Origin of the sequence: Streptomyces anulatus, from assembly GCF_014650675.1 — a bacterium.
GTDB classification, from domain to species: Bacteria; Actinomycetota; Actinomycetes; order Streptomycetales; family Streptomycetaceae; genus Streptomyces; species Streptomyces anulatus.
Genome location: NZ_BMVK01000009.1, coordinates 1 through 115,343, shown reverse-complemented (window position 1 = coordinate 115,343; position 115,343 = coordinate 1). Strand labels below are relative to the sequence as shown.

The following is a 115,343-nucleotide window of genomic DNA, read 5'->3' as shown; positions in this document are numbered from 1 at the left end:
CGCGTCGCCCGCCAACCTGGTGGCGACCGCGCTGTTCGGCGACGGAGCGGCCGCCGTGGTCGCCCTCGGCGGCCGCCGGGCCGTCTCCGGGCCCGAGATCGTGGCCACCCGCAGCCGGATGTACCCGGACACCGAGCACGTCATGGGCTGGGACATCGGCAGCACCGGCTTCACCGTGGTCCTCGACCCGGCGGTACCCGACGTCGTCCGCCGCTATCTCGCGGACGACGTACGGGAGTTCCTCGACGAACACGGCCTCAAGCCGAAGGACGTCGCCCACTGGGTGTGCCACCCGGGCGGCCCCAAGGTGCTGGAGACCGTCACCGAGGTCCTCGACCTGCCCGACGGCGCGCTCGACGTCACCTGGCGCTCGCTGGCCGACGTCGGCAACCTGTCCTCGTCCTCGGTCCTCCACGTCCTGCGGGACACCATCGAACAGCGCCGCCCCGAGCCGGGAACCCCCGGACTGCTGCTGGCCATGGGCCCGGGATTCTGCTGCGAACTGGTGCTGCTGCGCTGGTAGGAAGGAGAGCCCCCATGACCTCGACCTGGTACACCCTCCTGGTGCTGGCCGTCGCGGCCGAGCGCCTCGCCGAACTCGTCGTGGCCCGCCGCAACACCCGCTGGAGCCTCGCCCGGGGCGGCGTCGAATCGGGCCGAGGGCACTATCCGGCGATGGTCGCGCTGCACACCGCACTCCTGCTCGGCTGCCTGGCGGAGGTCCGGTTCGCCGAACGCCCCTTCCCGGCCGGACCCGGCTGGGCGCTGGCCGCCGTCGTCGTGGCCGCGCAGGTGCTGCGCTGGTGGTGCATCCGCACCCTCGGCCCCCGCTGGAACACCCGGGTCATCGTGGTCCCCGGCCTGCCCCGGGTCACCGGCGGCCCCTACCGGTGGCTGAGCCACCCCAACTACGTCGCCGTCGCCGCCGAAGGCCTCGCGCTGCCCCTGGCCCACGGGGCCTGGGTGACCGCCCTCGTGTTCACCGCCCTCAACGCCGCCCTCATGGCCGTGCGGATCCGGTGCGAGGACGGGGCGCTCGCCCGCCTCCCGGCCGTGGACGCGCGCACATGATCGACGTCCTGGTCGCGGGCGGCGGACCGGCCGGACTGGCCGCCGCGATCCGGGCCGCGTCGGCGGGCCTGGAGGCGGTGGTGGTCGAGCCGCGCACCACCCCCGTCGACAAGGCGTGCGGCGAGGGCATCATGCCCGGCGGCGTCGCGGCCCTGCGCGACCTCGGCGTACGGGTGAGCGGCCACGAACTGCGCGGCATCCGCTACACCGACGGCCGGCGCAGCGCGGAGGCGGCCTTCCGGGGCGGCCCCGGCGCGGGCGTCCGCCGCACCGAACTCCACGCCGCCCTGCACGAGCGGGCCGCCTCCCTGGGCGTACGCGTCGTCGCCGCGAAGGCGGGGGAGATCCGGCAGGACGCGGACACCGTCACCGCCGCCGGACTCACCGCGCGCTGGCTCATCGCCGCCGACGGGCTCCACTCGCCGCTGCGCCGTGCCCTGGGCCTCGACCGGCCCGTCACCGGGCCCGGGCGCTACGGTCTGCGCCGCCACTACCCGCTCGCCCCGTGGACCGACCACGTCGAGGTGCACTGGTCCCGGCACGGCGAGGCGTACGTGACCCCGGTCGGCGAGCGCCTGGTGGGCGTCGCCGTCCTGAGCCGCGACCGCCGCCCCTACGACCGGCATCTGGCCGCCTTCCCCGCTCTCGCGGCCCGGCTCGCGGACAGCCCCGGGGCCACCCCCGTACGCGGGGCCGGGCCGCTGCGCCAGCGTGCGCGGGGCCTGCGGGCCGGGCGCGTCCTGCTGGTCGGCGACGCCGCGGGCTACGTGGACGCGCTCACCGGGGAGGGGATCGCCCTCGCGGTGGCCACCGCGACGGCCGCGGTCGACTGCCTGACCGCAGGGCGGCCCGAGGACTACCCCCGGCGGTGGGTACGGGTCACGCGACGCTACCGACTGCTCACCGCGGCCCTGCTGGGTGCCGCCGGCCATCCGTCCTCGGGCCGGCTGATCGTCGCCGCGGCCCACCGGGCGCCCGCCCTCTTCCGCACCGCGGTCCACGCCCTCCAGTGAGGCCGCGGCGGCGTGTGCGGCCGTCCGCTCGCTCGAATGGCGAGGCCCCCATTTCGGGCATAACGTCGGTCGGGTGAACGCCCGCGCTCGCGCCGGGCACCGCCCCCGGCACGAGAGACGAACTCCACCATGACGGGCTCCCGCGCGACACCCACGGCCACGGCACACGAGAGGCATGGGAGCGGACTGGCGCTGCTGGTCATCGCCTCGTGCCAGCTGATGGTGGTGCTCGACGTCACCATCGTCAACATCGCCCTCCCGCACATGCAGAAGGACCTGGGGTTCTCCACCGAGAACCTCTCCTGGGTCGTCAACGCCTACACGCTGACGTTCGGCGGTCTGCTGCTGCTCGGCGGACGCCTCGGCGACATCCTCGGCCGCCGCCGGGTCTTCATCTTCGGCGTGCTCCTCTTCGTCTTCGCCTCGCTGCTCGGCGGACTGTCCCAGGAGGGCTGGCAGTTGCTGGCCGCCCGCTCGCTCCAGGGCGTCGGCGGCGCGATCGCCTCGCCCACCGCCCTGTCGCTGATCACCACGACCTTTCGCGAGGGGCCCGAACGCAATCGCGCGTTCGGGGTGTTCGCGGCCGTCTCGGCGGGCGGCAGCGCGATCGGACTGCTGGCCGGCGGAATCCTGGTGGAGTGGCTCGACTGGCGCTGGGTGCTCTTCGTCAACGTCCCCATCGGGCTCATGATCGCCCTCGCGGCTCCGCGCTACATCCCCGAGTCCGAGCGCCGTCCCGGCCACTTCGACGTGGCGGGCGCCCTCACCTCCACCGCCGGCATGGTGTTGCTGGTCTACGGCTTCATCCGCGCCTCCGAAGAGGGCTGGACCGACCCGATCACGCTCGGATCGTTCGCCGCCGCTGTGGTGCTCCTCGGCGTGTTCATCGCCATCGAGAGCCGCTCCAGACAGCCCATCACCCCGCTGGCGCTGTTCCGCGACCGAAACCGGGCCGGCACCTACACGATGATGCTGTGTCTCTCCGCGGCGATCTTCGGGATGTTCTTCTTCCTGACCCTCTTCGTCCAGGACGTCCTCGACTTCAGCCCGTTGCGGGCCGGACTCGCATTCCTGCCGGTGAGCGTCGTGATCGCCATCAGCGCCGGACTGGCCTCGCAGTTGCTTCCGCGCTGGGGACCCAAACCCTTCATGGTGGTCGGTGCGCTCCTGGCCGCTTCCGGGCTCGGCTGGTTGACGCTGACCGACGTCCACAGCTCCTACCTGGGTTCGATCCTCGGCCCGATGCTGGTGTTCGGCTTCGGGATGGGCATGCAGTTCGTGTCGCTGACCCTGATGGCGGTCTCGGGAATCGCCCCGAAGGAGGCAGGCGCCGCCTCCGGCACCCTCAACGCCTCCCAGCAGGTCGGCGGGTCCCTGGGGCTGTCGATCCTCGTCACGACGTTCGGCACGGCCAGCCGGAACGAGGCCACCGACCAGGTGCCGAAGTTCCTCCGGGAGGGCACCCCCGCCCAGCTCCAGGAGTTCCGCAGGACCGGTCAGCTGCCACCGCCCTGGGGCGACGAGGTGCTCACCTCGGGCGTCTCCAGCGCCTTCGTCGTCGCGGCGTGCTTCGCCGTGCTCGCCGCGCTGGTCGCCCTGTTCGTCATCCAGGTGCGGTCCTCCGACCTCGCCCGCCTTCAGGGTGGCGCGACGCCGCTCGCGGCTGAAGCCGGAGAGGACGGGGACGGGGCGACGGTCGGGGCGCGCGAAGCGGACCTGGCCCGGCCCGACCCGGACGTACCACCGCACACCCCGGACGATCCACGGCCGGACCCGGACACCGACCGACCCACGAAAGGGCTGTGACCCATGGACTGGACCCTCGAAGTGATCGTGCTGCCCGTGACCGACATCGACCGGGCCCGGGACTTCTACCGGGACGGACTCGGCTTCCACGTCGACCTCGACGACGAGGTGATGCCGGGCGCCCGCGTCGTCCAGCTGACGCCCCCCGGATCCGGCTGCTCGATCGCCCTCACCGACGGACTGCCCAACCCGACCGGAACCCCGCAGCCGGGCTCGTACCACGGCCTCCAGCTCTGCGTCACCGACATCGACGCCGCGCACGCCGAGCTCGTCCGCCGGGGCGTCGAGGTCTCCGAGCCGCAGCGGTACACCCCCGACGACGGGGCGACCTTCATGTACTTCACCGACCCGGACGGCAACGGCTGGGCCGTGCAGGAGTACCGCCGCCGGAAGACCGAACCCCTGCACAAGGTCCTCGCCGACCTGGCCGCGAGCAACGCGGGGGACACGGTGGGGTGAACCGGATGCGGAGGTGGATCGGGCCGCGCCCGGTCCACCAGAATGCTCCCCGTATCGAGTGCAGAGATCCATCAGCGCAAGGGAGCGGCATCCAATGGGCGCCAACGCAGACATGGTGGCCTTCGTCCGGGCGCGGCTCACCGACGAGGAACACGTCGCACTGGCCGCAGGCGGGGACCGATGGCGGTGCCCGGCCGACGTGCCGGGCGAGGTCCACGACCGCACCGGCGGGGTGGCGTTCACGGTGCGGGGCCGGGGCTTCGACCAGCACATCGCCCTCCAGGACCCCGCGCGGACCCTGGAGCGCATCGAGACGAACCGGGTCATGCTCGGCGAGTACGTCGAGGTCGCCGACCTGGACACCGACCGCCCGGCCGAGGACTTCCGCTCCGGCCGCGCGGTGGGCCTGGGCTTCGCCGTACGGCAACTGGCCGCCGAGTACGCGGGCCACCCCGACTACCAGGCGCGCTGGCTGCCCCGGTTCATCCAGTAGCACCTGGGGCTCCGGGGGCTCCAGGCCTCCCGTCAATCCCGTAAGTGCCCGTGCAACACACCCAGTTGATCGATAGCATCTCCCCATCGGCCTACCCGGGGGAGCTGCGCGCGTGCCCGACGTCTGGGAGAACACCCGATCTCGGTGGGAGAGCGTCCGGCACGCGGTGGACGGCGGCGGCCCGGGAGCCGGGGCCGCCTCGGCCGCACTGCACGGGCGGCTCGGCCTCTCGGTCAACCCCATCGCCGTCACGGGCGAGGCGGGGGCGGGCAAGACCGTCCTGTACGACGCGCTGACGCAGTCGATCCGCACGGGCGACAGCGACAGCTCCCGCAGCCCCGACATCGAGAAGCACGCCACGGTCCTGCGCTCCGGCAACCGCCGCACCCGGGCCGCCGTCACCGTTATTCCGGGGCAGCTGTCCACCCAGCGCGAACGGGCCCTCCAGGACACGATGCGGGGCGACGCCTCACCGCACGGCATCGTCCACGTCGTCTGCTGGGGGCACAACAGGATCTGGCAGCGCGGCTCCCAGCGCGACGTCCACGAGGCGCTCGCCGCCGACGGCGCCGTCGACCAGGAAGCCGTACGGAACTGGCACCTCCGCAAGGAGGCGGCCGACTTCCGTCTCCTGGTCGACGCGATCATCGACGGGCAGCTGGCCAAGCGGCTGCGGTGGCTGATCGTCGCCGTCTCCAAGTGCGATCTGTACTGGGACCGGCTCGACGAGGCGCGCGACCACTACATCCCGGGGCGGGCCCGTCGCGAGTCCCCGTTCGCCGCGCTCATGCGGGACCTGGAGAACGAGACGTCGCTGCGCCTGTCCGTCCTCCCGATGGCGTCCCGGCTCATCCGCCACCAGTACCTTCCCGGGCTGCCCGTGGGGACCTCGCAACTGGACGACGCGCAGATCGGCGCGTTGCGCACACATTTCGGCCAGGAACTCCAGACGTTCATCACGCAGCGGAACGGGGGCTGACATGGCCGCGATCGACGGAGGAGCGGCGTTCCTGCGGACGCTGGCGGCCGCGGAACGGCGGCTGGCCGCCGTCCAGGCCCTGAGCGCGCGGCGGCGACGGGTGCGCCGGCCCCGGATCGCCACGGGCTCCCTCGCGGTGCTGCTCCCGGGGGTCTTGGCCCTCGCCGCAGCCACGGGCGGCGGTCCCGGGGGCGTGCTCGTCGGGGTCGGCCTGGCCGTGGCCGCGCTCTCGCTGGCGGCGTGCGTCGCCCTCCTGCTGAGGATCGAGCGGCCCCTGAACCGCAGGTTCGTGGAGGAGGAACGCGCCATGATCGAAGAGGTGAACCGGATGCGGGAGCTGTTCACCCATGTCGCGGAGCGGGACCGGTGGGAGGAACGGCTGAAAACCTCGGTCCGCGAACGTCTCTCCCGCTTTCCCGTGGAAGGGGGGTCGTTCCGTTGATCCGGCGTCTGACCGTCTTCTTCGGGCTGGTGGCCTTCCCCGCCGCCCTGTTCACTTCGGCCGGATACGTACTGGCCACCCGGAAGCCGGGACCGTACCAACGGGCGTTCGAGGGCCAGTGGGACGCCATCGCGGCCGGTTTCGCCGTCACCGTGTGCGGGGTGCTGGCCGTGGCCTACGGGGTGCGGCTGTGCTTCAGCGTGCTCGGCGGCTTTCAGCCGGACAACGTCCGGCGGGGTGCGCTGGCGCTGCTCGCCGGACTGCTCGTCTGCGGTGTGGGGTTGCTGCTGCTCTGGCGGCTGCTGGCGCCCTGAGGGGACGCCGACGGGCCCTGAACGGACCGTAGTCGGTGTGGTACGGGACGGTGACCACGAAGGTGATCCACAGCAAAATGGCGTTGCTCTCTGGTGAGGAGTGATCCCGCCGTGTAGCGTCGCCGGAAGATGTCGTGGTTCGCAGTACCTGCCCGCGCCTGGCGCGGGCGTTTTGCTGTGCAGTGCCTGAGAACCAGGGCGATCACCTCCGGGTCCGCGCGGTGCGGATCCGTTTACTGCTGAGAGGTACGGGCATGGCCAGCGGAACCGTCAAGTGGTTCAACTCGGAAAAGGGCTTCGGCTTCATCGCGCAGGACGGCGGCGGTCCCGACGTCTTCGCGCACTACTCCAACATCAACTCCTCCGGCTTCCGTGAGCTCCAGGAAGGCCAGGCGGTGACCTTCGACATCACCCAGGGCCAGAAGGGCCCGCAGGCGGAGAACATCACCACCGCCTGATCCGGGTCGGACCGACCCCGGAGCCCCGGAGCGCATCGCGCTCCGGGGCTCCAGGGCGTTCCGGGCGGATTCCTGTCGGGTGGATCTCCGGTTGGGGCGGCGCGTGCGGGGTACGCGGTGGCTCTCGCACCGATCGTTCCGGAACTTCCGGAAGGTCCGGGCGGGAATGGAGGGCGACCCATGCTGAAGGCCATCGCAGATGTACTCCGCGCCATCGGAGGAGCCATCGCCACCGTCGTCACGCTGCCCTTCCGGGCCCTGGCCCGGCTGTTCGGCGGCGCGTCGAGCAGCGCGCGCGGCCACCACTGAACGCAGAGGCCCGTGCCCCGGCCCGGGAAGGGCCGGGGCACGGGCATGCCGTGCGCGGTGAGCCGTCCGGGTTCCCGGGGCGTGGGCCCGGGGCGTGGGCCCTGGGCGCGCCCACCCGGCAGGCTGACCCGCGCCCAGAGGGCGTCCCTAGCCCGTCGACTCGTCCGGGGCCGGGTGCCTGTCGGGGTGCGCGCCCGCGTTGCGTGGCGTGTTCCGGCCGGCGCCGGCCTCGTCCAGCTCGGGTTGGCCGCCCTGGCGGGCCACCCGGTCCGGCACCGGTATGTCGAGAGCGTCCTCGCCCTCCTGCGTCTGCTGGTCCTGCATGTCCGCCGGAACGGGGGGCGGGCTGCCGGAAGCCCCGGTGTAGGCGGTGCCTTCCGGCCTGCGGTCGGTCATGAGAGCTTCCTTCCGTACTGCCCCGGTGCGACCGGGGAGCGAGTGATGCGCCCTGGTGGGTACCCGTTGCCGGGCGAAGCAGTCCCCGGACCGATGAGGGCCGGGACACACCGCCCGGCCCGGGGGACGGCGGGGGAAGGCCCGGGGAGCAGCGGAGAAGATGCGGAGGCCATGCCGCCCGGCCATATTGGAGCTCCGGCCACCGGCCGGGAGCGCGTCGCGCGGCACCGGAGCGGCGGACGCGTCGCCCTGGTGTGTGGCCCGCCCGCGGGCGGGTACGCGGGGCGGTGCCCCCACCCGGGCGCAGGACGACACTCCACGATTCCGGCGGAAGGATGCCCCGCATGCTGATGGCCCACCCCACGGTGCTGCGCAACTTGATCGAGCAGTACGAGGCACTGCGAGTGCTGCACGCGGAGAGCGGCGGCGAGGAGGCCCGGCAGCGCATGGACGACGTGGCCTACACGCTGTGCGTGTCGACCGGCACGGGCGACGTCGACAGCGCTCTGGTCGCCGCCCGCCACCGGCTGCCCGGCGCCCTGCCCGAGGACGACTCCGTCCTCTCCTCCTGACCGCGTCCGGGCAGCCGAAGGAGAGGGCGCCGCCGTGGCCCGCACGGTGAGCGTCACCGTATGAACGACCACGGACGAACGACACCACAGGAACGGAGCAGTCCATGTCCAGCACCGCTCTCGACGACCGCCGGATCCTGGCCATCGTCACCAACTACGGGGTCGAGCAGGACGAACTCGTCGTCCCCGTGAAGCACCTGCGCGGACACGGGGCGCAGGTCAGCGTGGCGGCGGTCTCGGCGGACGGGATCCGCACCCTCGTCGGGGACCGCGATCCCGGCGAGACCGTGCGGCCCGACCTCACGCTCGACGACGTCGACCCCGCCGCGTACGACCTGCTGCTGGTTCCGGGCGGCACGCTGAACGCCGACTCGCTGCGTCTGCAGGACGCCACCACCCGGATCGTCAGCTCGTTCGCCGCTTCCGGCCGGCCGGTGGCCGCCATCTGCCACGGGCCGTGGGCGCTGGTCGAGGGCGGCTACGTCCGGGGCAAGACGCTGACCTCGTACGCGTCGCTGCGGACCGACATCACCAACGCGGGCGGCACCTGGGTCGACAAGCCGGTGGTCCGCGACGACGCCTCCGGCTGGCCGCTGATCACCTCCAGGAACCCCGGCGACCTGGACGACTTCCTCGGCGAGATCGACGCCGTGCTCGACGAGTCCTGAGCCGTCCTCTAGGAACGGCCCCGCTGCCCGGTCAGGGCGGCGACGGCGGCGGACGTGGCCTTCGCGATCAGCGTGTTGTCGTAGTCGGCGTCCGCGTCCCTCCGGTTGGAGAGCACCGCCAGCACCAGCGGCGCCGCGTCGGGCGGCCACACCACGGCGATGTCGTTGCGCGTCCCGTACGTACTGCCCGCCCCGGTCTTGTCGCCGACGGTCCACCCCTTCGGGACCCCCACCCGGATCAGCTCGCCGCCGGTGGTGTTGGCGGTGAGCCACTGCGCGAGCCGGGCCCGCTCGGGCTCGGCGAGGGCGTCGCCCAGGACGAACGCCCGCAGATCCTCGGCCAGTGCCCGGGGGGTGCTGGTGTCGCGCGTGGCGCCGGGAGTCCACTCGTTGAGCTCGGTCTCCCGCCGCTCCATCCGGGTCACGTCGTCCCCCAGCTCCGCGAGCAACGCCTGCAGCTTCCGGGGCCCGCCGACCGCGTCGAACAGCAGATTGCCCGCGGTGTTGTCGCTGAAGCGCACGGCGGCGTCGCACAGATCACCCAGGCTCATTCCGGTGGCCACGTGCTTCTCGGTGACGGGGGAGTGGTCGACCAGATCCTCACGGCGGTACGTCACGACCCGCTCCAGCCCGCCCAGCCCGTATCTGCGCAGCACGGCCCCCGCCGCGAGCGCCTTGAACGTGGAGGCGTAGGCGAACCGTTCCCCGTCACGGTGGGCGACCGTGCGCCCGGTCCCGGTGTCGACGGCGTACACGCCGAGCCGCGCCGCGTACTCCTTCTCCAGCGCCGCGAAGGCGCGCCCGGCATCCGGCGCCGTGGCCGAGGGCGATCCGGACGCCTTCCCGGCGGGCGACGGTGAGGGGGAGTCGGATTCCGTGCCACAGGCCGCGAGCGGCACGGACACGAGGGCGCCGCCCAGCAGGCGGAGCACGGAACGCCGGGCGTGGGGGTTCGGCAGTCGACTCATCCCTTCATGCTAGGGCGCGGGCCGCCCGGAGAGTCAGTCGAGTGTCTGCGTCAGCTCGCTGCGTGTCGACGTGTGGACGACCCGGCCCCGTGCCCCGTTGACCAGGGGGAGGTACGGCGGCACATGGCCGCACTCGACGTCCGCGACGATCGGCACGTTCAGCGGGCCGAGCGCGTCCAGCACGGCCTGGTGCTGGGTGAGCGAGCTCGTGTCCGGGGCCGAAGTCCGGCCGACGAGAACGGCGTTGGCCGTGTCGAAGAAGCCGGCCAGCCGCATCCCGTGCAGATTGCGGCAGATGGTGAGCGCGTCATGGCCGCCTGCCTCCACGTACACGAGGAGGCCCTCCGGGGCGTGGGTCCGGGCGAAGGCGGAGGTGTCGAGGTACGGCGTCCCGGTGAGGTTGCACAGCATCTCGGTGCAGCCGCCGATCAGCCGCCCCTCGACGTCCACGTCGCCGTCGCCGTCCAGCCTCGTCCATCGGCCCGGGGTGTCGAGCGTGAACGTGCGGACCTCGGGATGCTCCGCGTAGTCGTCGTAGCCCGTGGCCCGGTGCCGCTCCGGTGGAAGCTGGGTGAAACGGTGGCCCGGCGGCGCCGTGACGATGTCGAGCCAGGACACCAGCCCCTGCGGCACTCGGTAGGGGGTGTCCATGAGGTTGTTCCCGTGCACGGTCGCCGCACCCGTGAGGAGGGTCAGCGGCGTCATGACGGTCGACATGTCCGAGTAGCCCACCACCCAGGTGGGTTCGGCCGTGCGCAGCCGGTCCCAGTCGAGCAGCGGCAGCAGGTCGATCGCGGTCTCCCCGCCCCACGGCGGTACCACGGCCCCGATGCCGGGGTCCGTCAGCATCGCGGTCAACTCGGCCGCCCGGTCGGCCGCGGGGGCGCTGATGTGCCCGCCGCCGTCCATGCACCGGCCGGTCACGACCTCGTACCCCCGCGCCTCCACATCGCGCACCGCGACCGCGAGCCGCTCGCGCAGCTCCTCGGGGACTCCGCTGGACGGGGAGGTGACGCCGATTCGGTCACCGGGGCTCAGGGGGCGTGGATATCGAACGGACATGCGTCGGATTTTGCCACAGCGCCCGACCGTACGACCGATGCCGTAGCGAACCGGTGTCCGTGAAAGGTTAGGCTGACCTAAGTCAATTCGGTTCTCTCGTCCCGGCGGGCGAGGCGCTCAGGCCGACCACGCGTACGAAGGGGCAGAGTCCATGACGATCCACCGAGCCGTCGTTGCCCGAGTGCAGCCGCTCACCGAGACCATGACCCGCGTCACCCTTCACGGGGAGGGTCTGGCGGGCTTCAGGACCACCGGGGTCGGTGACGAGTACGTACGGATCTTCCTTCCGCACGGCCCGGACCGCACCGAGGTCTCCCTGCCCCGGACGACCGAGCAGGGCGGATGGGAGACCCCCGAGGGGCAGCCCGTCGCGCCGATGCGCACGTACACGATCCGCGCCGTGCGCCCGGAGGCGGGCGAGGTCGACATCGACTTCGTGCTCCACGAGGGCGGCGTGGCGTCCGGCTGGGCCGCCGAGGCGCGGCCCGGGGACGTCGTGGGCGTCAACGACCCCACCGGCCTCTACAGCCCCCCGGCCGACCTCTCCTGGCAGGTGCTGGTCGCCGACCAGACCGGTCTGCCCGCCGCCGCCCGGCTGCTGGAGAACACGCCGGACCACGTCAGGACCCGGGTGGTGCTGGAGGCGCCCGCGCCCTCGGCCGTGCTGCCCCTGCGGGAGCCCTCCGACTCCAAGGTGACCTGGACCTACGGCGGAAACGGCCACGGCCCGAGCCGCCTGGCGGACCTGGTGGCCGCCGCCGTCCCGCCCGGCACGGACCTCGCGGGCGGCTACGTCTGGGTCGCGGGGGAGACCAACGCCCTTCGCTCGGTGCGCCGTTACCTCCGTCGCGACCTCGGGCTCCCGGCGGACCGCTTCAAGGTCGTCGGCTACTGGATACCGAACTCCGACACCTGGACCGAGCGGTACGAGGCGCTGCCCGACTCCGTGCGCTCCGAGCTGGAGGCCCTCTGGGACAACCCGGCCGGCGACTCCGAGGATCTCACCATCCGTTACGAGGCCCGTCTGAGCGACCTCGGGCTCTGATCGGCGTCCCGTGTCCCGGGTCCGGCCGGGGCGGCCGCGTCGCCGCCCCGCCGGACCGGCCTCCTCAGCCGCCGCGATCTTGGGTAAGGTCAGCCTTACTTCGCGGGGGTTCCGTTTCGCTCAAGTCGGTCAACCAGCTGGTGGTGAAGGCCGGTTGGCGGCGTGCTGCGCCACCGCGATGACAGCGGACGCGACGGAAGGCTGCACCATGCGGGTGGATATGCTCGGCTCTCGGATCTGGGGGCCTCACGCGCCGCAGGCGTTACGTGGGCGTCCCCATCGGCCTCTCCGGGCGGGCGGAACGCCGACGTGACCGCCCCGCCCACCGCCCTCGGCCGCCGGGCCGCCGCGCGGAAGCCGCAGCCGGAACCCACCGCCGTCCGGTCCGCCCTGCGCGGCGGTGGACTCCTCGCCCTCGCCGGGCTGCTCCTGCTCCTCGTCGTGCTGAGCACCTGGATCGGCACCAAGGACACCACGCTCGGCCAGGTGTGGACCGCGCTCTGGAACGACGACGGATCCTACGCGACCGACGTGGTCCGCCAACTCCGCCTGCCGCGCACGCTCGTCGGCCTGATGACCGGCGCGGCGCTCGGCGTGGCGGGAGCGGTCATGCAGACCGTGACCCGCAACCCCCTGGCCGACCCCGGTCTCCTCGGCGTCAACGCGGGGGCCTCGGCGGCGGTCGTGTTCGGCATCGGCGTCGTCGGCCTGGCCGGCTTCGGGTCGCTGGTGTGGTTCTCCTTCGCCGGCGCGGCGCTCACCACCGTGATCGTGTACGTGCTCGGCGCCTCCGGAAGAGCCGGGCCCACGCCCGTACGCCTCGCGCTGGCCGGGGCCGCGGTGAGCGCGAGCCTGAGCGGCGTCATCGCCGGGCTCACCGTCTTCGACTCCGCGACCTACGACTACCTGCGGTTCTGGATGGTCGGATCGCTCGCCGGCCGGGAGCCCGAACTCGTCGTGCAGTTGCTGCCGTTCGTGGCCGTAGGTCTGGTGATCGCCCTGCTGCTGGCACGCCCGCTGAACTCCCTGGCCCTCGGCGAGGAGCTGGGCCGCGCGCTCGGGGCCCGTATCGCCCGGACCCGGATCGCCGCGGTGATCGCCGTGACCCTGCTCTGCGGGGCCTCGACGGCCGCCGCTGGGCCGATCGCCTTCGTGGGCCTGGTCGTTCCGCTGGTCGCCCGCTGGCTGACCGGGCCCGACCTGCGCTGGGTGCTGCCGTACTCGATGCTGCTGGCCCCGGTGCTCCTGCTGGTCTCGGACATCATCGGCCGAGTGGCCCTGCCCGGCGACGAGTTGGAGGTCGGCGCCGTCACAGCGGTGATCGGCGCGCCGGTGTTCATCGCGATGGTCTGCCGGCGCAAGGAGGCTTCGCTGTGACGACGACAGAGATCCGTCCGGCCCCGGAGGCGGGCGGCGGCGCGTCGGACGCGGCCCGGCCGGTGCGGTGGTGGTCCGGACGGGTCAGCTTCCGGATGCACCGGCGTACGGCCCTGGTGAGCTGCGGCGCCCTGCTGCTCGCGGCGCTCCTGCTGCTGGTCAGCCTGTGCGTCGGCTCCTACCCGGTGCCGGTGCCCGACGTGGCGCGTGCCCTGTTCTACGGGACGGGCGACCGGCTGGCCGTCCACTTCGTCAACCAGGAGCGCCTGCCCCAGGCCCTGCTGGCGATCCTGGTCGGCGGCGCGCTCGGCATGAGCGGCGCGATCTTCCAGAGCGTGTCGCGCAACGCGCTCGCCAGCCCCGACGTCATCGGTTTCAACAGCGGGGCGGCGACCGGCGCCATCCTGGTCATCGTGACGTTCGGCGGCGCCGCCGCCTCGGTGGCCGCGGGAGCGATCGTCGGCGGACTGGTCACCGCGCTGCTGGTCTCCGTACTGGCGAGCAGGGGAGGGCTGCAGGGCATCCGGCTGGTCCTCATCGGGCTCGGCGTGACCGCGATGCTCGGATCGGTCAACTCCTATCTGCTCACCCGGTCCTCCCTCAACGACGCCCAGAACGCGCACATCTGGCTCGTCGGGACGCTCAACGGACGGGGCTGGAGCTCCGTGCAGATCATGGCCGCCGCCCTGGTGCTCCTCCTGCCGCCGGTGCTGCTGTTCGGCAGACGGCTGCGGATGATGGAGCTCGGCGACGATCTCGCCACCGGCCTCGGTGTCCGGGTGAACCGCTCGCGGATCGCCCTGACGGTGCTCGGGATCGGGCTGTGCGGGGTGGCGGTGGCGAGCGCCGGGCCCATCCCGTTCATCGCGCTGGCCGCCCCGCAGATCGCCGCCATGGTCGGTCGCAGCCCGGGCGTCAGTCTGGTCTCGGCGGGGGCGGTGGGCGCCGGACTGCTCTCGGCCGCACACCTTGCTTCCAGCCAGTTCTTCTCCGCCCTGGTGTGGGTCGACCGGCAGGTCGGATGGGTCCGGGTCGTGGAGGAGTCGCAGCGCAACAACCTGCTGCCGGTGGGCGTCACCACCGCCGTTCTGGGCGGTGCGTACCTGGCCTGGGTGCTGTTCAAGCGGCGCGGCACCGGCACCGCGTGAGGAGGCGTCCCGGGGCGCCGAAGCGTCCTGGGCGCCTATTTCAAGCCATCAAAACCGATGGTGAACCAGTGAGTTGAGGGATTCGGTGAGTCAACCGCGGAATGGATGGGTAGGGTCGCTAGCGATCAAGTAAAGATAGCCTTACCTAAGTAATTGGAGGATGCGGTGACCAATCCGTTCGAGGACGAGGACGGCGCCTACCTGGTGCTCGTCAACGACGAAGGACAGCACTCCTTGTGGCCCGCGTTCGCCGAGGTACCCGCCGGATGGACCGTGGCCCATCCGGAGGACACCCGGCAGGCCTGCCTGGACTACGTCGAGCGGAACTGGACCGATCTGCGGCCGAAGAGCCTGATAGAGAGCATGGCGGCCGATCCCACATGAGAACTCCCCCCAAGCTGTCGGATCTGGTCGCCCGCCGGGGGTTCCTCGTCGGGGCCGGCGTGGCCGGCGCGGGCGTGGCCCTCGGCACCGGACTCGCCCTCCCCGGCGGGTCCGGCCGTGCCGCGGCCGCCACCGCGCCGCCCCGGTCCGCCCTGATGACGGCGGCACTCGGCACCCCGCTGGACGACCTGCCCGACGCCGTCCGCGAGGCCCGGGAGGCCGGGCCCCGGCTCACCGGGGCCGCCGCCGAGCACGCAGCCCGCGCGGCGAAGGCGGCGAGGGCCCTCGTGCCCTTCCTGGACCCGTTGCCCGTTCCCCGGGTGATCCGCGGACGCAAGGGGGAGCTGACCGTCACGATGCGCTCGGCCCGCGTACGCCTCCACCGCAGCCTGCCGTACACCCGGCTGTGGACGTACGAGGGCACGCACGTGGGGCCGACCATCGAGGCGAGGCGCGGCAGCCGGCTCCGTATCGCCTGGGAGAACGACCTCACCGGCGACTACCCGCTGCCGGCCGTCCGGGTTCCGTTCGCCTACGACCCCGAGCTGCCCCTCATGTGGGACCGCCCGGGGCGCGAAGGGGCCGCGGTGCGCGCGGACGTCGCCGCGCTGCCCCCGTGGGCCGTGGTGCACCTGCACGGAGCCGTCACCGGCGGCGGCAACGACGGCTGGGCGGAGAACGCCGTCCTGCCGGGCGCCGCCCAGCTCGCCGAATACCCCAACGAGCAGCCCGCCGCCGGACTCTGGTACCACGACCACGCCATGCACATCACGCACCTCAACGTGATGACCGGCCTCGGCGCGGGCGCCTACCTCATCCGGGACGAGGAGGAGAGGCGGCTGAGACTGCCCGCCGGCGACCGGGAGATCCCTCTCGTCCTCTTCGACCGCAATCTCGACCTCGACGACGACGGGGCGTTCACCGGCGGCCTCCTCTACAAGGGCATCGTCGTCGCCGACGACCCCTATGAACTGGTCCGTCCCTTCACCGGACCGTTCAACCTGGTCAACGGGGTGATCTGGCCGCACCTGGAGGTGGAGGCGGGCTGGTACCGCTTCCGCGCCCTCAACGCCTCCAACAACCGCCCCTACCTCCTGAAGATCCTCGACGAGGAGGGCGGGGAACTCCCCTCCGACGCCTTCCGGCTGATCGGCACGGACAGCGGACTGCTTCCCCGGCCCGACCCGGTCACCGACGGCGTTCCGCTCACCCCCGGTGAACGCGCCGACCTCCTGGTGGACTTCTCCGCCCTGCGCGGCAGACGGCTCCGGCTCGTCAACGCCCTGCCCGAACCGGGAGCCCGCCCCGACCTGATGGAGTTCCGTGTCGCCTCCCGGGCCGGGCACGACACCTTCGTCCCGCCGAAACGCCTCGCGACCTCCTTCACACCGGTCGCCCCCCCGGCCGCCGCCCCCGAACGCCTCGTCATCGTCACCCCCGTCTACCCCAAGGACCCCGAACTCTGGGAGATGGAGGAGACCGGGGCACCCGAGGGCAAGCTCCCCATCGACGGAATCGTCCAGATCCAGGACGAGCACGGCACGGTCCGCACCTTCCGGCGGGTCTCCGCCACCTTCGAGGACCCGGTGCGGTTCACCGTCGCCTCCGGAGCCACCGAACGCTGGAGATTCCTCAGCCTGGAGAAGTCGGCGGGCGCCTACCCGCACCCGATGCACCTCCACACGGTCGCGTTCCAGGGGCTGAGCCGTGAGGTGTACGACGTCAGCTCCTTCACCTTCTTCGAGCTGGCGGGCGGCGGTTACGGAGCCGGCACCACCACCCCGATCCGCTGGCGCGAGAACGCCCCGCTGACCGCCGCCGAGCGGGGCCCCAAGGACGTCATCTCGCTCGCGCCCGCCCAACTCATCACCGTCGGAGCCACGTTCAACGGCCCGCCCGGCCGGTTCATGCACCACTGCCACGTCTACGAGCACGAGGACATGATGATGATGCGCCCCTTCGTCGTGCAGCCGAAAGCCGTCATGGACCTCGCCCCGCACCACGGCCACAGACCGCACGCCTGACCCACGCCCACCCGGGGCCCGCTGAGGGGGCACCGCACCGGGACACCGGCCCGCACCACCGGCCGGCCCCGGTGCGCCCTCACGCCCGAGCCCCGACCCGGACCGGGCCCGAACCCGTACCGACACCCACCGTCACACCGTCGCGCCGACGGTCCCGTCCGCGTGCCCTCCGGCACGCCCTGCCCACGAACCTGTCCACCTCACCGGGAGATCCGGCCGAGGTTTCCTGCCGGGAGAATGCGCATGAGCACCCACCGCGAACGCCTGCCGCTGACCGAGGCCCAGCTCGGTCTCTGGTCCGCGCAGCGAATCGACCCGGCGAACCCCGTGTATCTCACGGCGGAATACGTCGAGTTGACGGGACCGCTGGACGAGCGGGCGTTCACGGCAGCCGTGACCCGGGCCGTCGACGAGGCCGACGGTCTCTCCGTACGCTTCACCGCCGACGGCGACGACGTCCACCAGGAGACCGGCGCGGTCCTTCCCGCGGGCCCCGACGTCCTCGACCTCCGCACCGCCGACGACCCGGGCGCCGCCGCCCTGGCCTGGATGGAGGAAGAACGCTCCGCCCCGGTCGACATCGAGCACGGCGCGCTCTACCGGCACGCCCTGCTGCGCACCGGCGACGAGCAATGGCTCTGGTACCACCGCTGCCACCACATCCTGCTCGACGCCTACGGCTACGCCCGCATCGCCGAACGCGTCGCCGAGCTCTACGGCCACGCGTGCGCGGGCACCGAACCCCCCTCGGCGTCGTTCGGCTCGCTCCGCGACGCGGTCGAGGAGGACCGGCGCTACACCGCATCCGAACAGCACGCCCTCGACGCCCGGTTCTGGCAGGACCTGCTGGCCGACCGACCGCACCCGCCGACCCCGGCCCGCACCGCGCCCACCCGCGTCGCCCCCCGCTTTCTCCGCAGCCGCCTCACCCTCGGCGCCGACGACGCCGAACGGCTCGCCGCCTTCGCGCAGCGGTCCCGCGCCACCTGGCCCGAGGCCGTGACCGCCGCGTGGGCGTTGTACCTGACCCGGCTCACCGGCGCGCCCGAAGCCGTCATCGGTCTCCCCGTCAGCAACCGCACGGGCAGCGTCCTCGCCCGCACCCCCGTCACCGCCGTCAACGTCGTCCCGCTCAGGGTCGCCGTCGACGAACGGGAGCCCGTCGGCGACCTCCTGCGACGTGTCACCGCGACCCTGCGCCGTCAGCGCCGCCACCAGCGCTACCGGGGCGAGCAACTCCGGCGCGACCTCCAGCTGTTCGGGCACGGCCGACGCCTCGTCGGACCCCAGCTGAACATCAAGCCGTTCGCCACGGACCTCACCTTCGGCGACTGCGCGGGCGTGGTGCACTCGCTGGCCGCAGGAGCCGTCGAGGATCTCAACGTCACCGTGAGCGGCCGGGGCGGTCCGGACGGCCTCACCGGCCTCGACCTCGTCCTGGACGGCAGCCCCGAGCTGTACGGACCCGAGGAGCTGGACGCCCACCTCCACCGCTTCGCCACCCTCCTGGACCGGCTCTCCCACGCGGAACCCGCCCTCCCCGGGGCCCGCATCGGTCTCCTGGGCGAGGCCGAACGCCAGCGCGTCCTGGAGGAGTTCAACGTCCCGGCCGACGAGGACGCCGACACCATCCCCGCCCCCGGACTCGCCGAGGGCTTCAGGGCCCAAGCACGTCGCACCCCGCACGCGGTGGCCCTCCGCCGAGGCGACGCCCACCTCACCTACGCGGAGCTGGCGGACCGGGCCGGCCGGCTGGCAGCGGCGCTCCGGGCCCGGGGCGCGGGGCGGGGCAGCCTGATCGCCGTCGCCCTTCCCCGGAGCGAAGCGCTCCTGGTCGCCCTGCTGGCCGTGGCGTCGGCGGGCGCCGCGTACGTACCGCTGGACCCGCGCTACCCGGCCGACCGTCTGCGGCACATGCTGGCGGACAGCCGGCCCCTCCTGCTGGTCACCGACCGGGCCCACCCCTGGGGCGCGGATCTGCCCCGGCTCACCGTCGCCCTGGACGGGACGCTCCCCGCCTCGGACTCGGACGCGGACTTGGACCTGGGCACGGACTTGGGCCTGGGCGCGGACGCGGACCTGGACGTGGGCCTGGGCACGGACACGGACCAGGGCACGGACCTGGATCTGGACGCGGAGGCCGGTGCGGAAGCCGTGACCGGGGCAGCCGACAGCCCGGTCACGGGGGAGAAGGCCCGTCCGGGAGATCCGGCGGGCGGCGACCGGCCCGGCGGCCCAATGGACAGTCACCTGGGCGACCCGGCCTATGTCATCTACACCTCCGGATCCACCGGCAGACCCAAGGGCGTCGTCGTGCCCCGCGCGGCCCTCGCCAACCTCCTGGCCGCCATGGGCCGGCTGCTCGACCTGTCCGGCGAGGACCGTCTGCTCGCGGTCACCACCGTCTCCTTCGACATCGCCGCCCTCGAACTCTTCGTTCCGCTCCTCGGCGGGGCCACCGTGGTGCTCGCGTCCGACGACGATGTACGCGACCCCTTCGCGCTGGCCGCGCTCATCCGGTCGAGCACGCCCACCGTGATGCAGGCGACCCCCTCGCTCTGGCGCGTCCTCGCCGACGCGGCCCCGGACGCCCTGGGCGGCCTGCGCGCGCTCAGCGGGGGAGAGCCGCTGCCCGCCGATCTGGCGGACGTCCTGACCCGGCACGCGAACGGGCTCGTCAACCTCTACGGGCCGACCGAGACCACCATCTGGTCCACCGCGGCCGTTCTCGGCCGGGGCGCCCCGCCGCACGTCGGCCGGCCCGTGCGCCGCACCCGCGCCTACGTCCTGGACCGCACCCTCGCCCCCGCCCCCATCGGGGTGACCGGCGAACTGCACCTCGCGGGGGACGGGGTCGCCGACGGCTACCTCGGCCGTCCCGCACTCACCGCCGAACGCTTCGTCGCCGCCCCCTACGGGGCGCCCGGCGACCGAATGTACCGGACCGGTGACCTGGCCCGGTTCCGCGCCGACGGCACCCTGGAGGTGCTGGGCCGCGCCGACCACCAGGTGAAGATCCGAGGCCACCGCGTGGAGCCCGGCGAGATCGAGGCCGCCCTGCTGGCGCACCCCTCGGTCGCGGAGGCCGCCGTCACCGCCGTTCCCACACCGGGCGGCGACCTGACGCTCGCCGCGTACTGCGTTCTCGTGCCCGCGCAGCGGAAGCCCGGGTCCGAGGCGGCGGGCGGCGACGGCCGCTGGGCCGACCCGCTGCGCCACGCGCTCGCCGACCGGCTCCCCGAGCACCTGGTGCCCGGCCACTTCGTGGCGCTGGACCGGCTGCCGCTGACCCCGAACGGCAAGACCGACCGGGCCGCGCTGCCCGCCGTCGGGCCCGCCGCCGGACCCGAGTCCGGGCGCGCCCCGCGTGCCGGGGCCGAGTCGCTGCTGTGCGACCTGTTCGCCGACGTGCTCGGCCGGAGCGGAGCATCGCCCGACGACGACTTCTTCCTCCTCGGCGGCCACTCGCTGTCCGCCGCCCGACTGGTGACCGCGCTCCGCTCCCGGACCGGGGCCGAACTGCCCGTACGCACCCTGTTCGACCACCCCACCCCGGCCCGGCTGGCCGCCATCCTGGAGAAGGCGGACCGGGCGGGGGACGCCGAGGTCCCCGGCCGGGCGGTCGGCGTGCCGCCGCTCGTCCGGCGGCCCCGGCCCGCGCGACCACCCCTCTCCTTCGGGCAGCGGCGGCTGTGGTTCCTCGCCCGCAGCCAGGGCGAGGACGGCTCGTACAACATTCCCCTCGCGCTCGACATCACGGGCCGGCTCGACCCGGCCGCGCTGCGCCGCGCACTCTCCGACGTCGCCGCCCGCCACGAGATCCTGCGAACCGTGCTGCCCGTCCAGGACGGAGAGGCCTGGCAGCAGGTGCTGGACATCGCGTCGGCGGAACCCGTGTTGAGCGAGATCAGCGTGCGCGCGGCGCAGTTGGCGGAGTGTGTCACGGCGGAGGCCGCCCGGCCGTTCGCCGTCGAGCGTGAAACCCCTTTGCGCGCCGTGCTGTTCACTGCCGAGCCGGATCCTGTCGAGCAGGCCCCGTTCGAGCAAGCGGCTGCCGAACGGGGGGCTCCTGAGACGGAGATCGCCGAGACGGAGATCGCCGAGACGGAGATCGCCGAGACGGGGGCTGTCGAGCCGGAGATCGCCCAGTCGGAGGTCGCCCAGTCGGAGGTCGCCCAGTCGGAGATCGCCGAGCCGGAGACCGGTGCGCCGGTCCGGCAGACCCTGCTGCTCGTCCTGCACCACATCGCCGCCGACGAATGGTCGCTGCCGCCCCTCCTCGACGACCTCGCCGCCGCCTACACCGCCCGCCTCGGCGGGACCGACCCCCATCTGCCGCGCCTGCCCGTGGACCACGTCGACCTCACGCTCTGGCAGCGAGAGGTCGTGGCCGCGCACGGGGACACGGACGCGGAGTACTGGCGCACCCGGTTGAGCGGAGCCCCCGAACAGCTGACCCTGCCCTGGGCCCGGCCCCGGCCCGCCCGGACCGGCGGCCCCGCCCGCATCCACGACTTCGGCATCGACGCCGAACTGCACCAGCGTGTCCGGGCGTTGGCCCGTCGCACCCGCACCACGACCTTCATGGTGCTGCACGCCGCGTTCGCCGCCACCCTCTCCCGGCTCGGCTGCGGCGACGACCTCGTCATCGGCACGCCCGTCGCGGGACGCGACGACGTGGCGCTCCGCGACAGCGTCGGCTTCCTCATCAACACCCTGCCGCTGCGCACCGATCTGGGCGCCGCACCCAGCTTCCTCGACCTGCTGGAGCGGACCAGGGACGCCGACCTCGCCGCCCTCGCCCACCAGCGCCTCCCGCTGGAACGCATCGTGGCCGAGGTCAACCCGCCCCGACTGCCCGGCGTGAGCCCGCTGTTCCAGGTGCTGTTCGCCGTACGGGAGGAGTTTCCCGCCCGGCCCGTACTGCCCGGCCAGACCGGCCGGCCCCGCCTCGTCGCGACCGGGACCGCCAAGTTCGACCTCCAGTGCACCATCAGCGAGGACCCGGCCACCGGGGCGGCCGGGCAGCTCGAATACCGCACCGACCTCTGGGACGCCTCCGCCGCCGACCGCTTCGCCCGGGCGCTGGTGCACCTCCTCGACCAGGTCACCGCCGACCCCGAACGCCCCGTCGTCACCATCGGCACCGCAGCCGCCGAAGCGGTCGCGACGCCGGAGCCGCACCCCGTCCCGGCCACCTCGCTCGCCGAGCTGTGCGCCGCCCAGGCCGCCCGGACCCCCGCCCGTACCGCCCTGGTCAGCGGAGCGGACGAGCTCACCTACGCGGAACTCGACGCACAGGCCGCCCGGCTGGCCCGGCTGCTGGCCGGACGCGGGGCGGGCCCCGGCGTCCTCGTCGGCGTCAGCCTGCCCCGGGGCGCCGACCTCCTCGTCACCCTGCTCGCCGTCGGCCGGACCGGGGCCGCCCACCTCCCCGTCGACCCCGACTTCCCGGCCGAGCGGATCCGGATCCTGCTGGCCGACGCCGCACCGGCGCTGCTGGTCACCGACCGCGCCACCGCCCGCTCCCTCGACGCGGACCCGCGCACCGCGCTCCTCCTGGACGATCCCGCGACGGTGCGCGCGGCCGCCGACGCCGAACCGCTCGCGCCCCGGCCCGCCCACGGCGGGGCACCCGCGTACGTCATCCACACCTCGGGCTCCACCGGCCGCCCCAAGGGCGTGGTCGTCACCCGGGCCGCCGTCGTCAACTTCCTGCTCTGCCTGGCCGACACCCTGCGATTCCACGGTCGCGAACGGCTCCTCGCGGTCACCACCGTCGGCTTCGACATCGCCGTCCTCGAACTGTTCCTGCCGTTGATCACCGGCGGCACCGTGATCCTCGCCGACCGGGAACAGGTCCGCGACCCCGCTCTCCTCGCCGGACTCATCGACACCGCCCGCCCCACCGTCATGCAGGCCACCCCCTCCCTGTGGCGGGCCCTCCTGGACGCCGCGCCCGACGCGGTGCACGGGCTGCTCGCCCTCGCCGGGGGCGAGGCGCTCGCCCCCGACCTCGCCCGGCGGCTCGTCGCCCACGGCGCGGAACTCGTCAATCTGTACGGGCCCACCGAGACCACCATCTGGTCCACCGCCGGCGCCCTCGACGCGACGGACGCCGAGGCCCCGCACATCGGCACACCGCTGTGGAACACCCGCGCCCTGGTCCTCGGCCGGGGTCTGGTCCCGCTGCCCGCCGGAGTGACCGGCGAGCTCTACCTCGCGGGCGACGGCCTGGCCCAGGGCTATCTGGGCCGCCCCGGACAGACCGCGGAACGCTTCACCGCCGACCCCTGCGGCCCGCCCGGCAGCCGCATGTACCGCACCGGCGACCTCGCCAGGCTGCGCGCCGACGGCGTCCTGGAGATCGTCGGCCGCGCCGACCACCAGGTGAAGATCCGCGGCCACCGCATCGAACCCGGAGAGGTGGCCGCCGCACTCCGCGCCCACCCCCGGGTCGAGGACGCGGCCGTCGTCGCCCACCAGGACCCGTCAGGATCCGGTCCCCGCCTGGTGGCCTACCTCACCGGGCTCACCGGTTCCCCCGAGACCCGGACCGCCACCGCCGCCCGGGTCCGCGAGGAACTGCGCGCCGTGCTCCCCGGCCACCTCGTCCCGGACCTCTGCCTGCCGCTCGACGCCCTCCCGCTCACCCCGAACGGCAAGCTCGACCGCGCCGCCCTCCCCGCGCCCCGGCCCGCCGCCGCACCCGCCGGACGCGCCCCGTCCGGACAGCGCGAGGAACTGCTCGCCGCACTCTTCGCCGACCTCCTGGGCCTCGAACAGGTGGGCGCGGAAGCCGACTTCTTCGCCCTGGGCGGCCACTCCCTGCTCGCCGCCCGACTGGCGGGGCGGGCCGCCGACGTCCTCGGCCGCCCGTTCTCCGTCCGCCAGATCTTCGACACCCCGACCGTAGCCGCGCTCGCCGCCCGGCCGGCGACCCCGGACACCGCACTGCCCCCACTCGAACCCGGAAGCCACGAAGGGGCGTCGCCGCTCTCGCCCGCCCAGGCGCGGCTGTGGTTCCTGAGCCGGCTCCAGCCCGGCCCCGCCTACCACCTGCCCTTCGTCCTGACCCTCACCGGCGAGGTCGACCACGACGCCCTGGCCGCCGCGATCGGCGACCTCGCCGAACGGCACGCCGTGCTGCGCACCGTCTTCCCCGAGGCCGACGGGGCGCCGGTCCAGCACATCCTGGACCGGCCCGCAGCGGTGCACTTCAGGTCCGCCCAAGCCCCGGAGGAGACCGAGGAGTTGCTCGGCGTGCTCAGCGTCGAACCCTTCGACCTCGCCGCCGAACCGCCCTTCCGCGCCACCGTCCTGACCGAACCGGACCGGACGACCGTCCTCTTGCTGATCCACCACATCGCGGCCGACGAGTGGTCCGTCGAACCGCTGCTCACCGACCTGTCCGCCGCCTATCGGGCCCGAATCGCCGGAGGGCCCCCGGACCTGCCGCCGCTCGGCGTCGCCTACACGGACTACGCCCACTGGCAGCACACCCTCCTGGACGGCGACCACCTCCGGGGCCAGGCCGACTACTGGCGGCGGACACTGCGCGGCGCACCCGCCGTCCTCGACCTGCCCACCGACCGGCCCCGGCCCGAAACACCCACCGGACACGGCGGATTCATCCCCTTCACCCTCCCCGACGAGGTCGCGTCCGATCTGCGCTCCCTGGCCGCCGGCGCCGGAGTGACCCCGTTCATGGTGACCCAGGCCGCACTGTGCGCCCTGCTCGCCGGACTCGGGGCCGGGGACGACATCCCCCTCGGCGTCCCGACCGCCGGCCGGGGCGAGCGGCGCACGGAGGAGCTGATCGGCTTCTTCGTCAACACGCTCGTCCTGCGCACCGACCTGTCGGGCGACCCGACCTTCCGTGAACTCCTCGGCCGGGTCAGGGCGGTCGACCTCGACGCCTTCGACCACGCCGAACTGCCCTTCGAGCGGGTCGTGGAGGAGCTCAACCCCGAACGCGGGGCGCCCAACCCGCTGTTCCAGGTGATGCTGACGTACCAGAACCGCACCGCGATCCCGTTCACCGCGCCCGGTCTCGACGCCGCGTTCACCCTGCGGGAGACGGACACCGCGAAGTTCGACCTCATCGTCGGCTTCACCGACCACCTCGCCGACGGCTCCATCGACGGGGCGATCAACTACAGCGCCGACCTCTTCGACGCCACCACCGTCCGGGCGCTCGCCGACCGGCTGGTGACCTTCCTGACCCGCGCGGTCGCCCGCCCCGACACCCCCATCGGCTCCATCGGCCTCCTCACCGAGGGGGAGGAGGACACCCTCCTGCGCCACTGGAACCCGACCGGCGACCACCGGGGCACCCCCTCCGTCCTCGACCGGTTCGCCCGCGCCGCCGCCGACCACCCCGACGCCCCGGCCCTCACCGACCGCGACGGCACCCTCACCTACGCCGAACTCGACGCCCGCACCAACGCGTCGGCGCGCCTGCTGATGTCGTACGGGGTCGGCCCCGAGGACCGGGTCGCCCTGCTGCTGCCCCGCTCCACGACGCTCGTCGAAGCGGTCATCGCCGTCGCCAAGACCGGAGCCGCGTACGTCCCCGTCGACCCCGCCCACCCCCAGGACCGCATCGACTGGACCCTCCAGGACGCCGTCCCCGCCCTCGTCCTCACCGACACCGCGACCGTCGGCAGCACCTCCGTCACCTGTACCGCCCCCGTGCTCGTCCTCGACGAGGAGCCACATGCCGGGAGCATGCGGCGGCAGCCGGACGGGCCGGTCACCGACGCCGAACGCACGAGGCCGGCCCGCCAGGACAACGCCGCCTACCTCATCTACACCTCGGGCTCCACCGGCCGCCCCAAGGGCGTCGTCGTCACCGGCCGCAACCTCGCCCGCCTCTTCGACGCCACCGCCGAGGACGCCTTCGGCCCCGACGACGTCTGGACCCTCTTCCACTCCTACGCCTTCGACTTCTCCGTCTGGGAGATGTGGGGAGCCCTGCTGCACGGCGGCCGCCTCGTCGTCGTCCCGGGCGCCGTCACCCGGTCCCCGGACGAGTTCCTGGAGCTGCTGCACCACGAGGGCGTCACCGTCCTCAACCAGACCCCGTCCGCCTGCTACCAGCTCACCGAGGCGCTCACCGCCCCCGGCTCGCCCGGCGTCCCGCCCGCCCTGCGCCTGATCGTCCTCGGCGGCGAGGCACTCGACCCCGCCCGCCTCGCCCCCTGGCTCCGGGACCCCGAAGGGCCCCGGCTGGTCAACATGTACGGGATCACCGAGACCACCGTGCACGTCACCACCCACGACCTCGCCCCCGGGGCGCTCGTCCCGGGCGTGAGCCCCGTCGGCCGGGCCATCGACGACCTGCGGATCCATGTGCTGGACCGGCACCTGCGCCCCGTGCCGCCCGGCGTCACCGGTGAGCTGTACGTCGCCGGGGCAGGGCTCTCCCTGGGCTACCGGGGACGCCACCCGCTGACCGCCGAACGCTTCGTCGCCGACCCGTTCGGCGCGCCCGGCACACGGATGTACCGCAGCGGCGACCTGGGCCGCTGGTCCCGCGAGGGTACGCTCCACTACCTCGGCCGGGCCGACAGCCAGGTCTCGCTGCGCGGGTTCCGCATCGAGACGGCCGAGATCGAGACCGTGCTGTGCGACACGGGCGGAGCACGCTCCGCCGCCGTCCTCCTGCGCGAGGACCTGCCCACCGGACCCGGCCTCGTCGCCTACACGACCGGCGGTATTCCGGCCGACGACCTGCGGGCCGCCTGCGCGGCCCGGCTCCCCGCATACATGGTGCCGACCGCCTTCGTCGGCCTCGACCGGCTGCCGCTGACCGCCAACGGCAAGCTCGACCGGACCGCCCTGCCCCTCCCGGACGCCGATGCCGACGGACCTCGCACCGGCCGCGCTCCCCGTACCGCGCAGGAGCGCCTCGTCGCCCGGCTCTACGGCGAGGTCCTCGGCCGCGCCCCCGTCGCCGTGGACGAGGACTTCTTCGCCCTCGGCGGCCACTCCCTGCTGGTCACCCGCCTCGCCGGACGCGTCCGCGCCGAACTCGGCCTCGACGTCCCCGTCCGGGCCCTCTTCGAAGCCCCCACCGTCGCCGCCCTCGCGGCCCGGCTCACCGGACTCACCCGCACCCCGGACGCCCGCGTCCCCGCCCTCGCGCCGGCCGCCGAACGCCCCGGACCGCTCCCGCTGTCGCCCGCCCAGGCCCGGCTGTGGTTCCTCCACCGCCTCGGCGGATCCGCCGTCACCTACGCCGTACCGCTGCTGCTGCGGCTGCATGGCCCCCTCGACGAGGACGCCCTCGGCCGCGCCCTCGCCGCCCTCACCCGCCGCCACGAGATCCTGCGCACCTGCTACCCCGAGCACGAGGGACGCCCCGTCCAGCAGGTGCTGCCCGAGGCCGCCCCCGTACCCCTGGCGACCGCACTCCTGGACGGCGAGAGCGCCGTGGACGCGGCGCGGCGGCTCGCGGCCGAACCCTGCGACCTGGCCGACCGCCCGCCGCTGCGTGCGCATCTGCTCACCGGGCCCGGCGGCGAGCGGGCCCTGCTGCTCGTGGTGCACCACATCGCCTACGACGAGGCCTCCACCGGGCCCCTCGTACGGGACCTCGCCCAGCTGTACGCCGCCGAACTCGACCCGGACCAAGCGGCGCCCGGGGCCCCCGTACTCCAGTACGCCGACTACACCCTCTGGCACCAGGACGCGACCGCCGCCCGGGAGGACGGGCTGCTGGCCTACTGGCGCACCGCGCTCGCCGGGGCCCCCGAGGAGATCGCCCTGCCCCTGGACCGGCCCCGGCCCGCGGACGTGGACGAGCACGGGGACTCCGTCGAGTTCACCATCCCCGCCGAGGCCCACCGGGCCGCCGTCCGGATCGCCCGCGAGAGCGGCGCCACCCTCTTCATGGTGCTCCAGTCCACCCTCGCCGTCCTGCTCACCGGGCACGGGGCGGGCCACGATCTGCCGATCGGCACCCTGCTCAGCGGCCGGGGCGAACCCGCACTGGAGGAGCTGCCGGGCCTGGTCGCGAACACCGTGGTCCTGCGCACCGACACCTCCGGGAGCCCCACCTTCACCGAACTCCTCTCCCGGGTCCGCGCGGTGGACCTCGACGCCTTCGACCACGGCGACCTGCCCTTCGAACGGCTCGTCGACGCCCTCGCCCCGCAGCGCTCCCTCTCCCGCCACCCCCTCTTCCAGGTCGCCCTGATCCACCAGAACGCCCCGCACCGCACCCACCCCTTCGGACCGGGCACCGCCGAAGTGGAACTCGTCGAGACCCGCGCCGCGAAGTTCGACCTGACCCTCGCCGTCGTCGAGGACCCCGGAACGGACGGGCTGCGCGCCGCCCTCAACTACCGCACGGCCCTCTTCGACCGCCCGACCGTCGAGTCCCTCGCCCACCGGCTGACCACCCTGCTCCACCGGCTCTGCGCCCACCCCGGCCTCCCCGTCGACCAGGTGCCCGTCCTGGACCCGGCGGAGACACAGTGGGTGCTCGCCGCCTCGACCGGCCCCGACACTCCGCTGCCCGGGCGCACCCTCGTCGACCTGGTGCGCGAACAGGCCGCCCGCACCCCGGCCGCCGAGGCCCTGCGCGACGGAGCCCGCAGCTGGAGCTACGGCGAGTTCGACACCGAGGCCGACCGGCTCGCCGGACTCCTCGCCGAACACGACGTCCGACGCGGCGACACCGTGGCCGTCGCCCTGCCACGCTCCGCCGAACTCGTCCTCGCCGTCCACGCCGTCCAGCGCGCCGGAGCCGCCTACCTGCCGCTCGACCCCGCCCAGCCGGCCGCGCGCATCAGCTCCCAACTCGCCGACGGGGAAGCGGTCCTGCTGATCACGGACCCCGCCGCACCCCTGCCCGAGGAAGCCGTCGGCGACCTGCCGGTACTCGACGTCACCGCCGACGAGGTGCCCCGCTTCACCACCGTCCTCGACACGCCCCGCCCCGCCGACCCCGCCTACCTCCTCTTCACCTCCGGCTCCACCGGCCGCCCCAAGGGCGTCTCCGTCCCGCACGGCGCCGTCGCCAACCGGCTCCGCTGGGCCCAGGACGCCTACCGGCTCACCGGGGACGACCGCGTCCTCCTCAAGACCCCGGCGACCTTCGACGTATCCGTCTGGGAACTCTTCTGGCCCCTGCTCGCCGGCGCCACCCTCGTCACAGCGGGACCCGAAGACCACCGCGACCCGGCCGCACTCGCCCGGCTGCTGCGCGAACACCGCATCACCACCGTCCACTTCGTGCCGTCGATGCTCACCGCCTTCACCGGAGTCGCCACCCCCGACGACTGCGCCCCCCTCCGCCGCGTCCTGGCGAGCGGCGAAACCCTCACCCCGGCCGCCGCCGGGGGACTCCTGCGACTCGCCCCGGGCGCCGAGCTGCACAACCTCTACGGGCCGACCGAGGCCGCCGTCGACGTCACCGCCCACCCCGTCACCGCCGCCGACGTCGCCTCGGGGCACATCCCCATCGGCCGCCCGGTGTGGAACACGACCACCCTCGTCCTGGACGCACGGCTGCGCCCGGCCCCGCCCCGCGCGGCGGGCGAGCTGTATCTCGCGGGAGCCCAACTGGCGTACGGCTACCACCGCCGCGCCGCCCTCACCGCGACGCGCTTCGTCGCCGACCCCTACGGCCCACCCGGCAGCCGCCTCTACCGCACCGGCGACCTCGCCCGGCTGCGGGCCGACGGGAGACTGGAGCACCTCGGACGGGTCGACGACCAGATCAAGCTGCGCGGCCGGCGCGTCGAGCCCGGCGAGATCCGGGCCTTGCTCGACGCCCACCCCGAGATCGCCGCCGCCGCGGTGGTGGCCCACGAGGACACCGCCACCGGCGCCACCCACCTGATCGGCTACGTCGTTCCCCGGACGGAAGACGGCTCCGCGCTGCCCGCAGGTCTGGACGAACACCTCGCAGCCCGGCTCCCCGCGCACCTCGTCCCCACCGCCCTGATCCCGCTGCCCGCCCTGCCCGTCATCGCCAACGGCAAGCTCGACCGCGCCGCGCTCCCGGCCCCGCGCCTCACCTCCCCGGAGACCCGGACCGCACCCCGCACGGACGAGGAGCTGCGCCTCGCCGCCCTCTTCGCCGAACTCCTGCGGACCGAGCACATCGGCGTCGACGACAGCTTCTTCGCCCTCGGCGGCGACAGCATCCTGTCCATCCAGCTCGTCGGCGCGGCCCGCAAGGCCGGACTCGTCTTCACCCCCCAGGACGTCTTCCGCCACCGCACGGTCGCCGGCCTCCTCGCCGTCGCCGAACGCGCCACCCCGGCGGCCCCGACCCGTGCCGTGCCCGCCGCACCGGACGACGGGGCCCCCGGCCGGCCCACCCCGCTCCAGGAGGGGCTGCTGTTCCTCTCCCAGTACGACGGCCCGGGGTCCACGGGCGCCGACGGCGACCCGCTCGACGTCTACCACGTACAGGTCGTCATCCGCCTCACCGAAGACCTCGACACCGACCGCCTGCGCACCGCGCTGCGCACAGTGGTCCGCCGCCACGCACCGCTGCGCACCGCGTTCACCGGTGAAGGGAACGGCTGGACGCAGCACGTGCACGCCGACCCGGAACCGGAGTTCGACGAGGTGGACCTGCGCCGCCGCAAGCCCAGGGAACAGGAGCGCCGGGCCGTCCGGCGGGCCGACGACGAACGCCGCCGCCGCTTCGACCTGTCCGCCCCGCCGCTGCTGCGCGCCACGCTCGTCCGCCGCTCGGAAACCTGCGAACTCGTGCTCACCGGTCACCATCTGGTCCTCGACGGCTGGTCGTTGCCCCTCCTCGTCCGCGAACTCCTGCACGCCTACGCGGACCGGGAACTGCCCGCCCCGCCGGACTACCCGCTCCACCGCGCCTGGCTCGACGCCCAGGACCAGCAGGGCGCCGCCGAGGCCTGGCGCGACGCGCTGGACGGCGTCACCGAGCCCACCCGGCTCGTCCCCGACGACCCCGGCGAGCAGGAACTCCCCGACCAGCACACGGTGGTGGTCGACGCCGACCTCACCGCCCGGCTCGCGGCGTTCGCGCGGGAACGGGAACTGACCCTGAGCACCCTCACCCGGACCGCCTGGGGGCTGGTGCTGAGCGCCCACACAGGACGGCGCGACGTCGTCTTCGGCACGGTCGTCTCCGGCCGGCCCGCCGAGGTGCCCGGAGTGACGGACATGATCGGCCTGTTCGTCAACACCGTTCCCGTACGCGTCACGGTGCGCCCCGACGAGTCGCTCGCCGCTCTGGCGGCCCGCGTCCAGGACGAGTCCACCACGCTGCTGCCGCACCACCACCTGGGCCTGGCCGCCATCCAGCGGGCAGCCGGGCACGGCGTCCTCTTCGACACCCTCACCGCCCTGGAGAACTACCCGGCCGACGGCGTCCCCGCGCTCGCCGAGGCCACCGGGCTCGGCCTGGCGGAGATCAGGGGCCGGGACGCCACCCACTACCCGCTGACCTTCGCCGCCGTGCCCGGCGAACGGCTCACCCTGCGCCTCACCTACCGCCCGGCGGCCGTCACCCCGGCGCACGCACGGGAACTCGCCGGACGCGTCGAGCACCTTCTGCGGGTGCTCGTCACCGCCCCGGACACCCGTATCGCCGCCCTGGACGCGCTGACGGACGCCGAACACGCGGCGCTCACCGCCCACCGCGCAGGACCGCCGGCCCCCGCGGCCCGCACCTGGGCCCGGCTCGTCGCCGAACAGCGCGACCGCAGGCCGGACGCCGTGGCCGTGGACGCGCCGGACGGCACCCTGACGTACGCCGAACTGGACCGGCGAGCACGGGAGTCGGCCGGGGAGCTGCGCACCGCGGGCATCCGTCCGGGGCAGCTCGTCGCGGTGATCCTGCCGCGCTCGGTCGACCTGGTCGTCGCCCAGCTCGCCGTCCAGCAGGCGGGCGCCGCCCATCTGCCCATCGACCCGGACTACCCCGAGGACCGCATCGCCGGGATGCTCCAGGACGCCCGCCCGGCGGGGATCCTCACCCACCGGGCGCTCGCCGGCCGCTACCCGGCGGCGCTGCTCACGGACGCGCCGGCACCGCCGGGCCGGCCTGCCGCGCCGCAGCCCGCTGTCACCCCCGACCACCCCGCCTACGTCATCTTCACCTCCGGTTCCACCGGCCGCCCCAAGGGCGTGGTCACCCCGCACCGGGGCCTCGCCGCCCTCGCCACCGCCCAGGCGGAACGGCTGGGCATCGACGACGGCAGCCGGGTCCTCCAGCTCGCCTCGCCGTCGTTCGACGCCTCCGTGATGGAGACGCTGATGGCCCTGGCGACCGGCGCCACCCTCGTCGTCCCGGAACCGGGACCGCTCGCCGGACCGCTGCTCGGCGAGACGATCGCGCGGCGCCGCGTCAGCCACGCCCTGATCCCGCCCACCGCCCTCACCGGACTCGAACCGGACGGGCTCGACTGCCTGCGCACCCTGATCGTCGGCGGCGAGGCGTGCACCGCACCGCTGACCGCCCGCTGGGCCCCCGGCCGCCGCATGGTCAACGCCTACGGGCCCACCGAGGCCACCGCCTGCGTCACCATGAGCGCACCCCTGGACCCCGGCGCGACCCCGCCCATCGGCACCCCGCTGCACGGCGTGCGCGCCCATGTCCTGGACACCCTGCTCCGGCCCGTGCCTCCCGGCGGGACCGGCGAGCTGTACGTGGCGGGACCCGGCGTCGCCCAGGGCTATCTGGGCCGCCCCCGGCTCACCGCCGAACGCTTCACCGCCGAGCCGGGCGGCCCGCGCGGCAGCCGCATGTACCGCACCGGAGACCTGGTGTCCCGGACCCCGGAGGGCTCCCTGCTCTACCACGGGCGCGCCGACGACCAGGTGAAGGTCCGGGGCTTCCGCGTCGAGCCCGGCGAGATCGTCGCCGCCCTCCAGGCCCGCCCGGAGATCCGCGCGGCGGCCGTCGTGCTGCGCCAGGACGACCCGGCGGGACCGCGCCGACTGGTCGCCTACCTGGTCCCGGCGGCGTACCCGGCCGAAGCCGCGGAAACCGACCCGGCCGCGCCGTCCGGCATCCCCGCCGGCCATCGGCCCGAGGCGGAGGAAATCGACACCGCCGCCCTGCGCACCGCCCTCGCCCGCGTCCTGCCCGACCACATGGTGCCCAGTGCCTTCGTGAGCGTTCCCGGGCTTCCGGTCACCGCGAACGGCAAGCTCGACCGCGACGCGCTGCCCGCCCCGGACTTCGGCGCGGCCACCGGCGACACCGCCCCCGAAGGGCCGGCCGAGGAGACGCTGGCCGCGCTCTTCGCCGAGGTGCTCGCCCTGCCGTCGGTGGGTGCGGAGGACAACTTCTTCACCCTCGGCGGCGACAGCATCCTCTCCATGCAGCTGGTGGCCCGTGCCCGCGCCGCCGGTCTCCGTCTCACCCCGCGCGAGGTCTTCGAACAGACCTCCGTCCGGGCCCTCGCCGCGCTGGTCTCCGGCCGGGCGCCGGACCCGGCGGCCGGTCCGCGGGCCCCCGCCCTCCCGGACACCGGACCCTCACCCCTCACGCCCATCATGCGGTGGATCGCCGAACGGCCCGGCCCCACCGGCAGGTTCAGCCAGTCCATGCTGCTGACCCTGCCGCCCGGGATCGCCCCGGCCGCGACGACCGAGGTGCTGGGCGCGGTCCTGCGCCACCACGCCGTCCTGCGCGCCCGCATCGACCTGGACGCCGGGACCTTCGTGATCCCGGAGCCGGACGCCGGCCCCGCCCCGGCACTGGACGAGGGCCCACCCGGTACGGGGACGAGCCCCGAGGCACTGGCCCGCGAGGTCGACGAACTGGCCGCCCGGCTCGACCCCTCCCAGGGGCTGATGGTGCGGGCCCGCAGCTACCCGGGGAACGCAGGGGAGCCCGGCAGGCTGCTCCTCGTCGTCCACCACCTCGCCGTCGACGGCGTCTCCTGGCGTATCCTGCTCGACGACCTCGCCCAGGCCTGGAACGACGTCTCCCGGGGGCGCGCCCCGCATCTGCCGCCCGCGACCACCTCGTTCCGGAGCTGGGCCCACGCGCTCGGCCGGCAGGCATCCGCGCGCACCGCCGAACTGCCGCTCTGGGAAGGGATACTGGCCGCCCCCGACCGGCTGCCCGCGCCCGCCCCCGACCGGCTGCCCGCACCGGCGTCCGGCCCTGCCGGGCCGCTCGCCCTGGGCACGGTCGCCGACGCCCGCCACCTGGTCCGGACCCTCGACGGCGCACACACCCGCACCCTGCTCACCGGGGCCGCCGAACGCCACGGAGCCCGCGTCCAGGACCTCATGCTCACCGCGCTCGCCCGCGCCGTACGCGAGTGGAGCGGGCGCGACGGGGTGGACTTCGCCGCCCATGTCGAGGGCCACGGCCGGGAACAGCAGATCGAGGACGGCGCCGACCTCTCCCGTACCGTCGGCTGGTTCACCAGCCTCTACCCCGTACGCCTGACCGCGACGGCCACCGAGCGGCCCGGCGACACCCTCGCCCGGATCCGCGACCACCTGGCACGCCTTCCCGACAGCGGCATCGGCTACGGACTGCTGCGGTACGCGGCGCAGCCCCCGGCGGGCTCTCCACGGGGGCAGGCGGACGACCCCGGCGCACCCCTGGTCGCGTTCAACTACCTGGGACGGTTCGGCACGGCACCGGCGGGCGGGGGAGCGGCCTGGACCCCGGCGCCCGGGGCCGGCGTGCTCGGGGGCGCGATCGACGACGCGCTGACCATGGCGCACGCGGTCGAGATCAACGCCCTCACCCGGGACACCCCCGAGGGCCCCCTGCTGGACACCCGGCTCACCTGGTCCCCGGCGGCCCTCGACGAACGGGCGGCACACGACCTCGCCGACTGCTGGCAGCGCGCCCTGACCGACCTCGCCGCGGACGCCCCACCACCCCCCGGTCCGGAGCCCACGGCCGGGCCCGCCGACCGGCCCACCGACAGGCCCGCCCACGGCCTGTCCCCGCTCAGCCCCGAACAGACAGCCATGCTCGAAGCACGATGGAGGAACCGGTGAGTGCGGACCACGGACTGGAAGACATCCTTCCCCTGGCACCCCTTCAGGAAGGCCTGCTCTTCCACGCGGACCTCTCCGACACCGGAGGAGCCCCCGGCGCGACCCACGGACTCGACGTCTACACCATGCGCCTGGTCTTCCGCCTCGACGGGGACCTCGACACCACCGCCCTGCGCCGCGCGACGGACACCGTGCTGGACCGCCACCCCCATCTGCGGGCGGCGTTCCTCCAGGAAGGTCTCGACCGGCCCGTCCAGGCGATCCCCCGCGCGGCCGAGGTGCCCTGGCGGGAGATCGACCTGCGGGGCGCCGCCCCCGACCGGCAGCGGGCCGAGGAGCAGCGGATCCTGGACGAGGAGCGCGGACACCGATTCGACCTGACCCGGCCCCCGCTGCTCCGGCTCACCCTGCTGCGCCACGGCGACCAGGACCACACCCTGATCCTGACGGCCCATCACATCCTGCTGGACGGCTGGTCGGTACCGCTGCTCGGCAAGGAACTGTTCACCGCCTACGCCCAGCACACCAAGGCCCCCGCCGCCCCCGCCCTGCCCGCTGTCCGCCCCTACCGGGACTTCCTGGCCTGGCTGGCCGCCCAGGACCGGCCCGCCGCGACGAGCGCCTGGCGCGAGGCGCTCGCCCCGCTGACCGCGCCCACCCTCCTCGCACCGGCCGCCGCCGGCGCGGTCGTGCCCGAGCCCCCCGTCCAGCTCGACCTGCGGCTCTCCGCCCCGACCGGCGCGGCGCTCGGGGCGTTCGCGGCTGCCCGGCGACTGACCACGGCGACTGTCCACCAGGCGGCCTGGGGGATCGCCCTGGCCCGGCTGACCGGCCGCGCGGACGTGGCGTTCGGCACCACCGTCTCCGGCCGCCCCGCCGACCTCGACGGCGCCGATTCCATGATCGGCCTGTTCATCAACACCCTCCCGGTCGTCGTGCACGCACCCCCGCGCGCGCCGCTCGCCGACATCGCCACCACTCTCCAGGCCGGCCGCACGAAGCTCCTCGGCCACGAACACCTCGGACTTCCCGACCTCCAGCAACTCGCGGGAATCGGCGAGCTGTTCGACACCCTGCTGGTGGTGGAGAACTTCGGCGTCGACGCCCGGGGGCTCGCCGACGCCCAGGCGGCGGGCGGACTCACCGTGCGGTCCGTGCGCGGCGAGGACGCCACGCACTACCCCGTCACCGTCGTCGTCCACCCGGGCCCCGAGACCCGGATCGCCCTGCGCTACCGGCCCGACCTCCTCACCGCCGACCGCGCCCGGGCCCTCGGCGCCGCCTACGTCCGGGTCCTGGAGACCCTGGCCACCGCGCCCACCGCCCCGGCGGGGACGGTGGAACTCCTCACGGCGCAGGACCGCCGCCGCGTCCTCGACGACGGAGAGGCCCTCGCCCCCGGGGCCGAGGAGCCGACCGGGTCCATCCCCGGCCGGTTCGCGCGGGCCGTCGCCCTGGACCCCGACGCGACAGCCGTGACCGACGGCGACCGCGCGCTGAGCTACCGGGAACTCGACGCCCTCTCCGACCGGATGGCCCACCTGCTGAGCGCACACGGCGCGGGCCCCGGCACGTTCGTGGCCCTCTCGCTCGAACCGTCCGCCGAACAGATCGGCGCGATCCTCGGCGTCCTCAAGACCGGCGCGGCCTACCTGCCGCTGCCCGCCGACGCCCCCGCGGACCGCATCCGCCACCAACTAGCCTCCGCACGACCGGTGACCGGACTCACCGCCACTCCGCGGCAGCGGGACGGCCTGCCCGCCACCGACGGAGCCGCCGACCGCCCCGGCGCGGGATGGCTGACCCTCGACGACCTCCCGGCGGCGGCCCCGGGCGACACCCCGTACACCGCCCCCGCCGTCCCCCCGCACTCCGCCGCCTACGTCATCCACACCTCCGGCTCCACCGGACGCCCCAAGGGCGTGGTCGTCGAACACCACAATGTGCTGCGGCTGTTGGACACGACCGACGACGACTTCGGGTTCGGCCCGGACGACGTGTGGACGCTCTTCCACAGTTACGCCTTCGACTTCTCCGTCTGGGAGGTCTTCGGGGCCCTGCTGCACGGCGGACGCCTCGTCGTCGTGGACCATGCCACGACCCGCGCGCCCGAGGAGTTCGCCGCCCTCCTGCGCCGCGAACACGTCACCGTGCTCAACCAGACCCCGTCCGCCTTCCACCAGCTCGCCGACGTCCTGCTCGGAGCCTCCGAGGAGATCGAACCCGCCCTGCGCACCGTGGTCTTCGGAGGTGAGGCGCTCGACCCCGGACGGCTCACCGGCTGGTTCGAGCGGTACGGCGACGACGGCCCCGAGCTCGTCAACATGTACGGCATCACCGAGACCACCGTGCACGTCACCCACCGGACGCTGGAGGCAGGCGAGACGCTCGCGGCCAACGCCCCCACCAGCCCCGTCGGGCGACCGCTCGACGACCTAGCCGTCCGGCTCCTCGACTCCGCCCTGCACCCCGTCGCCCCCGGGGCCACCGGCGAGCTGTACATCGCCGGACCCGGCCTGGCCCGGGGCTACCTGGGCCGGCACGGACTCACCGCCACCCGCTTCGTCGCCGACCCGTACGGAACGCCCGGCGCCCGCATGTACCGCACCGGGGACCTCGCCCGCTGGACGGCGGACGGCGAACTCGACTACCTCGGGCGCGCCGACGAACAGGTGCAGATCCGGGGCTTCCGCGTCGAACCCGGCGAGGCGCGCGCCGCACTCGCCGCACTCGACGGGGTCGCCGACGCCGTCGTCCTCGCCCGCCCCGCCCCCGGCGGCGGCACCCGGCTCCTCGCCTACGCCACCCCCGCCGCCGGCCCGCTCGCCCCGGACCGGCTCCGCGAGGCCCTGCGCGAACGACTGCCCGACTACCTCGTCCCGGCCGCCGTCATCCCCGTCGACCACTGGCCGCTGACCGTCAACGGCAAGCTCGACCGCGACGCCCTGCCCGAACCCGAGGCCGCCGCCACCCCCGGCGGGCGCGCCCCGGCGACCCCGCAGGAAGAGATCGTCGCCCACCTCTTCGCGGAGATCCTGGAACGCGAACAGGTCGGAGCCGACGACGACTTCTTCGCCCTCGGCGGCCACTCCCTCCTCGCGACCCGCCTCGCCTCCCGGATCCGGGCGGCCCTCGACGTGTCCCTGTCGGTACGCGACGTCTTCGAGGCCGCGACCGTCGCCGCCCTCGCCCGCCGCGTCCAGCACGCCGGACGGGCCCCCGAACCGCTGCGGCCCCGGCCCCGCCCCGCCGACCTGCCGCTCTCCCCGGCGCAGCGCCGGCTGTGGTTCCTCCAGCAGCTCCACGGCATCGGGGCCGACTACAACATCCCCTTCGCCGCCCGGCTGACCGGACCCCTCGACGTCCCCGCCCTGCGCGCCGCCGTCACCGACGTGATGATCCGTCACGAGGCGCTGCGCACCGTCTTCCCGGCCACGGACGGCCGGCCGCGCCAGCACATCGTCGAGGCGTCCGACCTCCCTCCGCGGCTCACGGTGACCGACGCCACCGGCGCCGAGGGGGAACTCCAGCGGTACATCGAGGAAACGGCCGCCGCACCCTTCGACGTCGAGCGGGACGTGCCGCTGCGCGCGGGCCTGCTGCGGCTCGCCCCCGACCAGCACGTCATCGTGCTCGTCGTCCACCATATCGCCGCCGACCAGTGGTCCGCGCGCCCGCTCCTCACCGACCTCGCCACCGCCTATGCCGCCCGCACCGGGGGCGACGCCCCCGCGTGGCCGCCGCTGCCCGTCCAGTACGCCGACTTCACCCTGTGGCAGCGCGAAACACTCGGCTGGGACGACGACGCGCCCGACGCGGACGGTGTCGCCGGCGCCCAACTCGACCACTGGCGGGCCGCTCTGCGCGACCTGCCCGCCGAACTGCCGCTGCCCACCGACCGGCCGCGTCCGCCGGTCCCCAGCCATCGCGGCGGCTTCGTCCGGTTCACCGTGCCGCCCGGGACGCACACCGCGATGCGCACGCTCGCCCGGACCGAGTCCACCTCGCTGTTCATGGTCGCCCACGCGGCGCTCGCCGCCCTGCTCGCCCGCACCGGGGCGGGCCGGGACATCGTCATCGGCACGCCCGTCGCCGGACGCCACGACACCGCGCTGGACGACCTCGTCGGGTTCTTCGTCAACAACCTCGTCCTGCGCACCGACCTGTCCGGCGACCCGTCCTTCCGCGACCTCCTGCACCGGGTCCGGGAGACCGACCTCGCCGCGTACGCCCACGCCGACGTCCCGTTCGAGCACCTCGTCGACGCGCTCGCCCCGCACCGCTCCCTGGCCCGACACCCGCTCTTCCAGGTGATGCTGGCGTACGAGAACCGGCAGGCGGGCGAGATCGGGCTCCCCGGGCTCACCACCACGACCGTCCCGGCGTACGGCCGCTCCGCCAAGTTCGACCTGACCTTCACCCTCGCCGAACGCGACGGGGCCGACGGCATCGAAGGCGTCCTGGAGTACGCAGAGGACCTCTTCGAACCCGTCGGCGCACAGGCGCTCGCCGACCGCCTGGTCCGCCTCCTGACCGAGGCCGTCACCGCCCCCGCGACACCGCTGCACCGGCTGGAGATCCTCGGCCCCGCCGAACGTACCGCGCTCCTCGGCCGCCCCGAGGACGTCGGCGTCCCGCACGGCGACGCCTCCACCACCCTGCCCGGACTCTTCGCCGCCGTCGCCGCCGCACACCCCGACGCCCCCGCCCTCGCCGGACCGGACCTGGCCACCGGCGAGCGCACCGAACTGGACTACCGGGGGCTCGACGCCGCCGCGAACGCCCTGGCCCACGCCCTCGTCCAACACGGCGTACGGCCGCAGGACCGGGTCGCGGTCATGCTGCCCCGCACCGTCGAGGCCGTCGTCGCCCTGCTCGCCGTCGCGAAGACCGGAGCCGTCTACCTCCCCGTCGACGCGGACTACCCGGCGGAGCGGATCGCGCACATGCTCACCGACGCGGCCCCCACCCTCGTCCTCACCGCCCCGGGAACACCCGCGTCCGACGGCGCACCCCGGCTGGAGATCGACGGCGCCCCGCCGACCGGGACCGCCGACGACCCGGGCCTCTGGCGCACCCAACGGCCCGACACGGCCGCGTACATCATCTACACCTCCGGGTCCACCGGCCGGCCCAAGGGCGTGGCCGTCACCCACACCGGGCTGCCCGCCCTGGCCCGCACCCTCGCCGACGCCTTCGACGCCGGGCCGGGCGACCGTGTCCTCCAGTTCGCCTCGCTGAGCTTCGACACGTCGGTCTGGGAGATTGTCATGGCGCTGTTCTCCGGCGCCGCCCTGGAGATCGTGCCCGCCGACCGGCGGCTGGGCGAACCGCTCGCGGACTTCCTCGCCGAGCACCGCGTCACCCACCTCACCGTCCCGCCCGCCGTCCTCGCCGCTCTCCCCGCCGACGCCGTCGCCCCCGGCACCACGCTCATCGTCGCCGGGGAGGCCTGCACCCCCGCCCTCGTCCGCGCCTGGGCCGGACGCACCCGCATGTTCAACTCCTACGGCCCCACCGAGACCACCGTCGACGCCACGCTCTGGCGGTGCGACCCCGACCGCCTGCGCGCCGACGACAACAGCCCGGTCCCGGTCGGCACCGCCGTCGCCGGGACCGCCGCCCTCGTCCTGGACGCGGCGCTGCGACCGGTACCGCCCGGCACCCCCGGCGAGCTGTACGTCGCCGGATCCGGGCTCGCCCGCGGCTACCTGGGCCGCCCCGGCCTCACCGCGACCCGCTTCGTCGCCGCCCCCTACGGCCCGCCCGGCACCCGGATGTACCGCACCGGCGACCTGGCCCGCCGCCGCGCCGACGGAGAGCTGGAGTACCTGGGCCGCGCCGACCACCAGGTGAAACTGCGCGGCTTCCGCATCGAACTGGGCGAGATCGAGTCCGCCCTGACCGCGCTCCCCGGCGTACGCCAGGCCGCCGCCGTGCTGCGCGAGGACCGGCCCGGCAACAGGCTGCTCGCCGGCTACGCCGTCGCCCGGCCGGGGGCCGACCTCGACCCCGACCGGCTGCGCACGGCGCTCGCCCGCACCCTGCCCGACTACGCCGTCCCGGCGACCCTGACCGTACTGCCGGCCCTGCCGCTCGGCCCCACCGGCAAGGTGGACCGCGCGGCGCTGCCCGCCCCGGTCACCACCACCGACGACGACGCCCCGCTGACCGGCGCCGCCGCCACCCTGGCGGACCTGTTCGCCGACATCCTGCGCCTGGACACGCCGCCCGGCGGCGACGACTCCTTCTTCGCGCTCGGCGGCGACAGCATCTCCTCCATCCAACTCGTCAGCCGAGCAAGGACGTCGGGCCTCGCGCTCAGCGCCCGGCAGATCTTCGAGCACCCCACCCCGCGCGCCCTCGCGGACGTGATCGCCCCGCACGCCCCCACAGACGTCCGACCCGCCGACCTCGACCGGAACGCCCCGGCCGCGTTCACCCCGCTCATGCACTGGCTGCGCCGAAGCCCGGAACACTGGGGCGCCTTCCACCAGTCGACGCTGGTCACCGTGGCGTCCACCCTCACCGAGGACCGTCTGCGGACCGCCGTCGGACACCTCCTGGCCACCCACGACCTGTTGCGCGCCCGCGTCACCACCGATCACCCCGACGGCCGCCCCCGGCTCACGCCCTCCGGCACCGCACCCGATCCGGCGACGCTCCTGACCGTCGTCCCGGTCACCGGCGACGACGCCGAGCTGCGCCGGGCCGTCCATGCCCAGTCCCGTGCCCGTGCGGCCGAACTCGACCCGGACCACGGCTCATTGATCCGGGTCGTCTGGTTCCCGCGCGGGCCCGGCCGGGACGGCAGGCTGCTGCTGCTCGTCCACCACCTGGCCATGGACGGAGTGTCCTGGCGGATCCTGCTTCCCGACCTCGCGCACGCCGTCGACACCGATACACCCCCGGCCCGGCCCGACACCTCCTTCGCCCACTGGACGGACGCCCTGTACGGGGACGCCGAGCGCTTCGCCGCCGAGCGGACCCACTGGGACGGCGTCCTGGCGGACCGGCCGGCCCCGCTCGCCCCCCAGGACGCGGCGGCCACCCCGCACACCCCCGGCGAACTCCGCACCGATCTGGCCCCCGGTCTCACCGCGCCCCTGCTCACCGCCACCGCCGCCGCGTTCCACGCGCGCCCCGACGAACTCCTCCTGGCCGCGCTCGTCCACGCGGTCGGCGGCGACTCCCCGGTCCTGGTCGACCTCGAATCCCACGGCCGCCACGAGGAACTCGCACCCGGAGCCGACCTCTCCCGCACCGTCGGCTGGTTCACCACCCAGTACCCCGTCCGGCTGGACCCCGGCACCGGAGGCGTCGGCCAGGACGTCAAGCACGTCCGCGACCGGCTCGCGGCGGTCCCCGGCCGGGGAGCCGGCTACGGGGCGCTCCACCAGCAGGCCCCCAGCGGGGCCCAGATCGCCTTCAACTACCTGGGCCGGTTCACCGCCGACACCCCGGACGGGCACTGGGTTCCCGCCCCCGAATCCGACGCCGTGCACCCGGGACCGCAGCCGGTCCTCCTCGGCGGACACGTCCTGGACCTCAACGCCTCCACCCTGGACGGCCCCGAGGGCCCTGTGCTGACCGTCCGCTGGACGTACGCCGCCGACCTCATCGGCCCCGACCGGATCCGGGCCATCGCCGACCGGTTCACCGCGGCCCTCGCCGAACTCGTCCGCCGCCACGACGAACCCGGCTTCGCGGGACACAGCCCCGGAGACTTCCCGGTGGCGCTCGACCGGCACGAGATCACCGAGCTCGAAACGGCGGTCCCCGCACTCGACGGCGTACTGCCCCTGACACCCCTCCAGCACGGTCTCGCCTACCACGCGCTGACCGAGGAGGCCGGGACCGATACCTACGTCGTCCAGCTGGAGCTGGAGATCACCGGACCGCTCGACCCCGGCCGCCTGCGAGGGGCCGCCCGGACCGTCGTGGACCGGCACGCCAACCTCCGCGCCGGATTCCGCCGCCTCGCCACCGGCCGCCTGGTGCAGTACACGACCGCCGACGCCCCGCCGGAGTGGACCGAGCACGACCTGCGCGCCCGCCCGGACGTATCCGCGACCCCCGCCACCGACGGCCGGGCCCGCCCCGACGTCCTCACCGCCCTGGTCACCGACGACCGCACCCGCCCCTTCGCCCCGGACCGGCCGCCGCTGCTGCGGTTCACCCTCATCCGCACCGCCGACGACCGGTGGCGGCTGCTGTTCACCAGCCACCACCTGCTGCTCGACGGCTGGTCCACGCCGCTCCTGCTCACCGACCTGTTCGACGCCTACGCCGGACGTCCGCCGGTCCGTCGCCGCCCCTTCGCCGACTACGCGCGGTGGCTCGCCGGCCGCGACCGGCCGGCCGCCGAGGCCGCCTGGCGCACCGCCCTGGACGGGATCACCGAACCCACCCTCACCGCCCCCGCCGGCACACCGTCCGCCGCCCTGGTCCCCGAGGAGACCGCGACCGTCCTCGACCCCGCCCTCACGGCCGCGCTCCAGGACCGCGCCCGCACCACGGGCACCACCCTGAACACCGTCGTCCAGACCGGCTGGGGGCTCGTCCTGTCCCGGCTCACCGGACGCGACGACGTGGTCTTCGGCAGCGCGGTGTCCGGCCGCCCCGCCGAACTCGACGGCGTGGAAGGGATGCTGGGGCTCTTCGTCAACACCCTGCCCACCCGGGTGCGGACCGACCCCGCCCGCACGCTGGGCGACGCGGTCGCCGACCTGCACGCGCGCCAGGCCGCCCTCCTCGACCACCAGCACCTCGGGCTCGCCGACATTCAGGGACTCGTCGGCCTGCCCGCGCTGCTCGACACCATGACCGTCTTCGAGAACTACCCCTTCGACGACGACGCGCTCACCGGCAGCGAACGCGCCGCCGGACTCGACGTACGCGGCGTCGGCGGGCGGGACGCCACCCACTACCCGCTGACCCTGGCGATCACCCTCCAGGGCGGCAGGCTGCGGCTCGTCCTCAAGCACCGCCCCGACCTCTACGACATCCCGGCCGCCCGGACGGTCCTCGACCGGCTGACCCGCGCCCTGGACCACCTCGCCCACCGGCCGGACCTCCCCGCCGGGCAGCTGGACCTCGCGCCGGAGACACCGGCCGGCCTCACCGGCCTCCCGGCGGCTCCCGCCGCCCTGGGCCCCGCCGGAACGGTCGCCGCCGTCGCGGCCGAGTGCCCGGACGCCGTCGCCGTACGGCCCCTCGGCGGCGGACAGCCGGTGACCTACGCGGAACTCGTCGCGCGCGCCGCCCGGTTCGCCGAACGGCTGCGTGAGACGGGAGCCGGACCCGAAAGGGTCGTCGCCCTGCTGCTGCCGCGCTCCGTGGACCTGGTCGTCGCCGAACTCGCCGTGGCCTGGGCCGGAGCCGCCTACCTGCCGCTGCACCCCGACTGGCCCGCCGAGCGCGTCCGCACCGTCCTCGACGCGGCCGGTGCGGTCGCCCTGGTCTGCCGGCCCGGCGCCGACACCGTCGCGTACGGACCCGTACCGGTGCTCCATCCGCCCGTGGACCACGCGCCGGCGGGGCGGACCGGCGCACCGCCCGCGCCCGTCGCCCCGCACCGGCTCGCCTACGTGATGTACACCTCCGGCTCCACCGGCGAACCCAAGGGCGTCGCCGTCCCCGAGAGCGCCGTCCTCGCCCTCGCCTCGGACAGCCGGTTCGCCGGCGACGCCCACCGGCGGGTGCTCGTCCACTCCCCGCACTCCTTCGACGCGGCCACCCACGAGGTGTGGGGCACCCTGCTGCGCGGCGGCGAACTGCTCCTCGCCCCCGACACGCCGCTGGACCCGGCCCGCTGGCGCACCCTGCTGACCGGCGAGGAGTCCGGCGGGAGGGCCGGGGCCGGGGGAGCGGACAGCGCCTGGTTCACCGCCGGACTGTTCGCCCTTCTCGCCCAGGACGCCCCCGAGACGTTCACCGCCCTGCGCGAGGTGTGGACCGGCGGCGACGTCGTGGCCCCCGGGGCCGTGGCCGCCGCACACGCCGCCGCACCGGGGCTCCGCGTCGTCAACGGCTACGGCCCCACCGAGACCACCACGTTCGCCACCGCCCACACCCTCGACCCCGGGGCGGCCGACGAAGGACCGCTGCCCATCGGACGGCCGCTCGACGGAATGACCCTCCGCGTACTCGACACCGCCCTGCGCCCGACCCTGCCCGGAGTCCCCGGCGAGCTGTACATCGGCGGAGCCGGGCTCGCCCGCGGCTACCACCGCCGCCCCGCCCGCACCGCGACACGCTTCGTCGCCGATCCCCACGGGCGGCCGGGGGAGCGGCTGTACCGCACCGGCGACCTGGTGCGCGTCCGGCCGGACGGGGCCCTGGACTTCCTCGGCCGCACCGACGACCAGATCAAGCTGCGCGGCCACCGCGTCGAACCCGGGGAGAGCGAGGCGGCCCTCCTCGCCGAGGCGGGCGTCGCCCGCGCCGTCGTCGTCCTGCGCACCGACCTCCCGGGCGGCCCCGCCCTCGTCGGATACGCGGTCCCCGAACCGGACACCGTCCTGGACACCGAGGCACTGCGCGACAGCCTCGCCGCCCGCCTCCCCGACTACCAGGTCCCCGCCCACCTCGTCGCCGTAGAGGCGCTGCCGCTCACCGAGAACGGCAAGACCGACCGTGCCGCCCTGCCCGCCCCCCGCACCGCCGAACCGGCGGGCCCCGGCCGCCTGCCCCCGCACGACCAGCGCACCGAACTGCTCTGCCGGATCTTCGCCGACGCCCTCGGACTGCCCGGCTTCGGCCCGCACGAGGACTTCTTCGAGCGCGGCGGCCACTCGCTGTCCGCGATGAGCCTGGTGGGACGGGCCCGGACGCTCCTGGACGCGGAGCTGTCCGTCGGCGACCTGTTCACCGCGCGGACCCCGGCGGCGACCGCCGCCCTGCTGCGCGGAGCCCGCAGGGCGGCCCGGTCCCCGGAACCGGCCCACCGGCCGCGCCCCGCCGAACCGCCGCTGTCCCCCGCGCAGCAACGCCTCTGGTTCCTCCACCGGCTGGAGGAGGAACCCACCGCCGCGTACAACGTGCCCATCGCGCTCCGCCTCACCGGAACCCTCGACGCACAGGCGCTGGAGCGGGCGCTCGCCGACCTCACCGCCCGCCACGAGGTGCTCCGCACGGTGTTCCCCGAGCGCGAGGGCCGCGCCGTGCAGCGCATCCTCGCCCCGGGCGACGCCCCCGTACCCCTCACCGTCCGGACCACCACGCCGGACGCCCTGGACGCCGCGCTGGCCGAGGCCGCGAGCCCGCCCTTCGCCCTGGAGCGGGAGACGCCGCTGCGCGCCGGCCTGTTCCGGGTGGTCCCCGAGGGCGGCACAGGTCCGCACCACGACGTGCTGCTCCTCGTCCTGCACCACATCGCCGGCGACGAATGGTCCGTGCGCCCGCTGCTCGACGACCTGGCCGCCGCCCTCGCCGCCCGCTCGGACGGCCGGGCCCCCCGGTGGGCGCCGCTGCCCCTCCAGTACGCCGACCACACGCTGCGGCAGCGGGAGCTGCTCGGCGACGAGGCCGACGAGGACAGCGAGATCAGCCGGCAGGTCCGCTACTGGCGGGACCAGCTGGCCGGACTCCCGGCGGAACTTCCCCTCCCCATGGACCGGCCGCGCCGGCCGGACACCGGCCACGACGGAGGCATCGTCGCCTTCGGCCTCTCCGCCGAGGTCACCGCCGGGCTGCGGCGGCTCGCCTCCCGCACCGGCGCGACCCCGTTCATGGTCGCCCACGCGGCGCTCGCCGTCCTGCTCCACCGGATCGGCGGCGCCGACGACATTCCCGTGGGAACACTCGTCGCCGGACGGGACGACGCCGCGGCGCACGACCTCGTCGGCTTCTTCGTCAACACCCTGGTCCTGCGCACCGACGTCGGCGGCGACCCGACCCCGGCCCAGCTCGTGGCCCGCGCCAGGTCGGCCACGCTCGACGCACTCGACCACGCCGACGTCCCCTTCGAACGCCTGGTGGACCTGCTGGACGTCGAACGCTCCCTGGAACGCCACCCGTTGTTCCAGGTGATGCTGAACTACCAGACCCGCACCGCCGAAGGACCGGAACTCGGCGGCCTGGCCAGCGCACCCGTCGCGGTGCACACCCGCACCGCCAAGTTCGACCTCACCGTCACCCTGGTCCAGGAACCGGGAGCCGACGGCGTGTTGAACGGGGGCATCACCTACCGCACCGCGCTCTTCGACGAGGCGACCGTACGCGCGATCGCTGGCCGGTACGCACGCGTGCTGGCCGCCTTCGCGGACCGGCCCGACCGGCCCGTCGGCGGTCTCCGCCTGCTCACCGACGACGAGCACCACCGGCTCCTCACCACCTGGAACACCGCCGAGGAGCCGGTGCGGGCGCTGTCCATCGCCCGGGAGTTCGCCGAGCGGGCCGCCCGCACGCCCGACGCCCCCGCCGTGATCGACGCGGACCGCACCGTCCGGTACGGCGAACTCCTCGGCGACGCCCGGTCGCTCGCCGCACCGCTCCGCGAGCACGGGGTCCGCCATGGCGCACCCGTCGCCGTCCTCCTGCCCCGGTCGGCGGACCTGGTCACCGCCGCACACGCCGTGCTCCAGGCCGGCGGGGCGTATCTGCCCCTGGACCCGGACCACCCGGCGGCCCGGCTGTCCGCCCTGCTCGAAGCGAACCCGCCGACGGTGCTCCTCACCGACCGCGCCCACCGGGGCCTGCTGCCCGACGGGTTCGACCGCCCCGTCCTGCTCCTCGACGACCCGCGCCCGGCGGCCCCCGCCGACTTCGCCCCCGCCGCACCCCACCCCGCCCAGCCCGCGTACATCCTGCACACCTCCGGCTCCACCGGCCGCCCCAAGGCCGTCGTCGTCCCGCACGGGGCGCTCGCCAACCGGCTCGCCTGGACCCAGCGGCGCTTCCCCCTCGGACCGGGGGACCGCATGCTGGCCAAGGCCGCACCCGGCTTCGACGTCTCGGTCTGGGAGCTGACCGGTCCTCTCCTCGCCGGGGCCGCCGTCGTCGTCGCGGGACCCGACGAGCACCGGGACCCCGCCCGCATCGCCCGGCTGATCCGCGAACACGGCGTCCACGCCGTCCACTTCGTGCCCTCGATGCTCGCCCTGTTCGCCGCCGAACCGGACGCGGCGCACTGCACCTCGCTCCGGTGGATCTTCAGCGGCGGCGAAGCCCTCACCGACACGCTCGTGCGGCGCTGCGCCGAGGTGTTCGCCGCCCCCGTCGTCAACCAGTACGGGCCGACCGAGGCGGCCGTCGACGTCACCGCCCGCACCGCCGTGCCCGGTGAAGGGCCCCTCGTCCCGCTCGGCGCTCCGGGAGCCGGCACCCGCGCCTACGTCCTGGACGCGGCCCTGCGGCCCGTGCCGCCCGGGGTGAGCGGCGAACTGTATCTGGGTGGAGCCCAGTTGGCGCTCGGCTACCTGGGCCGGAGCGCGGGGACCGCCGAACGCTTCGTCGCCGATCCGTTCGGCGCACCGGGGGAGCGGCTGTACCGCACCGGCGACCTGGCCCGCTGGAGCCGGCGCGGCGAGCTGGAGTATCTGCGCCGCGCCGACGACCAGGTGAAGCTGCGCGGCGTACGGATCGAACCGGCGGAGGTGCGCACCGCCCTGCTCGGCCACCCGGCCGTCCGGGACGCCCTCGTCCTCGTACGCGACGACCTGCCGGGAGCGGCCCGGCTCGTCGGCTACGTCACCCCCGACGACCCGGCCGCGCCACCGCTCCCCGCCGACCTGCTCGCCCACAGCGCCGGCCTCCTGCCCGGGGCCCTGGTGCCCTCCGACGTCCTCGTCCTGGACCGCTTCCCGCTCACCGTGAGCGGGAAGGTGGACCGCTCGGCACTCCCCGCGCCCGCCGTCGCGGAGCCGACGGCCGGGGAGCGGCCGGGGGACCCGGCCGAGGAGGTCCTCGCCGAACTCATCGCCGATCTCCTGAAGGTGCCCGCCGTCGGACGGCAGAGCAGCTTCTTCGCCCTCGGCGGCGACAGCATCACCTCCATCGTGCTGGTCAGCGCCGCCCGGCGGCGGGGGCTCGTGATCAGCCCCCGTGACGTCTTCGAGCAGCGCACCGTGTCCGCCCTCGCCCGGGTGGCCCGGCGGGAGGAGGCCGCGGCCCTGGTCCACGACCCCGGGGCCGGAGCCGTGCCGCTCACGCCCGTCATGCACGCGCTGCGCCGGCGCGGCGGCGACCACCGCACCTACCACCAGTCCCTCCTGGTGACGACCCCGCCCGGCCTCACCGCCGAGCGGCTGCGCCGGGCGCTCGGGCGTCTCGTCGTCCACCACCCCGTCCTCGCCGCCCGGCTGGACGGCGCGGACGGCGACGCCTGGACGCTCCTCGTCCCCGAGGCCCCGGTCTTCACCGACGACGTGCTGCGGCACCTCCCCGCTCCCGGGGACGGAGGCGCCTCCCTCCCGGACGCCGTCACCGAGGCGTCGCGCACCGCCGTCGGCGAACTCGACCCGCACACCGGCCGGATGCTGCGCGCCGCCCTCCTCGACCCCGGCGACGGGGGACCCGGCCGGCTGCTGCTGGTCGCCCACCACCTGGTGGTCGACGCGGTGTCCTGGCGGATCCTGCTGCCCGACCTCGCCCAGCTGTGCGCCGACCCGGACACGCCGCTGCCCCCGGTCGAGACCTCCTTCCGCACCTGGTCCCGCGCCCTCACCGGCTCCGCCGCCGACCGGCGCGCCGAACTCCCGTACTGGAGCGAGGTGCTGGGCGACACCGGGCCCGCTCCGTACGGCCGGGTACCCGACCCCGCCACGGACACCCCGGACACCGTCCACCGGCTGATCACCACGATCCCCTCCGACCTGGCCGAACCCGCCCTGAACGAGGTGACCACCGCGTTCCACTGCACCGAACAGGACGTCCTGCTCACCGCGTTCGTCCTCGCCCACAGCCGCTGGCGCAGCGAGGAGAGCACCCTCGTCCTGCTCGAAGGGCACGGCCGGGACGCCGCGCTCCCCGAAGTCGCCGCCCCCGCCCGGACGGTGGGCTGGTTCACCAGCCAGTACCCGTTCCGGGGGCGCCTCACGGAAGCCGGACCCGACACCACCATCGCGGACCCGAACGCGGCCGGACGGTTCCTCAAGCAGGTCAAGGAGCACCTGCGCGCCGTCCCCGACCACGGCATCGGCTACGGGCAGTTGCGCCACCTGGACCCCGTGTCCGGGGCCGCGCTCGCCGCCCGCCCGGAACCCCTGACCGGCTTCAACTACCTGGGCCGCTACGACGTCGGCGAGAACGACGCCGCCGCACCCGAACCCTGGACCCCGAGCCCCGAGTCGGCCGCCGTGTGGCGCCCGGCCCCCGCGCTCGGCGTCCACACCGCGGTGGATCTCGACATCACCGCGCTGCGCCGCCCCTCGGGCACCGAGCTCTCGGTCAGCTGGCACCACGCGAGCCGGCTCGTGAGCGGCGAGGAGATCGCGGTCCTGGACCGCTGGTGGCGCACCGCCCTGGAGACCCTGGTGGCGGCCGCCCGCACCCAGGCCGCCGGGCACACCCCGTCCGACCTCGGCCTGCTGTCGCTGAGCCAGGACGAAATCGACGAGTTCGAAGACGAGTGGAGGACCACGTGACCGGCGCACCCCAGGGACTGCAGGACATACTCCCGCTGTCCCCGCTCCAACAGGGGCTCTACTTCCTGTCGTCCTACGACGACAGCGCGCTGGACGTCTACAACGTGCAGCTCGGCCTGGACCTGACGGGACCGCTCGACACGGACCGCCTGCGCCGCGCCGTCGAGGCCCTCCTGACCCGCCACCCCAACCTCAAGGCCGCCTTCCGCACCCGCCGCAACGGCGACCCGGTCACCGTCGTCCCGCACACCGTGGACATCCCCTGGCAGGACGCCGACCTCTCCGGCCTCGACGCGGCCGAGCGCGACCGGCGGGTCGGACGCCTCACCGACGCCGACCGGCACACCCGCTTCGACCTGGCCCGGCCGCCCCTCGTCCGCTTCACCGCGATCCGCCTGGCCCCCGAACGCCACCGGCTCCTGTTCACCCACCACCACCTCCTGCTGGACGGCTGGTCCACCGCCCGCGTCGTCCAGGAGCTCTTCGCCCTGTACGCGGCCGACGGGTCGCCCACCGCCCTGCCCGAGGTCCGCCCGTACCGCGACTACCTGGCCTGGGCCGCCGCCCAGGACACCGGCGCCGACGAGCGCGCCTGGCGCGGGGCGCTGGCCGGTCTCGACGGCCCGACGGTCGTCGCACCCGGTCTCGACGGACAGCCGCAGGCCGTGCCGGCCGCCCGGGACGTGGAACTGTCCCCGGACTCCGCCAGGGCCCTGGTCGCCGCCGCGCGGGCGTTGGACGTCACCGTGCCCGTCGTCGTACAGACCCTGTGGTCCCTGGTCCTGGCCGATATGACCGGACGCCAGGACGTGGTCTCGGGCACCACCGTGTCCGGCAGGCCCGCCGAACTGGCCGGGGCCGCGTCCATGGTCGGGCTGTTCATCAACACCCTTCCGGTACGCGTCCGGATCCGGCACGACGAGACCCTCGCCGAACTGGTCCGGCGCACCGCGGGCGAGCAGGCCGCCCTCCTGGCGCACCACCATGTCGCGCTCGCCCGGATCCAGAAGCTCACCGACAGCGGCGGCCCGCTGTTCGACACGCTGTGCGTGTTCGAGAACTACCTCGTCGACACCGGGCCCGACGACCGGGAGGGCTCGGAGACCAAGGAGTTCGCCGGGCTGCGCGTCGAGGCCGTCACCGGCAGGGACGCCACCCACTACCCGCTCACCCTGGTCGCGGCCCCCGGGCCCGACGGGGGACCGGTCCTGCGGCTGAGCTACCGCACCGACGCCCTGAGCGAGCACGACGCCGTGCGCGTCGCCGCCCGACTGCGGCGCGCCGTCGAGGAGTTCACCGCCGACCCGCACCGTCCGCTGCCCCGCACCGACCTCCTCACCCCCGAGGAGCGCGACCGGGTCCTCACCGCCTTCAACGCCGACACCGTCGACGTCGAACCCGCCACCCTGCCCGTACTCTTCGAGCGGCAGGCCGCCGCTCACCCCGACCGGCCCGCCGTCGACGACGCCGGACGCGTCCTCACGTACACCGAGCTGAACACCCGCGCGAACCTGCTCGCCCACGCCCTCATCGCGGCGGGCACCGGCCCCGAGGACGTCGTCGGCGTCGCCCTGCGCCGGGGAGCCGACGTCTACGTCGCCCAGCTCGCCGTCGGCAAGGCGGGCGGCGTCTTCGCCCCGCTCGACCCGGACCAGCCCGCCGAACGCCTCACCGGCCTGATCACCGGCAGCGGGGCCACCGTCGTCCTCACCCACTCCGGCACCGACCACACGGCCTGGTCCGGCGACGCGACCGTCATCGCGACCGACCGGCTGCCCGAAGGGCTGCCCGACCACAACCCCACCGACGCCGACCGCCGGGCCCCCCTGCGCCTGCACAACGGCGCCTACCTCATCCACACCTCCGGCTCCACGGGCCGCCCCAAGGGCGTCCTCGTCGAACACCGTCCGCTCGTCGACCTCATCGCCTGGGCCCACGCCTGCTTCGCCACCCGGCCCGGCGACCGGGTCACCCAGTTCGCGTCCCCCAGCTTCGACGTCACCTTCGCCGAACTCGCCAACTCCCTTTTCTCCGGCGCCACTCTGGTGATCGTCCCGGAGGAGGAGCGTGCCGGAGCGCCGCTCGCCGACTTCCTGGACCGGGCCGCCATCACCCTGGCCGTGATCCCGCCGACCGTCGTCGCCTCCCTGCCGCTCGACGCGTCCCTCCCCGAGGGCATGACCCTGATCGTCGGCACCGAGGCGCTGCCCCCCGAGGTCGTCCGCGCCTGGGCGGACCGGCACCGCCTGTTCAACGCCTACGGACCCACCGAGGCCGTGGTGAACTCCGCCACCTGGGAGGTTCCGGCCGCGTGGACCGGCGGCCCCGTGCCGATCGGCCCCCCGGACGTCAACAAGCGCGCCTACGTCCTCGACGGCGCCCTGCGCCCGGTCGCCCCCGGCGTCCTGGGCGAGCTGTACATCGGCGGGCCCGGCCTCGCCCGCGGCTACCTCGGACGTCCGCGGATCACCGCCGACCGCTTCGTCGCCGACCCGTTCGGGGAGCCCGGCACCCGCATGTACCGCACCGGTGACCTGGCCCGCTGGAACGAAAGGGGAGAGCTGGAGTACGCGGGCCGCACCGACCACCAGCTGAAGATCCGCGGCTTCCGCGTCGAGCCCGGCGAGGTCGAGGCCCGCCTCACCGCCCACCCCGCCGTCGCTCAGGCCGTCGTCACCGGCCACACCGACCACCGGGGCGTCCGACGGCTCGTCGCCCACGCCGTCCCCGCCCCGGGCGGCGACCCGCGACCGGCGGACATCGTCGCCTGGGCCGCCGAGGGCCTGCCCGACCACATGGTCCCCGCGGCGGTCGTGCTCCTCGACGCGCTGCCGCTCACCGCGGCGAACAAGACCGACCGATCGGCCCTGCCCGCACCCGACTTCACCGCCACCGGCGGCGGCACCGCCCCGCGCACCGACCGGGAGAAGGAACTCGCCGCCCTCTTCGCCGACATCCTCCACCTGCCCGAAGTCGGCGTGGAGGACAGCTTCTTCGCGCTCGGCGGCGACAGCATCTCCGCCATCCAACTCGTCGGGGCCGCCCGCCGCCGGGGCCTCAGGCTCAGCCCCCGCGATGTCTTCGAACGCCGCACCGTCGAGCAACTCGCCGCCCTCGCCCGTACGGTGGACGACACCGCGGCCCCCGTCGAGCGCACCGCGCGCAGCGCCCCGCTCACCCCGGTCCTGCGCCGGCTCGTGGAACGCGGCGGACCCATCGCCGACTACCACCAGTCGGCCGTCCTCCACACCCCGGCCGGGGCGACCGCCGAGCAGCTCACCGCCGGACTGCGCCGCGTCCTCGGCCACCACGACGCCCTGCGGGCCCGGCTCACCGACCGCACCCTGGAGATCCCCGCCCCCGGCGGCGACGCCGGGCCGACGCCGCTGACCCGGGTCGACGCCGTCGAGACGGCCGACGAGGAGCTGCTGCCCACCCTGCGTGCCCGGGCCCGCGAAGCCGCCCGGCTGCTCGACCCGTACACGGGGGCCATGGTCCGCGCCGTCTGGCTGGACGCCGGGCCCGACCGGGGCGGACTGCTCGCCCTGCTGATCCACCACGCGGTCGTCGACGGGGTCTCCTGGCGCATCCTCACCCAGGACCTGGCCGTCTCCCTCGAAGCCGAACGCCACGGCCGCACCGCCGAACTCCCGCCGGTGGAGACCTCCTTCGCCGACTGGGCCGAAGGCCTCGAACAGGCGGCACGCGCCCCCGAACGAGTCGCCGAGGCCGCGCACTGGACCGCCGTCCTCGGTGACGGGGCGGCGGCCGTGCCCGCCCTCGACCCGGCCCTGGACACCCTCGCCACCGTGACCACCGTCCCCGTCGAACTCGCGCCCGAACACACCCTGCCCCTCCTCACCGACCTGCCCGAGCTCTTCCACACGGGCCCCGACACCTTCCTGGTCACCGCCCTCGCCCTGGCTCTCGCGGCCTGGCGCGGCGACACCGAACCGGTCCTCTTCGACATCGAGGGCCACGGACGCGCCGACCACCTGGTGCCGGGCGCCGAACTGTCACGCACCGTCGGCTGGTTCACCGCGGTGCACCCCGTGCGCCTGGACCTCGGCGGGATCGGCTCGCCGAGCGGCGACGGACTGACGGCCGCGCTCAAGCGGGTCAAGGAACAACTGCGGGCCGCACCCGACAGCGGCCTCGGCTTCGGCCTGCTGCGCCATCTCCACCCCGACCTGCGCGACCGCCTCGCCGCCCTGCCCGAGGCGCGCATCGCCTACAACTACCTGGGCCGGTTCGCAGCGTCCGGGGGGACCGAGCAGTCCGGCGCACCCGCCCCCTGGTCCCCGGCCCTGACCGGTTCCCTGGGCGGCGGAGCGGACGACGCGCTGCCCGCGTCGCACACCCTCACCCTCAACGCCTCCGTCGTGGACGGACCGGAGGGGCCCGCCCTCCAGGCCGGCTTCAGCTTCCCCGGGCGGCTGCTGGCGACCGCCGACGTCGAGCGACTCGCCACCCTCTGGACCACCGCCCTGCGGGACCTGGGCCGCCTGCTGCACGACCCGACGGCCGGCGGACACACCCCCGGCGACTTCCCGCTCGTCGAGGTCGACCAGCCGGAGATCGACTCCCTGGAGGCCAGGGAGCCCCTCGCCGACCTGCTGCCGCTCTCCCCGCTCCAGGCCGGTCTGTACTTCCTCACCGGCTTCGGCGCGGAGGGCGACGGACCCGACGTCTACACCACGCAGACCGTCCTCGACATCGAGGGCGACCTCGACGCCGAGCGGCTGCGCCGGGCCGGACGCGCCCTCCTGGACCGCCATCCGAACCTCCGGGCCGGGTTCCTCGCCCGCCGGGGAGCCGACCCGCTCCAGGTCATTCCCGCCGAGGCCGAGATCCCCGTGCACGCCTACGACCTCACGTCCGCCGACCTGTCCGAGGGGCGGCGGCAGGGACGGGCCCAGAACATCCTGGCGGCCGACCGGCGACAGGGCTTCGATCTGACCGCCCCGCCGCTGCTGCGGCTCACGGTCGTCCGGCTCGGGGAACGCCGCCACCTGCTCGCCGTCACCTCCCACCACATCCTCCTCGACGGCTGGTCGGGGCCGCTGCTCGTGCGGGACCTCCTCGCCCTCTACCGGGGCGCACCCGGTCCCGCCCCCCGCCCCTACCGCGACTACCTGCTCTGGCTGAACGGCCGCGACCGCGCCACGACGCAGGACCTCTGGCAGGAGGCGCTCGCCGGGATCGACGGACCCACCCGGCTCGTCCCGGGAGCCGAGGCGATGCCCGCCGGCACGCCCGAACGTGTCGACATCCCGTTGTCCGACGACCTGGTGGTCCGCGTCCACGCCTTCGCCCGCGCCCGCGACGTCACCGTCAGCACCGTGCTCCAGAGCGCCTGGGGCCTGCTGCTGGGCCGGCTCACCGGCCGCACCGACGTGACGTTCGGCGTCACCGTCTCCGGACGCCCCGCCGACCTCGACGGCTCGCACGACATGATCGGCCTGTTCATCAACACCGTGCCCACCCGGGTCACCCCGCGCCCCGGCCAGAGCCTCGCCGCCCTCGTGCAGCAACTCGGCGCACAGCAAGCAATCTTGATGGATCATCAGTACGAGCCGCTGGCCGAGCTCCAGCGCCTCGCCGGGCACCGCGAACTCTTCGACACCCTCGTCCTCTTCGAGAACTTCCCGGTCGACGCCGAGCAGCTGCGCCGCACCGAGGAGGCCGCCGGACTGCTGGTCACCGGAGCCCGCGGGCACGACGCCACCCACTACCCGCTGGTCCTGGTCGCCCTGCCCGGCCGCGACCGCCTCGCGCTCGCCCTCGACCACCGCCCCGAACTGCTCGACCCCGACCGGGTCGCCACCATCGGCGGGCACCTGCTCTCCGTGCTGGAACAGCTCGTCGACCACCCCGACACCACCGCGGGCACCGTCCTGCCCGGCCTCGCGGAGCCGTCCCGACTCGACGGGCCCGCCCACGACATCACCCCGCTCGGCCTCGCCGGACGCTTCCTGCGGCAGGCAGCCGAGACCCCCGACGCGACCGCGCTGATCGCGGGCGACGAGGAGTGGAGCTACGCCGGCCTCGCCGCCCGGGTCACCGCCGTCGCCGGACGGCTGCGCGACCTGGGAGCCCGCCCCGAGCGGCTGATCGCCGTCGCGCTGCCCCGGAGCGCCGACCTGGTCGCCGTCCTGCTCGCGGTCTCCGCCACCGGAGCGGCGTACGTCCCCGTCGACCCGGACTTCCCGGCCGACCGCGTCGCCTACCTGCTGGCGGACTCCGACCCGCTGCTGGTGATCCGCCCCGGCCACCCCGTCCTCGACCCGGGGCCCCACGAAGGACCCCTCACCGAACTGCCCGGCATCACACCCGCCTCCGAGGCGACCGCGTACGTCATCCACACCTCCGGCTCCACCGGGAACCCCAAGGGCGTCGTCGTCACCCACCGGGCCCTGGCTAACCTCCTCGACGCGATCGCGCAGACCCTCGGATCCGGTCCCGGAGACCGGCTCCTGGCCGTCACCACCGTCAGCTTCGACATCGCGGCCCTGGAACTCTTCGTGCCGCTCGTCACCGGGGCCGCCGTCGTCCTCGCCGAGCGGGAGGAGGTCCTCGACCCGCTGCTCCTGTCCGGCCTCGCCGAACGCACCCGAGCCACCCATCTCCAGGCCACCCCGTCCCTGTGGCGCGGCATCATCGACGCCGCACCGGGGCTGCTCGACGGCCTCTGCGTCCTGAGCGGCGGCGAACCGCTCCCCACCGACCTCGCCGACCGGCTCGCCACCGGGGGAGCGCGGCTGCTCAACCTCTACGGGCCGACCGAGACCACCATCTGGTCCACCGTCGCCGACCTCGCCCCCGACGGCGGAACCCCGCACGTCGGACACGCCCTGCGCAACACCACCCTGCGCGTCCTCGACACCTGGCTGCGGCCCGTGCCGCCCGGCGTGCCCGGCGAGCTGTACATCGGCGGCGCGGGTCTCGCCCGCGGCTACCTCGGCCGGGGCGCGCTGACCGCCTCCCGGTTCACCGCCGACCCGTTCGGCGGACCCGGCAGCCGGATGTACCGCACCGGCGACCTGGCCCGCCTTCAGGACGACGGCACCCTGTGCGTCCTCGGCCGTACCGACCACCAGTTGAAGGTGCGCGGCCACCGCGTCGAACCCGGCGAGATCGAGACCGTCCTGCGGAGCCACCCCGACGTCACCGACACCGTCGTCGTCGGCCTGCCCGACACCGGCGGCTCCGTACGCCTGGTCGCCTACGTCACCGGCACCGCCACCGGACTGCGCCCCTACCTCGCGGAACGGCTGCCCGAGCACCTGGTCCCCTCGGTGGTCATGCAGCTCCCCGCCCTGCCCCTCACGCCCAACGGCAAGGTCGACCGGGCAGCCCTGCCCGCACCCCAGGCCTCCGGAGGGGAGCGGGCCCGCGCGCCCAGGGACGCCCGCGAGGCCGTCCTCGGTGAGCTGTTCGCCGATGTCCTCGGCCTCGACCGTGCCGGGCCCGACGACGACTTCTTCCACCTCGGCGGACACTCGCTGCTCGCCATGCAGCTCGCCAACCGGCTCCGCTCCACCCTCGGCGTCGAGGTCGCCCTGCGCGACATCTTCGAGCACCCCACCCCGGCCGCACTCGCCAGGACCGTGCTGCCGCGCCCGGTCGCCCGCACCGCCCCCGCGCGGCGCGAACGACGCCCCGGCGAGCGGATCCCGCTGTCGTTCGCCCAGAGCAGGCTGTGGTTCCTGCACCGCCTGGACGGTCCCAGCGCCACGTACAACCTGTTCATCGTGGTCCGCCTGGGCGGAGAGCCGGACCGGGAGGCGCTGCGGCTGGCCGTCGGCGACGTCGTCACCCGCCACGAGAGCCTGCGCACGGTCTATCCGGACGCCGACGGACTGCCCCACCAGCACATCCTCGACGAGGAGAGCGCCCGCGCCGCCTGCGACCGGACCTTCACCGAGGTGGCCGAGGTCGCCGAGGCCGATCTCGAAGCGGCGCTGCGGGCCCGGGTGACGCAGCCCATCGACATCATCGAGGAGATCCCGCTCAGGGCTCAGCTCCTGCGCACCGGGACCGACCACGTCCTGGCCCTGACCCTGCATCACATCGCCGGTGACGAATGGTCGATGCGCCCCCTCGTCGACGATCTGCGCACCGCCTACACCGCACGGGTGACCGGCGCCGAGCACGACTGGGAGCCGCTCCCGGTCGACTACGCCGACTACGCGCTCTGGCAGCGCGACGTCCTCGGCGAGCTGAGCGACCCCACCAGCCAGGTCGCCCGCCAGGCCGCCTTCTGGGAGCGGACGCTCACCGGATCGCCCGACGAACTGGCCCTGCCCTACGACCGGCCGCGCCCCGCCGAGGAGACCCACGAGGGGGCCACCGTCACCTTCGCCGTCGACCCGGCGGTCCACGCGGACCTGCGGAGCCTCGCCGCCCGCAACGGCACGAGCGTGTTCATGGCGGTCCAGGCGGCCCTGGCCGTGCTCCTCTCCGCGCACGGGGCGGGCACCGACATCCCCCTCGGCACCCCGGTCGCCGGCCGCACCGACGAGAAGTTCGACGACCTCATCGGCTTCTTCGTCAACACCCTGGTCCTGCGCACCGACCTGAGCGGCCGCCCCACGTTCCACGAACTGCTCGCCCGGGTCCGGGACGCCGACCTGGCCGCCTTCGACCACGCCGACCTGCCGTTCGAGCAGCTCGTCGACATCGTCGCCCCCGAGCGGACCCTCGCCCGCAATCCGCTCTTCCAGGTCCTGCTGGTCTTCCAGAACGTCGCCGAGGACACCTTCACCCTGCCGGGCCTCGACGTCACCCCCGTCAGCGCGGACCCCGGAGTCGCCAAGCTGGACCTTCAGTTCACGCTCGCCGAGCGCCCCGACGGGGCCGGGATCAACGGCATGCTGATCTACCAGACCAGCCTCTTCGACCACGCCACCGCGCAGGCCCTGGCCGACCGTTACGTCACCCTCCTCGCCGCCCTGGTCGCGCGCCCCGAACTCCCCGTGCACCGGGCCGCCGTGCTCAGCGCCCCGCAACGGGCCCGGGTGCTCGCGGCGTCCACCGGTGAGGAGCGGCCCCTGCCGGACGCGCCCCTGCCGCGACTCCTCGCCGAGCGGTACGCCGCCGGGGCGTCCGTGCCCGCCCTGATCGACGCCGGGATCAGCCTCTCGTACGAGGAGTTCGACCGGCGCGTGGGGCGGCTCGCCGCACTCCTGCGGGACCGGGGCGTCGGCCCCGAGACACGCGTCGCCGTGGCGCTGCCCCGGGGCGCCGACCTCGTCGTGGCCCTGCACGCCGTCCAGCGCGCGGGCGGAGCCTACGTGCCCGTCGACCCCGAGTACCCGGCCGACCGCGTCGCCCACATGCTCACCGACGCCGGCCTGCGCCTCCTGATCACCCTGACCGCGCTGCGGCAGAAGCTGCCCGTCCCCGACGGCCTCGCCGTGCTGGAGGCGGACGCCCCGGACGTACGGGCCGAACAGGAAGCGGCCGCACCCGTCGGCGCCCACCCCGGGCTGCGCGGCGAGCACGCCGCCTACGTCCTCTACACCTCCGGCTCCACCGGCCGCCCCAAGGCCGTCGTCATCACCCACACCGCCCTCGTCAACCGGCTCCGCTGGATGGCCGGCCACTTCCCGTTCGGGCCCGAGGACCGCGTCCTGCAGAAGACACCGGCCGGATTCGACGTCTCCGTATGGGAGTTCTTCCTGCCGATCCTCACCGGGTCGACCCTCGTGGTCCTGCCCGACGGGCTCCACCGCGACCCCGCCGAGGTCGCCGAGGCGGTCATCCGGCACGGTGTCACCACCGTGCACTTCGTCCCCTCGATGCTGGCCGCGTTCGCCGCCGAGCCCCGCGCCGCCGACTGCACCGGACTGCGCCGGATCGTCGCGAGCGGCGAGGCGCTGTCCGCCTCCCTGGCCCGGACGGTGCGCGACGTCCTGCCCGGCGTGAGCCTGCACAACCTGTACGGGCCCACCGAGGCGGCCATCGACGTCACCGCCTGGGAGGCCACGGGGGAGCGGGGCGGGAGCGTGCCCATCGGGCGCCCCGTCCACAACACCGGCACGTACGTCCTCGACGCCGGACTGCGCCCCGTCCCCGACGGCGTCACGGGAGAGCTGTATCTGAGCGGCCCGCAGCTCGCCCGCGGCTACCTCGGCCGGCCCGCCCTCACCGCGGACCGCTTCGTCGCCCACCCGTTCGGCGGGCCGGGGGAGCGCCTCTACCGCACCGGCGACCTCGTACGGCGGCGGGCGGACGGCGCGCTGCTCTACGTCGGACGGACCGACGGGCAGATCAAGCTGCGCGGTCTGCGCGTGGAACTCGGCGAGATCGAAGCCGTCATCGCCGAAGAACCCCAGGTCGCGGCCTCGGCCGTCGTCCTGCGCGAGGACACCCCGGGGCGGCCCGTGCTCACCGGCTACCTCGTCCCCGCCAACGGTGCGTCGCCCGACACCGGCGAGATCACCGAACGCATCGCCCGACGGCTCCCCGACCACATGGTGCCCACCGCCCTGATCACCCTGGACGCCCTGCCGCTCACCCCCAGCGGCAAGCTCGACCGCACCGCCCTGCCCGCCCCCGACCTCGCCGCCACGGCCACCGCCGTCGCCCCGCGCGGCATCCGGGAAGCGGTGCTCACCGCGCTCTTCGCCGAACTGCTCGGCATTCCGGCCGCCGGGGCCGAGGACAGCTTCTTCGCCCTCGGCGGCGACAGCATCCTCTCCATCCAACTGGTCGCCCGCGCCCGCAGGGCCGGAATGACCCTCACCCCCCGGGACGTCTTCGAACACAAGACCCCCGCCGCGCTCGCCCGCGCCGCCGCGACCGCCGGGACCGCCTCCGTACCCCGGCTGGACCCCGCCGGGCGGGCCCCGCTCACCCCGATCATGCGGTGGGCGCTCCAGCGGGGACCGGTCGACGGGCTCCACCAGTACGCCCACCTCGTCACCCCGCCGGAGGCCACCCACGCCACCCTGACCGCCGCCCTCACCAGGCTGCTGGACCGCCACCCGATGCTGCGGGCGACCCTGGTGGGTGAACCGGGCAACCAGGCGCTGCACATCCCCGGCCCCACCGACCCGCCCGCCGAACCGGTGCTGCTCCCCGTGGACGCCGGAGCTCAGAGCGCGGAGCGGGCGGCGGAGCTGACCGCCGCCCTGGCCGCCGAAGCCGTTGACCAACTGGACCCGGCCGCAGGCGAACTGGTCCGGGCCGTCTGGTGCGACCGGGGCCCCGGCCGCGGCGGACGCCTGATCCTGGTCGTCCACCACCTCGCCGTCGACGGGGTCTCCTGGCGGATCCTCACCGCCGACCTCGCCGCCGCCCACGACGACGTCCTCGCCGGAAACCCGCCCGCCCCGCCCGGCGACTCCACCTCCTTCCGGCAGTGGGCCCTCGGGCTCGCCGACGCCGCGACCACCCCGGCCCGCCGGGCCGAGGCCCCCGCCTGGCGTGCCCGCGCGGAGCGCGACGCCCCCGCCCTCGGGGCCCGCCCCCTCGACCCGGCCCTCGACACCCAGGAGACCGTCGCCCACCTCGAACGCACCCTGGACCCCGACCTCACCCGCGCCCTGATCACCCGCGTCCCCGCCGCCGTCCACGGCTCCGTCCACGACGTCCTCGTGGCCGCCGCCGCCCTCGCGCTGGCCCGCTGGCGCCGGGAACGCGGCCGGCGGGCCGGGCACGACGTGATCGCCGTCGAGGGGCACGGGCGCGAGGAGAGCGTCGTGCCGGGATCCGAACTCTCCACCACCGTCGGGTGGTTCACCAGCTGGTACCCGGTCTCTCCGGACCTCTCCGCAGCGGACTTCTCCCCGTCGGCGGGGACAGCCGGTGACGAGGCCCTCCGCGCCCTGATGGCCGTCAAGGAACACCTGCGGGAGACCCCCGACCGGGGGATCGGCCACGGGCTGCTGCACCACCTGGACGACCCGGCGGGCCCCACCCGCACCCCGGAGATCGTGCTCAACTACCTCGGCCGCTTCCCCGGCCCCGGCCCCACGGCCGACGACGCCGAACCGGCCGCCTGGTCCCCCGCCCCGGAAGCGCTCCCCACCCTGCGCCCGGTCCGCAACACCGTCCCCGTGCTCTTCCCGCTGGAGATCATCTCCTCCACCGTCGACGGCCCGGACGGCCCCAGGCTCGCCACCCGGTGGACGTACGCCACCGGCATCCTCGACGCCCAGGGCGCCGAACGCCTGCTGGACCTGTGGTGCGAGGCGCTGAACACCCTCGCCGACGCACCGGCCGGCCCCGTCCACACCCCGTCCGACTTCCCCCTCGTACGACTGGACCAGGAACAGGTCGACGCGCTCCAGGCGCGGTCGCCCGCGCTCCGGGACGTCTGGCCGCTCACCCCGCTCCAGGAAGGGCTGTACGCCCTCACCCACCTGGCGGGCGACGACATCGACGTCTACACCATGCAGCTCGCCCTGCGCCTCTCCGGCGACCTCGACCCGGCCGCCCTGCGCCGCGCCGGAGCCGCCCTGCTCGACCGCAACCCCGCTCTGCGCACCGCGTTCGTCAGCGCGGGGAGCCGTCCCGTGCAGATCGTGCTCGACGACGTGGCCCCCGACTGGTCCGAGAACGACCTGCGCCCCGAACCCGCCGACACCCGCGAGAAGACGCTGCGGGCCCTCGCCGAGGCCGACCGCACCCGGCCCTTCGACCTCACCGCGCCGCCCCTGCTGCGCCTGCGGCTGGTGCGCACGGGGGAGCGGGAACACACCCTGCTGGTCACCAACCACCACGCGATCCTCGACGGCTGGTCGGTGCCCGTCCTGATCCAGGAACTGCTGTCTCTGTACGCCTCCCTCACCGGCCCCGCCGAACCCCCGGCCAGGCGACGGTCGTTCAGGGACTTCCTGGCCTGGCGCACCGCCCAGGACGAGCGGGCCGCCCAGGACGCCTGGCGGGAGGCACTGGAGGGAATCACGGAGCCGACCCTCATCGCCCCCGCCGACCCCGGCAGGCGCCCCGCTCTCTCCGACCGGATCCCGCGCCGGCTCGACGCGAGGCTGCGCGAAAGCCTCCAGACGCTCGCCAGGAGCGCCGACGTCACCCTCAACACGGTGATCCAGTTCGCTTGGGGCCTGCTGCTCGCCCGCCACACCGGGCGCGAGGACGTCGTCTTCGGAGCCACCGTCTCCGGACGGCCGCCGGAGATCGAGGACGTGGAGAGCATGACGGGCCTCTTCATCAACACCCTGCCCGTCCGCGTCGACCTGCGCGAGGGCGGCACCGTACGCCAGGCACTGGCCCGGCTCCAGGCGGAGCAGGCGAAGCTCACCGCACACCAGCACCTGGGCCTGGCCGACATCCAGCGGAGCGCCGGAGCGGGCGAACTCTTCGACACCCTGCTGGTGTTCGAGAACTACTTCGTCGACGGGGAAGGACTGCGCCGCGCGGAGCGGTCCGGGGAACTCACCGTCACCGGCAGCGAGCACACCGACGCCACCCACTACCCGCTGACCCTCGCCGTCGTCCCCGGCGGTCACCTCACCCTCGAATACCGGCCCGACCTCTTCGGGCCGGAGCAGGCGGCCGCCCTGATGGACCGGCTCACCCATCTGCTCGCCGAGGTCGGCAGCCGCCCCGACAGCCGCGTCCACCGCCTCCAGGCCCTCGCACCGGACGAGCGCCGCCGTGTCCTCGACGACTGGAACCCCGCCCCCCGGCCCCACCCGGAGCAGACCCTGCCCGGCCTCTTCGCCGAGGCGGCCGCGACCGACCCCGGGGCCCCGGCGCTGGTCCACGGCGACACGGTCCTGAGCTTCCACGAGGTCGGCGGGCGCGCCGCCCGTCTCGCCCACGAGCTGATCGCCCGAGGCGTCGGCCCCGAGGATCTCGTGGCGCTGATGCTGCCGCGCACGGAGGAGATGCTCATCGGCATCCTGGCCGTGCACCAGGCAGGAGCCGCCTATCTGCCGCTCGACCCCGACTATCCGGCCGAACGCCTGACGTTCATGCTGGCCGACGCCTCACCCGCCCTCCTGCTCACCACCACCGCGCTCGCCGACCGGACCGGGCACCCGGCCACCGTGCTGCTCGACGCCCCCGGGACGCGGGCGGCGCTCGCCGCCCGGTCCGACCGGCCGCCCACCGACGCCGACCGGTCGCGCCCGCTGCGGCCGGAGAATCCGGCGTACCTCATCTACACCTCCGGTTCCACCGGCGTCCCCAAGGGGGTCGTGATCACCCACCGGGGCGTCGTCAATCTCTTCCACAGCCACCGCCGGGCCCTGTACGAGCCGGTCGTCGAGCGCACAGGACGCTCCCGTCTGCACGTGGGGCACGCCTGGTCGTTCTCCTTCGACGCCTCCTGGCAGCCCCAGCTGTGGATGTTCCACGGCCACTGCGTGCATGTCCTGTCCGAGGACATCCAGCGCGACCCGGACCGGCTGCACCGCTATCTGCGGGACCACGCCATCGACTTCATCGAGGTCGCCCCCACCGTGCTCGCCCAGTTGGAGCAGGCCGGGCTGACCGAGGGCGGGAGCTGCCCGCTGCCGCTGCTCGGCGTCGGCGGCGAGGCCGTCCCCGACAGCCAGTGGGCCCGGCTGCGGGAGCTGCCCGGTACCGACGTGGTCAACCTGTACGGTCCCACCGAAGGCACCGTGGACGCCATGGTCGCCCATGTCCGCGACAGCGAGAGCCAGTTGATCGGACGGCCGGTGGACAACGCCCGGGTCCACCTGCTGGACGCGGGTCTGCGGCCCGTGCCACCGGGGGTGCCGGGGGAGATGTATCTCGCCGGTGCCGGGCTGGCCCGTGGCTACCGGGGCCGGGCCGCGCTCACCTCGGAACGCTTCGTCGCGGACCCGTTCGCCGCCGACGGCAGCCGGCTCTACCGGACGGGGGACCTGGCGCGCTGGACGGTGGACGGGGCGGTGGAGTTCCTCGGCCGGGTCGACGACCAGGTGAAGATCCGGGGCTTCCGGATCGAGCCGGGCGAGATCGAGACGGTCGCCGCCGCCCACCCGGACCTCTCCCGGGTGGTCGTCGTCGCCCGGGAGGACGACGGGGTGCGCCGCCTGGTCGCGTACGGGGCGCCCCGGCCCGGTACCGCCCCCGACCCGGTCGCGCTGCGGGCCTGGCTCGCCGAGCGGCTGCCCGGACACCTCGTCCCGGCGGCGGTCGTGCTGCTGGAGACGCTGCCCGTGACCGCCAACGGCAAGCTGGACCGGGACCGGCTGCCCGCCCCGGACTTCGGCGCCGCGGCCGGCGGGCGGGAGCCGGTGGGGGAGCGGGAGACGGCGGTCTGCGCCGCCATGGCCCGGGTGCTGGCCCTGCCCAGGATCGGCGCCGACGACGACTTCTTCGCCCTGGGCGGCGACAGCATCGTCACGGTGCGGCTGGCCGGGCTCCTGCGGGCCGGGGGCTGGGAGGCCGCTCCCAGGGAGGTCTTCCGGCACCGCACGGCCGCCGGTCTCGCCGCCGGACTGCGGCGGCGGGACGCGAGCGACGGTGGCTGAACGGCCGCACCACGCACGAAGGCCCGTCGGCGGCACACGCCGCCGACGGGCCGGGAGGCCCTGCGGACCGCTACATCTTCTTGAGCATGCCTTCGATCTCGTCGACCGTGGCGATCGCGAAGCTGTAGTTGGCCATCACGAAGTGCCGCGACGGGAACGCCCGCCCGGCCTTGACGGCGGGAACGCCCTTCCACAGTTTGTGGTCCAGCAACTGCTGGGTCGTGGGAGTGGCCTTGCTATCGGCCTGTACCGAGTAGATCAGCGCGTCGCAGTCCTTGAGGACGTCCATCTCCTCGTAGCTCTTCGGCACGAAGCCCGCCTCCTTCTCGGGCAGTCCCGCCCCGATCCGCAGACCGACATCGCGCATCACGGTGACCAGCGGTGTCCCCAGGAAGAACTTGCCGTTGGGGCCGCCGCTGAGCGGGGCCCAGGTGGTCGTCGCGATCTGCTTCCGGTAGGCGGTCCTCACCTCCGTGAGCCGGCGCTCGTACTCCTTCTTCTTCTCGGTCAGTTGGCTCTCGCGGTTGACCGCCTTCGCCAGCTTGGCGATCTGCTCGTTCCAGAACGCCCCGCTGGTGTGCCAGTCGTAGAAGGCCACCGGTGCGATGGTCTTGAGCGGGGCAGACTTCTCCTTGTAGAACTGATCGATGATCAGATCGGGCTTGAGGGCGGCTATGGCCTGGGAGTTGGGCGTTCCCGAGGCGCCGATCGTGTCGACGTCCTTGAGCTGCTCGTACACGTCCTTCGGCAGCAACTGGGGGTTGGCGGCCCCGTCGGGGACGCCGACCGGGACCAGTCCGAGGTCGAGGAGCATCAGGGCGTCGTAGTTCTCCAGAACCACCACCCGCTCGGGCTTCTGCGGGACCTTCACGGTCCCGTTGTCCGTCTCCAGGCTGCGCGTCGCCGCACCGGACGACTCCTCGGAGCCGCTGTTCGAGGCCTTGTCGTCGGACTCGCTCACGCCACAGGCCGTCAGCCCTAACGCCGCCGCGGCACCCGTGAGTCCGCCCAGGACGCGCCTGCGCTCCACCGGGCCGGACAAGATACGTGAACGTGCCATGTTCACTCCTTCGTTCAGAAACAGAGAGATCTTCCGGCCGCATCAGGACGCTGCCAGAAGTAAGGTATGCCTAACCTATCGCTTCCGGGCAGGATTCAGGGAGCCGACCATCCCGAACAGCAACGAGGAGACCGCACGCCATGAGCACGGTCGCGACCGACACCCACCGAAACCGCAGGCCAGGGCGCATTCATGTGACCACCGTGCGCAGAATGCGACGCATCACCCCCCGCATGGTCCGGCTCACGCTGGGAGGTGACGATCTGTCAGAGTTCAGCAGCAATGGGAGCGATCAGCATGTCGCCCTCTACTTCTACGAGCCCGGCGTCGAACTGCCCCGGCCCTTCACCACGGATGCCGCCCGGGCGCTGCTGCCCACCGCCAAACCGCGCCTGCGCCGCTACACCATCCGCGGCCACCGGCCCGAACTCCACGAGGTCGACATGGACTTCGTGCTGCACGGCCCCGATCAGCTCGCCTCCGGGTGGGCCGAGACCGTCCGGCCGGGCGACGAGGTGATCTGGTTCGGCCCGAGCCCCGCCTACCCGGTGGCCCCCGTCACCGACTGGACCCTCCTCCTGGGCGACGAGACGGCCCTGCCCGCGATCGGCGCGATCCTCGAAGAGCTCCCCCCGGGCCACCGCGTCCTGGCCGCCGTCGAGGTCGCGGACCGGGCCGAGCAACAACCCCTCCCCACCCGGGCCGACGCCACCGTCACCTGGCTCCACCGCCACGACCGCGGCCACGGCGAACTCCTCCGCGAACACGCCACCACCCTCCAACTCCCGGACGGGCAGGGGCGTGTGTGGGGCGGCGCGGAGCGCGGCGTCATGCGGGACCTGCGCCACCACTTCGTCCACACCCGCGGCCTCGACCGCGCCGACACCCATCTGACCGCCTACTGGACCCAGGGCGAAACCCAGGACAGCGAGGTCTGACCCCCACCATGCCTTCCGCATACCTCAACGGACTCGACCTCGTCCACGACGACTCGGGCGGCGACGGAGAGCCCGTGGTGCTCGTCAACGGCACCGGCGCCTCCCGCACCGCCTGGCGCGCCCACCAGACCCCCGCCCTGGTCGCCGCGGGCTACCGGGTCATCGCCCCGGACAACCGGGGCATCCCGCCGAACGCCTTACCGCCCGGCGGCGTCACCCTGGAGGCCATGGCCGCGGACCTGGCCGCGCTGATCGAGCACCTCGCCCTCCCGCCCTGCCGCGTCGTCGGCTTCTCCCTCGGCGCGTCGATCGTCGGCGAACTCCTCCTCACCCGGCCCGAACTCGTCAGCCAGGCCGTGATGTTGGCCGGCCGCGCCCGCGTCGACGCCTTCGGCGGCGCCGTCACCCGCGCCGCCGCCGACCTGTACGACAGCGGAGCCGCCGTCCCCGACTCCCACCGGGCCGTCTTCCAGGCCCTGTGCTACCTGTCGCCCCACACCCTGCGCGACCCCGCCGCCGTACGGGACTGGCTCGACGTCTTCACCTACGCCGAGGGAGCGACCGGCCCCGGCGTCCGCGCCCAGCACGAGGCCATGGGCGACGTCGACCGACTGCCCCGGTACGCGACGCTCGACGTACCGCTCCTGTGCGTCGGCTTCGCCGACGACGTCATGATTCCGGCCGCGGCCTCGCGGGAGATCGCCGACGCCGTCCCCGGAGCCCGCTACACCGAGATCGAACGCTGCGGCCACTACGGCCATCTCGAACGCCCCGCGGAGGTCAACGCCGCCATGCTCGACTTCTTCGCCCGCCGCCCCGAGGCCGCGCACCCCGCCGCCCCCGGCCGCGCCGTGCCCGCACCCGCATCCGGACGGGGTGGAGCGTGAACGCCACGGCCGGGCGACAGAGCCCGTACGAGCCCACCGCCCGCGACGGGCTGAGACTCCTCGCGGGCTGCCTCCGGGACCGCCCCGCCCTCGCCGCCCTCGCCGTCCTCGGCGGACTCGTCTACCAACTCGCCCTGATCGCCCTGCCCTGGTTCATCGAACGCGCCGTCGACCAGGGGATCGTCCACGAGGACCGCTCCGCCCTGCTCCGCTGGGCCCTGGTCATCGTGGGCGCCGGCATCCTCGCCGCCCTCGCGGAGATGGTCCTCGGCTGGTACTCCACCCTCCTCGCCACCACCCAGGGCAACCGCCTCTACATCGCCCTGGCGGACCGGGTCTCCCGCCTCGACACCCGGACCCTCGCCCGGTACGGGGAGGGCGACCTCGGCATGCGCGGCACCCGCGACGTGGACCTCGTCCGGAGCTGGCTCTCCGGCGTCGCCTCGTTCCTCACGGGAGTCACCGGCTTCGCCGTCATGATCGTCGCGATCATGCGGCTCGACCCGCTCCTCGCCCTGATCTGCCTCCTGTGCGTGCCGCCCCTGGTGTGGATCAACACCTACTGGTTTCCCAAGCGGTTCGGCGCCGCCAACACCGCACTTTCCGCCGCCCACGGCAGCCGGGCCGACGCCGTCGAGGAACTGCTCTCCGCCAGCGCCGCCGTACGCGGACTCGGCGGCGAACCCGCCCTGGTACGACGCCACCACGAACGCAGCGCCGCGGTCACCGAGCACACCCTGACCACCGGCCGCGTCTCCGCCGGGTGGGCCTCCCTCTCGCCCTTCGTGCCCGCCCTCGCCATCGGCGCCGGCCTCGGCCTCGGCGGCGTCGCCGTACTGCGCGGCACCATGTCCGTCGGCGGCATCGTCGCCTTCACCAGCTGGATGAGCATGCTCGTCCTGTGGGTCGGCGTCATCACCCTGCGGATCAGCCAGCTCAGCCAGGCCACCACCGCGGCCCGCCGCATCCAAGACGTCCTGCTGCCGCACCCCACGGACCGGGCCCCGGGAACGGCGCCGCTGCCCGCGACCGGCGACCTCACCGCCGAGGGCGTCGGCCACAGCGCCGGCGGACACCTGATCCTGGCCCCGGTCGACCTCACCGTGCGCCCCGGCGAACTGGTCGCCGTGACCGGCCCCACCGGCTCCGGCAAGACGACCCTCCTGAGGATCCTCGCCGGACTCCTCCCACCCACCACCGGCACCGTGCGCTTCGGCGGCCGCCCACTGGAGGAGGCGGACACCGCCGAGGTCCACGCGCGGCTCGGCTACGTGCCCCAGCGCCCCGTCACCGTCAGCGGAACCCTCGCCGACAACCTCCGCCTCGGCTCCGCCCACACGGACGACGAACTGCGCCGGGCCTGCCGTACCGCCGCCCTCGACGACTACCTCGACGCCGCCCCCGACGGACTGGACACCCTCGTCGGCGAACGCGGCAGCACCCTCTCCGGCGGTCAGCTCCAACGCCTCGCCCTCGCCCGCGCCGTGCTGCGCAAGCCCCCCGTCCTGCTCCTCGACGACATCACCTCCGCGATCGACACGACCACCGAACACACCCTGCTGGCCCGGCTCCGCGCCTGGTCCGGCGAGACCGCGATCGTCTGCGCCACCCACCGCGGCGGCTTCCTCGACGCGGCCGACCGCACCCTGACCCTCGCCCCGGCCAAGGCGGCCGCCCCCGACGACACGGAAGAGCGGGTGACCACCGGTGGCTGAGCACCAGCGCCTGACCGCGACCCCCGACCAGCGCCGCGTACTGCGCAGGGCCTGGCCCCACATGCGGCCCGAGCGCCGGGGCATCACCCTCGCGCTGCTGGCCGGCGCCGCCGCGACCGCCACCACCGTCGCCGTGCCCGCCGTCATCGGCGCGGGCGTCGACCAGATCCTGGCCCGGGACCGCTCCGGCCTCTTCACCGCCGTCGCCGCCCTGACCGTACTGGCGCTGCTGCGGCTGATCCTGTTCCGCCAGTCGGAACTGCTCCTCATCGCCGTCGGCGAACGCGTCGTCCGCGCCCTGCGCGAACTGGCCGTCACCCGGCTGTCCCGGGCGCCGCTCCGCTTCCTCGAAGCGCAGCCCTCGGGCGACCTGCTCCGACGCACCACCACCGAGATCGCCGACCTCGCCAACTTCGTCCGCGGCCAACTGCCCGACGTCCTCACCGTCGCCGCCTACCTCCTCTTCACGACCGTGCTGCTGCTCACCTACTCGCCGCTGCTCACCCTCGCCCTGGCTCTCGTGTTCGTCCCCGCCATCGTCTGCGTCCTGCGGCTGTTCAAGAAGGCCGCCAACCCGGCCTTCGCCGCCGAGGCCGCCGCCGCCGGCACCGTCGCCACGACCTACCGCGAGCTCGTGCAGTCCCGCGAGATGCTCCAGACCGGCGGCGGCGTCGGCTTCTGGCGCGAGCGCTTCCTCGCCGACAACGAACGGCGCTACCGCGCGGCCCGGCGCAGTCAGCGCAGTCTGTTCCTGATCAGCCTCGCCCGCATCGTCCAGAGCCTCACGACGGCCGTACTCCTCCTGGTCGGCGGCTGGCTCGCCGCCCGGGGCTCCATCAGCGTCGGCACGGTCGTCGTCTTCATCCTCGCCACCCGCCAGCTGTTCGACTCCGCCACCCAGGCGTCCAACCTCGTCGGACAGGTGCAGATCTCCCTCGTCGGCCTCGCCCGACTGCTCGACCTGCTGAGCACCACCGCCCCCCACGCCGGGATCCACGCCCCCCGGCCCGCTGCGGACGACGACGCACAGCGCGGCCCGGCCACCGCCGAACGCGGCGTCCTGGAGATCGAGGACCTCCGCTACTCCTACGTGGCGGGCACCGAGGTCCTCGGCGGGCTCTCCGTACGGGTGGAACCCGGCGAACGGGTCGGGCTCGTCGGCCCCACCGGCTCCGGCAAGACGACCCTCGCCAAACTGATGACCGGCCTCTACGCACCGGACAGCGGCACCGTCCGCTACGACGGCCACGACCTCGCCGCCCTCGCCCCCGCCGAACTGCGCCGCCGGATCGTCCTGATCCCGCAACGCGTCCACATGATCGAGGGAACCCTCCTCGACAACCTCCGGCTGGTGCCCGGCGACCCAGACGAGCGGAGCATCGCCGAGGCCGTCGAACGCCTGGGCATCGCCGACTGGATCCGCTCGCTCGACGAAGGGCTGCACACCGACCTCGGACGCGGCACGGGCCGGCTCTCGGCCGGTGAACTCCAGCTGATCGGGCTGGTCCGCGCGGCCCTCCTGGACCCGGCGGTCCTCGTCCTCGACGAGGCCACCGCCGACATCGACCCCGAGACGGCGCGCACCCTGGAAACCGCGATCGACACCCTGCGGGCGGACCGCACCCTCATCGTCATCGCCCACCGGGAAGCCACCATCAAACGGCTGCCCCGCACCATCCGCCTCGACGAGAACGCGCTGCTCGCCCACAACTGAGTCCCGTCACCGGCGGCCCCGCACACCTGTGTGCGGGGCCGCCGCCGTGCCACAGGACACCCCCTAGGGCCTGTCGTCAAACTGCCGCCTGCCGGGCGGCGTCTGGCACGCACGCTCGCCGCGTTGCCGAAACGCCCTAGTAGCTCCGCTACGAGAGCATTCCAGCGCCTTGCGATCGCACGCACCAGACGCCGCCCGGCCGCCCTTCGGGCGACGACGGCAGTTTGACGACAGGCCCTAGGCTGCGACCCTGCACCGGCACCGACCCGAGGAGCGCACCCGCATGCACGACCCCGTCTCCGAACTCCCCTTCCCCGACGCCCTCCGCCCCGAAGCGTCCCCCGCCCCGCATCCGCTGCTCGCCCCGGTGACCGGGTACATCGGCACCTGGCGGGGCACGGGCCGCGGCGGATATCCGACGCTGGAGACGGACTTCACCTACGCACAGGAGGTCACGTTCAGCCACGACGGGCGGCCCTTCCTCGCGTACGAGGCCCGGGCCTGGCTGATCGACGCGGACGGGCGTCCCCTGCGGCCGTCCGCCCGCGAGACCGGATGGTGGCGTCTGCAGCCGGACGGGCGGGTGGAGGCCCTGATCACCCAGCCCACCGGCATCGCGGAGATCTCGGTCGGCCGGGCCGGCGACGGCACCGTCGACCTCGCCACCGAGCGGGTGTCCCTCGCCCCCACGGCCAAGGAGGTCGACGCCACCCGCCGCCGCTACACCCTGACGGATCCGGACACGCTCGCCTTCGTCCACGATCTCGCCGCCGTCGGTCGGCCGCTGCAGCACCACCTGTCGGCGCGGCTCCACCGAGAAGCCCCTGGCCAGGGCATTTAGTTGCCGGAGTGTGACCATAACGGTGCATGGAGGACGGCCCAGAGGGCAGGTGGACGGGAAGCCAGGAGAACAGGAGCACCTCCCCGATGTCCCTTCCCTCATACCCGGATTCCCCGTACCCGGGGCAGCCCGCCGCCGACCACGACCCCTACGGCGGCCAGGCGCCCGCCCGGACGAACGGCTTCGCGGTCGCCGCACTCGTACTCGGCCTCATCGCCTGCCTGTTCTTCTGGACCGTGGTGGGCGGGCTGCTGCTCGGCCTGCTCGCCGTCGTCTTCGGGATCATCGCCGCGCTCCGCACCCGTCAGGGCCGCGCGCCGCGCCGGGTGATGGCGATAGTCGGCGCGGCGTTCGGGGCGCTCGGGCTCATCGGTTCCGCCGTCGTCCTCGTGGTGGCCGTCTCCGTGTTCGACTCCCAGGAGTTCAGGGACCTCGAGGACTGCATGAACCAGGCCAATGGCACGGCGGCCGAGGACCGGTGCGCGGAGGACTTCATCGACGAGCTGACCAACTGACGGATCCGCACACCTGTCCGTACGCGCCCGGCGGCGCGCCGCCGGTTGCACCCGCACCGGGTGTTTGCCACGGTGTCCATGGGTAGGCGACCCGGTGATCTCCGGGCCTCACCGCCCGGTGGACCGTCCGCAACGGAGTACAGAGCAGAGAGAAGGAGGGTTCGATGTCATCGAAGCGACGTCGTAAGAAGAAGGCCCGCCGCAAGAACGCCGCGAACCACGGCAGGCGCCCGCAGAGCTGAGGCGACGCCGCGGCCCCACCGGGCGGAGGAGCCTGGTGGGGCCGGGCGGTTTCCGTGGGCCGGGGGAGGGCCGTGCGGAACTCGGGTCCTGATGGTGATGCCCGATGTGTGCCGGGTTCACACCCCGACCGGGGCCGTGGGCTCCGTTCCCGCCCTGGCACAGACCGACGCGGCCGTCGCGGCCGCGTACTCCAGCATCGCCCGTGCCTGGTCGGCGGACAGCTCCGGATCCCAGTCGGCCTCCGTCCCCAGCCAGGTCAACATCCCCGCCATGAACGCGTCGCCCGCGCCGATGGTGTTCACCACCCGCACCGGCAGGGCGGGGACCGAGACCGCCGGGGCGTCATGGACGTACGCGGTGGCACCCTCCGCCCCCCGGGTCAGCACCACCAGCCGTCCCTCCCCGGCGAGCGCCCGGCAACTGGCCTCCGGGGCCGCGTCCGGCCACAGGCGCACCAGATCCTCGTCGCTCGCCTTCACGACCCGCGCGAGAGAGCACAGCTCCCGCAGCCGGCCGAGGCTCCGTACGGGATCCAGGGTGCGGTCCTCGCGCACATTGGGGTCCACCGCGAGCAGCCCCGCGCGGGCGGCCGCCCGCGCGGTGGCGGCCACGACGCCGGCCGCCGGCTCCACGACCGCGGCGAGCCCGCCCACGTACACCGCGCCGAAACGCGCCGCCTCCGCCGTCCGGTCGGGCAGCGCGAAGGTCGCCGTGTCACCGAGGTGGAAGCGGTACGTGTTCCCGTGATCGCCCGGATCGGCCACCGCGAGCGCCGTGGGCAGCGAGCACCGGGCAGTCAGCGAGAGATCGACGCCCGCACCCGTCAGCCAAGCCTCGACGCCCGCCGCGAAGGCGTCGTCGCCGAGCCCGCCCACGAAGGACGGCCGCCCGCCGAGGCGGGCCAGGCCCACCGCGACGTTCGCGGGCGCCCCGCCCGGCTGGGCCGCCCGGACCGCTGTGTCACCGTCGGCCGGCACCAGATCCACCAGCGCCTCGCCGAGCACGAGAACGGAGCGGGGGCGGGAGTCGAGGACGGGGCCGGAGCCGGTGCGGGGGACCGGGGCGTCCGTCACGGCTCCACCACGATCTTGCGTCCGATGCCCGCCTGAAAGCGTTCGATCGCCTGCGGGTACTGCTCCAGCGGCAGCCGGTCGCTGATGAACACCGACGCGTCCAGCACGCCGCTCGCGAAGAGCGCCGCGGCCCGTTCGTAACTGTGCAGGACCGCCATCGAACCGGTGATGGTGATCTCCTGGTTGTAGATCCTGTACGGCTCGATCACCGCGGTGGTGGCGTAGTCGGAGACCCCGAACTGGAGGAACGTACCTCCCTTGGCGACCCTCCCCAGACCGTCCTGGATGGCCCCGGCGTTGCCGGTGGCGTCGATGACGACGTCCCAGCCGCCCGGACGGTCCAGCTCCTCGGCACGGGCCGCCGCGCCCGTGCAGCCCAGGGTCGTCGCCGTGGCCAGCCGCTGCGCGTTGACGTCCAGCATGTCCACCGACGCGGCGCCGGTGCGCTTGGCCAGCTCCAGCATCATCAGCCCCATGGTCCCGGAGCCGTAGATCAGCACCTGGGCCCCGAGATTACCGTTGAGGACGTCGTAGCCCCGCACGGCGCAGGACAGCGGCTCGATCAGCGCCGCGTCCCGGACGTCGATGTGTTCCGGCAGGCGTACGCAGTTGGCGGCGGGCGCCACCGCGAACTCGGCCGCGCCCCCGGGCACGGTGACGCCGATCGCCGCCCAGTTGTCGCAGAGGTTGCCCCGGCCCGAACGGCAGTAGCGGCACTCGTGGCAGTGCAGCGAGGGGTCCACGGCCACCCTGTCGCCCACGGACAGCTCGGTGACGTCCGCACCGAGGCCGACGACCTCCCCGGCGAACTCGTGCCCGGGCACGATCGGCAGCGTAGGAGCGAACTCGCCCTGGAGGATGTGGAGATCGGTGCCGCACAGCCCGCACGACGCGACCTTGACGACCACGTCCCGGGGACCGGGCGTGGGGTCCGGCACGGTGGTCACGGAGACCTTGCCCACGGCTTCGACGATGGCTGCCCTCATTTGACTGCTCCCAGCGAGAGGCCCTGGACGAGTTTGTCCTGGGCGGCGTAGCCGGCGACGAGCACCGGCAGGGACACGACCACGGACGCCGCGCACAGCTGGGCGAGGAAGAGGCCCTGGCTGGTGACGAAGGTGGTCAGATGGACAGGTGCGGTCCCGGCGACGACGCCGGTCAGCACCCGTGCGAACAACAGCTCGTTCCAGCTGAAGATGAAGCAGATCAGGGCGGTCGCGGCGATGCCGGGACCGGCGACCGGGGCCACGACACGGCGCAGCACCGTCGGCAGCCGGGCCCCGTCGACCTGCGCCGCCTCGATGATGGAGACGGGGACGTCCGCGAGGAAGGACTGCATCATCCACACCGCGATCGGCAGGTTCATCGAGGTGTAGAGCAGGACCAGCAGCCAGATGTTGTCCAGCAGCCCCGTGTTCTTCGCGAACAGGTACACCGGCAGCAGCCCGGCGACCACCGGCAGCATCTTCGTGGACAGGAAGAAGAACATCACGTCCGTCCACTTGCGGACCCGCCGGATCGACAGCGCGTACGCGGCCGGAAGCGCGAGCAGCAGCACCAGCACGGTCGAGAAGAACGAGGCCGCAAGCGAGTTGACCAGCGGGGGCCACGGCGTCGGACCGCCCCCGCCGCCGAAGAAGGTGCGGTAGCCGTCCAGCGTCAGCGCGGCGGCGATCGACGGCGGGTTGGTCGCCGCGTCGGCCTCCGCGTGGAAGGACGTCAGCACCATCCACAGGGCGGGCAGACAGAAACCGATCCCCACGACCCAGGCGGCCACGCCCAGGGCGGCGGAGCGCCGACGGGCCCTGCGCGTGAGGGCGTTGACGGATGCGGACGGGGACGCGGATGCGGTTGTCGCGGTCGAGGCGCTCATGAGCGGCTCGCCTCCTCACGGAAGAGGGAGGAGACCGTCCGGAGCGCGAAGGTGGCGATGACGATCGTGCCGATCACCACGACCACGCCCGCCGCCGACGCCAGCCCGTACTCATGGGCCCGGTAGAAGGTCTCGTAGACGGTGTACGGGAGGTTGGCGGTGCCGAGACCGCCGGAGGTGATCGTGAACACCGCGTCGAAGTTCTGCACGATGTACACCGACCCGAGCAGGATGCCGAGTTCGAGGTAGCGGCGCAGATGCGGCAGGGTCAGATAGCGGAACATCTGCCAGGGCCCTGCCCCGTCCAGCCGTGCGGCCTCCATGATCTCGGCCGGCCGGCTCTGCAGCCCGGCCAACAGGATCAGCATCATGAACGGCGTCCACTGCCACACGAGCGAGGCCTCGACGGCGATCAGCGGCATCTCCGACGTCCACTCGGGCTGCGCGACGCCCTCGATGCCGAACAGTTCGCCGAACCAGGTGAGCGCCCCGTTGAACAGCCCGTACTCGGGGTTGTAGAGCGCGTGCTTCCACAGCAGCGCGGCGGAGACCGGCACCAGCAGGAACGGGGTGATCAGCAGGGTGCGCACGAACCCCCGGCCGAAGAACGCGCGGTCCAGCAGCAGGGCGAAGACGAGCCCCAGCACCACGCTGACGATCACGACGGACGCGGTGAGGACGACGGTCGTCACGACCGATTCGCGCAACGCCTCGTCGGTGAAGACGGACGCGTAGTTGGAGAGCCCGGTGAAGTGACGCTTCTCCGGCTTGAGGGAGTTCCAGTCGAAGAAGGAGATCACCAGGGTCGCCACGAAGGGCAGTTGGGTGACGGCGATCAGGAAGACGAGTGCGGGCAGCAGGGGGGCGCGGGTCGCCCAGGCGCGCCGTCGGCCGCCGCTGCCCGGCTTTTTCGCCGGGGCGGGCGGGGACGTGGTCTCCCTGGTTGCGGTGACGGTCATCGGTACTCCTCCGCGACCTTCTCGGCCAGCTTCTGGGAGGCGGCGAGTGCGGCGTCCACCGACTGGCGGCCCGCGATGGCGGCGCTGATCTCCTGCGCCACGCGGGTGCCGAGGTCGGTGAACTCCGGTACGCCGACGAACTGGATGCCCGCCGTCGGGCGGGGCTGGGTGCCCGGATTCTTCGGATCGGCCTCGGAGATGGCCCGCTCGGTGACGTCCGCGAACGCGCCCGCCTCCGCCCGGTAGTCGGGGTTGGCGTAGGTGGACGCCCGTTTGCCCGCGGGCACGTTGGACCAGCCGCTGGTGGCGCCGACGAGCTCCTCGTACTCCTTGCCCGACGCCCAGGACACGAACTTCCAGGCGTCGTCCGCCTTCTTGGACGCCTTCTGCAGACCCCAGGCCCAGGTGTAGAGCCAGCCCGAGCTCCTGGTCTGCTCAACCGGGGCGGGGACGTAGCCGATCTTCCCCTTCACCGGGGAGCCCTTCGCCTCCAGGGACCCGGCGCCCGCCGTGGCGTCGTACCACATGGCGGTCTTGCCCTGCGTCATGTTGTTCAGGCACTCGGCGTATCCGGACTGCGGGGCGCCGAGCTCCCCGTGGTTCCGCACGAGATCGACGTAGAACTTCGTCGCCTTCTTGAACTCCGGTGCGGTCAGGCGCGGTTCCCAGTCCTCGGTGAACCAGGTGCCGCCCATCGTGTTGACCACCGTGGTGAGCGGGGCGATGACCTCGCCCCAGCCCGGCAGCCCGCGCAGGCAGATGCCCTTCATCCCGCGCTCCGCCCCGTCCGTCCGCTCGGCGAGCTTCGCCACCTGCTCCCAGGTCGGCTTGTCGGGCATCGTGAGGCCCTGCTCCTCGAAGACGTCCTTGCGGTACATCAGGAAGGACGACTCGCCGTAGAAGGGCTGGGCGTAGAGCTTGCCGTCCTCGGCGGTCAGCGATTCCCGCAGGGGCTGGAGGATGTCCTCCTGGTCGAAGGCGGTGTCGGCCCTCGCGTAGTCGTCGAGGGGGTGCAGCCAGCCGTTCTTCGCGAAGAAGGGCAGCTCGAAGTTGCTGATGGTGGCGACGTCGTACTGACCGGCCTGGTTGGAGAAGTCCTGGCTGATCTTGTCGCGTACGTCGTTCTCGGGCAGCACCGTGAAGTGGACCTTGATGCCGGTCTCCTTCGTGAAGTGCTTCGCCGTGAGCTTCTGCAGTTCGACCATCTGCGGGTTGTTCACCATCAGTACGTTCAGCGCGTCGCCACCGCCGAAGGAGGTCCCGCCCGCTCCGGCGCAGCCGGTGGCGAGCAGGGCCAGTGCGACGGTCACGGCGCAGGCCCGACCATGTGTCCGTGGTCGGCGGCGGCGTCCTGGATGGGGCATGGGGGCTCCTGATCAGTCGTAGCGGCTCGGTGATCGGGTCGTTGCGGGCATGGCGGACCACGCCCCGGCGGTGGGGGTGGAGCGGTGATGCGGGTGCGGGAGCCGTGCGGTCGGCGGTACGGGGCGGGCAGTCCGTTCGGACGGGGTCGGACAGAGGCGGGCCGGCCGGGCGGGGCCGGTCAGACGCGGATGACCTGGGGTCCCAGCAGGGAGTAGCGCTGGGCCTCGGCCGAGGAGAGCCCCGCGTCGGTGACGATCGCTTCGAAGTCGCCGACCCCGGCGAACCGGCAGAAGCTCACGGCCCCGAACTTGCTGTGGATCCCGGCGAAGATCCTGCGCCGGGAACTGCGCAGTGCCTGCGCCTTCACCTCGGCGACGGCGGGGTCCGGGGTGGTGAGGCCGTACTCCCGGGAGATGCCGTTGGCTCCGAGGTACGCGAGGTCGATGACGAAGTCCGCGAGCATCCGGGAGGCCCAGTGGTCGACGGTCGCCATCGTCGAGCCGCGCACCCGGCCGCCCAGCAGCAGCACCGAGGTCTTCTCGGCCCCGGCGAGGGAGGTGGCGACGGCCAGGGATGCGGTGACCACGGTCAGCGGCCGGTCCTGGGGAAGCGCCTCGGCGATGAGCTGCGGGGTGAAGCCCTCGTCGACGAAGACCGTCTCGGCGTCGCCGAGCAGATCGGCGGCGGCGGTCGCTATCCGCGACTTCTGCGGAACGTTGCGGGTGGTGCGGACGGCGAGCGTGGTCTCGAAGCCGGCCGACTCCACCGGGTAGGCGCCGCCGTGGGTCCGACGGACCAGCCCGTGCTCCTCCAGCACATGCAGATCGCGGCGGACGGTCTCCTTGGCCACCTTGAACAGGTCCGCGAGGGCGTTCACACCGACCGCCCCCTCCCGCCGGGCCGTGTCCAGAATTCCCCGACGGCGTTCCTCGGTGTCCACGGCGCACTTCCCTGGTCGCTGCTGGGCCCGTTACGGGCGGAGCCCGCATGTCCGTTCGGGCTCATGTGTCGTTTGTACAAGCAGTCCCGGGGCAACGACCAGCCGCTTCACCAGATCCCCTCAGCCCGAACGTGCCCGTTTCCTGGGTGTAACAGCGCTGGTCACGCTCACTACGGCCGCCGATCCGGTCGACCGGGCCGCCCGCTTTCCCGTGATCGCCGCCCGAATGGCGCCCGAAGTGCGGAGCCCCGGCGTCCGCCGCGCCGGGAAGGGGCACGCGAAGGCCGGGGCAAGGGCTCAGGAAGGGCGGGACGAGGGGCGTGGGCCGGTGCCGGTCGGGGCCGGTCAGGAGAGAACGGCGCTGTCCTCGCCCTCGCTGCGATGGGGGAGGGCCAACGCGCCCCTGCCCGGCGTCTCCGGATAGAACCGCTTGGCCCAGCGCCGGAACGGGCCGATCGGTCCGTCGCCGGATGCCAGCCGGGGCGGCTGCTGATACTGCTTGTGGTGCCAGATCGGGAAATCGGCGGCGGTGAACTCGCAACTGGACCGGAAGACGGGGCGGTCCAGGAGCCGGGCCGCGGTACGGCTGACGATCCGGGCCAGCCCGGGCGGCAGCCGGCCGGGCTCGTCGAAGGCGATGCGGTTCAGCTGCCGGAACTGCATCCGGTTGGGCCCGATGGCCGTCGGCATCACCATCGTGCACATCCGCAGCCCGAAGCGGGGGGTGTGGACGTCGGCGTGCAGGCAGCCGAGTCCATAACCGTCCACCTTCACGTCCACGGTGAAGTCGCCCATGAGCGGCGCCGACTCATGGGCCCGCATGGCGACATGGAACTTCGCGTCGTCGTACGCCACGGGACCGTCGATCTCGGCCTTCGCCCAGCCGTGCAGGGTGGCGAAGTGCCCCAGGTCGACCGAGTTCTCGATGACCTCCTGGACGTTGCCGGCCAGCTCCCAGGCGGCCGTACGCGCGGGCCTGTGGCCGATCTCGTGCCACTGCGGGACGAACCAGTCCGGATCCCGGCCGTCGTGGTGCCGCCAGACGAAGACGCCGCCGTTCACCTCGTGGACGGGCAGCTGCGTCAGCGGGGACCGCGGCGGCGGTGTGCCGTACCCCGTGCGGACGCACGTGCCGTCGGGGCCGAACGAGAAGAAGTGGAAGGGGCACGTGAGATCCTCCCCCTCCACCTTCGCCAGACCGAGGTGGGCCCCCAGGTGGGGGCAGTACGGACGGACGGCGCGGAGCGCTCCCGTGCCCGTGCGGTACAGGACGACGTCGCGCCCCGCCAGCGGCCGGGTGAGCACGGTGCCCGGCCGCAGCTCGTGCGAGAAGGCCAGGGCGGACCAGCCGCTCGGATAGGGCAGGGCGGGCGCTCCCGCCGCATCGGCCGGTGTCGGACCCTCACTGATGGTGCGCCCGTACTCACGTGCCACTCCCACGACTCCCCCTCCACGTTCGGTCGCACGGAGGCTGCCCAGAGCCGCCCCGCGATCCTCCCGACACGCCGCACATCACCCGAACGGGACGATGAGCGCGACGTGTTGACGGAGGGGGTCCGGGTCCGTCAGAGCTCGTCGCCGAACGCCTCGGCCAGCTCGCGCCAGGCGGCACGCGGCAGGCCGGCGCCGCCCTCGTCGGCGGTGAGCACCTGCAACGCGACATGGTCGGCCCCGGCGTCGAGGTACTCCCGGGTCCGACGCCTCACCAGCTCGGCGTCGCCCAGCGCGAAGAGGGCGTCGAGGAGACGGACGCTGCCGCCGCCCTCGAAGTCGCCTTCCGTGAACCCCAGGCGCAGCAGGTTGTCGGTGTAGTTGGGCAACTGCAGATACATCCTCAGCATGGTCCGCGCCGTGGTGCGGGCCCGGTCGAGGTCGGTGTCCAGCACCACGGTCAGCTCCGGGGCGAGCAGCGCGTCGGGGCCGAGCGCCTCGCGGGCCTCCGCGGTGTGCTCGGTGGTGACGAGGTAGGGGTGCGCCCCCAGCGACCGGCCGGCCGCGAGCTTCAGCATCTTCGGACCGAGGGCCGCCAGGACCCGATGGCCGGAGCCCACGGACGGTTCGGCGGCGTCGAGTGCGTCGATGTAGGAGACCATCGCGCTGTACGGCTTCGCGTACTGCGGCACCATCGGTCCGTGACTGACGCCCAGACCGAGGACGAAGCGACGGCGCGCACCCGGATCGATCGCCGAGATCGCGGCCGCCGCCTCCTCGGCCGTGTGGTTCCAGATGCTCAGGATGCCGGTGGCCACCGTGATCGACCGGGTGGCGGCCACGACGGCTGCGGCGTCCTCGGGCGTCGGACTGCCCCCGATCCAGACGGTGCCGTACCCCAGCTCTTCGAGCTCGGCGAGCGCCTCCGCGATCGCCTTCGTGCCCGCGTCGTCCACCCGTGAAGCGTGCAGGGCGCCGCTCCAGATCCCCACACGCCCGAATGCCCTGCCCGTTCCGGAAATCTCAGAAGTCATGGTGTGATCAACCATGGCCCGGCCCAACTATTCCTGACCTGACGGGGATTCACCCGTCCGGACGTTCGGGGGGAGGGGATGAAGGCCCCTACGCACGTCTACACGAGCGTCCTCAGTTCTCCGGAACGTTCTCCGGAAAGTTCTCTGAAACGTCCTCCGGGATGTCCTTCATGAACACGACTCCGTCGATACGGGCCAGGTGCGCCGGGTCGAGCGGGGCGTAGCCGAAGTACGGGGACGTCCGCCGGGCGAAGCCCGTGGCGCCGTGGACGGCGGTCAGCTCGGAGGCGTTCACCAGGCAGGGCTCCTCCGGGAGCGCGTACAGGGTTCCTTCGAGGGTGTCCGGCGGCGGAACGTCGACCCCTCGGTGTCGCATCGTGCCGAAGGCGGTGGCCAGGAAGCCGTACTCCTCGCCCAGGCGGGCGTTGACGACGGCGCCCGCGCTCCACCACTCCAGCCGTCGGCCGCCCATCCGCATCGAGCTCATGTCCCGCTGGAGATGGCTGTTGTGGGCGTGCACCAGAACCGGCGCCCGCTCGGCGAGCGCGAGGAGGTTTCCGGCCATCATCTGATCCCGCAGGCCCGTCAGCCGTGACAGACGGTCCGGTGACGTGTCGGCCATCCAGAAGTGGTACCGCAGCAGCCCCGAGGCGGCCCGTGCGTACAGGAGGGCCCGGTCGAACGCGTCCCGCGAGGTCACCGCGATCAGATGCGGCGTCCACGCGTCGAGCAGAGCCCCCAGATCGTCGGCGAACAGGCGCAGTTGCCCAGCCTCGGCCGACCGGCCGAAGGACGCGGACGGATCCAGCATCGCCGCCGGGTCGGTCCACCGCTCGTCGGCGCCGAGGAGGCGGTCGAGCGTCCCGGCGGTGCAGGGGAGCAGGCCCGTGTCCACGTGGTCGGCGAGAACGCGGTGCAGCGAGGTGAGGGCCTCGCGCGGGCTCTCCGCGTACGCCATCTCCAGCGGGCCGTCGAAGCCGGCGAAGCGGACCTGGTCGGACGCGGGCCGGCCGTCGTTGAACGCGCGCATCCAGCGCACCAGTTCACGATTGGCCGCCGACTTCCCGAGGCCGTGGCCGAACCCCCGGTCCATCGCCTCGTCGAGCGTGCCCGCGCCCGTCGTCACGTAGTCGTCCACCAGCAGTCCCGCCACACAGTCGCTCTCGATGGTGATGGTCCGGTAGCCCTCCCGCTCGACAAGCTGCCGGAAGAGCGCGTTGCGCAGCAGGAGGGGGGCGTCCACCCCGTGGGTGGGCTCGCCCAGGGTCAGCACCCTGGGCGGGGAGGCGAACAGCCTCATGACGGAAGCCGCGTCGACGGCGTGGGCGATGTCCTTGATGTCGTTGGCCATGGCTTCAACCGTATCGTTGAACCCTCGGTGGAAACTTTTGCGCGATACCTTGGGACCCATGAGGCAAAACCCTCAAACAGCAGGTCGACTCCGGCCCATCGATCTGGCCCGTCGGCACGGATTGTCGACGCAGGCCGTCAGGAACTACGAGGCGGCGGGGATCCTCCCGGCCGCCGGGCGCACCGCGCACGGTTACCGCACCTACGCACCGCTGCACGCGCACGCTCTTGCGGCGTTCCTCGCGCTGGTCCCCGGTCATGGGCACGGGACCGCGACATCGATCATGCGGGCGGTGAACCGCGACGATCCGCAGGAGGCGTTCCGCATCATCGACGAGAGCCACGCCCAGCTCCTGGAGGACCGGAGGACGCTGCAAGCAGTCGAGAGGGCCCTCCGCGATCTGGGTCCCGGGGCCGCGCCCGCACCCGACGACGCGTCGAGCCCCGGCGGGATGTTCGTGGGACCGCTGGCGGGAAAGCTGGGGATCAGACCCGCCACACTGCGGAAGTGGGAGCGTGCCGGGCTCGTGGCCCCGGGCCGCGACCCGCGAACCGGCTACCGGGTGTACGCGGACACCGATGTACGGGACGCCGGACTGGCCCACCAGCTCAGGCGGGGCGGCTACCGCCTTGAGCAGATCGCACCGTTGATCGCCCAGGTGCGGGCGGCCGGCGGTCTGGAGCCGCTGGCGGCGGCCCTGCGTGACTGGCACGCCCGGCTGGCCGCCCGGGGGAGGGCGATGCTGGCCGGGGCCGCCGAGCTGGACGCCTACCTCCGGCACGCACACGACGGCCACTGACGGACAACAGCGGGCCGGCGACACGGGTCCACCCCGCGGTGGCGAGGTTTCCGGCCGCCCTCGCCCCGGTCCCCGTCAGGCGGGCAGCCGCCCCAGCAGCGCCGCGAAGTCCGTGCCCGCGGGAAGCGTGCCGAAGGCGAGCCCCTGGTCCCCGGCGAGGCGGGACGCGCAGAACGCGTCGGCCACCGCCGGCGGTGCGTGGCGCACCAGCAGCGAGCCCTGGAGCACGAGAGCGGCTCGTTCGACGACCCGGCGGGCCCGGAGCTGCGCGTCCTCCGTGCGCGCCAGCTCGGCCCGCAGCTCCCGCCACGCCGCGTCGAGGCGCGCGTCCGCCCCCGCCGCCGCCTCGATCTCGGCGTGGAAGGCCTCCAGCGACGCGGGCTCCCGTGTCAACGCCCGGAGCATGTCGAGGGCGTTGACATTGCCGGAGCCCTCCCAGATGCCGTTGAGCGGGGCCTCGCGGTACAGCCGGGGCATCCCGGACGCCTCGTCGTACCCGTTGCCGCCGAGGCACTCCAGCGCCTCGGCCACCGCCACGGGCTGCCGCTTGCACACCCAGTACTTCCCGATGGCCGTGGCCAGGCGGAGGAACGCGCGTTCCCCGTCGTCGCCCCGGTGGGCGCGGTCGGCGGCCCCCGCCAGGCGCAGGGCCAGGGTCGTGGCGGCCTCGGACTCCAGGGACAGGTCCGCCAGGACATTGCGCATCAGGGGCTGGTCGATGAGCCGGGCGCCGAACACCGAGCGGTGGCGCGCGTGGTGGGCCGCCTGCGCGAGCGCGGCACGGATGCCGGCGGCGGAGCCGAGCACGCAGTCGAGCCGGGTCATCGTCACCATGTCGATGATGGTGCGTACGCCCTTGCCCTCGTCGCCGACGAGCCAGGCCACGGTGTCGTCGAACTCGGGCTCGCTGGACGCGTTGGAGCGGTTGCCGAGCTTGTCCTTGAGCCGCTGGATGCGGAAGGTGTTCCGGCTTCCGTCCGACAGCACGCGCGGAACCAGGAAGCACGACAGACCGCCGGGCGACTGGGCGAGCACCAAGAAGAGATCGTTCATCGGCGCGCTGGTGAACCACTTGTGGCCGCGCAGCCGCCAGGTGCCGTCGTTCTGTTCGACGGCGGCCGTGGTGTTGGCGCGCACATCGGTACCGCCCTGCTTCTCCGTCATCCCCATACCGGCGAGCAGGCCGCGCTTGGCTGCGGGGTCGCTGAGCCCGGGCTCGTACACACGGCTGGTCAGCAGTGGTTCGTACGTCTTGGCGAGGTCGGGGGAGCGGCGCAGCGCCGGGACGACGGCGTACGTCATCGAGACCGGGCACAGGTGGCCCTGCTCCAGCATCGTGGCCAGCATGAAGCCGCCCGCGCGGGCGACATGGGCCCCGGGACGCCCGTCGGCCCAGGCGGCGCCCGCCAGCCCCGCACGCACCGAGGCGTCCATCAGGGAGTGGTAGGCGGGATGGAACTCCACCTCGTCGACCCGGTGGCCGAAGCGGTCGTGGGTACGCAGCTCCGGCTCGTGGCGGTTGGCCTGGTCGGCCCAGTGCTGGGCCTCCTCGCTGCCGACATAGCGGCCGAAGCGGTGCAGCTCGTCCAGGTGCCATGCGGCGCCCTCGCGGCGTATCCCTTCGAGCAGCACGGCGTCGTCGGCGGCGTCGTGGCCGGTGAGCGGAGGCGGCTGGTTCGTCACCTCGTGCGTCACGGCGGTCGGGTTGCTGCGCGGTGCGGCGGGCGTGGGCATCGGTTCTCCTCCGGGAGACGGGACGGTGGGACGGAGCGTCGGGACGGACGTCGGGACGGACGTCGGGACGGAGGGGCGGCGGGTGCGGCACACGAGGTGCGGGGCGCGGCAGGCGCGGTCTCGGTCAGGGCGCCGCGCCCGCACAGCGCAGGGCCACCGCGGTGAGGCGGGTGACGAGCCGGTCCGTGTCGTGCGCGGCCGAGGTGCTCAGCGGGTACACGAGGACCTCGCCGACGGCGCCGGTCAGCGCCGCGGCGGTGATCTCCGCGTCCTGGTCCGGCAGCAGGCCTGCGGCGACCCCCTCGTCGATCACCGCGGCGAACAGCGCCCGGTAGCGGCGCCGGAAGGCGAGACGCTCCGCGCCGACCGCCGGTTCGGCGGGCGCCGCGAGCAACGCGTACGCCAGGCCGTGGTTCTCCAGGGCGCGGCGGGCGAACACCTCCACCCCCCGGCGCAAGCGCCCGGCAGGGTCGCCGTCGCCCTCCAGCACCTCGCCCAGCACGTCCACCTCACGCTGTGCGGCGCGGCGGAAGACCTCCACTGCCAGCGCGGACTTGGACGAGAAGTGCTGGTAGACGGAGCCGGCGGCGATCCCGGCCGCGTCGGCGACAGCGGTCACGGACGCCTGCGCCCAGCCGACCTCCGTCACGACCTCGGTGGCGCGGACGACGAGATGCTCCCGGGCGGCTTCGAGCCGACGGACTTCGGCGGGGGTCTTGCGGTAGGCCATAGAAGAAGTGAACCACCATTCAGAGTTTCACGCCACGACCGGTTCCACCGGCCCGGTCCGTCGGCCTCCGGAAGGCGTCCGCCGGTTCGGGGCGATCGGTACCCGGAGGGGGAAGGGGCTCCCTACCGGCCCGCATGCCGCGCAAGGTATCTTGCATCGCATGGAACCAGGCGATGCAGCCAAGCAGGCACGGGCGGCCGCCCAGCTGCGCAAGGGCGTTCTGGAGTACTGCGTGCTCGCCCTGATGCGGGACAGCCCTCGTTACGGCGTGGAACTCCTCCACGCCCTTGAGGAATCCGGCGCCCTGGCCACCAGTCAGGGCACCGTCTACCCGCTGCTCTCCCGGCTCCGCCGCGACGACCTGGTCACCACCACCTGGCGGGAGTCCGACTCCGGGCCACCCCGTCGCTACTACGCGCTCACCGACGGGGGGCGTGCCGCACTCGACGAGTTCACCCGCCTCTGGCCCGGCTTCCGCGATGCCGTCGACGCCTTCCTCACCACCCCCCACACCTCCAACGGAGACCTTGCATGAAGACCTTCGCCGACCCCGTACGCAACTACCTCTCCGCCGTCGAGCGGGAGAGCTCCGCGCTCACCGCCGACCGCCGCCAGGAACTGCTCGCCGACCTCGCCGAGCACATCGAGGTGACGCGTACGGAGCGCCCCGACGCGGCGATCGGCGAGATACTCACGGAGCTGGGGGACCCCCGCACGATCGCGGCGACGGCGCTGGCCGAGGCGGGGAACGGGACGCCCGGCACGCAGGCCGGGGGCGACGCGGACGTACCCGCTCGGCGCGGCAAGGTGCACCCGCTGGTGCCGCTCCTGATGCTGACGCTCTCGCTGCCCTTCACGATGATCTTCTCCATCGGCCCCGACGCGGCGTTCGACCCCGGTGCGGTGTTCGGCTTCCTGTTCCGCGTCACCGGCGCGGTACTTCTCTGCACCTCGGTGCACTGGACCGCCGTCCAGAAGACCACCGGCGTACTGCTCGCCGTCGTCGTGCCGACCACCGTCATCGTCACCTGGAACGTGATCAGCGGCTGGGCGGCGGGCGAAATGCAGGCACTCCTGGGCAACCTGGGAAGCCTCGCCCTGATGGTCGGCACGGCTGTATGGCTCTGGCGAACCCGTCGCGCCTGAGACCGTGCGGTTCCGGGGCCGAGGAGGGCCCGGTCGCCGGCGGCCGGGGCCCCGGCACGGCCGGGTCGGAATCCGTGCAGGTCAGTGCGGGGTGGGCCGGTAGATGAGCTCCTGGGTACGGCCATCGAGCGTCCGGCTCTCGATCAGTTCGAGGTCGAAGTCGGCCGCACCCCGCAGGACCGGTTCCGTACCGGTCCGACCGGTGATGACGGGGAAGAGCGTGACGTGGACGCGGTCGACCAGGCCGGCGGCCAACAGCGCCCGGTTCATCGACAGGCTGCCGTGCGAGCGCAACGGCACCTCGGACTCCTCCTTGAGGCGGGCGACGACGTCGATGGCGTCGCTGTTCGCGACGGTCGCGTCCGGCCAGTCGAGGGGTCCTTCGAGCGTGGACGAGACCACCGTCGCCGGCAGGTTCCTCATCCGCGTGACCCATGCGTCGCCCACGCCGGACTCCTTCGAGCCCGGGCCCAGCAGCCGCACGAATTCCCGATAGGTGTGGGCCCCGAAGACCATTCGCTGATCCTCGCCGTACAGAGAGAGCCGGCGGTCGAGCAGCTCGGGGCCCTGCTTGCCCCAGTAGCCGCCCCAGTCGCCGTCACCGTTGTAGGAGCCGAAACCGTCGAGGCTGGAGAATACGTCGAAGGTGTAGGTGGCGGTCATGATGCTCTCCTGGGCGAATCCGGACGATGGACACAGGTACAGACTGTGTCCGGCCGGAGAACTCATCGGGTGGAGGGTCCACCGCCGGGAAACCGTCGGTCGTCCTGGTCACCCGGAAGGTCCGCCACGACGGTCACGCCGCCCTCCTCGCGGAGCTGTTGAGCAGCACGATGTGAGGACGACGCAGACCGCCGCCCCCTCTTCCCCCTCCCGATGCCAAGGAGTACGTACGTTGTCGTCGCCATCCGGCGTGGTCGCGGGCATGGAACGCCACCAGGTCGCCGTCTATGTGGGCGCGCTCGCCGCCGGAGGCCTGCTGGGCCGGGTCGCACCCGGTGCGGGGCCGGGTCTGGAGCACGCGATCAACCCGGTGCTGGCCGCCCTGTTGTACGTGACGTTCCTCCAGGTGCCCGCGGCCGAGTTGTTCCGTTCGGTGCGGGCGGGCCGCTTCCTGGCCGCGACGCTGGTGGTGAACTTCGTCGTGGTGCCGCTGGTGGTCGCCGCGATGTTCACCTTCCTCCCGGACGACCGGGCGGTCCGTCTCGGCGTGCTGCTGGTCCTCCTGGCCCCGTGCATCGACTACGTGATCGTCTTCAGCGGGCTCGCGGGGGGCAGCAGCGAACGCCTGCTCGCCGCCACCCCGTTGCTGCTCCTCGCCCAGATGGTGCTGCTGCCGGTCTATCTGTTCCTGTTCATGGGACCGGACCTGGCCGACGTGGTGGAGGCCGGACCGTTCGTCGAGGCGTTCGTCGTGCTGATCGTCATCCCGCTCACGCTGGCCTGGCTCACCCAGGCGTGGGCCGCACGCCGCCCGGCCGGACAGAGGGTCGCCGAGGCGATGGGCACGACCATGGTGCCGCTGATGGCCGCCGTCCTGCTGACCGTGGTCGCCTCCCAGGTACCGAAGCTCGGCGACGCGGGCAGCCTGGGGGACGTGGGCCGTGTCGCGCCGTTCTACGTGCTCTTCCTCGTCGTGATGGCGTTCGCCGGGCTCGGCGTGGCCCGCCTGTTCCGCCTGGACGCCCCCGCCGCGCGGGCGATCGTGTTCACGGGCGCGACCCGCAACTCCCTGGTCGTCCTGCCCCTCGCCCTGGCGCTGCCGGACGCGCTGGCCGTCGCCGCCGTCGTCGTGGTCACCCAGACCCTGGTCGAGGTCATCGGCATGGTCGTCTACGTCCGAGCCGTGCCCCGGCTGCTGCCGCTCCGGGACTGACCCGCACCGGCACGCGACGCCCCGGCCCGGACTGCCCCCGGGTCAGCCGCCCGCCACGACCATGGACGGTGACGAAGCGTCGCTCAGGAGGAGGCGCGGCCCGGCGGCCGAGGCGTCGACGGGGACGGTCCAGATGTCCGAGGTGCCCTTCGCCCGGCCCGGAAGGGCGTACGCGAGGGTCGAGTCGTCCAGCCACGCCGCCTGGTCGTCGACGCTGCGGGTCTCGGCGACGGGAGTCTCACGCATCGTCCCCAGGTCCAGTACGTGCAGTCGCCACGGGTTTTTGGCGCCCTCGCGGACCCGCTTCTTGAAGGCGATCCGGGTGCCGTCGGGCGAGAGGGACGGGCATTCGACGTTGCGGCGGAGCGTGCGGGCCTTCCACGTCGTGATGTCGCCCTCGACGAGGTAGGTCTTCCCCTTGGTGGCCACCGTCGCGTAGAAGCGGTTGTCGTCGTCCGCGAAGGTGATGCCCCAGTAGTTCACGTCCGGCGCGTGGTAGCGCCGCCCCTCCAGATAGAGCTGGAGCGTCTCCACGTTCTTGACCAGATAGCCGGTCCGGGTGTCGAGGATGCCGCTCCTCGTCGAGAAGGAGGACGAGGCGTACGAGTCGCCGCTGACGAACAGCGTCCAGGCGACCATCCGGCCCGAGGGGGAGACCCGAGCCCGATTGGGGATGCCGCCGACGACGACGGTCTTACGGGTGTTCAGCTCTCGGTCGAGGACGTTCACCTTCGTCTTCTGCGAGATGCCGGGGTGGCTCGCGATACAGACGGCCGACCGTCCGCTCGCGTAGAAGCGGTCGCACGACAGCCCGGTGTTCCTGCTCCGCGCCCCGTCGGCCGCTCCCGTACCGGAGGAGCTGTACGGCGCCGAGCGCACGTTGCCCTTCCGCGCCGCGTGGTAGAGACCGGGCGCGCTGTCGAGGGTGAGGCCCGGGGCGGCGACGGACTCCGGCGACCTGCCGTCGCCGTCGGCTGCCGCGACCGTGTAGCCGACGGCGACGGTCGCCAGTACGGCGGTGGCCGCCGTGAGCGCGATGATCCGGGCGCGGAGGGAGAGAGGAGGCAGGGTCATGAGGGCTCCGGGGCGGTGACGGGTGCGGGGGCGGCGGGCGTGGGTGCGGCGGGCAGGAGTACGCAGGCGAGGACGAGTACGGCGCCGAGTGCGGCGGCGGCCAGGACGAGGGCGTTGTCCATGCCCCACAGCGTCCAGACGGCCCCGAACCCGACGGACGCGAACAGGCGGCCCAGACTCTGGCCGGTCTGCAGCAGCGCCATCCCGCCCGCGCGCCGGTCCGACGGCACGACCGGACCGCCGAGCGCCATGAGGACCCCGTCGGTCGCCGCGTAGAACGTGCCGTGCAGGACGAGCACCAGAATCGTGAGGGGCCAGCCGGCCACCGGTGAGAACAGCGCGACGTACACCCCGAGCAGGGCGACATGCCCCAGCAGGTACGGGATTCGGCGGCCGATCCGGTCGGCGGCCCGGCCGAGGGGAACGGCGAGCAGGAGGTAGACCGCCGCGCTGCCGAGCGGCAGCAGCGGGAAGTACTCCACGTCGAGGGCGAGCCGCTTCTGCAGGACCAGGTAGAGGAACCCGTCGCCCACGCCGACGAGGCCGAGCGCCGTGGCCGCGAGGAGGATCCGGCGGAAGGCGGGAACACGGAAGAGCCGCAGGGTTTCCCGCAGTGTGGCCGCGGCCCTGCCCGGCGGGCGGGCCGGCCCGGCCTCGCGGCCGGGGACGAACGCGAAGAGGATCAGTACACCCAGCAGGCCGAAGCAGAAGCTGACGACGAAGACCGCGTCGTAGGCGTCGACGGTCGCCCACAGGACGGCGAAGGCGACGAGCGGTCCGAGCATGGCGCCCGTGGTGTCCATGGCCCGGTGCACTCCGAAGGCGCGGCCGAGGTCCCGCTCGTCGCAGCTCAACGAGATCAGGGCGTCGCGCGGCGCTGTCCGTACGCCTTTGCCGACCCGGTCCGCAGCGAGCGCGGCGGAGAGGGCGGGGGTGGAACCGCCCGCGAGGAGCAGACCGAGTTTGCAGACGGCGGACAGCGCGTATCCGCTTCCGGCGACGAGCTTGTGCCGCTGCCAGCGGTCGGCGGCGTGCCCGCCGGCGAGTCTGACGAAGGCGGTGACACCGTTGTAGAGGCCGTCGAGAAAGCCGAACTGGAGTGGGCTGAGTCCCAGGCCCAGGACGAGGTAGAGGGGCAGTACGGCGGTGACCATCTCGGACGAGATGTCGGTGACGAGGCTGACCGTGCCGAGCGCGACGACGGTGCCGGTGAGGCGCCTTCGGCCGCCGGGCCGTACGGCTGAGGGGGTCCGGTCGGGGGCGGTTCCGTCCGATGGACGGGTTCTGCCGACGGCAAGGTACATACAGACGCTCCTGGTACGCGGTGCCCGGAGCTCCGGTCGCACGACCGGTGCTCCGGGCGGGTTCGCCCGGCCGGGCGTGGCCGGCCGCCGGAGCACGGCGGCCGGACCACGACGGACGGTGTGGGGGTCGGTGACAGGCGCGGAGATCAGTGGCAGCTGTACGTCGGGCCGGTGTCCAGGACCGTTCCGTCGGTACCGACGAACTTCGAGGTGAAGGTCGTGTCGGTGAAGTCGAGCTGCATCACGCCGAACTTGTCCCAGATGCGCTTCTGGCTGTTCTTCTGCACGGTGTCACCCTGGCCGTACAGGTCCTTGCCCCCCATACCGCCGAGGATCTCGACGATGCCGTTCGGGTCCGCCTGACCGTCCGGGCTCTGGGGGGCGAAACGCTCGTAGTGGTGGTCGTGGCCGCTCAGCACCAGCTCGGTGCCGGCAGCCTGCAGCATGGACCAGATCGGCTTGCCCACGGGGTCGTTGCCGTGACTTCCGGAGCTGAACAGCGGGTGGTGGAAGTACGCGGCGACGCACTTCTTGCTGTTCTTGGCGAGGTCGGCCTTCAGCCAGTCGAGCTGTTCGCGCTCGTCGAACCGGTTGGAATTGAGGGCGACGAAGTGCCAGTTGCCGTAGTCGTAGCTGTACCACATCTTGCCCTGGGGAGTGGCGCGGTCACCGAAGTACTGCCGGTAGGCGACCTCGTCCTGGTTGTCCCAGTCGTCGTACGCCTCGTGGTTGCCGGGCACGGGGTGGGTCTTGTCCTTGAACCGGCCCCAGGACTTGTCGTAGTAGTTGCGGAAGTCCTCGATGTGGGCGTCGTCGTACTGGTTGTCGCCCATGGTGATGTAGAAGGCCGGGTCGATCGCCATGGCGCGTGCGGCGGTCTTGAAGTGCTGGCATCCCGGATCGCTCTCGTTGCACTGGTCGGCGATGTCGCCGGCGCCGACCACGGTGAACGCGCCCTTCGGGGGCGGGTCGGTGGGCGTGGTTCCCCCGGCGGTGCCGTACACGTCGGCCTCCCACAGGGAGTAGCCGTACGTCGTGCCGCGTGCGGTGCCGTACACGCGCAGGTAGCGGCCCTTGCCGGTCAGACCGGTCCAGGTGTCGGTCCCGCCGTTGCCCGCCGTCTCCGCGGCGAGCCTGGTCCAGTCGGTGCCGTCGGCAGAGATCTCCAGCCGGTACTGCTTCGCGTAGGCGGCCTCCCAGGTCAGTTCGACGCGGGAGACGGACGCCCCCGCGCCGAGGTCGATGCGGAGCCACTGCGGGTCCGAACCCTCGGCACTGGCCCAGCGGGTGGCCGCGTCGCCGTCGACGGCCTTGCCGGGGGCCAGGGCGGAGGTCTCGGACGACGAGGCGGTGGCGGGCTTGCCGCGCGAGATCAGCGTCTCGGCGCCGGAGGTGCCCGTCGGTTCCGGGTCGGGCCGGGGATCGGTGTCGATACGGAAGTCCTCGCCGTAGACGGCCCACGCCAGCGGGGTGTCGAGGTCGAGGTTGCCGTTCCTCAGAAACACGCGCTGGGCGGTGTCGACCCGGCTGGTGTCCTCGTGCGCCGCCTCCTTCTTCATCTCCACGACGCGGGCGTCGAGGAAGGCGTCGAGGTACTGGGTCTCGTCGCCGCCCTCGGCCGGCGTACGGGCGTCGTTCCGGGCCTCGGCGCGGATGCTGTCGAAGCCCGACTGCCCGTGCATGACGATGGCGTCGTAGTAGGCGAACTGGCCGAGCACCCGCAGCCCGTCGCTCTTCGCCCGGGACACGGAGGGGTCGAAGTAGACACGGTCGCGCTCGTGTTCCTGGGCCGCCCGGAACTCGGGGGTGGCCGCGGCCTGCTCCCAGGCGGTCGTGAAGCCGGGGTCCAGGCCCTCGTGGGAGTCGCTCCCGTCGACCGCGCGGAGCGCGGGGAGGTACGTGGCCAGCGGATTGCCCGGCACCTTGCCGGTGTAGTACTCGACGAGTTCGAGCATGTCGTGCGTACCGGAGCAGAAGCCGATGATGCCGGCCGTGTAGCCGCGCCCGTCGCCGATGTCCTCGATGTAGTCGAACTGCTCGCGCCACTGGAGCGAGGAGTTCTCGGCCGTCGAGACGATCTGCATGGCGATTTCCTTCTTCACCGGATCGTCGAGGCCGGATGCCACGGCCGCCTGTCCGGTGTTGAGGGCGACCACGGCGGGGATCGCGGTCAGCGCCATGGCCAGGGCGACCCGCACCCCGGTGCGACGGCGGCGGTGCGTGGGGCGGGGTGGTCGTTCCGAACGGGAAACGCGCCGGGAAAGGCGCTGGGGCATGCGCATGCGCACGTGGTTCTCCGATCTCTTGCGACGTGCCGGACGCCGAACGCACTGGGGCGTCGTGGAGGGGCGTACGGACACAGCTCAGCCGGGAGGTCAGCTCTATTAGGAAAGTTTCCTTTCCATTGAGTCGCGTCCATTGGAGCGTGCCGCTCCCCTTCTTGCAAGGGGCATGACAAGAACAATCCGGAGTGGAACGGCGCGTGTTGACCGGTTCACAGGCATGTGCGCACGGGGGTGGCGTTGGGTCGGGTGGCGCGCGAGGCAGGGGCCGCATGCGCTCGGGGCGCCGGTTCGTGTTCGCGCCGCGCACGCGATCGTTCATGCCTGTCGGGTCTTCTGTACGCGGGTGGTGTCGGTGCTCAGAGGGGCGCCGTCCGTGTCGACCGGCGTGAAGTCCGGCACGGGGTCGCCGTGCCGGTCGACCAGGACGGAGTGCGCCTCGCCCGGCGCGAAGGCGTGCCGCTCGCCCCACTGGCGCAGCGTGAGGATGACGGGAAACAGGGCGCGGCCGGCGTCGGTGAGGACGTACTCCTGGCGGCGGCCCGACGGGGCGGTGCGCTGAGCGAGAAGCCCGTGGGCGAGGAGCTTGCGGAGGCGGTCGGTGAGGATGTTGCGCGCGATGCCGGTCCTCCGCTGGAACTCGGTGAACGAGGCTGCGCCGTCCATCGCGTCACGGATGACCAGAAGGCTCCACCGGTCGCCGACGAGGTCGAGGGTGCGGGCGACGGGGCAGTCGGGATCCGACCACGGCGCGTCCGGACCGCGCGGAGGTGCAGCTGACATGACGCCTCCCAATGAGTTGCAGATTGAAACCATCATGCCGTAACGTCAAAACGGTTGCAATGTGCTACTGATTGAATGGGGCCGCGATGAACGCATGGCATCGATTGCTGCTGGCGGTGGTGTGCGGTGTCGCTGTGGCGAGCGTCTACGCCGCGCAGCCGGTCCTGGCGCCGATGGGGCGCGACCTCGGCGTGCCGGCCGAGCTCACCGGATGGTTCGTGGCCACCGGTCAGTTCGGCTATCTGGCGGGGCTGTTGCTGCTGGTGCCGCTCGGCGACGTGGTCGACCGGCGCCGACTCATCGCCGTGCACCTGGGGATCACCTCGGTGGGCATGATGCTCACGGCATCGTCGTCGGCCGCGTGGCCGGCGTTCGCGGGGCTCGCGACGGCAGGGGTGTTCGCGGTCGTGGTGCAGATCGCGGTGGCCTACGCGGCGTCGGCTTCCCCTCCCGCCGAACGTGGACGGAATATCGGGGTGGTGACCTCGGGCGTCGTGGTCGGCATTCTGGGGGCACGGGTCGCCACCGGCGCGCTCGCCGACGTGTGGGGCTGGCGCAGCGTCTACGTCGTGCTCGCGGTGCTCTCCCTCGGGCTCGCGGTCCTGGTCCTCGCCGTACTGCCCTCGGAGGCGCGCGTGGGTTCCCCTCCGAGGTACCGCGAGGTGGTCGGCTCGCTCGGCGGGCTGCTGGGACAGGGCGCCTTCCTGTCACGCGGCCTCAACGCGTTCTTCCTGTTCGCCTCGTTCGGAACCCTGTGGAGCGGGTTGGCCATGTCGCTGGCGGGCGCTCCCTGGCAGCTGAGCGAGACCCGGATCGGGCTGTTCGGCATCGCGGGCCTGGCCGGCGCACTCGGCGCGGCTCGCGCCGGACGATGGGCGGACGCCGGGCGCGCGAACCCGGTCAGCGGCCTCGCGCTCGCCCTCCTGATCCTCTCGTGGGCGGCGATCGCCCAGCTTCCGTGGTCGCTGTGGTTCCTGGTCATCGGAATCGTCGCCCTCGACTTCGCGGTCCAGGCCGTACACGTGAGCAACCAGCACGTGCTCACCGCTGCGTATCCGGATCGCCTGAGCAGCGTCATCGGCGGCTACATGGTCTTCTACTCACTCGGCTCCGCCCTCGGTGCGGCGGCGACCACGGCGATCTTCACGGCCTACGGCTGGACGGGCTCCAGCATCCTCGGGACCGGCTTCGCGGCCTGTGCGCTGGTGGTGTGGTTGATCGCCAAGAAGCCGACCGGAACGGGGCGGAAGGAATCCCCGGTCGAACTCCCCTCATACGCGGGGAGCGGCACCTGTTCCGGCCGACGGCCGAGCGTGACGCCTGACTGATGAGGTGATTCCCGGTCAGCGGCGGCGGCCGGCGACAAGAACGACGAGGAACTGGCCGCCGCCCGACTCGACGTCGGCGGTCACCGGCAGCTCCGGTACCAGTCGGGAGAACCGGTCCACCAGCCAGTCCGCCGCTTCTTCGGCGTCCTGCCTGGTCGGACAACGGCCCACCATCTCCCGGCCTCCCTTGCGCTCCAGCCGGGAGGCGACAGCGATCAGCGGCGCGGGTTCGACCACGTACAGACGGTCCGGCCAGTCGATGGACACCTTGACCGCGCCCTTACGAGAGTTGCACCCGCGGTGCGCGAGCCGCTCGGCGACCTTGGCCTTCCGGTCGGCGGTCCGGCTGTCGACACTGGGCCCCTGCTGGTCGTTGACCGACTTGTCGGGGTCGACCGGTTCGTCGCACACCCAGCACCGCCAGCCATCGCGCTCGGCCACATCATGGAGAAGGCTCATCCGAGCAAACTAGCCCCTTGGGCAGCCACCCCGTGCACCAGGGCCACGGAGGAGTCCCCGGTCGGAGGCCACGGCCCTGTCGGGAGCATCCCCGAAGGCGCGGGGAGCGGGCCCCGCGCACCACCGGCGGCCGCCGCCGGAGGCCCGTTCCTGTACGCGGGGACGGTTCACCGCTTCTCCACGCGGGCCGGGTTGCCACGGCTTCGACGGTGAGACAGAGGACGTACGTGCCTTTCTGCGGCATAGCCCGTTAGGGGTGTCGCGGACGCACGTGGCGTCCCGGCCGGAAGGATCCTCGATGTTCACGAAGCGCGTTGCCAGCCGTCTGCTGGTCCTGACGGCCACGGCGGCCACCGGTACGGGTGCGTGGAGTGGTCAGGCACTGGCGAGCACGAACATCCTTGCGGTCGGCAATGACGCTCACGACACCACGATGATCAATGTGGACCGTGAAGTCGGGGCGGTCGGCATGACGACGTACAGCAGCGGGGTGGGCAGCGGACTGGTCCAGCTGCCGGTGAGCAGCCCTCAGAACCGCGGTGGTGGGGGCAGTCTGCTCTTCTCGGATCGCCGACTGAAGACTGAGGTCACCGCGGTGGTCTGGGAACGATGAGCTACGGGCGGTTGAAAGGGGCCATGGTCAGGATGCTGACGTCGGCCCTGGCCAGGTCGGGTCGGAGACGGGGTGCTCCCGCCGCGGGTCTGGCTTCCGATGCCGTGTCGGGCGCGGTGCGCGGAAGTGATCCGGTCAACGGTTACCGGGTGCTGGAGCAGGTGGTGCGGTTGCCGGTCAGCACATGGCGCTATCACTGGGACCCGCCTCATGTACGCCATCTTGGGCCCATGGCGCAGGACTGGTGGAAGGCGTTCGGGGTCGGCGAGAACGACCGGACGATCTGCTGCACCGATGCCAACGGAGTCGCCATCGTCGCCATCCAGGCACTGCACCGCGAACTGGCCGAACTACGGGATGAGGTCGAGGCGCTGCGAACGGAGTGTTCCCGGCAGGCGCGGTCGAAGCGCGCCCCGGCGCATCTGGATACCGAGAAGGCCGCAGATCAGGAGCAGGAGCGTCTATGAGCCTCTTTCAACCTGGCGGTGCCGGCCGTGTGTTGGACGGATAGGTAGTCCCGACGGCGGGGTCCGCCGCGATGTTTCACCCGGTCGGTTCCCATGTCCGCCCCGTCTGCTGGCGAGGTGCGCGCACTTGCGGCGGCTTCGCTGTGACTATGTCCGGTGTTCCCCTCTTCTGTTCCGCTCCTCCGTTCCCTCCTCGCGGTACCCGACAGGAGACAGTCGACCATGGCAGCAAATCGCACGGCGGTCCTCGCGGTTCTCGTGGGCGCGGCCTTCCTCGTGCTGGGTGTGACCGCCCCGGGCACCGCACACCCGGGGAACACCGGGCCCAGTGGTGACACCAGCGCTACGGCACGCACCGACGCCGGCCTCGTAAGGGGTACGAGAACGACCACTCACACCGTCTACCAGGGCATTCCCTACGCGGGACCGCCCACCGGCACCCACCGCTGGGCCGCCCCACGCCCGGTGAGCCCCTGGACCGGCGTACGGGACGCGACGAAGCCGGGGCCGCTGTGTCCCCAGGTCGCCTCGGTCTACGCGGGCGTGTCGAGCCTGGACGAGGACTGCCTGGTCCTCAACGTCACCACGGGCGACTTCGCGACGGCGCGCCGCCCAGCCCCCGTACTGGTGTGGATCCACGGCGACGGGGCTGTGGGGGCAGGCTCCTTCTTCGACGCCCGGCGCCTCGCCGACCGAGGCGTGGTCGTGGTCACCGTCAACTACCGGCTCGGAGTGTTCGGCGGCTTCGCCTACCCCGGTCTCGAAGGATCGGGGACGTTCGCCCTGCAGGACCAGCAGGCGGCACTGCGCTGGGTCCGGCGCAACGCCGCCGCGTTCGGAGGTGATCCGGGCAACGTCACTGTGGCCGGGTCCTCCTTCGGTGCGGCCGCCATCAGCGGCCACCTCACGTCACCAGGGGCCCAGGGGCTGTTTCACCGGGCCGTCCTGTCCAGCGGCGAAGGGATGATGGACATGCCGGCCGGGGCGATGGGGGAGGGCGTGCCGGCCTACCCGCACTACATCTGGCGGACGGAGCAGGAATCGCGGAACACTGGTGTCGAAATGACGTCGCCCCTGGGCTGCGCCGACCCCGACCCGCGTCGGGCGCTGCGATGCCTGCGCGCGCTGCCGGTGAAGAAGCTGCTGGAAGTCCCCAACATCATGAACGCCTTCCAGGCGTTCGCCTTCGGCAACGAGGTACTGCCGGAACTGCCGGAAACGGCACTGGAACAGGGCGCCTTCCCCCGTATCCCGCTGATGTCGGGGGCCACGCTGGACGAGCACCGCCTGTTCGTCGGCATGGCGCACGACGCGGTCGGCTCCCCCTTCACCGCCGACCAGTACGCACGTGCTCTCGTCACCGCATTCGGCCGGGACGCGGACGCGGTGGGCGCGCGCTACCCGGTCACGGCCTTTCCTTCCCCGGCCCTGGCCTGGTCAACCGTGGTGACCGACCGGATGTGGGCCCGCGGCACCTACGCCCAGGCCACCGCGTTCGGGCGCCACGCACCGACGTACGCCTACGAGTTCGCCGACCGGGACGCCCCGATGTATCTCCCCCTCCCGGGAACCTTCGACTTCGGCGCCTATCACGCCGGCGACACCCCTTACCTCTTCGAGGACCCGGACGCGCAGAAACACTTCACCGACCCGCAGACGCGTCTGTCCGACACCATGACCGACTACTGGGCACAGTTCGCCCACACCGGCACGCCGAACCGGCCGGGCCTCCCGCGGTGGCCCCGGTTCATGCCGTCGGACGCCGTGCCGCACACCCAGTCCCTGGCGCCGGACAGGATCGGGCCGGTCGACTACGCCGGGGAACACCGGCTCGACTTCTGGCACCGCCTGGCCGCACAGGGAGCCCCGCGGACAACACGGCCGACCGAGGTCGAGAAGCCGCTCTCATGACGATCCCCAACGTCACCCATGACTGGGGTGTACTGAAAGAGACCGTCGTAGGCCGGGTCATCGACTTCACCTTCCCGGCCGAACTCGCCGCAGGAGTCCCCGCCTCCCTCGGCTTCCTCCCCGAACGTACGAGACAGAACATGCCCCGATGGGCGGGGAAGCTCTGGTCGCAGGCCGATCCGGAGGGCTACGAACGCTGCGTCGAGCAAGTCGAGGGACTGGCCGGCTTCCTCACCGCGCGAGGTGTGGGCGTGCACCGTCCCCGTGCGCTCACCGACAGCGAACTGAACCTGTACGGCGGCGGGTTCAGCATGCAGACGTTCGTGCGCGATCCCATGATCGTCGTCGGTGACCGGGTCATCGAAGCGGCCCTGCGGCTGCCGGCCCGCTTCAAAGAACGCTTCGGCGTGCGCCCCGTCATCGAGGAAGCGGAAGGACGCGGTGCACGCTGCTCGGTCATGCCGCCACCGGCACCCGTGCCCGTGGCGGACCTTCCCACGGCCAGGGGCCCCTTCCTGGAGGGCGGCGACGTGCTCCCCATGGGGCGCGACATCCTCGTCGGCACCGGCACAGCCGCGTCCGACGCAGCGGGAGCCCAGTGGCTGGAAAGGCTGCTCGGTGACGGCTATCGCGTCCACCAAGTGCCCCTCTCCGACCGGGTGATCCACCTGGACGACGGGCTCACCACCGTCCGCGAAGGCCTCGCCGTGGTCTGCCGGGAGCAGTTCACCGACGGGCTGCCCGCCCCGGTCGCCGATTGGGAGCTGATCGACGTCAGCCTCCATGACGCCGTCAACCTCCTTGCGGGCAACAGCCTGGTCCTCGCCCCCGGCGAGGTGCTCGTCGACGAACGGCTGACGGCCCTGGCCGAAGCCCTCACCGCGCGCGACGTCACGGTGCACACCCTGCCGTACGACGCCGTCACCCCCTTCGCGGGCGGCTTCCGCTGCTCCCACCATCCGCTGGTCCGGGAACTCACCGGCTGACCGTCAGCAGGCCATGCCGCGGGCCAGGCGGCGGGTGCCGACCGGGACCGGGCGCGGCACGGGGCTGCGTGGCCGGGGCCTCACGCCGTCTCCTCCGCCTCGGCGCGGTAGCCGGCGGCCTGGAGGGTGAACATGGAGGCGTACTCGCCGTCGAGGCCCATCAGCTCCTGGTGGGTGCCGCTCTCGGTGATGCGACCGGCGTCGAAGACGAAGATACGGTCGCAGGCGACGACGCTCGCCAGGCGGTGGGAGATCAGCACCGTGATCTGATCGGGGCGCGGGTTGTCCCGCAGTACCGCCTCGTACACCGCGTGCTCGGCGCGCGGGTCCATGCTGGCGGTCGGCTCGTCCAGCAGCAGGACGGGGGCGTTCTTGTACAGGCCGCGGGCGACGGCGACCTTCGCCCACTGGCCGGCGGACAGTTCCTGACCGCCGCGGAACCGCTTGGACAACAGCGCCTCCCACCGGCCCGGCAGCCCGGCGATGACCTGCTCGGCGCCCGAGGCCCGCGCGGCGTCCAGCGCACGCTGCGGATCGGCCTCGGTGAGGGTGCCCCGGGAGACCGTCAGGTTGGCCAGCGCGCTGAACGGAAAACGGACCGGGTCCTGGAGCACGCAGCCCACCCGGGCCTGCAACGACTCCGCGTCCATGTCCAGCACGTCCACGCCGTCCCAGCGGACCGTCCCGCCGTCCCGGGGTTCGTACAGCCCGGCGAGGAGCCGCGCGCAGGTGGACTTGCCGGAGCCGTTGACGCCGACGAACGCCACCGTCTGACCGGCGTGCAACGTCATGGAGATGCCGTTGAGCACCGGGGTCTCCTTGCCCGGATAGGTGAAAGACACGTCGTTCAGGGTGATGGCCTTCACCGTCTCGGGGGCCGGCAGCCCACTGCGGCGCGGCTGGAGAGCTCGGCAACGTTCCTGGAAGGCCAGCAGGTCATCCACCCACATGGCGTGCTCGTAGACCATGTGGGAGACGTCGACGAGCCGGGTCAGCGTGGACTGGGCGGCCTGGATGGCGAGGACCGCGCCCGCCCCGGCGGCCAGGGGCAGCCACCCGGCGATGAGCATCGCGCCGAGCGCCGCATAGGTGATGCCGGTGCCGATCCCGCCGACGGCCCGCCCTGCCAGGGTCAGCCCGGCCGAGCTCACACCCAGGCGGGTGTCCTCCTCGGCGATCCGTGTCGTCAGCCGGTGGTGCTCCTCCAGCAGCGCGCCCTGGGCGGTGTCCGAGCGGAGCTCGGCGGCGGCATCCCTCTCCAGCAGCAGCCAGGAGAAGACCCGCACCCTGCGCTGCAGAGTGTTCCACCGCTTGAAGGAGTGGAAGCGGGCCCGGGCGGTGCGTACGGCGGCCGCCCCGACCGGCAGCACGGACAGCAGGAGCAGCGGCAGCAGGGCGGGATGGAGGACGCCCAGGACGCCGACGGTGCCCACGAGCCCGAGCAGCGCGGCGGCCAGGGAGACGACCTGGCCGACGATCTGCCGGGCGTAGAACAAGCCACGATCATTGGCCCGGTAGGCCTCGTCGTGCCAGTCCGCGTCATCGACGACCTCCAGGCGCACATGGGCGGTCAGGGTGAGGAACTCGCACTCCAGCGCGGTGCGGATCTTCGGGGTGACCCTGGCCTGCGCAACGGCGACGCCGGCCTCCAGCAGCGCCCGGGCGGACAGGAAGCCCACCACGACCAGGAGTTGGGGAATGGCTGCGCGCACCCGCTCCGGGGTCGGCCCCTCGGCGAACAGCTCCCGCAGCACCGCCACCGAGGCCATCAGCCCGAACGCCATCATCGCGGCCGACGCCAACTGCAGGACCACGACCGCGACGGTCGCGGTCCGGTCCGCGCTCCAGGCCAGGTGGCCGATCCGGCGCACGATCCGCGGCAGCCGCGCGAGGACCTGCCCCACCGTGGCCTTGGACGCGGCGCCGTCGTACACCGACCAGTACGCCTCCTCCAGTCCGTCGGCGATGTCACCGTCGTGCGGCCCGCCGGGCACGGCGGCGGGCGGCAGCGGAAGTTCCGCACCGCGTGGGCCGGGCACCGCACCCGGGCGGATGGCGTCCGCGTCCCCACCGGTGCTCATGCCCCCCACCTCGCATCCAGGCGTGCTGAGCGGCGCGCGCAGGTGTCGGGCTGCTGCTGTCCGCATGTCGGGGAGACGAGCAGGGACCGCCGCCGCTGTTCGAATCGGGGGCGATGAGTGGAAGCGGGCTCAGCGTTCATGGTGTTCCTCCGTCTGGGCTGCCGACTGGTACTGGTGCTCTAAGAACGCCTCGGATCCGGGGCCGTAACGGCCTCGGAAGGGTGAAGGACTCGAACGTGAATACGGATGTGGGTTCCAAGGCAAGAGCCGCCTGCCTAGTCACTTTTGAACTCACACGTTCGAGTGGTCGGCGATGTGCGGCACCCGATCAGGGGCTTGCGCGGTCCTTCTGCGGACCCGGGGCAGGAGCGGGGCGGCGTGTGCGGCGACGGATCATGTCCAGGCCCGGCTGGGATGCGGTGTGCGGTGCTCGGCGAACGCGGAGCAGCCCGCGGCCGGTTCCAGGCCCGGGATGCACCCGCAGGGGCGATCCCGGGCCGGCGAGGCGATCGCGGTGATGTGAGCCCTGGGGGACTCCCCGGGAACAGGTACCCGAAGCTCTCTATTCTCGACGGGGGTGAAGCCTCCGTCCTGTCGGAGCGGCCTTGATCAAGGCCGGTAAGGTAGCGCTCTTCGGGCGGCCGAGCTCCCGGAGTACTAGAGGCGACTGCCGATGAATCTCCCTCCCCTGAGAGCTCGTTCCGACGCCGCGGTGCACCAGGTGTGGCGCCTTCCCGCCACTGATGCTGTGCGGGGACTCCGTGCCTTGTGGTGGACCGTTGGGCCTGCCGGCGCACTGGCAGTGATGCTGGTCCACCGGCGGTACCTCGACCGCAGCCGATACCCGAGGGGGTGGGTCGGGTGGAGACCAGAGGTCCCGTTCACGGGTGAACTGGTCACGATCATCGGGCAGGAGGAGCGGCGGCTACCGGTGGAGGACATCCGGATGTGGCCCAGTCACTTGGCCCTGCTGCCGGATTCCCGGTTCTTGCTGGTGAGTGGCCGTACATTCCGGATGGAGACCGAGAACCTCTGGCGGTCCAACGCGGTGGTGTTCTCTCCCTCCGGAACTCCTGAAGCGGAGTTCTGCGTCGGCGACGACATCCCCGCCCTGGTCACCGACATCCACGGGGGCATCTGGACGGCCTACGGGGACGAGGGCATCTACGGCGGCCACCCCGAGTCGGGAGGCGGCCTCGCAGGCTGGAACACCAAGGGCCGCGCTGTCTGGGCTCCCGAGGGAAGGCTGCCCGGCCATCCGCTGGAGGGGTGCACCGCCGCGACCGAGAACGAATAGGTGTGGCTCGTCTGGTACGGCGCCGTCAGTCCATCCGGCACGTACCTGACTCGCATCACTCCGGCCACCGGCAAGGTGCTCAGCTATGCCAGTCCCGTTCCGCAACCCGACGGATTCGCCGTCCGCGGTAACAGGGCCGTCTTCACCCGCCGGGATCACAACAGGCGAACCGTCGAGCTCATCCGTGCAGAGCGCCAAGGCACCGCATGGACGGTCACCAGCCGCCATCGGCTTCGGGTGCCGGGCCGAGCTGTCCTACGCTGCGGCCAGGGCCGGGACGGCAATCTCTGGCTCCGTACCGGCAACACCTGGCTGCGCATCGAAGCATGAGCAGCTCTGGAGCACTGCTCGGTGCTGCTGTCGGGCCCGAGCGGCACGGCGAGAACCACTACGCGCGGCAGCCGCCGTATCTGCTCGGTGACCACTTCCTTGTCCTGGCTGACCGCGTCCTGGTCGACGGGAAGTTCCACGGCGAGGCCTCCGCCCGCCGCTCCCGGGCCCCCGTCATCGCCGCCAGCACCAACTCCACGCAATGCGCCTTCGGCTGCTCGCGCGGTACGTCGGGCGTGCAGTGCGGCCGCACCGCGAAGCTCTGGACAGCCATCGGCATGTATCGGCCCGCCGTGCGTGAACGCCCCGGCGCTGGCTCGTCCCCTCATGACCAACGTAGGAGCAGCCGCCTCACGGGTGCAGAACGGCGCGGGCCGGGCACGGACACAGGGCAGGTCGCCCGTGTCCGTGCCCGGCCGTCGAGCGCCGCGTCAGGTCGTTTCCGTGGTTACGGGACGAGCCTCAGCAGCTTGTTCGGGGAGCCCGTTCCGATGCCGGTGAGGACGTTGGAGGTCGCGCCGTTCACGAGGGCCGTGCCCACGGCGGCCGGAGAGGCACCCGGGTGGTTCGTCAGGTAGACGGCGGCCGCCCCGGCGACGTGCGGAGCGGCGAAGGACGTGCCGTTGCCGGTGTAGGTGGCGGTGTCCGAGGTCGCCCAGCCAGCCGTGATGTCGGACCCCGGTGCGAAGAGGTCCACGAGGGGGCCATGGTTGGAGTAGGTGGCACGGGCGTCGGTCCTGGTCGTGGCGCCGACGGTGAGCGCGGTCTCCACCCGGGCGGGCGAGAAGCCGGACGCGGGCGCGTTGGAATTGCCGGCCGCGATCGAGTAGGTCACTCCGGACGCGATCGACCGGCGCACCGCGTTGTCCAGGGTGGTGCTGGGGCCGCCGCCGAGCGAGACGTTGGCGACGGAGGATGCGACATGGTTGGCGGTGATCCAGTCGACGCCCGCGATGACGCCTGCGGTGGTGCCGGAACCGCTGTTGTTGAGGACCCGCACGGCGACGATCTTGGCCTTCTTGGCCACGCCGTAAACGGTTCCGGCGGCGGTCGTGGCGACGTGGGTGCCGTGACCGTTGCCGTCCTGGGCGACGTTGTCGTTGTCGACGAAGTCGTAGCCGTTCGACGCCCGGCCGACGATGTCCTGGTGCGTGATGCGCACTCCGGTGTCCAGGACGTAGACGGTGGTGTCGACACCGGCGGAGTCCGGGTAGGTGAACGTGCCGTTCAGCGGCAGGTTCGGCTGGTCGATCCGGTCGAGGCCCCAGGGCGCGTTGGTCTGGGTGGCGGTCGAGTGGACCTTCTGGTTCTGCTCGACCGAGGCGATGGCCGGGTCGGCGGCGAGCCGCTTGGCCTCGGTGCTGCCGAGCTGGGCGGCGTAACCGTTCAACGCCGACGTGTAGGTGCGCTCGATCCGGCCGCCGTAGCCCGCTATCAGCTTCTTGCCCTGGGCCGCGGACGCACGGAAACCGGCCGTCTCCTTCAGCGTGACGATGTAGCTGCCGGGAATCGCCCCGGCCGCACCGGCGTGCAGGACTCTGCCCTCGGGCGCGGGAGCCGCCTGCGCCGGTAAGGCCGCTCCTGCTCCGACGGCGAGTGCCAGTGTGGTGGCCGCGGCGATCGCTCCGGCGATCCGTCGCTTGGTGGTGCGTACTGCTGTCATGAAGAAGTCTCCTCGAACAGTGACGCGTCGGAGGTTCACGCGTCGGGGGATGCGGCGCACGGGGTCCGTACGCCGCATCCGACGATGCCGCCGCGTGTTCCGGACGAGCAAGCGCCGACAAGGTGCTGTCATGGACTCGCCATGGTGTTGACGCTCCGTCAACTCTGGCTGCACGTAACGCAACAAGGCCGTCGCATGGTGTCCACAGGGGCTCGGGACCCCACGTGGTTCGCGCCGCGACCCGACGAGGGGCGAGGTGAGCTGTCGCGGCGTCAACGGCCCGCACGCGACGTGCCCTGCACACCCTTCCTATGCTGCTTCCATGGGCAGGGATCTCACGGTATTCATGGTGGACTGGGGGCAGTTGGGTGCGCTCCCCGTCGAGAACCGGATCGGACGGCTCGACGACATGGCATGGCCGTGGGAGCTCGACGACGTGGACGACGACGGGTACGAGCGGGCGCACGGCTGGCTCCGGCCGCCCGGCAGAGCACCGGCATGGTGCGCCGAGTACAACTTCCTCACCACCACCCGCGCCCACCTTCCGCATGTCCGTGCAGGTGCCGCATGGGCTGACATGCGACCACTCGTCGACGCGTCCGTGCGGGAGGTGGGGGACAGCTTCCTCGGAGGTCTGATCTGGAACGCGGATCAGGCCGATGATCCGGCGGCGAGCGGCTGGGGAGGAGTCTTCCCGCCTGCCACCGGCCGAGGGCACCCGAATGTCCTGCTGGTCTGTCTGCCGGAGGCGGTGGCGGGGAAGGCCCGGGCCTGGGAACGGGTCGAGCCGTGTCTGGAGGGGTTGAGAGGTCCGTTCGCTGTCGAGTGCGAGGGCTGGGCGGGCCGTCCGGACACCTTCGAGGGCTTCGTTGCCCTTCTGCGTGAATGGGGCGGAGTGGTTACGGAGGCTGCTCGCCGGGGCTGGGGCCTGGTAGGTCTCCCCTGACTTTCGGCGCGACGGGAGCGCAGCACGATTCCGTTTCCGCCATTCGCGACCGAGCCGAACCCGGCTCGGGGCCGGCTCTGGCCCTTCCGCCCGGCCCGCCGGTTGCCGCTTCCGAGGACGCCGCACGCCGCTGGGCGGCCCGCTGCTGCCCACCGACGTACACGGCCCGTCGCGCTCCTGGTCTCCGAGCCGGTGACGAACGCGGTCGCCGCCGATGCGGCGGTGGGAGCCTTGGGCGACATCGAGGCGGGGCGGCAGGAGCGGCAGGAGTGCGCCGACGCCTGGCATCGGGCTGCGTACCGGGAGCGTGTTGCCGGACTCGCGGGTAGCGTCGGACGCGACCGAGGGAGGCGTCACAGCGATGCAGGAGAACGGGGACCGCGGAGACCGCCGCGAGCAGATGGTCCTGCGGCTCGTCGAGGCCGCCGGAGTCGTGATCGACCGGGCCGGGTACGCCGGTGCGACGACCCCGGAGATCCTGCGCCGGGCCGGAGTCTCCCGCGGCGGCTTCTACCACCACTTCGAGGGCAAGGAGCAGCTCGGCGACGCGATCCTGGACCGTCAGCACGAGTTCTTCCAGAAGGTCTCCGAGCAGGCGGCGTCGGGTCCGGCCCCGAAGGTCTGGCTCCAGGCGCTGATCGACGTCAGCCACCTCTACACCGCCGGCATTCTGGAGGACCCCGTCCTGCGGGCCGCGGTGCGCCTCAGTATCGAGCCGGGGCCGTACCAGACCGCCGAAAGCTATGCGGGCCCGCTGGGGGCCGTCACCGCCGTTCTCGAATCCGCCCGTGCCGCCGACGAGCTCCAGGACCACGTCACTCCGGAGGAGGCGTCCCGGACCCTCGTCGGCTGCTACAGCGGAGTGCAGCTGCTCGCACTCGCCCTTGACGAGCGCGACGCCCTGCACCAGCAGGTCAGCGCCATGTGGGCCCTGATCATGCCTGGCCTGGCCCGGCCGGCCGTCCTCACCCGGCTGCGCCTGAGCGCACCGCCCGCAGATACGGCCCGGCCGCGGTGAACCCCGGCCCGTAGGCCACCGCCACCCCCGGCGCTTCCACCGCGCCGTCGGTCATGGTCCGGGCCAGCACGCCCAGCAGCGCCACCCCGCCCGGATTCCCGCCCGTGAGGGAGTCCCGCGCGTGCCGTCCGGCCGTCGCCGCGTCGAGGCCGAGACCGGTCAGGGTCATGCGCGGCCATGAGGCCGGCGGAGGGGGGCCGGCCCCCACGGCGAAGAGCCCGCCAGCGTGCTGACGGGCTCCCGCGAAAGTACAGCTAACCTGCTGTCAGGTCAGGTCAGATCGTCGGCGTCTCGTCGACGATCTCCTTGTGCGGCTCGACGACGAACTTCCAGCCCTCGCTGGGCTCGAGGAACCGCACACGGGTCGGGTAGATGTCCAGGGCGCGGCGGTCGCGGTTCTGGCCGTTCGTGTTCTTGCGTCCCCGGGCCGGCTCCTCGTACAGGTCGACCTTGACGTCCGGTACTGCGACGACTTCCTCGCTCCAACGCTGGACGATCCCCGCACCGAACGCGTCCCGGGCCGCGGAGTAGAGCGATTCCAAGGACACCTTGCTTCCGCCCGGAACGAAGAGGGCCAGGTTCAGCAGGACGCCGGCGCTCTGGAGCACCTCGATTTCCTCTCCTGCTTTGTCCGCGACCCAGATTCCGCCCTCTTCGGCATTGTCGGGAAGGACGTGCACCTCCTCGCCGAATTCCGTCCGAACAGTGAAGGACCCACCCTCGAAATTCTTTCCCGGCTTCGTAAGGAAAGCTGGTGCGTAGCAGTCGAGGGAAACGCCATCCGTCCCTGCCGGGACGAAGACACTGTCCTGGAGGTCCAAACCTGCAGTCTCCTCGGCCGTAAGACGTCGAGCCGTAACCTTCTCGGTATTCACGCCGTTCCCCTTTTATCGCGTCGTCCTGCTAAATCATCAAAACTCTATCATGAAAAGGATCAAAGGCTGACCAAGGTGCCGTCGTGCTGGCTATGGCTTCGATCGTAGAGATATCGGTCGGCAAATAGGGCGTCCACTGCTCTCTGTATGCACTCAGGCAAAAAGAGGATCTATGCTGCTGGGTGACCGCTCCCGCCGAAATCAACCCGCACAGGTCGGTGCCCCGACCTCTTCTGCTGCCTGGTTGAGAACTACGCCTTTATCGGTCGAAGCGAAGTCACTGTGAAGGCGCCTCGCGCCTGCAGGGCCGGGCGTTCTGGTCAACAGGGGCGTTGCCTATTAGCTGCCGATCCGGATAGTGAACCGTCTGGATTTTTTCGTCCTCGCCCGATGCGGTGGGAAACTCAGGGCGCTCCGTCACCCGTCGCGCCCGCCGTGGTCCTGATGAGTGTCCGTGAATCGTTCCTGCGGTGAATATCCGCGTCCGTGCGGGTGAGTGGCGGTCGTTGGACATGAGCCGCCGGCGGGGGGCCGGTAGAACAGGGAGGGGTGTCTCCGCTGCTTTCGCGCCACCGCGTTCCGTGCCCGGGGCCGTGAGATTTCTCCAGAGTTTCTGACCGCTGTTCCCATGCGTGGGTGAAGGGGGCTCGTCAATGAGCCGAGGTTTGATCGTCGTGGACGTGCAGAACGACTTCTGTGAAGGCGGCAGCGTTCCCGTGTCGGGTGGCGCGCGGATCGCGACGAAGATCGCCGACCTGGTGGAGCGGAGCGCCGGCCGTGACTACCAGTACGTCGTGGCCACCCGCGATCACCACATCGACCCGGGAAGCCACTTCTCGGAGCACCCGGACTTCAAGGACAGCTTCCCCGTGCACTGCGTGGCCGGGGGCGAGGGCGGGGAGTTCCACCCGCACTTCGCGCCCGCCGTCACCGGCGGCAAGGTCGACGCCGTCTTCTTCAAAGGCGCCCACAGCTCTTCCAAGAGCGGCTTCGAAGGCGCGGACGAGCAGGGCACGGCCCTGGCGGACTGGTTGCGTGCCCGGGGAGTGGAGCACGTCGACGTGGTGGGCATCGCCACGGACCACTGCGTGCGTGCCACAGCGCTGGACGCGGTGAAGGCCGGCTTCCGCGCACACGTACGCCTGGACTACTCCGTCGGCGTCGCCCCCGACACCATCAACTCGACCCTGGACGACTTCCGCGAGGCGGGCATCGCGGTATCCGGAGAGACGCCCGTACCGCAGTAGCGCTCCACAGCGGACCGGAACCGCCGCAGGCCATCGACGTCCTCAAGCTGCCGGGCGCGGCGCGCTGAGGTCCAGGGGAGTGGTCGGCGGCCCGGCCCGTGTGGGCGGGGCCGCCGGTGTCCGGAGGGCGGACGGGATCAGGCGGCGGAACCGGGCCGTGCTGCCGTGCAGGTCGCCGGGCACGGCCTCTTCCTCCAGGAAGCCCCGGTAGTACCGCCGAGAGACCTGCACCAATGCCGGGAGTCAGGCGGCGACGAGTTCCTTCTCGCGGTCCGGTGCTTTGACCTTGGGCTGCTTGTTCGGCAGCGAAAGCCGGAACACCTTGTGCCACGCGGAGAACACCTGCTTGGGCAGCGGGCCGGTGACGTACTCCAACTCGTACTTCTCGAACAGCGCGCGCACCTTCACCGCGACCTCGGCGTACCGGTTGCTCGGCAGGTCCGGGAACAGGTGGTGCTCGATCTGGTGCGACAGGTTGCCGGTCATGAAGTGCATGGCCTTGCTGCCGCTGATGTTCGCCGAGCCCATCATCTGGCGCAGGTACCACTGGCCGCGCGTCTCGCCCTGGATCGACTCGCGCTCGAATACCTGTACGCCCTCGGGGAAGTGCCCGCACATGATCACCGAGTGGGACCAGATGTTGCGGACCAGGTTCGCGGTGAACGTGGCGCCGAGCGTGGTGAGGAAGGACGGGCCGGACAGCAACGGGTGGATCACGTAGTCCTTGAGCACCTGCTTGCGGATCTTCCGGCCCACGGCCTTGGCCCGCGCGCGGAACTCCGGGTTCTTCCGCCTCGACTTGCCGAGGTTCTTGCCGAGCTCCAGGTCGTACGCGGCGATGCCGTACTCGAAGAAGCAGGCGTTGAGGAAGTTCCACAGCGGCTGGCCGAGGTGGAAGGGGTGCCACTTCTGGTCCTCGTCGACGCGCATGATGCCGTAGCCGAGGTCGTTGTCCTTGCCGATCACGTTGGTGTACGTGTGGTGCAGCTCGTTGTGCGAGTGCTTCCACTGATCGGACGGCGAGACGTGATCCCACTCCCAGGTGGTGGAGTGAATCTTCGGGTCCCGCATCCAGTCCCACTGGCCGTGCAGGATGTTGTGGCCGATCTCCATGTTGTCCATGATCTTCGCCACGGACAGCCCGGCGGTGCCGAGCAGCCACGCGGGCGGGAAGATCGAGAACAGCAGCACGCCCCTGCTGACCAGCTCGAGCTTGCGCTGCGCCGAGATGACCTTACGGATGTAGGCGGCGTCTTTCTCGCCGCGCCCGGCGATCACCTCGTCGCGGATCGCATCAAGCTCGCGGCCCAGCTCCTCGATCTGCTCCGCGGTCAGGTGGGCGGTGGGGTCGATGGCGGTCAAGATGCTCCTACCGTTCGATGTCGCAGGGGCCCGCCGCGGCGGACACGCAGGTCTGGATGAGGACGCCCGGCTCGGCCTCGGTGATCTCGCCGGTGCGCAGGTCGCGGACGGCGCCCGCCTTGAGCGGCGTGACGCAGCCGAAGCAGATGCCCATGCGGCACCCGGAAGGCATGAGCACACCGGCCTCCTCGCCGATGTCCAGCAACGGTGTGGCGCCGTCCGCGTGGACGGTCTTGCCGGAGACGCTGAAGGTGACCTCGCCGTCGTCGCCGGCGACGACGATGCCGGGGCGGAAGCGTTCGGTGTGCAGGCGCTCTTGGACGCCGTGCCCGGTCCAGTGCTCTTCGGCCGCGTCGAGCAGGCCTGCGGGCCCGCAGGCCCAGGTCTCGCGCTCGGCCCAGTCGGGCACGAGTTCGTGGAGACGGGTGATGTCGAGCATGCCGTCGCTGTCGGTGTGCACCTCGGTGAGCCGAAGCTTCTTGTTCGCGACCAGGTCGTGCAGTTCGTCGCGGAAGATCACGTCCTGCGGCCGCGGCGCGCAGTGGACCATGACGGCGTCGTCGAACTCGGTGTCGCGCAGCATGCCCATTACGGGCGTGATACCGCTGCCGGCAGTCAGGTAGAGCACCTTGGCGGGCCTGGCCTGCGACAGCACGAAGTCACCGGTCGACTGATCGAGCTGGATCAGCGTGCCCGGTTTCGCCCTGCGGACCAAGTGGTTGCTGACCTTGCCGTCCGGGATCGCTTTCACGGTGATCGTGACGCGGCCGTCCCGGCGGTTCGTCGGCGAGGTGATGGAGTAGGCACGCCACAGGCGCACCCCGTCGACGTCGACCCCGATCCGCACGTACTGACCGGCCGTGTGGCCGCGCCAGCCCCGTCCCGGCCTGATCACGATCGTCGCGGCGTCACCCGTCTCGGGGTGCACGGCCTCGATGCGCCCACGAAGGTCAGCGCTCGCACGCAGCGGGCTGACCAGATCGAGGTAGTCCGACGGCAGCAGCGGCGTCGTGACCATCTCCAGCAGTTTCCACGCCCTACTGCGGAGGGCTGCACTCGTCATGACCCCAGCTTGCTTCGCCTCATGGCGTAAAGTCCTGACCGCAGGACGTGAATCTGATCGGCAGAATTGTTCGCAGGGAACAAAAAGTGAGCCATGCAATCCGGAGGGCCAGCGAACTGGCCCTGGACGAGACGACGGTCACCGCACTTCGGGCCGTCCTGAAGGCCACCGCCGACGAGGTCGTCCAGGCGATCATCGACGAGGTCCCCTCCTACGCCAACGCCCTTTCGGGCCGCATGGGCGGCACCATCCGCCGCGCCGTCCGCACCGCCCTCGGGCACTATCTGGACCTCGCGAGCGGGAGCGCCACAGGCGGCGACGGCGGTGACGCGGCCTACGAGCTGGGCCGCGGCGAGGTGCGCGACGGCCGGTCGATGGACGCCCTGCTCAGCGCCTACCGCGTCGGCGCCCGCGTGGCCTGGCGGTGCCTGGCGGCGGGTGCCGTACCCGCGGGTCTGCCCGCCGCCGAGGTCGCCAAGTTCGCCGAGCTGACCTTCGCCTACATCGACGAGCTCTCCGCCGCGAGCGCCGCGGGCCACGCCGACGAACTGGCCGCCCGGGGCAGGGCCCACGAGCGCCACCTGGAGCATCTGGCCCGTGATCTCCTCGCCGGCGCGAGCCCGGAGGTGCTGCTGGCTTCTTGCCAACGGGCCGGATGGCAGCCTCCGGTTTCCCTGACCGCGGTCCTGCTGCCGGCCGTCCAGGCCCGACCTGTCTACCGTGCGCTCGACCCGAACACCCTGGTCCTCGATGACCTGGCGGATGCCACTGGTGTGCTGCTCGTCCCCGATGCCGACCGATCTCGTCTCTTGCGGCAGCTGGCCGACCGCACCGCTGTGGTCGGTCCGGCCCGGCCATGGGCGCGTGCGTCCGCCTCGTACGCACGCGCCGTACGCGCGCGCACCCTCTCCTCTGATATTCGCGACACCGAGGACCACCTGCCCGAGCTGGTGCTGAGCGCCGACGCGGACGCGTTCGCCGACCTGCGTGCCCGAGCCCTCGCACCGTTGTTGACCTTGCCTGTCGCGACCGCACGGCGGCTGGAGGAGACGCTGCGCGCGTGGCTGCTGCACCAGGGCAGGCGGGAGGAGGTGGCGGCGGCCCTGTTCGTCCATCCCCAGACCGTCCGGTACCGGATGTCGCAGCTGCGGGACCTGTTTCCGGATCTCGCATCGCCACATCGGGTCCTTGAACTGACGCTGGCGGTCGGTATGCGGGCCGGCTGAGCTCGCGCCGGGACCACCGCGGTTCTGCGCGACGGCCCCGTGCCTCCCCTCCGCCAGGTCGGCCGGACGACCGACCGGGCCGACCTGGCACCACCGGGCGAGGGATGATGGGCGGAACGACGGAACGACGGAACGACGGAACATGAGGGAGGAGCTTCCATGGCACAGCGGGTTCACCGACCCCGTGAGGACGCGGAGTTCGATTTCATCCTCGGGATGAGCAGTGTTCCGGTCCTCGCCTACTTCACCGGGACATGGCCCAAGGCGATCGAGCCCTGCCGGGTGATGGACCTCGTCGTGGGTGACATCGCCGACGACTACACGAGCCGCCTGACGATCGTCCGCACCGACATCACACGTTGTCCGACGGCGACCGAGCGATACGGGATCACCGGAGCCCCGTCCTGCCTCCTGCTGAAAGAGGGAGAGGCCGTGGCGCACAGCACGGGACCTATGACCACCGCCGAGGTACGGACGTTCCTGGACGGCCACCTCTGAGCGGCCGCTGAGGCGGCCGGCCGCGACGCCCGTACGTTCGACTTGGCGGGCGCCGGCCCGTCATCTCGGTCCCCACGAGCACATGGGCGACACCGTCCGAGCGATCGCCGGCCCGGTGTCGCAGGAGCAGGCCGCAGACCTGATCCCGGCTCGATGGTGAGCGCGCCGAGGCCCCACGTACCCCTTCGACGTCCCACCGCCCCTTCGACGCTCACCGTCAACCGTGCACGAACTCGTCAGTCCCAGGCGTCTGCGTTGATGAAGCGGCTGAAGCCGCGCCAGGAGTTGGGGCCCATC

The 115,343-nt window shown here is 73.0% G+C and carries 71 protein-coding genes and 1 pseudogene (1 of these 72 running past the window's edge); 43 read left to right on the top strand and 29 right to left on the bottom strand.

Translation table 11 applies throughout. The annotated features are described in order from the left end of the window. From IE272_RS22665 to IE272_RS39145, 11 genes are all read left to right on the top strand, one after another. Nucleotides 1–523, top strand: partial view of a type III polyketide synthase gene (locus tag IE272_RS22665; protein ID WP_190007723.1) — the final stretch only. It extends 530 nt beyond the left edge of the window; only the last 523 of its 1,053 coding nucleotides appear in the window; its start codon lies beyond the left edge, outside the window; it ends in the stop codon at nucleotides 521–523. Between the two features lie 14 nt (nucleotides 524–537). Then, nucleotides 538–1,071 carry an isoprenylcysteine carboxyl methyltransferase family protein gene (locus IE272_RS22660; RefSeq protein WP_097937546.1) on the top strand — a complete coding sequence of 178 codons (534 nt, stop codon included), beginning with the start codon at nucleotides 538–540 and terminating at the stop codon, nucleotides 1,069–1,071. Then, on the top strand, nucleotides 1,068–2,084 hold the full coding sequence (locus IE272_RS22655; RefSeq protein WP_057667579.1) for an NAD(P)/FAD-dependent oxidoreductase: 1,017 nt from the start codon (nucleotides 1,068–1,070) through the stop codon (nucleotides 2,082–2,084). Before IE272_RS22660 ends, IE272_RS22655 begins: the two co-directional genes overlap by 4 nt. 129 nt (nucleotides 2,085–2,213) lie before the next feature. Beyond that, nucleotides 2,214–3,890 carry an MFS transporter gene (locus IE272_RS22650; RefSeq protein ID WP_050362836.1) on the top strand — a complete coding sequence of 559 codons (1,677 nt, stop codon included), beginning with the start codon at nucleotides 2,214–2,216 and terminating at the stop codon, nucleotides 3,888–3,890. A 3-nt stretch (nucleotides 3,891–3,893) separates the two neighbouring features. Continuing rightward, nucleotides 3,894–4,349, top strand: a complete 456-nt coding sequence (locus IE272_RS22645) for a VOC family protein (RefSeq protein ID WP_050362837.1) — start codon at nucleotides 3,894–3,896, stop codon at nucleotides 4,347–4,349. A 94-nt stretch (nucleotides 4,350–4,443) separates the two neighbouring features. Continuing rightward, entirely contained in the window at nucleotides 4,444–4,842 is a 399-nt protein-coding gene (locus IE272_RS22640; protein ID WP_050362838.1) for a DUF6221 family protein, read from the top strand. A gap of 112 nt (nucleotides 4,843–4,954) precedes the next feature. Then, a complete protein-coding gene (locus tag IE272_RS22635; protein ID WP_050362839.1) occupies nucleotides 4,955–5,821 on the top strand; it encodes an NUDIX hydrolase in 867 nt (288 codons plus the stop codon). Between the two features lies 1 nt (nucleotide 5,822). Next, the gene (locus IE272_RS22630) at nucleotides 5,823–6,263 is read left to right on the top strand and encodes a hypothetical protein (protein ID WP_190007721.1); all 441 of its coding nucleotides are present in this window, start codon (nucleotides 5,823–5,825) and stop codon (nucleotides 6,261–6,263) included. Further along, nucleotides 6,260–6,577, top strand: coding sequence for a hypothetical protein (locus IE272_RS22625; protein WP_007451036.1), 318 nt, complete (start codon nucleotides 6,260–6,262; stop codon nucleotides 6,575–6,577). Before IE272_RS22630 ends, IE272_RS22625 begins: the two co-directional genes overlap by 4 nt. Before the next feature lie 254 nt (nucleotides 6,578–6,831). Continuing rightward, nucleotides 6,832–7,035 carry a cold-shock protein gene (locus IE272_RS22620; RefSeq protein ID WP_032791721.1) on the top strand — a complete coding sequence of 68 codons (204 nt, stop codon included), beginning with the start codon at nucleotides 6,832–6,834 and terminating at the stop codon, nucleotides 7,033–7,035. 180 nt (nucleotides 7,036–7,215) lie between these two features. Further along, nucleotides 7,216–7,344: an LPFR motif small protein gene (locus IE272_RS39145; RefSeq protein WP_257140576.1), complete on the top strand. Its 129-nt coding sequence runs from the start codon at nucleotides 7,216–7,218 to the stop codon at nucleotides 7,342–7,344. A gap of 147 nt (nucleotides 7,345–7,491) precedes the next feature. Here the strand turns inward: IE272_RS39145 and IE272_RS22615 are convergent, their stop codons facing one another. After that, complete coding sequence (locus IE272_RS22615) at nucleotides 7,492–7,740, bottom strand: hypothetical protein (RefSeq protein ID WP_032791719.1); 249 nt, start codon at nucleotides 7,738–7,740, stop codon at nucleotides 7,492–7,494. 344 nt (nucleotides 7,741–8,084) lie between these two features. On the opposite strand from IE272_RS22615, the gene IE272_RS22610 reads away from it, so the two are divergent. Next, a complete protein-coding gene (locus IE272_RS22610; RefSeq protein WP_032791717.1) occupies nucleotides 8,085–8,312 on the top strand; it encodes a DUF5133 domain-containing protein in 228 nt (75 codons plus the stop codon). 104 nt (nucleotides 8,313–8,416) lie between these two features. Then, the gene (locus tag IE272_RS22605; protein WP_050362842.1) at nucleotides 8,417–8,980 is read left to right on the top strand and encodes a type 1 glutamine amidotransferase domain-containing protein; all 564 of its coding nucleotides are present in this window, start codon (nucleotides 8,417–8,419) and stop codon (nucleotides 8,978–8,980) included. Nucleotides 8,981–8,988: 8 nt separating this feature from the next. On the opposite strand, the gene bla is transcribed toward IE272_RS22605, so the two are convergent. Then, nucleotides 8,989–9,948 carry a class A beta-lactamase gene (gene bla / locus IE272_RS22600; protein ID WP_190007719.1) on the bottom strand — a complete coding sequence of 320 codons (960 nt, stop codon included), beginning with the start codon at nucleotides 9,946–9,948 and terminating at the stop codon, nucleotides 8,989–8,991. Between the two features lie 33 nt (nucleotides 9,949–9,981). After that, nucleotides 9,982–11,010, bottom strand: coding sequence for a S66 family peptidase (locus tag IE272_RS22595; RefSeq protein ID WP_190007717.1), 1,029 nt, complete (start codon nucleotides 11,008–11,010; stop codon nucleotides 9,982–9,984). Between the two features lie 151 nt (nucleotides 11,011–11,161). On the opposite strand from IE272_RS22595, the gene IE272_RS22590 reads away from it, so the two are divergent. From IE272_RS22590 to IE272_RS22555, 8 genes are all read left to right on the top strand, one after another. Next, on the top strand, nucleotides 11,162–12,055 hold the full coding sequence (locus IE272_RS22590; protein ID WP_050362845.1) for a siderophore-interacting protein: 894 nt from the start codon (nucleotides 11,162–11,164) through the stop codon (nucleotides 12,053–12,055). Nucleotides 12,056–12,364: 309 nt separating this feature from the next. Further along, nucleotides 12,365–13,432, top strand: a complete 1,068-nt coding sequence (locus IE272_RS22585) for a FecCD family ABC transporter permease (protein WP_190007715.1) — start codon at nucleotides 12,365–12,367, stop codon at nucleotides 13,430–13,432. Continuing rightward, nucleotides 13,429–14,580, top strand: coding sequence for a FecCD family ABC transporter permease (locus tag IE272_RS22580; protein WP_190007713.1), 1,152 nt, complete (start codon nucleotides 13,429–13,431; stop codon nucleotides 14,578–14,580). Before IE272_RS22585 ends, IE272_RS22580 begins: the two co-directional genes overlap by 4 nt. Nucleotides 14,581–14,745: 165 nt before the next feature. Beyond that, on the top strand, nucleotides 14,746–14,964 hold the full coding sequence (locus IE272_RS22575) for an MbtH family protein (RefSeq protein ID WP_007458086.1): 219 nt from the start codon (nucleotides 14,746–14,748) through the stop codon (nucleotides 14,962–14,964). Beyond that, the gene (locus tag IE272_RS22570; RefSeq protein WP_190007711.1) at nucleotides 14,961–16,988 is read left to right on the top strand and encodes a multicopper oxidase family protein; all 2,028 of its coding nucleotides are present in this window, start codon (nucleotides 14,961–14,963) and stop codon (nucleotides 16,986–16,988) included. The genes IE272_RS22575 and IE272_RS22570 overlap by 4 nt, the downstream gene beginning before the upstream one ends. Before the next feature lie 243 nt (nucleotides 16,989–17,231). Further along, nucleotides 17,232–34,967, top strand: coding sequence for a non-ribosomal peptide synthase/polyketide synthase (locus tag IE272_RS22565; protein WP_190007709.1), 17,736 nt, complete (start codon nucleotides 17,232–17,234; stop codon nucleotides 34,965–34,967). Continuing rightward, nucleotides 34,964–50,554: a non-ribosomal peptide synthetase gene (locus tag IE272_RS39140; protein WP_190007706.1), complete on the top strand. Its 15,591-nt coding sequence runs from the start codon at nucleotides 34,964–34,966 to the stop codon at nucleotides 50,552–50,554. The genes IE272_RS22565 and IE272_RS39140 overlap by 4 nt, the downstream gene beginning before the upstream one ends. Further along, entirely contained in the window at nucleotides 50,551–66,009 is a 15,459-nt protein-coding gene (locus IE272_RS22555; RefSeq protein WP_190007703.1) for a non-ribosomal peptide synthetase, read from the top strand. The genes IE272_RS39140 and IE272_RS22555 overlap by 4 nt, the downstream gene beginning before the upstream one ends. 70 nt (nucleotides 66,010–66,079) lie before the next feature. Here the strand turns inward: IE272_RS22555 and IE272_RS22550 are convergent, their stop codons facing one another. Continuing rightward, a complete protein-coding gene (locus IE272_RS22550; RefSeq protein WP_229897420.1) occupies nucleotides 66,080–67,069 on the bottom strand; it encodes an ABC transporter substrate-binding protein in 990 nt (329 codons plus the stop codon). A 212-nt stretch (nucleotides 67,070–67,281) separates the two neighbouring features. Between IE272_RS22550 and IE272_RS22545 the strand changes: the two genes are divergently transcribed. From IE272_RS22545 to IE272_RS39475, 7 genes are all read left to right on the top strand, one after another. Beyond that, nucleotides 67,282–68,007 (top strand): siderophore-interacting protein, encoded by a 726-nt coding sequence (locus IE272_RS22545; RefSeq protein ID WP_229897418.1) that lies wholly within the window; start codon nucleotides 67,282–67,284, stop codon nucleotides 68,005–68,007. Between the two features lie 8 nt (nucleotides 68,008–68,015). Beyond that, the gene (locus IE272_RS22540; RefSeq protein WP_050362852.1) at nucleotides 68,016–68,894 is read left to right on the top strand and encodes an alpha/beta fold hydrolase; all 879 of its coding nucleotides are present in this window, start codon (nucleotides 68,016–68,018) and stop codon (nucleotides 68,892–68,894) included. Next, nucleotides 68,891–70,609, top strand: a complete 1,719-nt coding sequence (locus IE272_RS22535; protein ID WP_190007699.1) for an ABC transporter ATP-binding protein — start codon at nucleotides 68,891–68,893, stop codon at nucleotides 70,607–70,609. The genes IE272_RS22540 and IE272_RS22535 overlap by 4 nt, the downstream gene beginning before the upstream one ends. Next, a complete protein-coding gene (locus tag IE272_RS22530; RefSeq protein ID WP_190007697.1) occupies nucleotides 70,602–72,323 on the top strand; it encodes an ABC transporter ATP-binding protein in 1,722 nt (573 codons plus the stop codon). Before IE272_RS22535 ends, IE272_RS22530 begins: the two co-directional genes overlap by 8 nt. A 283-nt stretch (nucleotides 72,324–72,606) precedes the next feature. Further along, the gene (locus IE272_RS22525; RefSeq protein WP_056704612.1) at nucleotides 72,607–73,164 is read left to right on the top strand and encodes a nitrobindin family protein; all 558 of its coding nucleotides are present in this window, start codon (nucleotides 72,607–72,609) and stop codon (nucleotides 73,162–73,164) included. Nucleotides 73,165–73,250: 86 nt separating this feature from the next. Next, nucleotides 73,251–73,679: a DUF4190 domain-containing protein gene (locus IE272_RS22520; RefSeq protein ID WP_190007695.1), complete on the top strand. Its 429-nt coding sequence runs from the start codon at nucleotides 73,251–73,253 to the stop codon at nucleotides 73,677–73,679. A gap of 164 nt (nucleotides 73,680–73,843) precedes the next feature. Next, nucleotides 73,844–73,921 carry a 50S ribosomal protein bL37 gene (locus IE272_RS39475; RefSeq protein ID WP_373292019.1) on the top strand — a complete coding sequence of 26 codons (78 nt, stop codon included), beginning with the start codon at nucleotides 73,844–73,846 and terminating at the stop codon, nucleotides 73,919–73,921. 117 nt (nucleotides 73,922–74,038) lie between these two features. Here the strand turns inward: IE272_RS39475 and IE272_RS22515 are convergent, their stop codons facing one another. From IE272_RS22515 to IE272_RS22475, 9 genes are all read right to left on the bottom strand, one after another. Further along, nucleotides 74,039–74,995: a PfkB family carbohydrate kinase gene (locus tag IE272_RS22515; protein ID WP_190007693.1), complete on the bottom strand. Its 957-nt coding sequence runs from the start codon at nucleotides 74,993–74,995 to the stop codon at nucleotides 74,039–74,041. After that, nucleotides 74,992–75,981 (bottom strand): zinc-dependent alcohol dehydrogenase family protein, encoded by a 990-nt coding sequence (locus IE272_RS22510; protein WP_057667607.1) that lies wholly within the window; start codon nucleotides 75,979–75,981, stop codon nucleotides 74,992–74,994. The genes IE272_RS22515 and IE272_RS22510 overlap by 4 nt, the downstream gene beginning before the upstream one ends. Next, complete coding sequence (locus IE272_RS22505; RefSeq protein WP_050362859.1) at nucleotides 75,978–76,868, bottom strand: carbohydrate ABC transporter permease; 891 nt, start codon at nucleotides 76,866–76,868, stop codon at nucleotides 75,978–75,980. The genes IE272_RS22510 and IE272_RS22505 overlap by 4 nt, the downstream gene beginning before the upstream one ends. Further along, the gene (locus IE272_RS22500; protein WP_057667610.1) at nucleotides 76,865–77,827 is read right to left on the bottom strand and encodes a carbohydrate ABC transporter permease; all 963 of its coding nucleotides are present in this window, start codon (nucleotides 77,825–77,827) and stop codon (nucleotides 76,865–76,867) included. Before IE272_RS22500 ends, IE272_RS22505 begins: the two co-directional genes overlap by 4 nt. Then, nucleotides 77,824–79,191 carry an ABC transporter substrate-binding protein gene (locus tag IE272_RS22495; RefSeq protein ID WP_057667612.1) on the bottom strand — a complete coding sequence of 456 codons (1,368 nt, stop codon included), beginning with the start codon at nucleotides 79,189–79,191 and terminating at the stop codon, nucleotides 77,824–77,826. Before IE272_RS22495 ends, IE272_RS22500 begins: the two co-directional genes overlap by 4 nt. Before the next feature lie 179 nt (nucleotides 79,192–79,370). Next, entirely contained in the window at nucleotides 79,371–80,132 is a 762-nt protein-coding gene (locus IE272_RS22490; protein ID WP_007450176.1) for a DeoR/GlpR family DNA-binding transcription regulator, read from the bottom strand. A 345-nt stretch (nucleotides 80,133–80,477) separates the two neighbouring features. Then, nucleotides 80,478–81,572 carry a Rieske 2Fe-2S domain-containing protein gene (locus IE272_RS22485; RefSeq protein ID WP_050362862.1) on the bottom strand — a complete coding sequence of 365 codons (1,095 nt, stop codon included), beginning with the start codon at nucleotides 81,570–81,572 and terminating at the stop codon, nucleotides 80,478–80,480. Between the two features lie 125 nt (nucleotides 81,573–81,697). Continuing rightward, on the bottom strand, nucleotides 81,698–82,597 hold the full coding sequence (locus IE272_RS22480; RefSeq protein WP_190007691.1) for a TIGR03620 family F420-dependent LLM class oxidoreductase: 900 nt from the start codon (nucleotides 82,595–82,597) through the stop codon (nucleotides 81,698–81,700). A 112-nt stretch (nucleotides 82,598–82,709) separates the two neighbouring features. Then, a complete protein-coding gene (locus IE272_RS22475; protein ID WP_190007689.1) occupies nucleotides 82,710–83,948 on the bottom strand; it encodes an erythromycin esterase family protein in 1,239 nt (412 codons plus the stop codon). 58 nt (nucleotides 83,949–84,006) lie between these two features. Between IE272_RS22475 and IE272_RS22470 the strand changes: the two genes are divergently transcribed. Further along, nucleotides 84,007–84,747, top strand: a complete 741-nt coding sequence (locus IE272_RS22470; protein WP_050362865.1) for a TioE family transcriptional regulator — start codon at nucleotides 84,007–84,009, stop codon at nucleotides 84,745–84,747. 75 nt (nucleotides 84,748–84,822) lie between these two features. On the opposite strand, the gene IE272_RS22465 is transcribed toward IE272_RS22470, so the two are convergent. Continuing rightward, nucleotides 84,823–86,481, bottom strand: coding sequence for an acyl-CoA dehydrogenase family protein (locus IE272_RS22465; RefSeq protein ID WP_190007687.1), 1,659 nt, complete (start codon nucleotides 86,479–86,481; stop codon nucleotides 84,823–84,825). A gap of 124 nt (nucleotides 86,482–86,605) precedes the next feature. After that, nucleotides 86,606–87,211, bottom strand: a complete 606-nt coding sequence (locus tag IE272_RS22460) for a TetR/AcrR family transcriptional regulator (protein ID WP_050362867.1) — start codon at nucleotides 87,209–87,211, stop codon at nucleotides 86,606–86,608. A 160-nt stretch (nucleotides 87,212–87,371) separates the two neighbouring features. On the opposite strand from IE272_RS22460, the gene IE272_RS22455 reads away from it, so the two are divergent. Together IE272_RS22455 and IE272_RS22450 are read left to right on the top strand one after the other, a co-directional pair. Next, a complete protein-coding gene (locus IE272_RS22455) occupies nucleotides 87,372–87,746 on the top strand; it encodes a PadR family transcriptional regulator (RefSeq protein ID WP_050362868.1) in 375 nt (124 codons plus the stop codon). Beyond that, nucleotides 87,743–88,357, top strand: a complete 615-nt coding sequence (locus IE272_RS22450; RefSeq protein WP_190007685.1) for an HAAS signaling domain-containing protein — start codon at nucleotides 87,743–87,745, stop codon at nucleotides 88,355–88,357. The genes IE272_RS22455 and IE272_RS22450 overlap by 4 nt, the downstream gene beginning before the upstream one ends. A gap of 81 nt (nucleotides 88,358–88,438) precedes the next feature. Here IE272_RS22450 and IE272_RS22445 read toward each other — a convergent pair whose 3' ends face one another. Then, entirely contained in the window at nucleotides 88,439–89,020 is a 582-nt protein-coding gene (locus IE272_RS22445) for a dihydrofolate reductase family protein (RefSeq protein WP_190007683.1), read from the bottom strand. 262 nt (nucleotides 89,021–89,282) lie between these two features. Between IE272_RS22445 and IE272_RS22440 the strand changes: the two genes are divergently transcribed. Next, nucleotides 89,283–90,233, top strand: a complete 951-nt coding sequence (locus tag IE272_RS22440; protein WP_229897496.1) for an arsenic resistance protein — start codon at nucleotides 89,283–89,285, stop codon at nucleotides 90,231–90,233. Nucleotides 90,234–90,275: 42 nt separating this feature from the next. On the opposite strand, the gene IE272_RS22435 is transcribed toward IE272_RS22440, so the two are convergent. From IE272_RS22435 to IE272_RS22420, 5 genes and pseudogenes are all read right to left on the bottom strand, one after another. Next, a complete protein-coding gene (locus tag IE272_RS22435) occupies nucleotides 90,276–91,307 on the bottom strand; it encodes a TolB family protein (protein ID WP_056704583.1) in 1,032 nt (343 codons plus the stop codon). Next, complete coding sequence (locus tag IE272_RS22430) at nucleotides 91,304–92,611, bottom strand: MFS transporter (RefSeq protein WP_190007681.1); 1,308 nt, start codon at nucleotides 92,609–92,611, stop codon at nucleotides 91,304–91,306. Before IE272_RS22430 ends, IE272_RS22435 begins: the two co-directional genes overlap by 4 nt. Before the next feature lie 146 nt (nucleotides 92,612–92,757). Continuing rightward, nucleotides 92,758–93,984 (bottom strand): discoidin domain-containing protein, encoded by a 1,227-nt coding sequence (locus IE272_RS38775; RefSeq protein ID WP_268254197.1) that lies wholly within the window; start codon nucleotides 93,982–93,984, stop codon nucleotides 92,758–92,760. 57 nt (nucleotides 93,985–94,041) lie between these two features. After that, nucleotides 94,042–94,893: pseudogene (locus IE272_RS38770) on the bottom strand (chitosanase); the annotation flags it as partial. Nucleotides 94,894–95,211: 318 nt separating this feature from the next. After that, nucleotides 95,212–95,676, bottom strand: a complete 465-nt coding sequence (locus IE272_RS22420; protein ID WP_050362874.1) for a winged helix-turn-helix transcriptional regulator — start codon at nucleotides 95,674–95,676, stop codon at nucleotides 95,212–95,214. A gap of 86 nt (nucleotides 95,677–95,762) precedes the next feature. On the opposite strand from IE272_RS22420, the gene IE272_RS22415 reads away from it, so the two are divergent. Beyond that, the gene (locus tag IE272_RS22415) at nucleotides 95,763–97,004 is read left to right on the top strand and encodes an MFS transporter (RefSeq protein ID WP_190007679.1); all 1,242 of its coding nucleotides are present in this window, start codon (nucleotides 95,763–95,765) and stop codon (nucleotides 97,002–97,004) included. A 15-nt stretch (nucleotides 97,005–97,019) separates the two neighbouring features. Here IE272_RS22415 and IE272_RS22410 read toward each other — a convergent pair whose 3' ends face one another. Further along, nucleotides 97,020–97,463, bottom strand: coding sequence for a hypothetical protein (locus IE272_RS22410; RefSeq protein WP_050362876.1), 444 nt, complete (start codon nucleotides 97,461–97,463; stop codon nucleotides 97,020–97,022). Between the two features lie 298 nt (nucleotides 97,464–97,761). On the opposite strand from IE272_RS22410, the gene IE272_RS22405 reads away from it, so the two are divergent. The 4 genes from IE272_RS22405 (at nucleotide 97,762) to IE272_RS22390 (ending at nucleotide 101,440) form a co-directional block, all read left to right on the top strand. Continuing rightward, the gene (locus IE272_RS22405) at nucleotides 97,762–98,076 is read left to right on the top strand and encodes a hypothetical protein (protein ID WP_050362877.1); all 315 of its coding nucleotides are present in this window, start codon (nucleotides 97,762–97,764) and stop codon (nucleotides 98,074–98,076) included. Nucleotides 98,077–98,099: 23 nt separating this feature from the next. Further along, the gene (locus IE272_RS22400; protein WP_159392687.1) at nucleotides 98,100–98,543 is read left to right on the top strand and encodes a tail fiber domain-containing protein; all 444 of its coding nucleotides are present in this window, start codon (nucleotides 98,100–98,102) and stop codon (nucleotides 98,541–98,543) included. Nucleotides 98,544–98,765: 222 nt separating this feature from the next. Further along, on the top strand, nucleotides 98,766–100,454 hold the full coding sequence (locus tag IE272_RS22395) for a carboxylesterase/lipase family protein (RefSeq protein WP_229897407.1): 1,689 nt from the start codon (nucleotides 98,766–98,768) through the stop codon (nucleotides 100,452–100,454). Further along, nucleotides 100,451–101,440: an amidinotransferase gene (locus IE272_RS22390; protein ID WP_050362879.1), complete on the top strand. Its 990-nt coding sequence runs from the start codon at nucleotides 100,451–100,453 to the stop codon at nucleotides 101,438–101,440. The genes IE272_RS22395 and IE272_RS22390 overlap by 4 nt, the downstream gene beginning before the upstream one ends. An 80-nt stretch (nucleotides 101,441–101,520) precedes the next feature. Here the strand turns inward: IE272_RS22390 and IE272_RS22385 are convergent, their stop codons facing one another. After that, on the bottom strand, nucleotides 101,521–103,521 hold the full coding sequence (locus IE272_RS22385) for an ABC transporter ATP-binding protein (protein WP_190007676.1): 2,001 nt from the start codon (nucleotides 103,519–103,521) through the stop codon (nucleotides 101,521–101,523). A gap of 1,015 nt (nucleotides 103,522–104,536) precedes the next feature. Here IE272_RS22385 and IE272_RS38765 point away from each other — a divergent pair. After that, nucleotides 104,537–104,818 (top strand): hypothetical protein, encoded by a 282-nt coding sequence (locus IE272_RS38765; RefSeq protein ID WP_229897405.1) that lies wholly within the window; start codon nucleotides 104,537–104,539, stop codon nucleotides 104,816–104,818. A 778-nt stretch (nucleotides 104,819–105,596) separates the two neighbouring features. Here IE272_RS38765 and IE272_RS22375 read toward each other — a convergent pair. Continuing rightward, nucleotides 105,597–106,811: a S8 family peptidase gene (locus IE272_RS22375; protein WP_056704567.1), complete on the bottom strand. Its 1,215-nt coding sequence runs from the start codon at nucleotides 106,809–106,811 to the stop codon at nucleotides 105,597–105,599. A 322-nt stretch (nucleotides 106,812–107,133) separates the two neighbouring features. On the opposite strand from IE272_RS22375, the gene IE272_RS22370 reads away from it, so the two are divergent. Both IE272_RS22370 and IE272_RS22365 read left to right on the top strand, forming a co-directional pair. Beyond that, nucleotides 107,134–107,757 (top strand): hypothetical protein, encoded by a 624-nt coding sequence (locus tag IE272_RS22370; protein WP_190007674.1) that lies wholly within the window; start codon nucleotides 107,134–107,136, stop codon nucleotides 107,755–107,757. Nucleotides 107,758–108,118: 361 nt separating this feature from the next. Next, entirely contained in the window at nucleotides 108,119–108,775 is a 657-nt protein-coding gene (locus IE272_RS22365) for a TetR family transcriptional regulator (RefSeq protein WP_050362883.1), read from the top strand. On the opposite strand, the gene IE272_RS22360 is transcribed toward IE272_RS22365, so the two are convergent. Then, complete coding sequence (locus IE272_RS22360) at nucleotides 108,723–108,944, bottom strand: hypothetical protein (protein ID WP_050362884.1); 222 nt, start codon at nucleotides 108,942–108,944, stop codon at nucleotides 108,723–108,725. The genes IE272_RS22365 and IE272_RS22360 overlap by 53 nt on opposite strands. Before the next feature lie 106 nt (nucleotides 108,945–109,050). After that, nucleotides 109,051–109,650, bottom strand: coding sequence for a hypothetical protein (locus IE272_RS22355; protein ID WP_050362885.1), 600 nt, complete (start codon nucleotides 109,648–109,650; stop codon nucleotides 109,051–109,053). Between the two features lie 653 nt (nucleotides 109,651–110,303). On the opposite strand from IE272_RS22355, the gene IE272_RS22350 reads away from it, so the two are divergent. Further along, nucleotides 110,304–110,897 (top strand): isochorismatase family protein, encoded by a 594-nt coding sequence (locus IE272_RS22350; protein WP_050362886.1) that lies wholly within the window; start codon nucleotides 110,304–110,306, stop codon nucleotides 110,895–110,897. A gap of 42 nt (nucleotides 110,898–110,939) precedes the next feature. Here the strand turns inward: IE272_RS22350 and IE272_RS22345 are convergent, their stop codons facing one another. The 3 genes from IE272_RS22345 to IE272_RS22335 are packed head-to-tail and all read right to left on the bottom strand — an operon-like array spanning nucleotide 110,940 to nucleotide 113,322. Next, nucleotides 110,940–111,131: a hypothetical protein gene (locus tag IE272_RS22345; RefSeq protein WP_190007672.1), complete on the bottom strand. Its 192-nt coding sequence runs from the start codon at nucleotides 111,129–111,131 to the stop codon at nucleotides 110,940–110,942. Nucleotides 111,132–111,140: 9 nt separating this feature from the next. Then, entirely contained in the window at nucleotides 111,141–112,259 is a 1,119-nt protein-coding gene (locus tag IE272_RS22340; RefSeq protein WP_050362888.1) for a fatty acid desaturase family protein, read from the bottom strand. Between the two features lie 7 nt (nucleotides 112,260–112,266). Further along, on the bottom strand, nucleotides 112,267–113,322 hold the full coding sequence (locus IE272_RS22335) for a ferredoxin reductase (protein WP_050362889.1): 1,056 nt from the start codon (nucleotides 113,320–113,322) through the stop codon (nucleotides 112,267–112,269). An 86-nt stretch (nucleotides 113,323–113,408) separates the two neighbouring features. Between IE272_RS22335 and IE272_RS22330 the strand changes: the two genes are divergently transcribed. Then, nucleotides 113,409–114,548 carry a PucR-like N-terminal domain-containing protein gene (locus IE272_RS22330; RefSeq protein WP_050362890.1) on the top strand — a complete coding sequence of 380 codons (1,140 nt, stop codon included), beginning with the start codon at nucleotides 113,409–113,411 and terminating at the stop codon, nucleotides 114,546–114,548. A 159-nt stretch (nucleotides 114,549–114,707) separates the two neighbouring features. Next, nucleotides 114,708–115,046 carry a thioredoxin family protein gene (locus tag IE272_RS22325; protein WP_050362891.1) on the top strand — a complete coding sequence of 113 codons (339 nt, stop codon included), beginning with the start codon at nucleotides 114,708–114,710 and terminating at the stop codon, nucleotides 115,044–115,046. Nucleotides 115,047–115,343 lie beyond the last annotated feature (297 nt).

Coding starts and splice junctions, on each gene's coding strand:
- IE272_RS22335 (WP_050362889.1), bottom strand. CDS start 113,322: ATGACGAGTGCAGCCCTCCGCAGTAGGGCGTGGAAACTGCTGGAGATG.
- IE272_RS39475 (WP_373292019.1), top strand. CDS start 73,844: ATGTCATCGAAGCGACGTCGTAAGAAGAAGGCCCGCCGCAAGAACGCC.
- IE272_RS22350 (WP_050362886.1), top strand. CDS start 110,304: ATGAGCCGAGGTTTGATCGTCGTGGACGTGCAGAACGACTTCTGTGAA.
- IE272_RS22325 (WP_050362891.1), top strand. CDS start 114,708: ATGGCACAGCGGGTTCACCGACCCCGTGAGGACGCGGAGTTCGATTTC.
- IE272_RS22405 (WP_050362877.1), top strand. CDS start 97,762: ATGTTCACGAAGCGCGTTGCCAGCCGTCTGCTGGTCCTGACGGCCACG.
- IE272_RS22480 (WP_190007691.1), bottom strand. CDS start 82,597: ATGACTTCTGAGATTTCCGGAACGGGCAGGGCATTCGGGCGTGTGGGG.
- IE272_RS22565 (WP_190007709.1), top strand. CDS start 17,232: ATGAGCACCCACCGCGAACGCCTGCCGCTGACCGAGGCCCAGCTCGGT.
- IE272_RS22620 (WP_032791721.1), top strand. CDS start 6,832: ATGGCCAGCGGAACCGTCAAGTGGTTCAACTCGGAAAAGGGCTTCGGC.
- IE272_RS22450 (WP_190007685.1), top strand. CDS start 87,743: ATGAAGACCTTCGCCGACCCCGTACGCAACTACCTCTCCGCCGTCGAG.
- IE272_RS22440 (WP_229897496.1), top strand. CDS start 89,283: ATGGAACGCCACCAGGTCGCCGTCTATGTGGGCGCGCTCGCCGCCGGA.
- IE272_RS22610 (WP_032791717.1), top strand. CDS start 8,085: ATGCTGATGGCCCACCCCACGGTGCTGCGCAACTTGATCGAGCAGTAC.
- IE272_RS22370 (WP_190007674.1), top strand. CDS start 107,134: ATGGGCAGGGATCTCACGGTATTCATGGTGGACTGGGGGCAGTTGGGT.
- IE272_RS22375 (WP_056704567.1), bottom strand. CDS start 106,811: ATGACAGCAGTACGCACCACCAAGCGACGGATCGCCGGAGCGATCGCC.
- IE272_RS22420 (WP_050362874.1), bottom strand. CDS start 95,676: ATGTCAGCTGCACCTCCGCGCGGTCCGGACGCGCCGTGGTCGGATCCC.
- IE272_RS22500 (WP_057667610.1), bottom strand. CDS start 77,827: ATGACCGTCACCGCAACCAGGGAGACCACGTCCCCGCCCGCCCCGGCG.
- IE272_RS22650 (WP_050362836.1), top strand. CDS start 2,214: ATGACGGGCTCCCGCGCGACACCCACGGCCACGGCACACGAGAGGCAT.
- IE272_RS38765 (WP_229897405.1), top strand. CDS start 104,537: ATGGAGACCGAGAACCTCTGGCGGTCCAACGCGGTGGTGTTCTCTCCC.
- IE272_RS22595 (WP_190007717.1), bottom strand. CDS start 11,010: ATGTCCGTTCGATATCCACGCCCCCTGAGCCCCGGTGACCGAATCGGC.
- IE272_RS22605 (WP_050362842.1), top strand. CDS start 8,417: ATGTCCAGCACCGCTCTCGACGACCGCCGGATCCTGGCCATCGTCACC.
- IE272_RS39145 (WP_257140576.1), top strand. CDS start 7,216: ATGCTGAAGGCCATCGCAGATGTACTCCGCGCCATCGGAGGAGCCATC.
- bla (WP_190007719.1), bottom strand. CDS start 9,948: ATGAGTCGACTGCCGAACCCCCACGCCCGGCGTTCCGTGCTCCGCCTG.
- IE272_RS22410 (WP_050362876.1), bottom strand. CDS start 97,463: ATGAGCCTTCTCCATGATGTGGCCGAGCGCGATGGCTGGCGGTGCTGG.
- IE272_RS22460 (WP_050362867.1), bottom strand. CDS start 87,211: ATGGCCTACCGCAAGACCCCCGCCGAAGTCCGTCGGCTCGAAGCCGCC.
- IE272_RS22525 (WP_056704612.1), top strand. CDS start 72,607: ATGCACGACCCCGTCTCCGAACTCCCCTTCCCCGACGCCCTCCGCCCC.
- IE272_RS22520 (WP_190007695.1), top strand. CDS start 73,251: ATGTCCCTTCCCTCATACCCGGATTCCCCGTACCCGGGGCAGCCCGCC.
- IE272_RS22645 (WP_050362837.1), top strand. CDS start 3,894: ATGGACTGGACCCTCGAAGTGATCGTGCTGCCCGTGACCGACATCGAC.
- IE272_RS22505 (WP_050362859.1), bottom strand. CDS start 76,868: ATGAGCGCCTCGACCGCGACAACCGCATCCGCGTCCCCGTCCGCATCC.
- IE272_RS22435 (WP_056704583.1), bottom strand. CDS start 91,307: ATGACCCTGCCTCCTCTCTCCCTCCGCGCCCGGATCATCGCGCTCACG.
- IE272_RS22510 (WP_057667607.1), bottom strand. CDS start 75,981: ATGAGGGCAGCCATCGTCGAAGCCGTGGGCAAGGTCTCCGTGACCACC.
- IE272_RS22590 (WP_050362845.1), top strand. CDS start 11,162: ATGACGATCCACCGAGCCGTCGTTGCCCGAGTGCAGCCGCTCACCGAG.
- IE272_RS22465 (WP_190007687.1), bottom strand. CDS start 86,481: ATGCCCACGCCCGCCGCACCGCGCAGCAACCCGACCGCCGTGACGCAC.
- IE272_RS22615 (WP_032791719.1), bottom strand. CDS start 7,740: ATGACCGACCGCAGGCCGGAAGGCACCGCCTACACCGGGGCTTCCGGC.
- IE272_RS22445 (WP_190007683.1), bottom strand. CDS start 89,020: ATGACCGCCACCTACACCTTCGACGTATTCTCCAGCCTCGACGGTTTC.
- IE272_RS22630 (WP_190007721.1), top strand. CDS start 5,823: ATGGCCGCGATCGACGGAGGAGCGGCGTTCCTGCGGACGCTGGCGGCC.
- IE272_RS22475 (WP_190007689.1), bottom strand. CDS start 83,948: ATGGCCAACGACATCAAGGACATCGCCCACGCCGTCGACGCGGCTTCC.
- IE272_RS22365 (WP_050362883.1), top strand. CDS start 108,119: ATGCAGGAGAACGGGGACCGCGGAGACCGCCGCGAGCAGATGGTCCTG.
- IE272_RS22660 (WP_097937546.1), top strand. CDS start 538: ATGACCTCGACCTGGTACACCCTCCTGGTGCTGGCCGTCGCGGCCGAG.
- IE272_RS22395 (WP_229897407.1), top strand. CDS start 98,766: ATGGCAGCAAATCGCACGGCGGTCCTCGCGGTTCTCGTGGGCGCGGCC.
- IE272_RS22545 (WP_229897418.1), top strand. CDS start 67,282: ATGCGACGCATCACCCCCCGCATGGTCCGGCTCACGCTGGGAGGTGAC.
- IE272_RS22550 (WP_229897420.1), bottom strand. CDS start 67,069: ATGGCACGTTCACGTATCTTGTCCGGCCCGGTGGAGCGCAGGCGCGTC.
- IE272_RS22430 (WP_190007681.1), bottom strand. CDS start 92,611: ATGTACCTTGCCGTCGGCAGAACCCGTCCATCGGACGGAACCGCCCCC.
- IE272_RS22640 (WP_050362838.1), top strand. CDS start 4,444: ATGGGCGCCAACGCAGACATGGTGGCCTTCGTCCGGGCGCGGCTCACC.
- IE272_RS22495 (WP_057667612.1), bottom strand. CDS start 79,191: ATGCCCCATCCAGGACGCCGCCGCCGACCACGGACACATGGTCGGGCC.
- IE272_RS22360 (WP_050362884.1), bottom strand. CDS start 108,944: ATGACCCTGACCGGTCTCGGCCTCGACGCGGCGACGGCCGGACGGCAC.
- IE272_RS22570 (WP_190007711.1), top strand. CDS start 14,961: ATGAGAACTCCCCCCAAGCTGTCGGATCTGGTCGCCCGCCGGGGGTTC.
- IE272_RS22540 (WP_050362852.1), top strand. CDS start 68,016: ATGCCTTCCGCATACCTCAACGGACTCGACCTCGTCCACGACGACTCG.
- IE272_RS22415 (WP_190007679.1), top strand. CDS start 95,763: ATGAACGCATGGCATCGATTGCTGCTGGCGGTGGTGTGCGGTGTCGCT.
- IE272_RS22655 (WP_057667579.1), top strand. CDS start 1,068: ATGATCGACGTCCTGGTCGCGGGCGGCGGACCGGCCGGACTGGCCGCC.
- IE272_RS22455 (WP_050362868.1), top strand. CDS start 87,372: ATGGAACCAGGCGATGCAGCCAAGCAGGCACGGGCGGCCGCCCAGCTG.
- IE272_RS22385 (WP_190007676.1), bottom strand. CDS start 103,521: ATGAGCACCGGTGGGGACGCGGACGCCATCCGCCCGGGTGCGGTGCCC.
- IE272_RS22400 (WP_159392687.1), top strand. CDS start 98,100: ATGGTCAGGATGCTGACGTCGGCCCTGGCCAGGTCGGGTCGGAGACGG.
- IE272_RS22390 (WP_050362879.1), top strand. CDS start 100,451: ATGACGATCCCCAACGTCACCCATGACTGGGGTGTACTGAAAGAGACC.
- IE272_RS22470 (WP_050362865.1), top strand. CDS start 84,007: ATGAGGCAAAACCCTCAAACAGCAGGTCGACTCCGGCCCATCGATCTG.